The organism is Sphingomonas sp. UYP23 (assembly GCF_054059235.1).
The window spans coordinates 2,072,376-2,184,959 of record NZ_JBSSBX010000001.1; the positions used below are offsets into that span (position 1 = coordinate 2,072,376).

105 protein-coding genes, 1 tRNA gene and 2 pseudogenes (2 of these 108 running past the window's edge) are annotated in these 112,584 nt (G+C 67.6%); 52 read left to right on the forward strand and 56 right to left on the reverse strand.

The features are described from left to right. Positions 1–323: the final stretch of a GTP cyclohydrolase II gene (gene ribA, locus ACVWYO_RS10240; protein WP_457350484.1), read on the forward strand. 778 nt of this gene lie to the left of the window's left edge; 323 of the gene's 1,101 nt are visible here — the last part of the coding sequence; its start codon lies off the left edge, out of view; the stop codon is at positions 321–323. On the opposite strand, the gene ACVWYO_RS10245 is transcribed toward ribA, so the two are convergent. Beyond that, positions 320–982 (reverse strand): HAD family hydrolase, encoded by a 663-nt coding sequence (locus tag ACVWYO_RS10245; RefSeq protein ID WP_457350486.1) that lies wholly within the window; start codon positions 980–982, stop codon positions 320–322. The genes ribA and ACVWYO_RS10245 overlap by 4 nt on opposite strands. Next, positions 979–1,647: a YggS family pyridoxal phosphate-dependent enzyme gene (locus tag ACVWYO_RS10250; protein ID WP_457350488.1), complete on the reverse strand. Its 669-nt coding sequence runs from the start codon at positions 1,645–1,647 to the stop codon at positions 979–981. The genes ACVWYO_RS10245 and ACVWYO_RS10250 overlap by 4 nt, the downstream gene beginning before the upstream one ends. A gap of 76 nt (positions 1,648–1,723) precedes the next feature. Here ACVWYO_RS10250 and ACVWYO_RS10255 point away from each other — a divergent pair, with 76 nt between their 5' ends. Then, a complete protein-coding gene (locus ACVWYO_RS10255; protein ID WP_457350490.1) occupies positions 1,724–2,170 on the forward strand; it encodes a thiamine phosphate synthase in 447 nt (148 codons plus the stop codon). Positions 2,171–2,176: 6 nt separating this feature from the next. Here the strand turns inward: ACVWYO_RS10255 and ACVWYO_RS10260 are convergent, their stop codons facing one another. After that, positions 2,177–2,842, reverse strand: coding sequence for a hypothetical protein (locus tag ACVWYO_RS10260; protein ID WP_457350492.1), 666 nt, complete (start codon positions 2,840–2,842; stop codon positions 2,177–2,179). 315 nt (positions 2,843–3,157) lie between these two features. On the opposite strand from ACVWYO_RS10260, the gene ACVWYO_RS10265 reads away from it, so the two are divergent. Genes ACVWYO_RS10265 through ACVWYO_RS10280 form a run of 4 tightly spaced genes read left to right on the forward strand, consistent with a single transcriptional unit; the run spans position 3,158 to position 7,722 of the window. Then, positions 3,158–3,619: a DUF3576 domain-containing protein gene (locus ACVWYO_RS10265; protein WP_457350494.1), complete on the forward strand. Its 462-nt coding sequence runs from the start codon at positions 3,158–3,160 to the stop codon at positions 3,617–3,619. Between the two features lie 12 nt (positions 3,620–3,631). Continuing rightward, the gene (gene leuS / locus ACVWYO_RS10270; protein WP_457350496.1) at positions 3,632–6,184 is read left to right on the forward strand and encodes a leucine--tRNA ligase; all 2,553 of its coding nucleotides are present in this window, start codon (positions 3,632–3,634) and stop codon (positions 6,182–6,184) included. Next, the gene (gene lptE / locus ACVWYO_RS10275) at positions 6,181–6,684 is read left to right on the forward strand and encodes an LPS assembly lipoprotein LptE (protein WP_457350498.1); all 504 of its coding nucleotides are present in this window, start codon (positions 6,181–6,183) and stop codon (positions 6,682–6,684) included. Before leuS ends, lptE begins: the two co-directional genes overlap by 4 nt. A 21-nt stretch (positions 6,685–6,705) precedes the next feature. Then, positions 6,706–7,722 carry a DNA polymerase III subunit delta gene (locus tag ACVWYO_RS10280; protein ID WP_457350500.1) on the forward strand — a complete coding sequence of 339 codons (1,017 nt, stop codon included), beginning with the start codon at positions 6,706–6,708 and terminating at the stop codon, positions 7,720–7,722. On the opposite strand, the gene ung is transcribed toward ACVWYO_RS10280, so the two are convergent. The 6 genes and pseudogenes from ung to ACVWYO_RS10310 all read right to left on the reverse strand — a co-directional run bounded on the left by ung (position 7,719) and on the right by ACVWYO_RS10310 (position 13,103). Further along, entirely contained in the window at positions 7,719–8,411 is a 693-nt protein-coding gene (gene ung / locus ACVWYO_RS10285) for a uracil-DNA glycosylase (RefSeq protein WP_457350502.1), read from the reverse strand. The two genes, ACVWYO_RS10280 and ung, sit on opposite strands and share 4 nt — an antisense overlap. 10 nt (positions 8,412–8,421) lie before the next feature. Then, positions 8,422–8,629 (reverse strand): annotated as a pseudogene (locus ACVWYO_RS10290) (alkylphosphonate utilization protein). Positions 8,630–8,727: 98 nt separating this feature from the next. Next, complete coding sequence (locus ACVWYO_RS10295) at positions 8,728–8,856, reverse strand: hypothetical protein (RefSeq protein ID WP_268249508.1); 129 nt, start codon at positions 8,854–8,856, stop codon at positions 8,728–8,730. Between the two features lie 174 nt (positions 8,857–9,030). Next, positions 9,031–10,497 carry a S41 family peptidase gene (locus tag ACVWYO_RS10300; protein WP_457350504.1) on the reverse strand — a complete coding sequence of 489 codons (1,467 nt, stop codon included), beginning with the start codon at positions 10,495–10,497 and terminating at the stop codon, positions 9,031–9,033. A gap of 381 nt (positions 10,498–10,878) precedes the next feature. Further along, positions 10,879–11,883 carry a GGDEF domain-containing protein gene (locus ACVWYO_RS10305; RefSeq protein WP_457350506.1) on the reverse strand — a complete coding sequence of 335 codons (1,005 nt, stop codon included), beginning with the start codon at positions 11,881–11,883 and terminating at the stop codon, positions 10,879–10,881. 113 nt (positions 11,884–11,996) lie between these two features. Beyond that, positions 11,997–13,103: a phospholipase A gene (locus ACVWYO_RS10310; RefSeq protein ID WP_457350508.1), complete on the reverse strand. Its 1,107-nt coding sequence runs from the start codon at positions 13,101–13,103 to the stop codon at positions 11,997–11,999. Between the two features lie 96 nt (positions 13,104–13,199). Here ACVWYO_RS10310 and hisN point away from each other — a divergent pair, with 96 nt between their 5' ends. The 7 genes and pseudogenes from hisN to ACVWYO_RS10345 all read left to right on the forward strand — a co-directional run bounded on the left by hisN (position 13,200) and on the right by ACVWYO_RS10345 (position 20,837). Further along, on the forward strand, positions 13,200–13,982 hold the full coding sequence (gene hisN, locus ACVWYO_RS10315; protein WP_457350510.1) for a histidinol-phosphatase: 783 nt from the start codon (positions 13,200–13,202) through the stop codon (positions 13,980–13,982). Positions 13,983–14,096: 114 nt separating this feature from the next. Then, positions 14,097–14,300: a 50S ribosomal protein L35 gene (gene rpmI, locus ACVWYO_RS10320; RefSeq protein ID WP_010184218.1), complete on the forward strand. Its 204-nt coding sequence runs from the start codon at positions 14,097–14,099 to the stop codon at positions 14,298–14,300. A 17-nt stretch (positions 14,301–14,317) separates the two neighbouring features. After that, positions 14,318–14,683: a 50S ribosomal protein L20 gene (rplT, locus tag ACVWYO_RS10325; RefSeq protein WP_133191094.1), complete on the forward strand. Its 366-nt coding sequence runs from the start codon at positions 14,318–14,320 to the stop codon at positions 14,681–14,683. Positions 14,684–14,778: 95 nt separating this feature from the next. Then, positions 14,779–15,858 carry a phenylalanine--tRNA ligase subunit alpha gene (gene pheS / locus ACVWYO_RS10330; RefSeq protein ID WP_457350513.1) on the forward strand — a complete coding sequence of 360 codons (1,080 nt, stop codon included), beginning with the start codon at positions 14,779–14,781 and terminating at the stop codon, positions 15,856–15,858. Next, positions 15,855–18,219 (forward strand): annotated as a pseudogene (pheT, locus tag ACVWYO_RS10335) (phenylalanine--tRNA ligase subunit beta). Before pheS ends, pheT begins: the two are co-directional and overlap by 4 nt. A gap of 141 nt (positions 18,220–18,360) precedes the next feature. After that, positions 18,361–19,248 (forward strand): aldose 1-epimerase family protein, encoded by an 888-nt coding sequence (locus ACVWYO_RS10340; protein ID WP_457350515.1) that lies wholly within the window; start codon positions 18,361–18,363, stop codon positions 19,246–19,248. A gap of 17 nt (positions 19,249–19,265) precedes the next feature. Next, positions 19,266–20,837: a peptide chain release factor 3 gene (locus ACVWYO_RS10345; protein ID WP_457350517.1), complete on the forward strand. Its 1,572-nt coding sequence runs from the start codon at positions 19,266–19,268 to the stop codon at positions 20,835–20,837. Here ACVWYO_RS10345 and ACVWYO_RS10350 read toward each other — a convergent pair. Both ACVWYO_RS10350 and ACVWYO_RS10355 read right to left on the reverse strand, forming a co-directional pair. Further along, complete coding sequence (locus tag ACVWYO_RS10350; RefSeq protein ID WP_457354937.1) at positions 20,834–22,099, reverse strand: spinster family MFS transporter; 1,266 nt, start codon at positions 22,097–22,099, stop codon at positions 20,834–20,836. The two genes, ACVWYO_RS10345 and ACVWYO_RS10350, sit on opposite strands and share 4 nt — an antisense overlap. Before the next feature lie 70 nt (positions 22,100–22,169). Continuing rightward, positions 22,170–24,539 carry a TonB-dependent receptor gene (locus ACVWYO_RS10355; RefSeq protein WP_457350519.1) on the reverse strand — a complete coding sequence of 790 codons (2,370 nt, stop codon included), beginning with the start codon at positions 24,537–24,539 and terminating at the stop codon, positions 22,170–22,172. Between the two features lie 116 nt (positions 24,540–24,655). Between ACVWYO_RS10355 and ACVWYO_RS10360 the strand changes: the two genes are divergently transcribed. After that, a complete protein-coding gene (locus tag ACVWYO_RS10360) occupies positions 24,656–25,312 on the forward strand; it encodes a TetR/AcrR family transcriptional regulator (protein WP_457350521.1) in 657 nt (218 codons plus the stop codon). Here ACVWYO_RS10360 and ACVWYO_RS10365 read toward each other — a convergent pair. The 5 genes from ACVWYO_RS10365 to rpmF form a co-directional block, all read right to left on the reverse strand. Next, on the reverse strand, positions 25,309–25,725 hold the full coding sequence (locus ACVWYO_RS10365; RefSeq protein ID WP_457350523.1) for a MerR family transcriptional regulator: 417 nt from the start codon (positions 25,723–25,725) through the stop codon (positions 25,309–25,311). The genes ACVWYO_RS10360 and ACVWYO_RS10365 overlap by 4 nt on opposite strands. A gap of 8 nt (positions 25,726–25,733) precedes the next feature. Further along, entirely contained in the window at positions 25,734–26,033 is a 300-nt protein-coding gene (locus ACVWYO_RS10370; RefSeq protein ID WP_140851465.1) for an integration host factor subunit alpha, read from the reverse strand. A 91-nt stretch (positions 26,034–26,124) separates the two neighbouring features. Next, a complete protein-coding gene (locus ACVWYO_RS10375; protein ID WP_457350525.1) occupies positions 26,125–27,102 on the reverse strand; it encodes a beta-ketoacyl-ACP synthase III in 978 nt (325 codons plus the stop codon). An 8-nt stretch (positions 27,103–27,110) separates the two neighbouring features. Beyond that, complete coding sequence (plsX, locus tag ACVWYO_RS10380; protein ID WP_457350527.1) at positions 27,111–28,142, reverse strand: phosphate acyltransferase PlsX; 1,032 nt, start codon at positions 28,140–28,142, stop codon at positions 27,111–27,113. 41 nt (positions 28,143–28,183) lie between these two features. After that, a complete protein-coding gene (gene rpmF / locus ACVWYO_RS10385) occupies positions 28,184–28,363 on the reverse strand; it encodes a 50S ribosomal protein L32 (protein ID WP_010184208.1) in 180 nt (59 codons plus the stop codon). 201 nt (positions 28,364–28,564) lie between these two features. On the opposite strand from rpmF, the gene ACVWYO_RS10390 reads away from it, so the two are divergent. Further along, a complete protein-coding gene (locus ACVWYO_RS10390; protein WP_457350530.1) occupies positions 28,565–29,002 on the forward strand; it encodes an MAPEG family protein in 438 nt (145 codons plus the stop codon). Positions 29,003–29,005: 3 nt separating this feature from the next. On the opposite strand, the gene ACVWYO_RS10395 is transcribed toward ACVWYO_RS10390, so the two are convergent. Then, positions 29,006–29,857 carry a hypothetical protein gene (locus ACVWYO_RS10395; protein ID WP_457350532.1) on the reverse strand — a complete coding sequence of 284 codons (852 nt, stop codon included), beginning with the start codon at positions 29,855–29,857 and terminating at the stop codon, positions 29,006–29,008. A gap of 156 nt (positions 29,858–30,013) precedes the next feature. On the opposite strand from ACVWYO_RS10395, the gene ACVWYO_RS10400 reads away from it, so the two are divergent. Then, positions 30,014–31,675, forward strand: coding sequence for an ATP-binding protein (locus ACVWYO_RS10400; RefSeq protein ID WP_457350534.1), 1,662 nt, complete (start codon positions 30,014–30,016; stop codon positions 31,673–31,675). Positions 31,676–31,791: 116 nt separating this feature from the next. After that, positions 31,792–32,646: a metallophosphoesterase gene (locus ACVWYO_RS10405; RefSeq protein ID WP_457350536.1), complete on the forward strand. Its 855-nt coding sequence runs from the start codon at positions 31,792–31,794 to the stop codon at positions 32,644–32,646. Positions 32,647–32,649: 3 nt separating this feature from the next. Here ACVWYO_RS10405 and ACVWYO_RS10410 read toward each other — a convergent pair whose 3' ends face one another. Beyond that, positions 32,650–34,116: a peptidoglycan DD-metalloendopeptidase family protein gene (locus tag ACVWYO_RS10410; protein WP_457350537.1), complete on the reverse strand. Its 1,467-nt coding sequence runs from the start codon at positions 34,114–34,116 to the stop codon at positions 32,650–32,652. A 262-nt stretch (positions 34,117–34,378) separates the two neighbouring features. Between ACVWYO_RS10410 and ACVWYO_RS10415 the strand changes: the two genes are divergently transcribed. From ACVWYO_RS10415 to ACVWYO_RS10440, 6 genes are all read left to right on the forward strand, one after another. After that, positions 34,379–36,904 carry a helicase-related protein gene (locus ACVWYO_RS10415; RefSeq protein ID WP_457350539.1) on the forward strand — a complete coding sequence of 842 codons (2,526 nt, stop codon included), beginning with the start codon at positions 34,379–34,381 and terminating at the stop codon, positions 36,902–36,904. Positions 36,905–36,928: 24 nt separating this feature from the next. Continuing rightward, positions 36,929–37,231 carry a S4 domain-containing protein gene (locus tag ACVWYO_RS10420; protein ID WP_457354939.1) on the forward strand — a complete coding sequence of 101 codons (303 nt, stop codon included), beginning with the start codon at positions 36,929–36,931 and terminating at the stop codon, positions 37,229–37,231. A 33-nt stretch (positions 37,232–37,264) separates the two neighbouring features. Continuing rightward, positions 37,265–37,603, forward strand: a complete 339-nt coding sequence (gene fdxA, locus ACVWYO_RS10425; protein ID WP_140851457.1) for a ferredoxin FdxA — start codon at positions 37,265–37,267, stop codon at positions 37,601–37,603. A 252-nt stretch (positions 37,604–37,855) separates the two neighbouring features. Continuing rightward, complete coding sequence (locus ACVWYO_RS10430) at positions 37,856–38,389, forward strand: CarD family transcriptional regulator (RefSeq protein ID WP_457350542.1); 534 nt, start codon at positions 37,856–37,858, stop codon at positions 38,387–38,389. A 111-nt stretch (positions 38,390–38,500) separates the two neighbouring features. Continuing rightward, on the forward strand, positions 38,501–39,229 hold the full coding sequence (locus ACVWYO_RS10435; RefSeq protein WP_457350544.1) for a head GIN domain-containing protein: 729 nt from the start codon (positions 38,501–38,503) through the stop codon (positions 39,227–39,229). 42 nt (positions 39,230–39,271) lie between these two features. Beyond that, positions 39,272–39,976, forward strand: a complete 705-nt coding sequence (locus tag ACVWYO_RS10440) for a GIN domain-containing protein (protein WP_457354941.1) — start codon at positions 39,272–39,274, stop codon at positions 39,974–39,976. Positions 39,977–39,982: 6 nt separating this feature from the next. On the opposite strand, the gene ACVWYO_RS10445 is transcribed toward ACVWYO_RS10440, so the two are convergent. Genes ACVWYO_RS10445 through mgtE form a run of 3 tightly spaced genes read right to left on the reverse strand, consistent with a single transcriptional unit; the run spans position 39,983 to position 42,176 of the window. Then, positions 39,983–40,399, reverse strand: coding sequence for a DUF1489 family protein (locus ACVWYO_RS10445; RefSeq protein ID WP_457350546.1), 417 nt, complete (start codon positions 40,397–40,399; stop codon positions 39,983–39,985). Positions 40,400–40,445: 46 nt separating this feature from the next. Then, positions 40,446–40,751: a hypothetical protein gene (locus tag ACVWYO_RS10450; RefSeq protein ID WP_457350548.1), complete on the reverse strand. Its 306-nt coding sequence runs from the start codon at positions 40,749–40,751 to the stop codon at positions 40,446–40,448. Positions 40,752–40,772: 21 nt separating this feature from the next. Further along, positions 40,773–42,176 carry a magnesium transporter gene (mgtE, locus tag ACVWYO_RS10455; RefSeq protein ID WP_457350550.1) on the reverse strand — a complete coding sequence of 468 codons (1,404 nt, stop codon included), beginning with the start codon at positions 42,174–42,176 and terminating at the stop codon, positions 40,773–40,775. A gap of 147 nt (positions 42,177–42,323) precedes the next feature. Here mgtE and ACVWYO_RS10460 point away from each other — a divergent pair, with 147 nt between their 5' ends. Further along, positions 42,324–42,785, forward strand: coding sequence for a peptidylprolyl isomerase (locus tag ACVWYO_RS10460; RefSeq protein WP_457350552.1), 462 nt, complete (start codon positions 42,324–42,326; stop codon positions 42,783–42,785). A gap of 50 nt (positions 42,786–42,835) precedes the next feature. Here ACVWYO_RS10460 and ACVWYO_RS10465 read toward each other — a convergent pair whose 3' ends face one another. Next, complete coding sequence (locus tag ACVWYO_RS10465; protein ID WP_457350554.1) at positions 42,836–43,726, reverse strand: LysR substrate-binding domain-containing protein; 891 nt, start codon at positions 43,724–43,726, stop codon at positions 42,836–42,838. Between the two features lie 325 nt (positions 43,727–44,051). Between ACVWYO_RS10465 and ACVWYO_RS10470 the strand changes: the two genes are divergently transcribed. Then, positions 44,052–46,334 carry a CDC48 family AAA ATPase gene (locus ACVWYO_RS10470; RefSeq protein ID WP_457350556.1) on the forward strand — a complete coding sequence of 761 codons (2,283 nt, stop codon included), beginning with the start codon at positions 44,052–44,054 and terminating at the stop codon, positions 46,332–46,334. A gap of 37 nt (positions 46,335–46,371) precedes the next feature. Here ACVWYO_RS10470 and ACVWYO_RS10475 read toward each other — a convergent pair whose 3' ends face one another. Together ACVWYO_RS10475 and ACVWYO_RS10480 are read right to left on the reverse strand one after the other, a co-directional pair. Then, positions 46,372–47,619: an MFS transporter gene (locus ACVWYO_RS10475; RefSeq protein WP_457354943.1), complete on the reverse strand. Its 1,248-nt coding sequence runs from the start codon at positions 47,617–47,619 to the stop codon at positions 46,372–46,374. A 47-nt stretch (positions 47,620–47,666) separates the two neighbouring features. Further along, on the reverse strand, positions 47,667–48,839 hold the full coding sequence (locus tag ACVWYO_RS10480) for a phospholipase D-like domain-containing protein (RefSeq protein ID WP_457350558.1): 1,173 nt from the start codon (positions 48,837–48,839) through the stop codon (positions 47,667–47,669). A 94-nt stretch (positions 48,840–48,933) separates the two neighbouring features. Here ACVWYO_RS10480 and ACVWYO_RS10485 point away from each other — a divergent pair, with 94 nt between their 5' ends. Both ACVWYO_RS10485 and rpoZ read left to right on the forward strand, forming a co-directional pair. Further along, positions 48,934–49,470, forward strand: a complete 537-nt coding sequence (locus ACVWYO_RS10485; RefSeq protein WP_457350559.1) for a hypothetical protein — start codon at positions 48,934–48,936, stop codon at positions 49,468–49,470. Between the two features lie 59 nt (positions 49,471–49,529). Further along, on the forward strand, positions 49,530–49,874 hold the full coding sequence (rpoZ, locus tag ACVWYO_RS10490) for a DNA-directed RNA polymerase subunit omega (protein ID WP_010184184.1): 345 nt from the start codon (positions 49,530–49,532) through the stop codon (positions 49,872–49,874). A 181-nt stretch (positions 49,875–50,055) separates the two neighbouring features. Here the strand turns inward: rpoZ and ACVWYO_RS10495 are convergent, their stop codons facing one another. Together ACVWYO_RS10495 and ACVWYO_RS10500 are read right to left on the reverse strand one after the other, a co-directional pair. Beyond that, entirely contained in the window at positions 50,056–50,757 is a 702-nt protein-coding gene (locus ACVWYO_RS10495) for an RlmE family RNA methyltransferase (protein WP_457350561.1), read from the reverse strand. Next, the gene (locus tag ACVWYO_RS10500) at positions 50,754–51,854 is read right to left on the reverse strand and encodes a Ppx/GppA phosphatase family protein (RefSeq protein ID WP_457350563.1); all 1,101 of its coding nucleotides are present in this window, start codon (positions 51,852–51,854) and stop codon (positions 50,754–50,756) included. The genes ACVWYO_RS10495 and ACVWYO_RS10500 overlap by 4 nt, the downstream gene beginning before the upstream one ends. 184 nt (positions 51,855–52,038) lie before the next feature. Between ACVWYO_RS10500 and ACVWYO_RS10505 the strand changes: the two genes are divergently transcribed. The 4 genes from ACVWYO_RS10505 to ACVWYO_RS10520 all read left to right on the forward strand — a co-directional run bounded on the left by ACVWYO_RS10505 (position 52,039) and on the right by ACVWYO_RS10520 (position 55,961). Beyond that, positions 52,039–52,112: transfer RNA gene (locus tag ACVWYO_RS10505), tRNA-Gln, on the forward strand. Between the two features lie 80 nt (positions 52,113–52,192). Further along, positions 52,193–55,354: an intermembrane phospholipid transport protein YdbH family protein gene (locus ACVWYO_RS10510; RefSeq protein WP_457350565.1), complete on the forward strand. Its 3,162-nt coding sequence runs from the start codon at positions 52,193–52,195 to the stop codon at positions 55,352–55,354. Further along, the gene (locus tag ACVWYO_RS10515) at positions 55,351–55,584 is read left to right on the forward strand and encodes a YnbE family lipoprotein (protein WP_457350567.1); all 234 of its coding nucleotides are present in this window, start codon (positions 55,351–55,353) and stop codon (positions 55,582–55,584) included. The genes ACVWYO_RS10510 and ACVWYO_RS10515 overlap by 4 nt, the downstream gene beginning before the upstream one ends. After that, complete coding sequence (locus tag ACVWYO_RS10520; RefSeq protein WP_457350569.1) at positions 55,584–55,961, forward strand: YdbL family protein; 378 nt, start codon at positions 55,584–55,586, stop codon at positions 55,959–55,961. The genes ACVWYO_RS10515 and ACVWYO_RS10520 overlap by 1 nt, the downstream gene beginning before the upstream one ends. A 128-nt stretch (positions 55,962–56,089) precedes the next feature. Here ACVWYO_RS10520 and ACVWYO_RS10525 read toward each other — a convergent pair whose 3' ends face one another. From ACVWYO_RS10525 to ACVWYO_RS10535, 3 genes are read right to left on the reverse strand one after another with little or no spacing between them, the layout of a single operon-like run. Then, a complete protein-coding gene (locus tag ACVWYO_RS10525) occupies positions 56,090–57,109 on the reverse strand; it encodes an LLM class flavin-dependent oxidoreductase (RefSeq protein WP_457350571.1) in 1,020 nt (339 codons plus the stop codon). Beyond that, a complete protein-coding gene (locus ACVWYO_RS10530) occupies positions 57,109–58,011 on the reverse strand; it encodes an ATP-grasp domain-containing protein (protein WP_457350573.1) in 903 nt (300 codons plus the stop codon). The genes ACVWYO_RS10525 and ACVWYO_RS10530 overlap by 1 nt, the downstream gene beginning before the upstream one ends. A 1-nt stretch (position 58,012) precedes the next feature. Further along, entirely contained in the window at positions 58,013–58,564 is a 552-nt protein-coding gene (locus ACVWYO_RS10535) for a TlpA family protein disulfide reductase (protein ID WP_457350575.1), read from the reverse strand. 16 nt (positions 58,565–58,580) lie between these two features. Between ACVWYO_RS10535 and argH the strand changes: the two genes are divergently transcribed. From argH to ACVWYO_RS10560, 5 genes are read left to right on the forward strand one after another with little or no spacing between them, the layout of a single operon-like run. Next, positions 58,581–59,951, forward strand: a complete 1,371-nt coding sequence (gene argH / locus ACVWYO_RS10540) for an argininosuccinate lyase (RefSeq protein WP_457354945.1) — start codon at positions 58,581–58,583, stop codon at positions 59,949–59,951. After that, on the forward strand, positions 59,948–60,193 hold the full coding sequence (locus ACVWYO_RS10545) for a hypothetical protein (protein WP_457350577.1): 246 nt from the start codon (positions 59,948–59,950) through the stop codon (positions 60,191–60,193). The genes argH and ACVWYO_RS10545 overlap by 4 nt, the downstream gene beginning before the upstream one ends. Before the next feature lie 14 nt (positions 60,194–60,207). Then, positions 60,208–61,470 (forward strand): diaminopimelate decarboxylase, encoded by a 1,263-nt coding sequence (gene lysA, locus ACVWYO_RS10550; RefSeq protein WP_457350579.1) that lies wholly within the window; start codon positions 60,208–60,210, stop codon positions 61,468–61,470. Continuing rightward, positions 61,467–62,234: a precorrin-2 dehydrogenase/sirohydrochlorin ferrochelatase family protein gene (locus ACVWYO_RS10555; protein ID WP_457350581.1), complete on the forward strand. Its 768-nt coding sequence runs from the start codon at positions 61,467–61,469 to the stop codon at positions 62,232–62,234. Before lysA ends, ACVWYO_RS10555 begins: the two co-directional genes overlap by 4 nt. After that, positions 62,231–63,181, forward strand: coding sequence for a zinc transporter ZntB (locus ACVWYO_RS10560; protein WP_457350583.1), 951 nt, complete (start codon positions 62,231–62,233; stop codon positions 63,179–63,181). Before ACVWYO_RS10555 ends, ACVWYO_RS10560 begins: the two co-directional genes overlap by 4 nt. A gap of 30 nt (positions 63,182–63,211) precedes the next feature. Here ACVWYO_RS10560 and ACVWYO_RS10565 read toward each other — a convergent pair whose 3' ends face one another. The 18 genes from ACVWYO_RS10565 to ACVWYO_RS10650 are packed head-to-tail and all read right to left on the reverse strand — an operon-like array spanning position 63,212 to position 78,536. Then, positions 63,212–63,616 carry a flagellar export chaperone FliS gene (locus ACVWYO_RS10565; protein WP_457350585.1) on the reverse strand — a complete coding sequence of 135 codons (405 nt, stop codon included), beginning with the start codon at positions 63,614–63,616 and terminating at the stop codon, positions 63,212–63,214. Then, positions 63,613–65,097 carry a flagellar filament capping protein FliD gene (fliD, locus tag ACVWYO_RS10570; protein ID WP_457350587.1) on the reverse strand — a complete coding sequence of 495 codons (1,485 nt, stop codon included), beginning with the start codon at positions 65,095–65,097 and terminating at the stop codon, positions 63,613–63,615. Before fliD ends, ACVWYO_RS10565 begins: the two co-directional genes overlap by 4 nt. 52 nt (positions 65,098–65,149) lie before the next feature. Continuing rightward, positions 65,150–66,283, reverse strand: a complete 1,134-nt coding sequence (locus ACVWYO_RS10575; RefSeq protein WP_457350589.1) for an EscU/YscU/HrcU family type III secretion system export apparatus switch protein — start codon at positions 66,281–66,283, stop codon at positions 65,150–65,152. Continuing rightward, positions 66,283–67,062 carry a flagellar biosynthetic protein FliR gene (fliR, locus tag ACVWYO_RS10580; RefSeq protein WP_457350590.1) on the reverse strand — a complete coding sequence of 260 codons (780 nt, stop codon included), beginning with the start codon at positions 67,060–67,062 and terminating at the stop codon, positions 66,283–66,285. Before fliR ends, ACVWYO_RS10575 begins: the two co-directional genes overlap by 1 nt. 56 nt (positions 67,063–67,118) lie before the next feature. Continuing rightward, positions 67,119–67,388, reverse strand: coding sequence for a flagellar biosynthesis protein FliQ (fliQ, locus tag ACVWYO_RS10585; protein ID WP_140851424.1), 270 nt, complete (start codon positions 67,386–67,388; stop codon positions 67,119–67,121). 4 nt (positions 67,389–67,392) lie between these two features. Beyond that, positions 67,393–68,250 carry a flagellar type III secretion system pore protein FliP gene (gene fliP, locus ACVWYO_RS10590; RefSeq protein ID WP_457350592.1) on the reverse strand — a complete coding sequence of 286 codons (858 nt, stop codon included), beginning with the start codon at positions 68,248–68,250 and terminating at the stop codon, positions 67,393–67,395. After that, positions 68,247–68,504 carry a flagellar biosynthetic protein FliO gene (locus ACVWYO_RS10595; RefSeq protein WP_140851422.1) on the reverse strand — a complete coding sequence of 86 codons (258 nt, stop codon included), beginning with the start codon at positions 68,502–68,504 and terminating at the stop codon, positions 68,247–68,249. Before ACVWYO_RS10595 ends, fliP begins: the two co-directional genes overlap by 4 nt. Before the next feature lie 4 nt (positions 68,505–68,508). After that, positions 68,509–68,799, reverse strand: coding sequence for a flagellar motor switch protein FliN (fliN, locus tag ACVWYO_RS10600; RefSeq protein WP_133191004.1), 291 nt, complete (start codon positions 68,797–68,799; stop codon positions 68,509–68,511). Next, positions 68,796–69,764 carry a flagellar motor switch protein FliM gene (locus ACVWYO_RS10605; RefSeq protein ID WP_457350595.1) on the reverse strand — a complete coding sequence of 323 codons (969 nt, stop codon included), beginning with the start codon at positions 69,762–69,764 and terminating at the stop codon, positions 68,796–68,798. Before ACVWYO_RS10605 ends, fliN begins: the two co-directional genes overlap by 4 nt. A 3-nt stretch (positions 69,765–69,767) precedes the next feature. Next, a complete protein-coding gene (locus ACVWYO_RS10610; protein ID WP_457350597.1) occupies positions 69,768–70,361 on the reverse strand; it encodes a flagellar basal body-associated FliL family protein in 594 nt (197 codons plus the stop codon). A 19-nt stretch (positions 70,362–70,380) separates the two neighbouring features. After that, a complete protein-coding gene (locus tag ACVWYO_RS10615) occupies positions 70,381–71,559 on the reverse strand; it encodes a flagellar hook-length control protein FliK (RefSeq protein WP_457350599.1) in 1,179 nt (392 codons plus the stop codon). Positions 71,560–71,599: 40 nt separating this feature from the next. Then, positions 71,600–72,019 (reverse strand): hypothetical protein, encoded by a 420-nt coding sequence (locus ACVWYO_RS10620; protein ID WP_457350601.1) that lies wholly within the window; start codon positions 72,017–72,019, stop codon positions 71,600–71,602. 1 nt (position 72,020) lies between these two features. Continuing rightward, on the reverse strand, positions 72,021–73,349 hold the full coding sequence (locus ACVWYO_RS10625) for a FliI/YscN family ATPase (protein ID WP_457350603.1): 1,329 nt from the start codon (positions 73,347–73,349) through the stop codon (positions 72,021–72,023). 46 nt (positions 73,350–73,395) lie between these two features. Then, positions 73,396–74,133, reverse strand: coding sequence for a FliH/SctL family protein (locus ACVWYO_RS10630; protein WP_457350605.1), 738 nt, complete (start codon positions 74,131–74,133; stop codon positions 73,396–73,398). Then, positions 74,126–75,133, reverse strand: a complete 1,008-nt coding sequence (gene fliG / locus ACVWYO_RS10635; protein ID WP_457350607.1) for a flagellar motor switch protein FliG — start codon at positions 75,131–75,133, stop codon at positions 74,126–74,128. The genes ACVWYO_RS10630 and fliG overlap by 8 nt, the downstream gene beginning before the upstream one ends. Further along, positions 75,130–76,881 (reverse strand): flagellar basal-body MS-ring/collar protein FliF, encoded by a 1,752-nt coding sequence (gene fliF, locus ACVWYO_RS10640; RefSeq protein ID WP_457350609.1) that lies wholly within the window; start codon positions 76,879–76,881, stop codon positions 75,130–75,132. Before fliF ends, fliG begins: the two co-directional genes overlap by 4 nt. 3 nt (positions 76,882–76,884) lie before the next feature. Then, positions 76,885–77,247, reverse strand: coding sequence for a flagellar hook-basal body complex protein FliE (gene fliE, locus ACVWYO_RS10645; RefSeq protein ID WP_457350611.1), 363 nt, complete (start codon positions 77,245–77,247; stop codon positions 76,885–76,887). Beyond that, the gene (locus tag ACVWYO_RS10650) at positions 77,244–78,536 is read right to left on the reverse strand and encodes a sigma-54 interaction domain-containing protein (protein ID WP_457350613.1); all 1,293 of its coding nucleotides are present in this window, start codon (positions 78,534–78,536) and stop codon (positions 77,244–77,246) included. Before ACVWYO_RS10650 ends, fliE begins: the two co-directional genes overlap by 4 nt. Positions 78,537–78,785: 249 nt before the next feature. Here ACVWYO_RS10650 and ACVWYO_RS10655 point away from each other — a divergent pair, with 249 nt between their 5' ends. Together ACVWYO_RS10655 and ACVWYO_RS10660 are read left to right on the forward strand one after the other, a co-directional pair. Beyond that, entirely contained in the window at positions 78,786–79,664 is an 879-nt protein-coding gene (locus ACVWYO_RS10655) for a flagellin N-terminal helical domain-containing protein (RefSeq protein WP_457350615.1), read from the forward strand. A 161-nt stretch (positions 79,665–79,825) separates the two neighbouring features. Then, positions 79,826–80,701, forward strand: coding sequence for a D-alanyl-D-alanine carboxypeptidase family protein (locus tag ACVWYO_RS10660; protein ID WP_457350617.1), 876 nt, complete (start codon positions 79,826–79,828; stop codon positions 80,699–80,701). A gap of 15 nt (positions 80,702–80,716) precedes the next feature. On the opposite strand, the gene ACVWYO_RS10665 is transcribed toward ACVWYO_RS10660, so the two are convergent. Next, positions 80,717–81,364: a murein L,D-transpeptidase catalytic domain family protein gene (locus tag ACVWYO_RS10665; RefSeq protein ID WP_457350619.1), complete on the reverse strand. Its 648-nt coding sequence runs from the start codon at positions 81,362–81,364 to the stop codon at positions 80,717–80,719. A 257-nt stretch (positions 81,365–81,621) separates the two neighbouring features. On the opposite strand from ACVWYO_RS10665, the gene ACVWYO_RS10670 reads away from it, so the two are divergent. Continuing rightward, complete coding sequence (locus tag ACVWYO_RS10670) at positions 81,622–82,245, forward strand: L,D-transpeptidase family protein (RefSeq protein ID WP_457350621.1); 624 nt, start codon at positions 81,622–81,624, stop codon at positions 82,243–82,245. A gap of 78 nt (positions 82,246–82,323) precedes the next feature. Here ACVWYO_RS10670 and ACVWYO_RS10675 read toward each other — a convergent pair whose 3' ends face one another. Continuing rightward, on the reverse strand, positions 82,324–82,920 hold the full coding sequence (locus ACVWYO_RS10675) for a sterol desaturase family protein (RefSeq protein ID WP_457350623.1): 597 nt from the start codon (positions 82,918–82,920) through the stop codon (positions 82,324–82,326). Positions 82,921–83,259: 339 nt separating this feature from the next. Continuing rightward, positions 83,260–84,591, reverse strand: coding sequence for a sulfatase-like hydrolase/transferase (locus ACVWYO_RS10680; protein ID WP_457354947.1), 1,332 nt, complete (start codon positions 84,589–84,591; stop codon positions 83,260–83,262). Between the two features lie 345 nt (positions 84,592–84,936). Here ACVWYO_RS10680 and ACVWYO_RS10685 point away from each other — a divergent pair, with 345 nt between their 5' ends. Both ACVWYO_RS10685 and ACVWYO_RS10690 read left to right on the forward strand, forming a co-directional pair. Next, positions 84,937–86,274, forward strand: coding sequence for a capsule biosynthesis protein (locus tag ACVWYO_RS10685; RefSeq protein ID WP_457350625.1), 1,338 nt, complete (start codon positions 84,937–84,939; stop codon positions 86,272–86,274). Between the two features lie 172 nt (positions 86,275–86,446). Then, positions 86,447–87,193 carry an HAD-IIB family hydrolase gene (locus tag ACVWYO_RS10690; RefSeq protein ID WP_457350627.1) on the forward strand — a complete coding sequence of 249 codons (747 nt, stop codon included), beginning with the start codon at positions 86,447–86,449 and terminating at the stop codon, positions 87,191–87,193. 238 nt (positions 87,194–87,431) lie between these two features. Here ACVWYO_RS10690 and kdsA read toward each other — a convergent pair whose 3' ends face one another. After that, entirely contained in the window at positions 87,432–88,259 is an 828-nt protein-coding gene (gene kdsA / locus ACVWYO_RS10695) for a 3-deoxy-8-phosphooctulonate synthase (protein WP_457350629.1), read from the reverse strand. Between the two features lie 149 nt (positions 88,260–88,408). Here kdsA and ACVWYO_RS10700 point away from each other — a divergent pair, with 149 nt between their 5' ends. The 6 genes from ACVWYO_RS10700 to ACVWYO_RS10725 all read left to right on the forward strand — a co-directional run bounded on the left by ACVWYO_RS10700 (position 88,409) and on the right by ACVWYO_RS10725 (position 94,759). Next, a complete protein-coding gene (locus ACVWYO_RS10700) occupies positions 88,409–89,404 on the forward strand; it encodes a KpsF/GutQ family sugar-phosphate isomerase (protein ID WP_457350631.1) in 996 nt (331 codons plus the stop codon). Between the two features lie 7 nt (positions 89,405–89,411). Further along, entirely contained in the window at positions 89,412–90,221 is an 810-nt protein-coding gene (locus tag ACVWYO_RS10705; protein WP_457350633.1) for a 3-deoxy-manno-octulosonate cytidylyltransferase, read from the forward strand. Further along, positions 90,212–90,820: a histidine phosphatase family protein gene (locus ACVWYO_RS10710; protein ID WP_457350635.1), complete on the forward strand. Its 609-nt coding sequence runs from the start codon at positions 90,212–90,214 to the stop codon at positions 90,818–90,820. The genes ACVWYO_RS10705 and ACVWYO_RS10710 overlap by 10 nt, the downstream gene beginning before the upstream one ends. A 113-nt stretch (positions 90,821–90,933) precedes the next feature. After that, positions 90,934–92,538: a capsular polysaccharide export protein, LipB/KpsS family gene (locus tag ACVWYO_RS10715; RefSeq protein WP_457350637.1), complete on the forward strand. Its 1,605-nt coding sequence runs from the start codon at positions 90,934–90,936 to the stop codon at positions 92,536–92,538. Beyond that, positions 92,535–93,737, forward strand: coding sequence for a glycosyltransferase family 4 protein (locus tag ACVWYO_RS10720; RefSeq protein WP_457350639.1), 1,203 nt, complete (start codon positions 92,535–92,537; stop codon positions 93,735–93,737). Before ACVWYO_RS10715 ends, ACVWYO_RS10720 begins: the two co-directional genes overlap by 4 nt. A 53-nt stretch (positions 93,738–93,790) precedes the next feature. Then, on the forward strand, positions 93,791–94,759 hold the full coding sequence (locus ACVWYO_RS10725) for an NADP-dependent oxidoreductase (protein WP_457350641.1): 969 nt from the start codon (positions 93,791–93,793) through the stop codon (positions 94,757–94,759). 20 nt (positions 94,760–94,779) lie between these two features. Here ACVWYO_RS10725 and htpG read toward each other — a convergent pair whose 3' ends face one another. Then, complete coding sequence (htpG, locus tag ACVWYO_RS10730) at positions 94,780–96,654, reverse strand: molecular chaperone HtpG (protein WP_457350643.1); 1,875 nt, start codon at positions 96,652–96,654, stop codon at positions 94,780–94,782. Between the two features lie 223 nt (positions 96,655–96,877). Between htpG and ACVWYO_RS10735 the strand changes: the two genes are divergently transcribed. Further along, on the forward strand, positions 96,878–98,422 hold the full coding sequence (locus tag ACVWYO_RS10735) for a glycosyl hydrolase family 8 (protein ID WP_457350645.1): 1,545 nt from the start codon (positions 96,878–96,880) through the stop codon (positions 98,420–98,422). A 125-nt stretch (positions 98,423–98,547) separates the two neighbouring features. On the opposite strand, the gene ACVWYO_RS10740 is transcribed toward ACVWYO_RS10735, so the two are convergent. Continuing rightward, positions 98,548–100,500: a sialate O-acetylesterase gene (locus tag ACVWYO_RS10740; protein ID WP_457350647.1), complete on the reverse strand. Its 1,953-nt coding sequence runs from the start codon at positions 100,498–100,500 to the stop codon at positions 98,548–98,550. Between the two features lie 294 nt (positions 100,501–100,794). Between ACVWYO_RS10740 and ACVWYO_RS10745 the strand changes: the two genes are divergently transcribed. Then, on the forward strand, positions 100,795–102,363 hold the full coding sequence (locus ACVWYO_RS10745) for an alpha-N-arabinofuranosidase (protein ID WP_457350649.1): 1,569 nt from the start codon (positions 100,795–100,797) through the stop codon (positions 102,361–102,363). 60 nt (positions 102,364–102,423) lie between these two features. Continuing rightward, positions 102,424–104,082 carry a GH39 family glycosyl hydrolase gene (locus ACVWYO_RS10750; RefSeq protein ID WP_457350651.1) on the forward strand — a complete coding sequence of 553 codons (1,659 nt, stop codon included), beginning with the start codon at positions 102,424–102,426 and terminating at the stop codon, positions 104,080–104,082. 122 nt (positions 104,083–104,204) lie between these two features. On the opposite strand, the gene ACVWYO_RS10755 is transcribed toward ACVWYO_RS10750, so the two are convergent. The 3 genes from ACVWYO_RS10755 to ACVWYO_RS10765 are packed head-to-tail and all read right to left on the reverse strand — an operon-like array spanning position 104,205 to position 111,496. Next, positions 104,205–106,886 carry a glycoside hydrolase family 3 C-terminal domain-containing protein gene (locus ACVWYO_RS10755; RefSeq protein ID WP_457350653.1) on the reverse strand — a complete coding sequence of 894 codons (2,682 nt, stop codon included), beginning with the start codon at positions 106,884–106,886 and terminating at the stop codon, positions 104,205–104,207. 43 nt (positions 106,887–106,929) lie between these two features. Further along, positions 106,930–108,471, reverse strand: a complete 1,542-nt coding sequence (locus ACVWYO_RS10760; protein ID WP_457350654.1) for a tryptophan halogenase family protein — start codon at positions 108,469–108,471, stop codon at positions 106,930–106,932. A gap of 58 nt (positions 108,472–108,529) precedes the next feature. Continuing rightward, positions 108,530–111,496 (reverse strand): TonB-dependent receptor, encoded by a 2,967-nt coding sequence (locus ACVWYO_RS10765; protein WP_457350656.1) that lies wholly within the window; start codon positions 111,494–111,496, stop codon positions 108,530–108,532. Positions 111,497–111,724: 228 nt separating this feature from the next. On the opposite strand from ACVWYO_RS10765, the gene ACVWYO_RS10770 reads away from it, so the two are divergent. Both ACVWYO_RS10770 and ACVWYO_RS10775 read left to right on the forward strand, forming a co-directional pair. Beyond that, complete coding sequence (locus ACVWYO_RS10770; protein ID WP_457350658.1) at positions 111,725–112,435, forward strand: SapC family protein; 711 nt, start codon at positions 111,725–111,727, stop codon at positions 112,433–112,435. Next, positions 112,435–112,584, forward strand: partial view of a cupin-like domain-containing protein gene (locus ACVWYO_RS10775; protein ID WP_457354949.1) — the 5' end (the start) only. It continues 873 nt past the right edge of the window; the window shows 150 of its 1,023 coding nt (coding positions 1–150); the start codon lies at positions 112,435–112,437; its stop codon lies off the right edge, out of view. Before ACVWYO_RS10770 ends, ACVWYO_RS10775 begins: the two co-directional genes overlap by 1 nt.

The window sequence follows — 112,584 nt, forward strand, 5'->3', positions numbered from 1 at the left end:
ATCTGCGCCAGGAAGGCCGCGGGATCGGGCTGATCAACAAACTCCGCGCCTATGCGCTGCAGGATCAAGGGTTCGACACGGTAGACGCCAATACGCGGCTTGGTTTCGCGGTCGATTCGCGCAATTTCGCGGTGGCGGCGCGGATGCTCGAGCTGCTCGGGCAGGTTTCGGTGCGGCTGCTGACCAACAATCCGCAGAAGGTCGCGCAGCTCGAGGGTGCCGGGATCAATGTGGTCGAGCGCGTGCCGCATGTCCTGCCGGCCAACCCGCACAACGAACGCTACCTCGCAACCAAGCGCGATCGCACCGGGCACCAATTCTAGGCGATAAGGCGCCGTATCCTGGCGAAATCGGTCGCGACGTCGTGCACTCCGATCGCGCGGAGCTTGTCGGCATGGTCGGGCCCGCAATGCGTCCCCCCGACGAAGCCGATGACATGCGCGCCTGAGGCGACCGCGCCGGTCGCACCGACCGGCGAATCCTCGACGATCACGCAGCGCGCGATATCGACGCCGAGCGCGGCGGCGGCGTGGAGATAGATGTCGGGCGCGGGCTTGCCGTTGACGACATGCTCCTTGCCCGAGAACAGCCGGTCGCCGAACGCATCGCGCAGGCCGATATGCTCGAGATGCCGCGCGATCCAGGCGGTCGAACTCGACGAAGCGATCGCCTTGGGCAGGCCCGGCGGCAGGTCGAGAATGAACTCCACCGCCCCCTCGACCGCGTCGATCCCCTCGCGCATCACGCGATCGTCCTCGGCGCGGCGCGCGGTGTGGAAATCGTCGGGGAGCGTGCGCCCGATCCAGCGCTCGACCGCGCCGATGAACGATGCGCCCGAGAGCCCCATGAAATTGGCGAACGAATCCGCCGCCGTCGTCGGATGGCCGATGCTCGTCAGATAGGCGGCGATCTGGCGATTGCCGACGGCTTCGCTTTCGATCAGCACGCCGTCGAAATCGAAGATGATGGCGTCGAAGGTCATGCGCGGCTTCCAAACAGAGCGGTGCCGACGCGGACATGCGTCGCGCCGAGCATCACCGCGGTTTCGTAATCGCCCGACATGCCCATGCTGAGCGCGTCGAGGCCGTGGTCGCGCGCGATCTTGGCGAGCAGTGCGAAATAGGGCGCGGCCTCGGTCTCGAGCGGCGGGACGGCCATCAGCCCGATGACCGGCAGCGCTGCGGCGCGCGCTTCGGCGAGCAGTGCGGGAAGGTCCGCGATCGGGCAACCGCCCTTTTGCGGCTCGTCGCCGATATCGACCTGGAGGAAGCAGTCGGGCCGCCGGTCGCGCTTGTCCATCGCGCGGCCGAGCGCGGTGACGAGCGAGGGGCGGTCGACCGAATGGATCACGTCGAACAGCGCGACGGCATCCTCGGCCTTGTTCGATTGCAACTGCCCGACGAGGTGGAGCGCGACACCCGGATAGGCGTCGCGCAGCGCGGGCCATTTGGCGTGCGCTTCCTGGACGCGATTCTCGCCGAACGCGCGCTGGCCGGCGAGGAGCAGGGGCTCGATCGCGTCGGCGGGCTTGGTCTTCGAGACGGCGATCAGCGTGACCGAATCGGGCTTGCGATCGGCAAGCGCGGCGGCGTGGGCGATCTTGGCCTGGACGGCGGCGAGCGCGGCGGTGGGGTCGTCGGTGGGCATTGGCGGCGCTATAGGCGCGACTATGCCCTCGCGTCACCCCAATAGCCGCATAGCGCGTGCGCCTACGCTCTGGCTGATGACCGACGAACGGATGGGGGCGGCGTTGTGGCCAGCGCTCGCCGCGCTGCCGCGCGGGAGCGGCGTCGTGTTCCGCCATGTCGCCACCGGAGCCGCCGAGCGTGCGGCGCTGTTCGCGCGCGTTGCGCAGATCGCACGGCGGCGGCGGCTCGTGCTGGTCGAGGGGGGAAGTGCCGCGCAACGCCGGGTGCTGCATCCGGCGCATTCGGTTCGCGAAGCCATCGCCGCGCGGCGCGCCGGTGCGCGGCTGGTGCTGGTCTCGCCGGTCTATCCGACGCGGACGCATCCCGGCGCGGCCGCGCTGGGCCCGCTCCGCGCCGCGGCGATCGCGCGCGCGGCAGGGCTCCCCGCGATCGCGCTCGGGGGGATGACGCGCGCGCGGTTCAAACGGATGACGGCACTCGGCTTTGTCGGCTGGGCAGCGATTGACGGGCTGACGCCCTGAGTCGGATCAGAAGCGGAACGCCGTCCCGACATAGACGGCCTGGCTGTCGCGGCGCGTCGGATCGGCAGCAGGCTGCTCGATCAGGCGGTCACGCTCGGCCTTGTAGCGCACGCCGGCGGTGACATCGATCCGCCGCGTCAGCGCATAAGAGCCGCCGACGTCGATCGAATAGGCCGGGGCATCCTCGATCAGCTTGGGGGCGCCGGGGAGCGGACGATCGGTTGCGGCCTTCACGCGGCCGGTGAAGCGGTTGCCGGTATAGCTCACGCCGAGATCTGCCGCCTCGCGACCGCCGGGCAGCCCGGCGAGATCGACCTTCGACACATCGCCCGAAACCGCGAAGCGCTTCCAGCCGACTGCCACGCCGAGATTGTAGGCGATCGGCGTCAAACTGGTGGTCGAGGCCGGAACCGGCGCGGTGCGATCGACCACGGCGATGCCGCGCGCCGAGCGCGCGCGAATCGCGACGGTCACCGGATGTGCGCCATCACCGCGCGCGTCGGACGGGGTGAAGCGGAAACCGCTGGTATCGAAACCGCCCCGCGCGAAGATCGCAGCGAGCCGGGGATCGGCCGAAGCCGGCGTGAATGAACCGATGCCACGCACGAACACGGGGCGCTTCGCGGCAAAGCGTGCCGCCGGCGATTCGCTCGCGCCAAGTGCGGGAGCCACGGCACAGCCGAGGGCGACGAGCGACCCCACAGCAATCCCGGACAACCAACGAGCAGACAACACGTGCAACCCCTCTGTGCGTGCCTCGATCGGCATCGCTTATCTGACAACGCGCCTATCATGATTCAATTCCGTCGTGCCACTGTAATGGCGCAATTTCTTCAAAGAGTGTCACTAAGGACACACCTTGCGATAGGCCGCGCTTAACGGCGCAGCCTCGCAGAGGATCCGCGCCGGAGGTGTTGCTTGCGGCGAACGTGCAACATTCTATAGATACCGCCACTCCCAAGTCTCCGTTTTGCTCAGGAACCGCCGATGATCCGCCGCTCAGGCACCGCGCCCCGCACCCTTTTCGTGGTTTCATGCGCGCTTGCCGCAACGCTGTCGCTCGGCGCCTGCGGCCATAAGGGCGGGCGCCCGGTCAATGCCGATCTCGCCGCGTCGAAGGTCACCACGATCGGCGTCAACGCCTATCTGTGGCGCGCGAGCCTCGACACGCTGAGCTTCATGCCGCTGCTGCAGACCGATTCGAACGGCGGCGTGATCGTGACCGACTGGTACATCAATCCGGCCGCCCCTTCGGAGCGCGTCAAGGTGACGGTGACGATCCTCGACCAGGATCTGCGCGCCGATGGCCTTCGCGTCGCCGCGCTCCGCCAGATCAACCAGGGCGGCCAGTGGGTTGCGGCCCCGGTCCAGGCGGCAACGGTGCAGAAGCTCGAGGACATCATCCTGACCAAGGCGCGTGATCTGCGTCGCGCCGCCGTCGCGGGCTGAGGCAGCACTCTTATGGCGTCACGCTTCAATGCGCTGAAGGCGGACGCGGCTTGGCAGAAGGTGTGGGACGACCGCGCCACCTTCGCCGCGGACGATAGTTCGACCAAGCCGCGCTCCTATGTGCTCGAGATGTTCCCCTATCCATCGGGGAAGATCCACATGGGGCATGTCCGCAACTACACGATGGGCGACGTGCTCGCGCGCTATCGGCGGATGACGGGCATGGAAGTGCTCCACCCGATGGGGTGGGACGCGTTCGGCATGCCCGCCGAGAATGCCGCGATGGAAAAGGGCGTCCACCCCGGCGGCTGGACGCGCGACAATATCGCGACGATGAAGGCGCAGCTCAAGCGTCTCGGCTTTGCGCTCGACTGGAGCCGCGAGCTCGCGACGTGCGAGCCCGACTATTACGGGCACGAGCAGGCGCTGTTCCTCGACCTGTTCGCAGCTGGCCTCGTCTATCGCAAGGAAAGCTCGGTCAACTGGGATCCGGTCGACATGACCGTGCTCGCCAACGAGCAGGTCATCGATGGCCGCGGCTGGCGCTCGGGCGCGCTGGTCGAGCGGCGCAAGCTGTCGCAATGGTTTCTCAAGATCACCGACTTTGCCGACGAGCTGCTCGAGGGCCTCGATGGGCTCGAGCATTGGCCCGACAAGGTCAAGCTGATGCAGGAGAATTGGATCGGGCGCAGCCAGGGGCTGCAGTTCCGTTTCACGCTGTCCGACGGCGGCGCGGTGGAAGTGTTCACCACGCGCCCCGACACGATCTTCGGCTCGAGCTTCGTCGCGGTCGCCGCCGATCATCCGATCGCGCAGGCGCTCGCCGCCGAGAATCCCGCTGCGGCCGACTTCATCGCGCTGTGCAAGCGCGGCGGCACCACCGCAGCCGAGCTCGATACGCAGGAGAAGCTCGGCTTCGACACCGGCCTCACCGCGGCGCATCCGTTCGATCCCGCGTGGCAGCTGCCGGTCTACATCGCCAATTTCGTGCTGATGGAATACGGTACCGGTGCGGTGTTCGGCGTGCCCGCGCACGACCAGCGCGATCTCGATTTTGCGCGGAAATACGACCTGCCGGTGCGCCGCGTCGTCTCCGACGGTGACGTGACCGACGCGGTGTTCGAGGGCACCGAAGCCGCAACCGGGCCGGGCACGCTCGTCAACTCGCACTTCCTCGACGGCATGGACGTCGAGGATGCCAAGCGTGCGGTCATCACCCGCGCCGAAGGCGAAGGCTGGGGCACCGGATCGACCGTATTCCGCCTGCGCGACTGGGGCGTCAGCCGTCAGCGCTATTGGGGCACGCCGATCCCGATCATCCATTGCGACGCCTGCGGCGCGGTGGCGGTGCCCAAGGACCAGCTCCCCGTCGTGCTGCCCGAGGACGTGTCGTTCGATATCCCCGGCAATCCGCTCGACCGCCATCCGACCTGGAAGCATGTCGCGTGCCCGTCGTGCGGTGGTGAAGCGCGGCGCGAGACCGATACGCTCGACACTTTCGTCGATTCGTCGTGGTACTTCATCCGCTTCGCCAGCCAGCCCAAGGACAAGCCGTTCGACCGCGACGTCGCCGAAAAGTGGCTGCCCGTCGCGCAATATATCGGCGGGGTCGAGCATGCGATCCTGCATCTGCTCTACGCGCGTTTCTGGACGCGGGCGCTGAAGCATATCGGGTTGCTCGACGTCGCCGAGCCTTTTGCCGGGCTGTTCACGCAAGGCATGGTCACGCACGAGACCTATAGCCGCCAGATCACCGAACTCGGCAGCGACGGCGTCGACAGCATCACCAAGCCGCTATGGCTGTCGCTCGACGACATCGTGCGCAACGGCGACGGCTGGACCGAGAAAGCCACCGGCGAGGCGGTCACCGTCGGCCGTGTCGAGAAGATGTCGAAGTCGAAGAAGAACACCGTCGATCCGACCGGCATCGTCGATCAGTACGGCGCCGACGCGACGCGCTGGTTCATGCTGTCCGATTCGCCGCCCGAGCGCGATCTGCCGTGGAGCGAGAGCGGGATCGAAGGGTCGTGGCGCTTCATCCAGCGGCTGTGGCGGCTGTTCGACGGCGAGCGCGCCGGGGAGGGCGGCGCGAAGAACGCCGCGCTCGACCGCAAGCTGCACCAGAGCATCGCCGGCATCGCGCTCGATATCGAGGCGCTGAGCTTCAACAAGGCGGTCGCCAAACTGTACGAGCTGACCGCCGCGATCGAACGCGCCGAGCCCTCGGCGTCGCGCGATACGGCGATCGCGACGCTGATGCGGCTCGTCGCACCGATGGCGCCGCATCTCGCCGAAGAGGCATGGGTGGCTGCCGGCAATCAGGGCCTGATCGCCGACGCGCCCTGGCCCGCGGTCGATGCCGCGCTGCTGGTCGAGGACGAAGTCACCATCGCGGTGCAGGTCAACGGCAAGCTGCGCGACACGCTGACGCTCCCCAAGGGGCATCCGAGCGATGCGGTCGAGGCCGCCGCGCTCGCGTCGGACAAGATCGTCCGCATCCTCGAAGGCAAAGCGCCGCGGAAGGTCATCGTCGTGCCCGATCGTCTCGTGAACATCGTCGCATGATGCGCCGTCTTGCCCTCGTCGTGCCGTTCGCCGCGCTCGCGCTGGCGGGCTGCGGCCTGCATCCGCTCTATTCGGGCGGCGGTTCGGGTGCGGTCGCGGGCGGGCTGACGCAGATCGAGGTCGGTCCGATCGAGGGCAAGTCGGGCTGGCTGATGAGCAATGCGCTGCGCGACCGGCTCCACGCGCAGGCGAGCCCGCGCTACCGGCTCGAGATCAAGCTCGACGATCAGATCACCGGGCTTGGCGTCAATCGCGACAACTCGATCTCGCGCGAGCGCCGCACGCTGCGCGCGCGCTATCAGCTGGTCGACCTGTCGAACGGGTCGGTGCTGCTCGATGCGACCGCCGGCTCCGACGCCGGCATCGACGCGGTCAATTCGGAATATGCGACGATCGCTGCCGAGGACACAGCGCTCGAACGGCTGTCGCAGATCGTCGCCGATCAAATCGTCGCGCGCGTCGCCACCTATGTGCAGCGTACCGCGCCCGAGCCGCGCTGATATGCCCCGCGGGCGGGCGTCGTGAAAGCCAATCTCAACCAGCTGACGCGCGCGATCGAGAGCGGGAATCCCGACATCCGGCTCTACGTGCTGTACGGTCCCGATGAAGCCGGCGCGCGGGATATCGCAGGCCGGGTCGCGCGCGCGCTCGGGCCCGATGCCGAACGCGTCGATCTCGAGCCGGCGCTGCTCAAGGCTTCGCCGGGTCGGCTTGCCGACGAAGCCGCGTCGATGTCGCTGTTCGGCACCGCCCGCCACATCCGCGTCGCGGGTGCGGGCGAGGAAAGCGTCGCGGCGGCGACCTTGCTCCTGTCGGCCGAGCGCGCGGGCAATCCGGTTGTGCTCCTCGCCCCGAATGCCAAGGCAACCTCGGCGCTGGTCAAGCTCGCGACGAGCGATCCGCGCGCGATGTCGTGCGTGTTCTACGTTCCAGAGGGTGGCGAGGCCGACAAGATCGCGACCAGCATCGCGCGCGAGCAGGGGTTGCGCACGATGGGCGGCACCGCCGCGCGCATCGCGCTCGCCGCAGCGGGCGACCGCGCGGTGATGACGCGCGAACTCGAGAAGATCGCGCTCTATCTCGACGCCGCACCCGAGCGGCCGCGCGAGCTCGACGATGCCGCGCTCGATGCGATCGGCGCGGACCTTGGCGATTCGGAAATGTCGCGCGCGATCGATGCGGCGATCGGCGGCGGTCCGGTCGTGCTCGGCGACGAACTTGCGCGGCTCGCGGTCGCCGGCGTCTCGCCGATCCCGTTGCTGCGCCAGCTTGTCCGCCGCCTGATGAGTCTCGCCGAACTGCGCGCCGAAATCGATAATGGTGCGAACATCAACAGCGTGATCGAGCGCGTCTTCTTCCGCGAACGCGTGACGACCGCGGCCGCGCTGCGCATCTGGTCGGCACCCAAGATCAGCGATGCGATCGACCGCGTCCGCCGCGCCGAGCGTGCGACGATGGCGCCGTCGAATGCGGGAACGGTCCTGTCGGATGCTGCGATGCTCGGCGTTGCGCGGATGGCGGCGCGGCAGCGCGGCTAGGCGCGCGGCGGCAAGGCCCAGTCGATCGCGCCGCGACCATGCGCGATGAGAAACGCGTTGGCGGCGGAGAAGGGGCGACTGCCGAAGAAGCCGGCATAGGCCGACAAAGGCGAGGGATGCGCCGCTTTGAGTACAAGGTGGCGACCACCCACCGTCACGTCCTGAACGAACGCAGCCTTTTTCTGCGCGTGCGCCCCCCAGAGGATGAACACGGTCGGGTAGGGCGACGCCGCCACCACGCGGATCACCGCGTCGGTAAAGCGCTCCCAGCCGCGCTTCTGATGCGAGGCGGCGGCGCCCATCCGCACCGTCAGCACCGCATTGAGCAACAACACGCCCTGCGCCGCCCAGCCGTCGAGCAGGCCGTGGCGCGCCGGCGCGATGCCGAGATCGGCCTCGAGTTCCTTGTAGATGTTGCGCAGGCTCGGCGGGATCCGCACGTCGTCCCGCACCGAGAAGCTCAGCCCGTGCGCCTGCCCCGGCCCGTGATACGGATCCTGCCCGAGGATCACGACGCGAACCGCGTCGGGCGGGGTCAGCTCGAGCGCACGAAACCAGTCGACGGGATCCGGGAAGATTTCCGTCCCCGCGGCCTGCTCGGCGTCGAGGAACGCATCGAGCGCCTGCATGTACGGCTGCGCGACGTCATCCGCCAGCGCGTTGCGCCAGCGGGGGGGCAACGGCTGCATCGCCTGCTCGTCAGCGCTTGCGGACGAACTCGGCGCGCAGCACGAGGCCCTTGATGCCCTCATAGCGGCAATCGATTTTCCTGCGCGTCGCCGGTCAGCTGGATCGACTTGATCAGCGTGCCGCGCTTGAGCGTCTGCCCGGCGCCCTTGACGGTCAGGTCCTTGATCAGCGTGACCTGATCGCCATCGGCGAGCACGTTGCCGACCGAATCGCGCACGACGACAACATCGTCCGTCGTGGCGGCCGGGGCATCGCCGGCGGCGACCCATTCGCCGCTGGCTTCGTCATAGATATAGCTGTCGGCGTCGCTCATGTTCAGCTCTTGATCGTGACCATCGGGACCGGCTGGCCCTTGCTGGTCGGGTTCGAGGCGTTCGCCTTGGGCGCCTTTTCGGCCTTGGGCTTGCGCACTTCCTTGTTCGATTTCTTCTGGCTCTTGGCCATGACGGTTCCTGACCGGGGCGAAAGGCCCCGCCGCACCCTAGCGCCGAATCGCGCGGGTGGCCGCATCAATTCGACCGTGCGGCGATTCGCCGCAACCTTTGGGCAGGCGGCCCGTTATCGCTCGTGCCGGACGCGTCCCCCCCTTCGCGTCCGGCACCCCTACACTACGATCGCTCAGTACGATCCCGGGATCTGGCGTTGGCTTGGATCGGGGCGATCGGGCGTCATCAATTCGAGCCCGGCCGTATCGGCGCGCAGCGATCGTGCAGCGACGCTGCTCGTCGCGGCGGCGGTGATCGGGGTGCAGCTGCGTCCGGCGAGATAATCGAGCGCGGCGCGGGTCGAGCTTTCGAGCGGACTCCCGAGCTGATGGGTGACGTCGTCATTTGCCTGGCAGCTGGCCTCGACGATGCTCCGCAAGCCGTCATAATAGGCACCCTGGCGATTGGCGTTCTGCAGCGCGAAGGCGATGACGCGCAGTCGATCGTCGCATTGCGTGCGGTCGAGCGCGATCTGCCCGACGGGCTTGCCATAGGTGTTGGTGCCGATCAGCCCGACATTTGCATGGAGATACGGAATCTGCGCCGCGAGCACGAGCTCGCTCGCCGAAGCGGTGCCCGCCGTGCCGATGAACGCGATCTTGGTCGGCGCGATCGATTGCGGCTGCGGCGCGAAGAAGGCGGTGGTGTTGTTCGACGCCTTTTCCGGACGGAAGGTCATGTAGTCGATCACGTCCGACGTGGCGCGGTTCGCGCCGAGCAGATTGCTCATCAGTTCGGCGATCGAGACCAGCCCGCCGCCATTGTAGCGCAGATCGATAATCACATTGGTGATGCCGGCGGTGCGGAACGACGCGAAGGCGGCGCGCAAGGCGGGGTCGGCGGTCGAGATGAAGCTGCGCAGGTTGAGATAGCCGACCTGGCGCCCGCCATCGTTGATGATCTGCGCGCCGTAGCGGCTCGACACCGGGGTCAGCGCAAAATCGGTCTTGCTGATCGTCACCGTGCGGGTACCGCCAGCATCGTTGATCCGCAGCAGCCGTGTCGTCCCTACCGTATTGGGGCCGAGCGCGTCGCTCACCCCCGCGCTGCCTTGCGCGGCGATGATCGAATCGACCGTCCGCAGATCGGCGGTGGTCGTGCCGATCGCGAGGATCTCGGTGCCGCGGTCGATACCGGCGGCAAGCGCGGGTGTGCCTTCGAAGGTCTCGGCACTGAACGCGCGGCGCGAGGTCGAATCGATCCCCAGTCGGAAACCGAACCCGGCGCTCGCGCCGCTGTCATAATACGCGGTCTCGCTCGCGATCGAGGTGAGATAGGTGAAATAGCGGTCCTTGCGCTGCGCGCGGGCGGTCGCGGTGAGCGCGTCGATATAATCGCCGACGGTAGTGTAGGGCGTCGGATCGAGCGCTGCAGGCAGCGTCTCGGGGAAGAGATACCATTCGCGCAGCTGCGCCGCCGCCCAATCCTGGCGTTCCCGCAGCGAACAGCCCGCGACGGCGGAGGGCGTTGGGGTCGAGGTCGGCGTCGGTGTCGGTGTCGAAGCGGCCGGGGTGGAGCTCGCCCCGCCGCCGCCCCCGCTGCAGGCCGAGAGCATGGCGGCAAGCGCCAGAACATGCGTCACGATACGCGGTTTAGTCATGAAATCTCCCCCAAATAAGAGGAGCCTAAGGGCGAGTATCGCGCTTGTCAGTTCGAAAATTCTTGGGGTGAAAAGGCGGGCGGTGGCCCGCTCCCGATCAGGCGATCGGGGCGAGCGACACGGCAGTCGAGGCGAGCACGGCAGTGAGCATGAGTGCTGCAACGAGCGAGACGGCGACGCGCTGGAGCGATTCGAAACGGACGGTCATGATGAAGTTCCCTTTGCGATCTGGCGCTCCGGACCATCCGAAGCGTCGATGCCAAGAGCTTTGCACGGTGCGTGCCAAATCCGTAAAGCACTGTAATAACGGAACTATCCTGGAGTTGTGGCAGATTGTGGAAAGCGAACGTCGCATCCTGTGCCAAACACAAGCGGGATTTGCTAAGGTAGGCGCACCTGGTTTCGACCGCTGTCCTTCGCTGCATAGAGCAGCTTGTCGGCCCTGCCGAACACCGCGCCGAGCTGCTCGCCGGACTCCGCCGGGGTCAGCCCGGCCGAGAAGGTCACCGCACCAAGCGGCATGTCGGTCTCGCGCAGCCGGTAGCGCTTGGCGTCGACGGTCAGCCGCGCCGATTCGAGCGTCGTGTGCGCTTGCGCAAGATCGACGTTCGAAAACAGAATGACAAATTCCTCGCCGCCATAGCGCGCGACGAAATGGCCCTCGCAGGCGGCGCTCAACGCCTCGGCAATCGCCTTGAGCACGCGGTCGCCGACCGAATGGCCGAACTGATCGTTGACGCGCTTGAAGCGGTCGACGTCGCACACCGCGAGGCACAGCCGCGTTCCGCGGGCGCTCTGCTCGGCGAACGCCTCTTCGAACGCGCGCCGGTTGGGAAGCCCGGTCAGCGGGTCGCGCCGCGCGTCGCCGCGGGCTTCCTCGAGCTTGGCGCGCAACTGGTCGGCCTCGGAGGTCGCGGCCTGCAATCGCGCTTCGGCCGACTGGACGCGATCGAGCATCACCGCGGTCAGCCGGATCATGTCTTCGCTGCTTGCGCCGCCTTGCAGCGCGGTGGCGCTGGCGGCGAGATCGCGACCGAAATCGGCAGTTTCGGCGCGCATCGAGCGGACCATGTCGGTGAAACCCTCGACCTGCATCTGCGTCTGCGCGACCAGCCCGTCGGGGGAGGTGCCCGGCGCAGATGCAGCGACGGTGCCGCCGCCGAGCGATTCGATATCGCGCGCCGACAGGCGGATGCCGCCCTCGGTGATCGTCGCGACCGATTTGGCGATCACCCCGGCGGGGTTGCAGACAACGTCATAGGCAAAGGCGTAATGCGCCGGCTCGGCGCTGAGACCGTGCAGCGCCAGGAAAGCGCGGACGCAATCGAAGACCTGCGCGGCACGGTCCTCGGCGGCAACGAGCCGTGTGCTCCGCGCTAGACCCATCGCTGTCAAAGCCCCCCTAGCATCGTAAGCCACCCGCGGCGGCCAATCCTGCTCCCCGCTTTACGCGCGAACTGCTAACATTGGGTGACCGGCGGCGGACTGATGGCGACGCCTTACCGCGTCAGCGCGATCCCGAAGCGGGCATGGCTGACGTTGCGGTTGTACTCTACCAGTGTCTCGCCATAGCCGGTGAAGAGCTGGCTGAAGAGGTACAGATGCGGCAGCCGATCGTCGATCCGCACGAGCGGATAGGAGATGAAGCCCTCGGCGCTGCCCTTGCCGGTGCCGGGATTGCCACGACCGGTGACCGAAACCTTCAGTCCGTCGCGCTGGCCTATGGTGACCCCGAGCGCGGTATAGCCCCAATAGCGGTCGAGATCGGGCGCGAGTCCCTGATTGCCGAAATAGCCCCACGCCCAGTGTGCGAGCGAAAGCTTCCATGTGTTGCCGAGATCGAACGATTTGGTTGCGCGCAGGTAGAAGCGGTTCACGTCGATCGAATTGGTGACGCCGCCGCCGTTCGAATCGTGGCGATAGCCGCCGCCGACGAGCAGCGACGACGAGACGGGAACGTCGACGAACACTTCGGGGCTGTACCCCTGCGCGCGAATCGGTGCAGACGCCTTGTCGGTCGCCCAGAACATCGTGTGGGTATAGGCGATGTCGAGCCGTGGCCCATCGTCGCGGCCGAGCACGCGGAAATCGAGGCTGACCTGCAGTTTCGCGCCCGAATCGCCCGCGCCGAATACTCCGTAGATCGGCGCATAGGGGTGCAACCGGTCGAGAAATGCGCCCGATCCGCCGCGCGAGGTGGCGATGACGCTTTCGCCGGCGGTGGCGGGCGCGGCCGGACGTGGCGTGCTCAGCGGCGACGCCGTCGCGAGCGCGCCGGGCGCGGTGTCGGCGAGACGGTAGCGGACGCGCGCGAAGCCGCCCGCGGCGATGCTTGGTGCCGAGATGTGCATCGCCGCGTCGGGGAGAGATTGGGCGTCGGGTATGGCGACCAGGCGGAGCTTGCTGCCATCGCGGGCGATCGTCTCGATCTCGGCCGGGCCCTGCGCCGGCTGTGCGGCGGCGCTTTCGTTGAGCAGGAACACCTCGACGCCGGCACGCGCCGCGTCGGCCGAGGCGGGCGGGTCGAGCAGCGGGCGAAGCTGCCCCGCCGCGGGCCCCGCGCACACGAGCGCCACGCCCGCGACCAAGATCGAAAGACGAGACATCATAGTTCCTTTGGGATCACCCGCATGCTGACAGACCCGGCGCGATTCCCGCCGCTTGGGCTGGCGAAACCCTGCCAGCCGCTTTAGGCAAAGGCAATGCGCGTCACCGACACCGATCTCGCCCTTGCCGCCGCCCTTGCCGATGCGGCGGGCGCGGCGATCCGACCCTATTATCGTACCGAGTACGGGCTCGAGGCGAAGGACGATGCCTCGCCCGTGACGCTCGCCGATCGCGCCGCCGAGGCGGCGATGCGGAGCCTGATCGAGCGCGCCTTTCCCGCCGATGCGATCATCGGCGAGGAATATGGCACCAAGGACGGCACGAGCGGCCGCGCCTGGGTGCTCGATCCGATCGACGGGACGCGCGCGTTCATCTCCGGGCGGCCGATCTTCGGCACGCTGATCGCCTTGGTGATCGAGGGCTGGCCGATGATGGGGGTGATCGACCAGCCGATCCTGCGGGAGCGCTGGACCGGGGTGATGGGCAAACCAACGCTGTTCAACGGCAAGCCTGCCGCGACACGGCGCTGCGCCGATCTCGGCAAGGCGCTGCTCGCGACGACATCGCCCGCCTTGTTCGACGATTCGCAGCTCCATGCCTTCGAGCATCTCGACGGCGCGGTGATGAGCACCGTGCTCGGCGGCGATTGCTATAACTATGGCTGCGTCGCGAGCGGGTGGCTCGACGTGGTGGTCGAGGCGCAGCTGAAGCTGCACGATTTTGCCGCCTTGGTGCCGGTGGTCGAGGGCGCGGGCGGGCGGATGTGCGACTGGCAGGGCGACCCGCTCACCGCCGATTCGGTCGGCGAGGTCGTCGCGGCGGGGGATCCGGCGCGGATCGAGGAGATTCTCGAGGCGCTCGCCTGCCGCGGGCATTGATCTTTCGGCGACTCTCCATTATGCGCCGCCCCTCCTGCGAGTAAGAGGAACTGCCCGGCCGGTATGGGCTGCCGTGGCCGTTCATAGATCGTCGCATATTTGGAAAGGACGAAAATGCCCAAACTCAAGACGAAGAGCGGCGTCAAGAAGCGCTTCAAGCTCACCGCAACCGGCCTGCTGAAGCACGGCGTCGCCGGCAAGCGTCACCGACTGATGAGCCACAACAGCAAGTACATCCGTCAGAACCGCGGCACCAAGCTGCTGTCCAAGGCCGATACGGCAACCGTCAAGGCGTGGGCGCCTTACGGTCTCGGCTGAGCGGAAGGAATTAGAGAATGGCACGCGTAAAACGGGGTGTAACCACCCACGCAAAGCACAAGCGGATCCTCAATCTGGCGAAGGGCTATTATGGCCGTCGCAAGAACACGATCCGTATCGCCCGTCAGGCGGTCGAAAAGGCCGGCCAGTACGCCTATCGCGATCGCAAGGTTAAGAAGCGCAACTTCCGTGCGCTCTGGATCCAGCGCATCAACGCGGCTGTCCGTGTCGAGGGCCTCACCTACGGCGTGTTCATGCACGGCCTGAAGCTCGCCGGCGTCGAACTCGACCGCAAGGTCCTCGCCGATCTGGCGATGCACGAGGGTGCCGCGTTTAGCGTCATCATCGCGCAGGCAAAGGCGGCTCTGCCCCAGGCCGCCTAAGGCGACCTGTCGAGCAAACGCGATTTGGGGCGCGGGTGGTCTAGGCCACCCGCGCCCTTTTCGTTATCGGCCACGGTGAAACGGACGGGAAGACGATGACCACGGACCTTGACCACATGCGCGACACTGCGCTCGGCGCGATCATCGCGGCGGACACGCTCGATAGCCTGGAGACACAGCGAGTCGCTTTGCTCGGCAAACAGGGCAGCGTGACCGCGTTGCTCAAGACGCTCGGCGGCCTGTCGCCCGACGAGCGGCAGGTGCAGGGGCCGCGCATCCAGGGGCTGCGCGAGGCGGTCACCAGTGCGATCGCCGAGCGCAAGGCCGCGCTCGACCGCGCTGAATTGGACGCGCGGCTCGCCAGCGAAACGCTCGACATGACGCTCCCCGCCGACGCCGCGCCGCATGGTTCGGTCCATCCGGTCAGCCAGGTGATGGACGAGCTCGCCGAGATCTTCGCCGACCTCGGTTTCGCGGTCGCGACCGGTCCCGAGATCGAGGACCAGTGGCACAATTTCACCGCGCTCAACATGCCCGAGAGCCATCCCGCGCGCGCGATGCACGACACCTTCTATCTCAACGCCGCCGAGGGTGAAGAGGCGAAGGTCCTGCGCACCCACACCTCGCCGGTGCAGATCCGCACGATGATGAGCCAGGAGCCGCCGATCCGCATCATCGCGCCGGGCCGCGTCTATCGCTCGGACTGGGACGCGACGCACACGCCGATGTTCCACCAGATCGAGGGGCTGGTGATCGACAAGGGCATCACGCTCGGCCATCTCAAATGGACGCTCGAAACCTTCCTCAAGGCGTTCTTCGAGCGCGACGACATCGTGCTCCGCCTGCGGCCGAGCTATTTCCCCTTCACCGAACCGTCGGCCGAAGTCGATGTCGGCTACACCACGGTCAAGGGCCGCCGCACGCTCGGCGGGTCGGAAGGCTGGATGGAGCTGCTCGGCAGCGGGATGGTCCATCCCAAGGTGATCGAGGCGTGCGGGCTCGATCCCAAGGAGTGGCAGGGCTTCGCCTTCGGGGTCGGGGTCGATCGGCTCGCGATGCTCAAATACGGCATGGATGACCTGCGGCCGTTCTTCGAAGGCGATGCGCGCTGGTTGAAGCATTACGGTTTCTCGGCACTCGACGTGCCCACGCTGAGCCAGGGAGTCGGCGCATGAAGGTCACCCTCGACTGGCTCAAGCAGCATATCGATACCGACGCGTCGCTCGACACGATCGTCGAGACGCTGACGCGGATCGGCCTCGAGGTCGAAGGCGTCGAGAACCCGGGCGCGACGCTCGCGGCGTTCAAGGTGGCCAAGGTGCTCAGCGCCGCGCCGCATCCGCAGGCGGACAAGTTGCAGGTGCTTTCGGTCGACGCCGGGGACGGTCCGCTCCAGGTCGTCTGCGGTGCGCCCAATGCGCGCGCGGGGCTCGTCGGCGTGTTCGGCGCGCCCGGCGCGACGGTGCCGTCGAACGGCATGGTCCTGAAGGTCGCGGCGATCCGCGGGGTCGAATCGAACGGCATGATGTGCTCGACGCGCGAGCTCGAGCTGGGCGAGGACCATGACGGCATCATCGAGCTGCCCGCCGATGCGCCGATCGGGATGGCCTATCCCGATTATGCCGGGCTCAACGATCCGGTGATCGACATCAACGTGCTCCCCAACCGGCCCGATTGCATGAGCGTACGCGGGATCGCGCTCGACTTGGTCGTCGCCGGGCTCGGCACGGCCAAGCCGCTTGCCTATGCGCCGGTCGCGGGTGCGGGCGAAGGCCCCGACGTGCGCACCGACGATGCCGCGGGCTGCCCCGCCTTCTTCGCACAGAGTGTCAGCGGCCTGACCAATGGCGAGGCGCCCGAATGGATGCGCCGCCGCCTCACCGCGATCGGCCAGCGGCCGATCTCGACGCTGGTCGACATCACCAATTACGTGATGTTCGATCTCGGGCGGCCGTTGCACGTCTATGACCGTGCGAAGCTGACGGGCGGGCTCGTCGCGCGCAAGGCGGCGGCGGGCGAGCAGGTCGTCGCGCTCAACGGCAAGACCTACAGCCTCGCCGAGACGATGACGGTGATCGCCGACGCGGCGCACGTCCACGACATCGGCGGCATCATGGGCGGCGAGGATTCGGGCGTTTCGGCCGAGACCACCGACGTCATCATCGAATGCGCCTATTTCGACCCCGATCGCATCGCGCGCACCGGCCAGGCGCTGATGCTGACCTCGGACGCACGCTCGCGCTTCGAGCGTGGCGTCGATCCGGCATTCCTGGAGCAAGGCCTCGCGATCGCGACGCGGCTGGTGCTCGACCTATGCGGCGGCAGCGCCAGCGTGCCGACCTATTCGGGCACACCGCCGCTCGACCGCAAGCGGATCGCCTACGATCCGGCACTGGCGGAAACGCTCGGTGGCCTCGCCGTTGCCGAAGATCGCCAGCGCGCGATCCTGACCGCGCTCGGCTTCGCCGTCCAGGCGGACTGGACCGTGCTACCGCCGCCGGCACGCCGCGACGTCGATGGCCCCGCCGATCTGGTCGAGGAAATCATCCGCATCGAGGGCATCGATTCGGTCGCACCCGTGCCGCTCCCGCGCGCGGCCGGCGTCGCCAAGCCGACCGCCACGCCCGAGCAGCGCCTCGAAAGCCGCGCGCGCCGCGCTGCCGCCGCGCGTGGGCTCAACGAGACGCTGACGTGGAGCTTCCTGTCGGACGCGCAGGCGAGCGCGATCGGCGGGGCTGCATGGACGCTCGCCAATCCGATCAGCGATGAGCTGAAGGTCATGCGGCCGTCGCTGCTGCCGGGGCTGTTCTCGGCGGCCGAGCGCAACATGAAGCGCGGTACTGCAGGCGTGCGGCTGTTCGAGATCGGGCGGCGCTATTTGGCGGGGGGCGAGCACCCGACGCTCGGCGTCGTGCTCGCCGGCGAGAACCGCGCCCGCGGCTGGCAGGAGGGCAAGGCCAAGCCGTTCGATGCGTTCGACGCCAAGGCCGAGGCGCTCGCTTTGCTCGCCGCGATCGGCGCGCCGGTCGAGAATCTGCAGGTGATGGGGGATGCCGGCGAGGCGTGGCATCCGGGGCAGTCGGGCACGCTTCGGCTTGGGCCGAAGACCGTGCTCGCCGCATTCGGCATGGTCCACCCGCTGACGCTGCGCGCGTTCGATCTCGACGGCCCGGTGGCGGCGGTCGAGCTTTATCTCGACGCGCTTCCGGCGAAGCGCTCGACCGGCTTCGCGCGGGCGGCCTATGCGCCGCCGGCGTTGCAGGCGGTGCGGCGCGATTTCGCCTTCCTCGTGCCCGAGACGCTCGCCGCCGAAGCGCTGGTGCGCGCGGTCAAGGGGGCGGACAAGGCAAGCATCGTCGCGGCGCGGCTGTTCGACGTCTTCACCGGGACAGGTGTCGAGCCAGGGCATAAGAGCCTGGGTGTCGAAGTGACGTTGCAGCCGGGCGAGAAAGAGCTTTGCCGAAGCCGATCTCAAGGCGATCGCCGAAAAGGTGGTTGCTGCCGCGGCGAAGCTCGGGGCAAGCTTGCGGGGTTGACCCCGACCGTCACCCCGGCCTTGTGCCGGGGTCCACCGGCGTTCGCGCGTCTCGGCCGTTGCGTTCGCGGGGCGGTGGGCCCCGGGACAAGCCCGGGGTGACGTTTGAGAGCGTAACAACCGTTTGATCGAGGACCGACCGATGCCTGAAGCTGCCCTGATCGAAATCGGCACGGCCGACCTCTCTGCCGCGATCAACCCGTATGGCGCCGAACTCACGCATCTGCGCGACGCCGACGGCCGCGAACTGATGACCGACGCGAACCCTGCGTTCTGGACCGGCCACGCGCCGATCCTGTTTCCGATCGTCGGGGGGCTCAACGGCGACACGCTCCGCCTCGATGGCGAAAGCTACACGATGGGCAAGCACGGCTTCGCGCGGCGGAGCAGTTTTGCCGTCGTCGCGCATAGCGCGACCCGTGCGGTGTTCCTGCTCGAGGATAGCGCCGAGACGCTTGCCGTCTACCCGCGCCGTTTCGCCTTGCGGCTGACCTATGCGATCGAGGGGGCGACGCTCGCTATCACCGCCGAGATCGAGAATCGCGAACCCGAGCGCACGCTGCCAGCGAGCTTCGGGTTCCACCCGGCATTCGCCTGGCCGCTCCCCTACGGCGCGCCGCGTGCCGACCACCGCATCGTCTTTGCCGCCGACGAGCCCGAGGCGCTGCGAGCGCTGACACCCGGCGGGCTGATCGTCGCTCAGGCGCGACCGTCGCCGCTCGACGCCGACCGCACGCTGCATCTGCGCGACGCGCTCTTCACAGACGACGCGCTGATCTGGGACGCGGTCCGCGCGCAGAGCGTGCGCTACGGCGCGCCGACCGGCCCGCAACTCCGCGTCGATTTTCCCGATACGCCGATGCTCGGCATCTGGACCAAGCCCGGCGCGGCGTATGTCTGCATCGAGCCGTGGCATGGTATCGCCGACCCCGAGGGCTTCACCGGCGATTTCGCCACCAAGCCCGGCGTGTTCGCGCTCGCACCCGCGAAAACGAAGACCATCGCGATGCACGTGACGCTGGAGCCGTAAACCGCTATCGCGCGCAGATGAATCACACGTCCGACCGCCGCACCTTCGCGATCATCTCCCACCCCGACGCCGGCAAGACCACGCTGACCGAAAAGCTGCTGCTGTTCGGCGGCGCGATCCATCTCGCCGGCGAAGTGAAGGCGCGCGGGCAGAACCGCCGTGCGCGCTCTGACTGGATGAAGATCGAGCAGCAGCGCGGGATCTCGGTCACCTCGTCGGTGATGACCTTCGAGCGAAACGGCCTTACCTTCAACCTGCTCGACACGCCGGGCCACGAGGACTTTTCCGAGGATACCTATCGCACGCTGACCGCGGTCGATTCGGCGGTGATGGTGATCGACGCCGCGCGCGGCATCGAAGCGCAGACGCGCAAGCTGTTCGAGGTGTGCCGGCTGCGCTCGGTGCCGATCATCACCTTCGTCAACAAGGTCGATCGCGAGGGGCGCCCGCCATTCGACCTGCTCGACGAGATCGCCGAGATGCTCCAGCTCGACGTCACGCCGATGAGCTGGCCGGTCGGCATGGGCAGCGATTTCGAGGGGGTGTACGATCTCCACGCCAACAGCCTGAGCCAGCCCGAGGGGCCGAGCCGCGAGTTCATGGGCAAGGCCTTGAGCTTCACCGGGCTCGATGATCCCGCGCTCGCCAAGACGCTGAGCCCGGCGGGGCTGAAACTGCTCCAGGACGAATCCGAGCTGGCGCTCGGCGGCTATGGCGCGTTCGATGTCGAGGCGTATCGCGGCGGCGACCAGACGCCGGTCTATTTCGGATCGGCGCTCAAGGAATTCGGCGTTGCCGAGCTGATCGACGCGCTCGGCCGCCATGCGCCGGGGCCGCGCCCGCAGCCGGCCGAGCCTGCCGAAGTGCTGCCCGACCGCGCCGACGTCACCGGCTTCGTGTTCAAGGTCCAGGCCAATATGGATCCCAACCACCGCGATCGCATCGCGTTCATGCGGCTGTGCTCGGGCACCTTCAAGCGCGGGATGAAGCTGACGCCGACGGGCCACGGCAAGCCGATCGCGATCCACTCGCCGATCCTGTTCTTTGCGCGCGAACGCGAACTCGCCGACGAAGCGTTTCCGGGCGACATCATCGGCATTCCCAATCACGGCACGCTGCGCGTGGGGGACACGCTGTCCGAGCGCGCCGACGTGCGCTTCACCGGGCTGCCGAACTTCGCGCCCGAAATCCTGCGACGTGTCGCGCTCAAGGATCCGACCAAGACCAAGCAGCTGCGCAAGGCGCTCGACGATATGGCCGAGGAGGGGGTGACGCAGGTCTTCTATCCCGAGATCGGCTCGAACTGGATCATCGGCGTCGTCGGGCAGCTCCAGCTCGAAGTGCTGCTGAGCCGGCTCGAGGCGGAGTATAAGGTCGATGCCGGGCTCGAGATGGCTCCGTACGACACCGCGCGCTGGGTTTCGGCGGCGGATCCGGCCGACCTCAAGGCGTTCATGGACCTCAACCGCACGTCGATGGCGAAGGATCGCGACAACAATCCGGTGTATCTCGCGAAGACCGCGTGGGACGTCGGCTATGTCGCCGACCGCTACCCAAAGGTGAAGTTCGCGGCGACGCGCGAGCGCTAAGTGCGCTCGTCGACCCAATCGCGGCGTAGCGAGGGCACCGCGAAGAGGACGAGGATCGCGGCAAGGACGTAGAAGCCGAGACAGCCGACCGCGGCGTAGCGCAGCGATTCGACGCCGTTCGCGGCCTTGAGGTGATCCGACAGGCCGCCCATCAGGATCGGCCCGACGCCGAGCCCGATCAGATTGTTGATGAACAGGAAGCTGCCCGACGCCGTCGCGCGCATCCGCGAGGGCACGAGGTGCTGGACCGCCGTCGTGACCGGCCCGAGCCACAGGATGTTGAGCGCGTTGGGGATCAGCAGCAGCGGCCACGCCATCCACGGGCTCGGCGCGAGCAGACCGAGCGCATACATCGGCGCGGTGATCGCCCAGGCGATTGCGGGGAGCCGCGCATACCAGCCGCGATCGCTCCGCCCGAGCCGGTCGGCGAGCCAGCCGCCCGCGAACACGCCGGCCACGCCGCCGATCAGCAGCAGCGATCCCATGAACTGCCCGGTCTCGATTATGCTGAAGTGGAAGCTGCGGATCATCACCGACGGTGCCCACAGCGCGAGGCCATATCCGCACAGCGAGCTGAACGATGCCCCGAAGGCGAGCAGCCAGAAGGCAGGTTTGCGCGCAAGAATGGCAAACACCGCGCTCACCGGCACCGCATCCTGCGCGCTCACCACGGGCCGCGGCACGTCGCGCACCAGCCAGCGGAACAGCGGCGCGACCACGATCCCCGCCGCGCCGACCGCGATGAACGCGGTCTGCCAATTGACCAGCGCGGCGATATAGCCGCCGAGCAGCACGCCGCCCGCAAGCCCGATCGGAATGCCGAGCGAATAGACGGCGAGCGCACGCGCGCGGCGTTCGGGCGGGAAATAATCGGATATCAGCGCATAGGACGGCGCGACCCCGCCCGCCTCGCCGACCCCGACGCCGAGGCGGTAGAAGAACAACTGCCAATAGCCCGTCGCCGTCCCGCACAGAGCGGTGAAGCCGCTCCATACGATCAGCGACCACATCACCACGCCGCTGCGGCTGGTGCGGTCGGCGAGGAAGGCGAGCGGGACGCCGAGCACCGAATAGAGGATCGCGAAGGCGAGCCCGCCGACCGCGCCGAACTGCGCGTCGGTCAGATGCAGGTCGGCCTTGATCGGTGTCGCGAGGATGCTGAGGATCTGGCGGTCGAGGAAGTTGAACGTGTAGACCACGAGCAGCATCGCAAGGACGAGGCGCGCCCGGGGAGGCGAGGGGCGGGCGGGCGCGGCGGTCATGGTCATATCCCCGAATGATCGCACCGGCCGCCTGCGCGAGGCAAGCGGCCGGTGCGGGATAGTCTAGCGGTCAGAAGCGCGCAGTGATCGTGCCGAACACCTGGCGGGGATTGCCGTAGAAGGCGGTCGCGATGCCTTCCTTGCCGAGCGTCGGGACGTACGGCCCGTTGGGGACGGGGACGTTCGCCAGGCTGACCGGGTTTCCGGCAAGATCGGTGCGGATATATTGATAGCCCGACGTCTTGTAGTGCTTGTCGGTGATGTTCTTGGCGTGGACCCCAATCGAGTAGCGCCCCTTGCCGAAGGTGTAGGTCAGGTTCGCGTCCCACAGCGCGTAGCCCGGCTGGTCGAGGAACGGGCTGGCGGTCTCGAACTGGTGCGTCAGGCTGCGATACGACAGCGTGGTTGAGGCGTTGATGCGGCCGGGACCGGCGGGGATGTTGGTCGACAGCGTCCCCGACGCGGTCCAGTCGGGCGTGTTCTGGAAGACGCGGACATTGGCGACGTCGGTGCCGGTCGGCCCGATGAAGCGATCGTATTTGGCGTCGATATAGCCGAGCGTTCCGGCCAGCGAGACGTTCGAGCCGGCGCCGGCGAAATCACGTGCGAGCACCGCGTTCGATTCGAGTTCCACGCCCTTGATCGTCGCCTTGGCGGCGTTGGTGGTGATGCCGCAGAACGACTGCACCCCGCCGATGATGCAGCCGACCGAGCCGGGCACCTGGACGTTGCTATAGTTCGAATAGAAGCCGTCGAGCGCGAAGGTCAGGCGCTTGTCGAACACCGAGCCCTTCCAGCCGATTTCGTAGCTCTTCACGACTTCGGGCTTGAACAGCAGGTAGTTGTAGATTTCCTGATAGCTGCGCACGCCGTCCTGGTTGACGTCGGGCGCCGAGGTGCCCGAGCCGCGCGGATCGAACCCGCCGCCCTTGAAGCCTTCCGAATAGGAGGCGTAGAGCAGGTGATCGGCGCTCGGCTTGAAGCTGAGCGAGGCGCGCGGGGTGAAGCGCTTGAACTTGGCGGTGCCGTTGAAATTGGTCGAGGGTGCGCCGACGATCGTCGGGTTTCCGCCGAATTCCGAGGTCACGCCGAAATAGCTCGCCTTGAAGATGAACGACCGGCGCTCGTCCCAGGTATAGCGCCCGCCGAGCGACAGGCTGAGCTGCGGCGTGAAATCATAGGTGAAGTCGCCGAACACCGAGTGCGTCTCGGTCCGCACGTCGCCCGCGGTATAGGCGTTGAAATTGGCGAGCGTGGTCGAGAGCAGCACGTCGAAGCCGGTCGAGGCCTTGGCGCCGAGATAGTAATAGCCGATCAGCCCGTTGAGCTTGTCGCTCTTGTAGGCGAGCTGGAATTCCTGGCTGGTCTGCTCGTTGCGATAGACAGCGGGCACGTCGACATCGACCGCGGGGAGCGCGTCGAAATCGATCGGGGTGAACGAGCGGTCCTTGCGGAACGCGCTGATGCTCTTGATCGTGAGATGATCGCTCAGCTCGCCGGTCGCGACCATCGACAGGCCGCCGGCCTGGATGTTCTGCTTGGGGGTGTTGAGCCCGGCGCGGGTGTCGAACGGGTTGGACTGGACGGGCGTGTTGGTCAGCAGGCTGGTGATGAGGCGCGAGCCGTTGCGCGCATTCGATTTGTCCTCGGTATAGTCGCCGGTGAGGCGCAGGCTCATCCGGCTGTCGGGCGATTCGAATTCGATCGTGCCGCGACCCGCCCAGATGTTCTTGTTGTAATTGTCGATGCCGAGGTTGGTGTTGCGCCCGAACCCGTCGCGCGTCAGCCGTGCGCCCGCCACGCCGACCTTGAACAGCGCACCGATCGGGGTCGACAGGCTGACGATGCCGTCGGCCTGGTTGTACGAGCCATAGCTTGCCTTGAGCGTCGCCTCGGGGCTGTCGGGCAAGCGCTTGGTGACGTATTTCACCGCGCCGCCGATCGTGTTGCGGCCGTAGAGCGTGCCCTGCGGGCCGCGCAGCACCTCGATCCGCTCGACGTCATAGATGTCGAGCACCGCCGCCTGCGGGCGGTTGAGATAGACGTCGTCGAGATAGATGCCGATGCCGGCCTCGAACCCCGGCACCGGATCCTGTTGGCCGACGCCGCGGATGAAGGCGGCGAGCGTCGAGTTGGTGCCGCGCGCGTTCTTGAGCGTGGTGTTGGGGGTGACGTTCTGGATGTCGGTCAGATCGACCGCGCCGGTCTTTTCGAGCCGATCGGCCGAGAAGGCGGTGACCGCGATCGGCACGTTGAGCAGCGTCTCCTCGCGGCGGCGCGCGGTGACGACGATCTCGCCCGAGGCGGTCTCGTCGGCCTGTGGTTCGGCCGGCGCAGGCGCAGGCGCAAGGGCATTTTGGGCGGTCGCGGGAAGCGCGGTCAATCCCGCGAGGGCGGCCCCGGCAAAGAGCAAGGCGCGCACGGAATTCAGGCGTGTCATCGGTTATCCCCTCCTGCGGCGCATCCAGATGGCCCGATATCGTCCGGGTTGTGCGCTCGATACGATCGTTATACTGAAACCTGAACCGGGTTTCAACTTGAGAAATGACAGGCACCATGGCGGACCCACCCGTCGCTCCGGCGACAAGCCCACCCGTCGCTCCAGCGACAAGCCCTTCGGCAGCGAGCGCGGGAAAGGCGCCGCGCACCGAACGCGGCCGCAAGACGCTGCGCGGCATCCTCGATGCGGCGGCGATCGAATTCGGCGAGCGCGGCTTTCACGACGCTTCGGTCAGCGGCATCACGCGCCGCGCGGGCGTCGCCTCGGGCAGTTTCTACACCTATTTCGATTCGAAAGACGCCGTGTTCCGCGCGCTGGTGCGCGACATGTCGGATCAGGTGCGCGACCGGGTCGCCCCCGCGATTCGCGCCGCGCCGGATCAGATTGCCGCCGAGCGCGCGGGGCTCCGCGAATTCGTCGCCTTCGTGCGCGGGCATAAGGAGATCTATCGGATCATCGACGAAGCCGAGTTCGTCGATCCCGCCTCGTTCAAGCTGCACTATGCGACGACTGCGGAGCGGATTGCGGCACGACTCAAGGCGGGTGCGGAGCGCGGCGAGATTCGCAGCGACGTGTCCGAAGTGCATGCCTGGGCAATCATGGGGATGAACGTGTTTCTGGGCCTGCGCTACGGCGTCTGGGAAGAGGATCTCACGCTCGACACGATTGCCGACACCGTTGCCGACATGCTCGCGCGGGGGCTCGCGCCCTAGCCGGCGGTGTCGGCATCAAGCGCATCCGCCAGCGCGTCGCGGACCGCCCGCACCGCACCGCTGCCCGCGCCGTGCGCGGTTTCGGAGGCGGTTTCGGTGGCGGGGCGACCGGCGGCGAGCGCCTGTTGCACGCCGCGAATCGTGTAGCCGTCCTGGTTCAGCATCGTCGCGATGCGCTTGACCAACGCGACATCCTCGGGCCGGTAATAGCGGCGGTTGCCAGCGCGCTGCAGCGGGCGCAGCTGCGGAAAGCGCGTTTCCCAATAGCGCAGGATATGCTGCGGCAGCCCCGTGTCGCGGGCGAGCTCGCCGATCGTGCGATACGCCCCGACCGCCTTGTCGCCGGGTGCGGTCTCGCCGGACGCCGTGTCCTTGGTCGCCTTATCTCCGGCCCGCGCGGGCGGCACCGTCATGCGATAGATCAGTCGGCTTCGACGATGCGGTCGCGCATCATCTGGCTGGCGCGGAACGTCAGCACGCGGCGCGGCGCGATCGGCACCTCGATGCCGGTCTTGGGATTGCGGCCGATGCGTTCGCCCTTGTCGCGAAGCACGAAGGTGCCGAAGCCGGAAATCTTGACGTTGTCACCCTTGGCGAGCGCGCTGCACATGTGGTGCAGGATCTGCTCGACCATTTTCGAGGAATCGGTACGCGACAGGCCGACATTATGATGGAGTGCTTCGGCCAGATCGGCGCGCGTCAACGTTCCCGCAGCTTCCATCGATACGTCCCCCGCTAAACTTCTACGAACCCTTACGCTATCATAACAAAGCGAATGGGAAAAGGTGTTGGCTCCCGATATTTAACAATCGTTAGAACCGGATGACGGCAGCGCCCCAGGTAAATCCGCCGCCCATCGCCTCGAGCACGATCAAATCGCCCCGCGTGATTCGTCCGTCCTTGACTGCGGTATCGAGCGCAAGCGGGACCGACGCTGCCGAAGTATTGGCATGCTGGTCGACGGTAACGATAACACGTTCGGGGGGGAGGTGGAGCTTGCGCGCGGTCGCGTCGAGAATCCGCGCATTGGCCTGGTGCGGCACAACCCAATCGACATCGGCGGCGGTCAACCCGGCGCGGTCGAGCGTTTCGGTCATCACCGCGGCGAGATTGACGACGGCGTGGCGGAATACCTCGCGGCCCTTCATGCGGACCTTGCCGACGGTCCCCGTGGTCGAGGGGCCGCCATCGACATAGAGCATTTCGTTATGACGGCCGTCGGCGTGGAGCCGCATCGCGAGGATGCCGCGCCCTTCATTGCCGGTGTCGTGCGTGTCCTGCGCCTCGAGCACGACCGCACCCGCGCCATCGCCGAACAGCACGCAGGTCGTGCGGTCTTCCCAGTCGAGGATTCGGCTGAACGTCTCTGCACCGATCACCAGCGCACGCTTGGCAGCGCCGCTGCGCAACATGCTGTCGGCGACCTGCAGCGCATAGAGGAAGCCCGAGCACACCGCTGCGACATCGAACGCGACGCAATCGTCGATGCCGAGCATCGCCTGCACCTTCGTCGCGCTCGACGGGAAAGTCTGGTCGGGGGTGGCCGTCGCGAGCACGATCAGATCGATCTCGTGCGCCGAAATGCCCGCAGAACCGAGTGCCGCACGGCACGCATCGGCGGCGAGCGTCGCGGTGGTCTCGTCGGGGCTGGCGATGTGGCGGAAGCGGATGCCGGTGCGCTCGACGATCCATTCGTCCGACGTGTCGACGGTCTCGGCGAGTTCGGCATTGGAGACGCGGCGTGCGGGCAGCGCCGATCCGGTGCCGATGATAACGCTACGGACTGACATAGGGGGCATTACGCTGCCTTTTTCTCGAAATCGCCCAGATCCTCGGCAATCCGCCGTGTGAGATCGTCGCGCACCATCTTCGCGGCGGCCGCGATCGCGGTGCACACGCCGATCTCGTTGGCGCCGCCATGGCTTTTGACCACCAACCCGTTGAGCCCGAGAAACACGGCACCATTATGGTTGTTCGGGTCGAGATGATGGCGCAGCAATTCGGTCGCGGGGCGGGAGATGAGGAAGCCGATCTTCGAGCGCGTCGAGGAGCGGAAGGCGCGCTTGAGCAGATCGGCGACGAAGCGCGCGGTCCCCTCGGCGGTCTTCAGCGCGATGTTGCCCGAGAAACCGTCGCACACAATCACGTCGACATCGCCGCGCGACAATTTGTCGCCTTCGATAAAACCGGTGAAGTCGAGCGGGAGGTGCGTTGCGGCGCGCAAGGCGGTCGCTGCGTCGCGAATCGTCTCGGTGCCCTTCTGATCCTCGCTGCCGATGTTGAGCAACGCGACGCGTGGGCGTGCCAGTTCGAGCGTGGTGCGAGCGTACGCAGCACCCATCACCGCGAACTGGATGAGATTGCGCGAATCGCACTCGGTATTGGCGCCGAGATCGAGCACGACGGTGTCGGTGGCGCCGAGCGAGGGCATCAGTCCGGCAAGCGCAGGCCGATCGATCCCGGGGATCATCCGGAGCGACAGCTTCGACATCGCCATCAGCGCGCCGGTGTTGCCGCTCGACACGCACGCGGCGGCACGGCCCTGCTTGACCATGTCGATGGCGATTCCCATCGACGTGGACTTGGCACGGCGCAGCGCCTGGCTCGGCTTCTCGCTCGAGCCGATCACGTCTGGCGCATGGACGATCTCGGACTGCGCGCTGAGGTTGGGGTGATCCTTCAACCCAGCCGCGATCGCGGCCTCATCCCCAACGAGGATGAAGCGCATGTCCTCGAACCGGCGGCGCGCACGCGCAACGCCGGCGAGCATCACCGCCAGGCCTTCATCGCCGCCCATCGCATCGATCGCGATCCGGGAGCTGTTCGTCACGCTGGTCGCTCCCTGTTTAACTGGCCGGGCGATGCGTCGAATCAGCCTTCGACCGAAAGGATCTCGCGGCCGTTATAGTGACCGCACGACGGGCACAGATTGTGCGGACGCTTCAGTTCGCCGCAGTTCGGGCATTCCTGGAACGACGCGACCGTCAGCGAATCGTGGCTGCGACGCATGCCGCGCTTGGACGGCGTGGTTTTTCTTTTGGGGACGGCCATTTTGGCGAAACCTTATTCGTGTCTGACAGATGCGATACGCCCGGTCGTGGCTCCTACGCAACCAACGCCTGACGTTGGCCGCGCAAGCGGCACCGATGCCAGACAAATCGCGAAGATGGCGGCCTATAGCGATTCTCCACGACGTTGCAAGCTTGTGCATGGGGTGCCAGGGTCGCCGCACGGACATTTTGGGGATTGTCGATGGGATATATCATGCTGCCGATCGCGCTCGTGACGGCGGGCGCCGCGGCGATCGTGAACCTGTGGCTGGCGATGCGCACCGGGGCGATTCGCCACCAGACCAAGATCAGCGTCGGCGATGGCGGGAACGAACTGCTCATCCGCCGGATGCGCGCGCATGCCAATTTCATCGAATCGGCCCCCTTCATCGTGATCCTGATCGCGTTGATCGAATTCACCACCGGCACGAGCCTGTGGCTGTGGGCGGCGAGCGCGCTGTTCCTGGTGGCGCGCGTGGTGCATCCGCTCGGGATGGACGGAATGCGGCTTGGGCGCGAGGCGGGGACGCTGGTGACCTTCGCGTTGCTGCTCGGTTTGGGCGGCTATGCCGTGACACTGCCGTTCCTGGCGCCGGCGGGGCACCGCGTGCCGGCCGTCAGCGCAGCGCCGGCTGGGTAAGTCTCAGCGCATCGTCGTCAGGCCCGGATACCAGGCGCGCCATCGCTCGGCGAGCGCGGCACCCTCGATCCGCTTGAAGTCGAGCCGATAATATTGGAGCGCGGCGCTCCCCTTATTGTCGAGCGCCAGCATCGCGCCGGCGTCGAGCGTCATGCAGCGCGGCATCGGCAGTCCGGTCGGCGCTAGCGAGCGGCCGGCAGCGGGGCCGGCCGCGCCATCGAGCGCGTCGAACGCGCGTTGTGTGTCGACGGCGAGGATCGCGGGATAGCGCGTGGCGGTGGGACGGCTCGATTCGCCGGGGGCAATACGAACGTCGACCAGGCGGACAACGGCATCTTCGTAGAGCCGCGTTTCGCCCGATCGCGTGGCGCCGGGGGTTGCGGCATCGTCGAAATGGCGGAACTCGATTCGGTAGAAATGCTGTGGCACGGTTCCGCGATTGACCGGACGATGCGGCGCCTGCGGATCGGCCGCGGTGCATTCGAGTTCTGGCGTGCCCTTGGGCGGCGGCGCACTGTGCCAATGCTCGCCGTTCCGCCCGCCGGTGGGTTCGAGATACTGGTCGCCCGGCCCGCCGCCGCCGAGATGCGTCGTCCCCGACGAACGCGCGAAGATCGACGGATAGGGATGGCCGTGGAGCTGCATCGCGAAACCGGGTGGGTTGGCGACCTCCATCAGCAGGATGTGATCGTCGCCGTAGCGGATGCGGTGGACCGCAGGTGCTGCGATCTCTGCATCGTAGCGCGGCGCGAAATCATAGCCCCAGGCATTGGGCGCGACTCGCTCCTGCGCGATCGCGGCGGTCGCCGCAACGATCCCGATGGCGGCCAGGCCGAGTGTGCGGTGATGCTGCATCCGATCCCCCGATCGCGGTGATCCTCTACCCGAAACCGCCTGCCGGCAAGCCGCAACGCGCTGTCGCGGCGCGGCGTGTGCCGCGCGATCCTCACCGGATGTTTACCGATTTTCCTGCATGGCGGTGGCCTTAGCCCCGGGGGGACACGACACATCATGACCGAGATGCCGAGCGCACACAGTTTCGCGCCCAACGTCCAACTGACACGCGCGCCGGATCGGGGGACGGCGTGCATCGGCATGGTGTTCGAGATTGCCGGCTCGAGCAGCCTGGTGATGCTCGATCCGCTCGCACTCGACGCGACGATGCAGGACCCGGATCCGGTCATCGCCACCGCGGGGTCGGTCGGCAGCCAGATCAAGATGCGCGTCGGGGGCACTTGGCTGATCGCCAATATCCGCTCGCTCAAACTGATCGACGGGCATGACGACCGGATTGCCGCGACGGTCGATTTCCTCGGCGAGGGCGACGAGGAGAAGCTGACCGGCAAGCTCTACAAGTTCCGCCGTGGCGTGACGCGCTATCCGACCCCAGGCTGCGCGGTGTTCCCGGTGTCGACCAGCGACCTCAAGCAGATCTACGCCGCCGACGACCGCGCGCATATCGAGATCGGGACGGTCTATCCGACCAAGGACATCCGTGCCGCGCTCTATGTCGATGCGATGCTCGGCAAGCATTTCGCGCTGCTCGGCAGCACCGGCACGGGCAAATCGACCAGCGCCGCGCTGATCCTTCACCGCATCTGCGAGCTCAGCCCGCAGGGGCATATCGTGATGGTCGATCCGCACGGCGAATACGCCGCTGCGTTCAAGGGCAATGGCGCGATCTACGACGTGTCGAACCTGCAGATGCCGTATTGGCTGATGAACTTCGAGGAACATTGCGAGGTGTTCGTCACGAGCTCGGGGTCGGAAAAGCAGATCGACGCCGACATCCTCGCCAAATGCCTGCTCATGGCGCGCGCCAAGGGGCGGCTGGGGCAGGAGATCAGCAAGCTGACGGTCGATGCGCCAGTGCCGTATCTGCTCAGCGACCTGACCAATCTGATCGGCCTCGAAATGGGCAAGATGGACCGCGCGGGCGATACCGCGCCGTATCTGCGGCTCCGCACCAAGATCGACGAGATCAAGGCCGATCCACGGTATGGCTTCATGTTTTCCGGCATGCTCGTCGCAGATACGATGGCGGGCTTTATCGAGCGAATCTTCCGTCTGCCCGGCGACGGCAAGCCGATCTCGATCATCGACGTGTCGGGCGTGCCCTCCGAGATCACGTCGGTCGTGGTGGCGGTGCTCAGCCGGATGGTGTTCGATTTCGCGATCTGGTCGCGCGGCGAGCCGCAGCGGCCGATCCTGCTCGTCTGCGAGGAAGCGCATCGCTACATCCCTGCGGGCGACGGCAATGGGTCGAGCGTCGGGCGGATCCTGTCGCGAATCGCCAAGGAGGGGCGCAAATACGGCGTGTCGCTCGGGCTGATCACGCAGCGACCGTCGGATCTCGCCGAGGGCGTGCTCTCGCAATGCGGCACGATCATCGCGATGCGGCTCAACAACGATCGCGACCAGGCGTTCGTCCGCGCGGCGATGCCCGAGGGTGCGCGCGGATTCCTCGATTCGATCCCCGCGCTACGCAATCGCGAATGCATCATCTGCGGCGAGGGCGTCGCGATCCCGATCCGTGTCTCGTTCGATTCGCTCGCCGACGACAAGCGGCCGGCGTCGGACGATCCGCTCTTCTCGCAATTGTGGCGGCAGACCGGCGGCGAAGGCGACATCATCGCGCGCACGCTGAAGCGGTGGCGCGCGCAGGGGCGGTAGCGACGGACCTGGCCGTCCGCGTGCTGAGGGCGCGGTGCTCCGCCGGACGGAGGTCTGGTTCCAGAGATCGCGTCGGCGTGGCACAAGCAGTCACGTGATCAACACAGGAGACCGTGGTGCCGCTGCGACCGAGCAAGCTCCTGATGATGGCGCTCATCCCCGCCGTGGCCTTGCTATCGGTGGGGTGGGTCGGTTTCTCGAATGCGACGGCAATCCCGATCGAGCGGACCACGACCGTCGCGCTCGACGGGCTGCCCGATGGCACGCCGCCGATCCGCGTCGCGCTCCTGTCCGATATCCATGTCGGAAATGTCGGCATGCGCCCGGCGCGATTGGCGCAGATCGTACGCGCGGTGAACGCCGCGCGGCCCGATCTCGTCGTGCTCGCAGGCGACTTCGTGATCGGCGAGCAGAAAGCGGGTGCCGCGACGCGCGCGTTGGAGCTGGCGCCGCTTGCTGGGCTGCGCGCCACCGGCGGCGTGTATGCCGTGCTCGGCAATCACGACCATTGGACCGATCCTGAAGCGATCCGGCAAAATCTCGCGCGCGCGGGCGTTCGCGTGCTCGAAAACGCGACGATCCGGAGCGGGCCGCTGGCGCTGGTGGGAATCGGGGATCGCTTCTCAAGCCATGACGACATCGCGCGGTCGGTGGCGCGCGCCGATGCCGTGGGCGGGGTTCCGCTGGCGTTCACGCACTCGCCTGATATCGCGCCGGACCTGCCGAAACGCTTTCAGGTGCTGCTGGCGGGGCATACGCATTGCGGGCAGGTGGTGCTCCCATGGATCGGCCCGCTCGTCCGCACGTCGCATGGGCATCGCCTGTACGATCCGAGATACCGCTGCGGGCGGATCGATTCGGCGGGGCGTTCGGTCTTGGTCACGGCAGGCGTCGGGTCTGGCACCTTGCCGCTGCGGATCGGTGCGATGCCCGACTGGTGGCTGATCGTGCTGAAGCCGCGGAACGCCTGAGGCTTACGCCCCCGGCTTGACCGCGAGCAGGCTCGCCACCTTCGCCTTGAACGCGCGCAATTGCTCGCCCGATAGCGTCGCGACGCTCGAGAAGGAGAAGCCGCGCGGATTGACCGCGACGCCGCCGCGCAGCACTTCCCAGTGCAGATGCGGGCCGGTCGACATGCCGCTATTGCCCGAATAGCCGATCACCTCGCCGCGCGACACGTGCTGGCCCGAGCGGGTCGCGAAGCGGCTGAGATGGCCGTAGCAGGTGACGATATTGCCGCCATGCGCCATCTTGATGAGATTGCCATAGCCACCGGCGCGCCCGGCATAGACGATCGTGCCGTCGGCGGGAGCGTGGACCGGCGTGCCCCAGGGCGTGCCGATGTCGATCCCCTTGTGCATCCGCGTGAAGCCGAGGAGCGGGTGGAAGCGCATTCCGAACGACGAGGTCACGCGCGCCATCGAGACCGGCATCGTGAACATGCCCTGCCGCTCGGCCTGGCCGCTCGCCTCGTACCAGGTGCCGTCGGTCCATTGCACGAGCTGGGTCTTGGCGGCGCCGTGGTCGAGCCCGGCGAAGAGCAGGTTGCCGAGCTGCGTCTCGCCCGTCGCGGCGCGTTTGCGCTCGATCACCAGGTCGTACGAATCGTCGCGTCCGACGCGGCCGATCGCGAACTTGCTCGCGATCGCCTTGATGTACGTTTCGACCAGCTTGACCGGAACGCCCGCGGCACGCGCCGAGCGGTACAGGCTGCTGCCGACCGGGCCCTGGATGCGCAATGGGGTATTGTCGATCGCGATCGCCTGCCTGGTCAGCACGAGCTGGTCGCCGATGCGCTTGAGTGTCAGTTCCTGGTCGAAGCGTGCGCGCAACGCGAGCGCCTCGAGCGGGCGCGCGACGCTGCGATTGGGGCGCCGGCCGAGCGTCATCGGGACTTGCGTGCCGGGTTTCAGATCGCCGAGCGGGACCGCGCCCGCAATCAGCGCGACGGCGTTTTGCGAATCGCGCTCGGAAACGCCCGCGCGCTCGAGCATGTCGCCGAAACTGTCGCCCTGGCCGACGGTCGCGGTGCGGTCCTCGACGGGGCGTTCGGGGGCTTCGGCGAGCGGGACGACGAGATCGTTCGATGCCATGTGGCGCCCGCTGTTCGCGCCGAGCGCGAGCGGCAGGATCGCCTGCGCGCGGACTTCGTCGCGGTCGGCGCCGCTGAGCGGGGTCGGGACCACGCCGAGGATCGGGCGCGTGATCGGCGGGGCGATCGCGAGCGCGGTGGCGCACAACGCGGCGCAGGTCGCGGTACCCCGCCACCAGTCGAGCGTGCCGATCCGCGATCCGAGATCGGGAACCCAATCGACCTTGAGCGCGGCGGCGCGGAGTTTTTCGAGACGTGTCAGCTCGGGATTGGGGACGATCGCGCGGCCGAATGCGATGGCGGCGGTGCCTCCCGCCTGATCGAGCCCATGGTCGTTACGCAAGAACAAGGATTAGCGCCCCCGAAAAATCGACACACGCTGCTCGTTCCGCCCCGCAGCATGGAGCAGCCTGACTGTGGGGCCAAAACCCTAAAGTCAAATTAACCCCGCGCTTTGAACGGCTTCGGTACGCCAAGGCGTGGCAGTCTTGCGACGGGATGGTGGAACGCTTTTTTCCTGCGTGTTTTTGCATGTTTAACGTGCGCACAGGAGATCGTATTTCTCCCTAGTGGTTGCACTTGGGTGCACGGCACGCAATGTTGCGTCCGTCATGCAGCGTACCGCAGAACATGCCGTCACGGCTGTGTTGGGACCGACCAATACCGGCAAGACCCATCTCGCGGTCGAGCGGATGTGCGGGCATTCGAGCGGCATGATCGGCTTTCCGCTGCGCCTGCTCGCGCGCGAGGTCTATGACCGCGTCGTCAAGCTCAAGGGCGAGAGCCGCGTCGCGCTGATCACCGGCGAAGAGAAGATCGTCCCTAAGGACGCGCGCTGGTTCCTGTGTACCGCCGAATCGATGCCGCTCGACAAGGATCTGGCGTTCGTCGCGCTCGACGAGGCGCAACTGGGGGCCGATCCCGAGCGCGGCCACGTCTTCACCGACCGCATTCTGCGCGCACGGGGTCGCGAGGAGACAATGCTGCTCGGATCGGAATCGCTCCGGCCGATGCTGAAGGCGCTGGTGCCGGGAATCGAGATCATCAACCGGCCGCGCTTCTCGACGCTGAGCTATGCCGGCGCGAAGAAGATCAGCCGCCTGCCGAAGCGCTCGGCGATCGTCGCGTTCAGCGCCGAGGAAGTCTATGCCGTCGCCGAGATGCTGCGGCGCTTGCGCGGTGGCGCGGCGGTGGTGATGGGCGCGCTGTCGCCGCGCACGCGCAACGCGCAGGTCGCGATGTTCCAGGCGGGCGAGGTCGATTATCTCGTCGCAACCGATGCGATCGGCATGGGGCTCAACATGGACGTGGCGCATGTCGCCTTTGCCAGCCTCAACAAGTTCGACGGCCATCGCCAGCGCCGCCTGCGCGTTGCCGAAATGGCGCAGATCGCCGGGCGCGCCGGGCGGCACCAGCGCGACGGGACGTTTGGTGCGCTCGTCGAGGAAGGGCCGGGGGCGTTCACGCCCGAGGAAGTGTTCGCGATCGAGGAACATCGCTTCCCGCCGCTCGAGCAGCTCTATTGGCGGCAGGGCGAGCCCGATTATTCCAGCATCGACGCGCTGATCGAAAGCCTCGAGCAGCGGCCCGAACACCGCGTTTTGTGGGCGGCGCCGCAATCGACCGATCTCGCGGTGTTGAAGCGGATGGCCGAGGAGCCCGGCGTGCGCGGACGCTGCCGCTCGCCGGCGATGGTCGCGCGGTTGTGGGCGGCGTGCGGGGTGCCCGATTTCCGCAAGCTCGGGGTCGATCCGCACACGCGCTTCGTTGCGCGGCTGTTCGGGTATCTGAGCGAGGGGCTGGGTTACATCCCGCACGACTGGTTCGCTGCCGAGATCGCGCGGCTCGACAATGTCGCGGGCGATGTCGAGATGCTCGCGGGCCGGATCGCGGCGGCGCGGAGCTGGTCGTACATCGCCAATCGGGCCGACTGGCTCGCCGATCCGGCGCATTGGTCGGCGCGCGCGGGGGCGGTCGAGGAACGGCTGTCCGATGCGCTCCATGTGAGTCTTACGCAGCGCTTCGTCGACAAGCGCACGACGCTGCTGATGCGGCAGATCGGCGCCGATCCGCGTGCGCTGCCCGTCACGATCGGCGCGCAGGGCGAGGTGATGGTCGAGGATCATGCGATCGGCCGGCTCGACGGCTTCCGCTTCGTCGTCGCGCCCGATGCGCGCGCGACCGACAAGCGCTTGCTGCTGGCCGCCGCCGAACGCCGCCTCGGCGACGAACGGGCGCGGCGCGGAGTGGCGCTGGCCGAAGCAGAGGATAGCGATCTGGGTCTGTCTGCAGAGGTCGGCGCGGTGCCGACCGTGCTGTGGGGCGAGCTCGCGGTGGCTACGCTCGCGCCCGGGCCGACGCTGCTGCGGCCGCGCGTGCTGCTCGACCGCGCGCTCGATTGCCTGAGCGTCGAGGCGCGGGGCAAGATCGAGGCGCGGCTGCGGCTGTGGCTCGCCGGGCAGTTGAAGCGCAGCGTGCCGGGGCTGGTGGTGCTCGACGGCGTCCAGCGCGATCCGGCTGCGAGTCCGGCCTCGCGCGCCGTTGCGGCGGCGCTGGTCGCGCATGGCGGGATCGTCGCGCGGGCGGACATCGCGGTGGCGGTCGACGGGCTCGATCCGGTTGCGCGGAAAGCGTTTCGCGGGGCGGGGTTCACGGTCGGCGCGCTCGACCTGTTCGACCCAAGGCTGCTCAAGCCCGGCGCGGCGCGCTGGCGGCGCGTGCTGCTCGCCGCGCGCAGCCCATGCCCGGTCGGGGCGGGGCCGCGCGAAGGGGCTACGGTTCTCGATCGCGCCGCCCCCGGCGCGACGTTCGCGCATGGTTATCGTCCGGTCGGCGCGCAGGCGGTGCGGATCGACCTGATCGAACGGATCGCACGTGCGGCGCATGACGCGCGCGGCAGCCAGGGGCGCAAACCCTTCGTGCTCGATCCCGCGCTTGCGCTGTCGATGGGGCTGACGCGGGCGACGCTCGAGCAATTGATGGGCGGTTTCGGCTTCCGCCCCGCGCCGAGCGATGACGACACACCCCGCTGGACGTGGCGCGGCCGACCGCCGGTGCGCAGCGCGCCGCCGCCGCGCGATACCGCGATGGCCGGGGCAATGGCAGGCGCCTTCGCCGCGCTTGGATCGGCGGGGTAGCGCTTGGGCGGTGCCGAGCAGACGATGCGGCTCGACCGCTTCTTGTGGTTCGCGCGGATCGTCAAGACGCGCGCGATCGCGCAGGGGATGGCGGCAAGCGGGCATCTCCGCATCGACGGTCGCGCGGTCGACAAGCCTGCCGCGCTGGTGCGGGTCGGCAGCGTCGTCGCCTTCGCGACGCCCGCGGGCCGGGTGCGCGCCCTGCGCGTCGCGGCCTTGCCGCAGCGGCGCGGCCCGCCCGAAGCGGGGCGCGCCTGCTATGACGACCTGCTCGAAAATAACAGATCGGAGCGCGCAAGCGTTGACGCCGCTGACGCTCGGGCATAGCAGCACAAGCGTTCGTACTCCGGGAGTGTTTTAATGACCTACGTCGTCACCGATGCCTGCATCAAGTGCAAGTACATGGACTGCGTCGAGGTGTGCCCGGTCGATTGCTTCTACGAAGGCGAGAACATGCTGGTGATCAATCCCAGCGAGTGCATCGATTGCGGCGTGTGCGAGCCCGAATGCCCCGCCGAAGCGATCCTGCCCGATACCGAATCGGGTCTCGAGCAGTGGCTCGAACTCAACACGACCTTCTCTGGGCAATGGCCCAACGTCACGCGCAACGCGCAACAGACGCCGGCCGACGCCGACGCGTGGAAGGGCAAGCCGGGCAAGATGGAGTTCTTCTCGCCCGAGCCCGGCGCCGGCGACTGACGTTACGCGACTCGGTGCAAATCGTGCCGGGATTCGCGATCGAACCGGAATGCAATCCGCAAAGACGGCGCGACTGCGACGTTTAGCTGGTAATTTTATTACGACTCTGTTAAAAGGACAGGGACGGAAGCGCCATTGCGCGCGCTTTCGGCACGGAGACGTACAACAACACCCACATCCGCACGTGCTCCGCAGCTTTTCTGCCGCGGATGCGTTGCACCGGATACCCGGTCCACAGAAAGGTCTTACGGAATGGCTGCCAAGGCGCTGTCCTTCGACGTCGGCGATTATGTCGTTTATCCCAAGCACGGTGTCGGCCGTGTGATCGAGCTTCAACGGCAGGAAATCGCCGGGATGCAGCTTGAACTCTATGTGCTGCGGTTCGAAAAAGAGCGCATGACGCTGCGCGTGCCAACCAACAAGGCGGAAAGCGTCGGGATGCGCAAGCTCTCGAGCGACAAGACGCTGCGCGAGGCGCTCGATACGCTGACCGGCAAGCCGCGCGTCAAGCGCACCATGTGGTCGCGTCGCGCGCAGGAATATGAAGCGAAGATCAATTCGGGCGATCTCGTGTCGATCGCCGAAGTGGTGCGCGATCTGTTCCGGGCCGACGACCAGCCCGAGCAGAGCTATTCCGAGCGCCAGATCTTCGAAGGCGCGACCAGCCGCCTCGCGCGCGAGCTCGCCGCGATGGAGCAGGTTGACGAGCCGACCGCTCAGGAAAAGATCCTCGACATCCTGCGCAAGGCTGCCGCGATCCATAACAAGGACAAGGCTCCGGCCTGATCCTTCGCGCAGTACGCGTGCAATCAGGGGGCGGCCGGCAACGGTCGCCCCTTTTTTGTTGCGCGAGCGATTCCGTGGCGTATTAATGTTGCAATACACAGGAGCTTTGTCATGCGCATCCTTCCCCTGCTGATCGCTGTCCCGCTCGCCGCCTGTTCGTTCAGCAGCGACGCATCGCCACCGAGCGGTACGCAATCGGGGCCGAGCGGCACGCGCAGCTTCGCGATCGCCGATTTCACCGGCGTCGCGCTGCGCGGCTCGGACGATATTGACGTGCGCGTCGGTACGGGCTTTTCGGTCCGCGCCGAGGGGCCGCGCGCCGAGCTCGACAAGCTCGAGATCGTCCGCGTCGGCACTACGCTGCGGGTCGGTCGCAAGAAGACTCTCGGTGGCTTCAGCTGGGGTACGCAGGACAGCGTCAAGGTGTTCGTGACGATGCCGCGGATCGTCGCCGCGCAGATCGCGGGCTCGGGCAATATGGCAATCGACCGGATCGAGGGCGCGCGCTTCGATGGCGATGCGGCGGGTTCGGGCGATCTGTCGATCGGCACGCTGGCCGTCTCACACGCCAAGCTCGGGGTCGCCGGGTCGGGCAATATCGCCGCCAAGGGTTCGGTCGATCGCGTCGAGATCGACGTCGCCGGATCGGGCAATGTCGAGGGGCGCGGGCTCAAGGCGCGCGGCGCGACGATTTCGCTGGCCGGGTCGGGCGACATCACCGCCGATGTGAGCGGCGCGGCAAGCGTGTCGGTGGTTGGTTCGGGCAATGTCGATCTCGGGCAGGCGGCGCATTGCACGACCAACAAGGTCGGCTCTGGCGAGGTGCGCTGCGGGGGCTGATCGTGCTTGCGCAGGGCAGCGGTTGCGCGGATGGTCGCGGTGATGCTGCGTATCCTGACCTTCGCCCTGCTCGTGCCGCTCGTCTCGCTCGCCCCTGCGCAGGCGGCCGAGCGCAGCTATTTCATCGGTGATTTCGACCGAATCCGTATCGAGGGGCCGTTTGACGTTCGCCTGGCGACGCGCGGCACCCCGGCGGCGCGCGTGACCGGCGCGACCGATGGGCTCGATCTGCACGTCGATGCGCGGGTGCTGACCGTCCGGGCTGCCGCGCGCGAAGCGGACGGGGGGCGCGGTGCGCGCGCGACCGAGCCGGCGACGATTTTCGTGCGCACGACCGACCTGCACGGCGTCGCGGTGATCGGCGGTGGGAAGCTGGTGATTGCCGGGCCGCTGCGCGGGACCCGCGTCGATCTGCAGATTACGGGCAGCGGATCGATCAGCGCGCCCGAACTCGCCGCCGACCAGGTCGCGGTGACGCTTGTCGGCACGGGCGCGATGTCGCTTGGCGGTCGAACGCCGCGGCTGCGCGTGCTCAGCAGCGGCGCAGGATCGATCGATGCGAGCGCGCTGCTAGCGGACGAAGCGATTCTCCGGCTCGACGGATCGGGCGGGACCCAGGCCAATGCGCGCTACGTCGCCGATATCGTGGCGACCGGGCTCGGCGCGGTGACGGTCTCGGGCACGCCCAAATGCAAGGTCAAGGCGCCCGCCGGCGCGCCGGTGCGGTGCGGCGGCACCGCGCCGTAGCGCGCGTTAGATCAGGCCCAGCGCCGACAGCTTCGCAAGCAGCGCGGTCGGCATGGTGTCGCCCGCCACCATTCCTGCGCCTAGATCGGCGGGCGCATCGCCCGCCTCGAGATAGCGCCAGCCCTGGTGTGCACGCTTCGGGCGGCCTTCGGTCAGCACCAGCGCGGGGTCGATATGGATCGCGACGCGGCCGCCTTCGGCCTCGCCGAAGCAGAGGATCGGCGAACGCGCGACCAGCGTGTGCTTGATGATCCAGTAGAGCGAGCCACGGTTGTCCGGATCGCCGACGATCTCCTCATGCCGTTTGGGCAGGTAGCGCGTCGTCAGGAAGACCGGGCCGTCGGCGGCGCGGTCGCGCAGGCGTTCGGCGAGATGATCGAGGCTGGTCGCGCCGAACGCGACCTTGGTGAGATGAAGCGGCACAGGGCGCAAATGGGGCAGCGCGCGCTATCCGCCAACCCCGAACCGCTCAATTGTCGCGATCGGCGACGTAATGGGTCACGACGAGCGCGACGAGCACCGACCCGGCGATCGCGACCGCGGTCTCGCTGAGCGAATGCGCGTTCCAGTTCCACACCTCGAGCCCGGCATAGCCGGGCATGTTCGCGCGCCGCCCTGCGCCGAACTGCTCGATCCACTGATATTCGCGCTGCGTGATCTCGCGCATGACGCACACCGCCGACCCTGCGAAGCAGCCGATCCAGATCGCGCCACGCGTCGGCACCGCGAGCCAGCGTCCCAAGGCCCAGCAGACGAGCTGAACGCCGATCGACACCGGCAGATGGTTCCACACGGCCTAGCTGCCGAGCCCGAACAGCGTCGCCAGGCCGAGGAAGGAGAAAAAACCCATCACATCGGTCATCATCGTCACGAACACTGCCGACGACACCGCCGGATCGATATCGAGCCGGTCGAGTGTCACCGGGATCAGCACGCCCGACAGCCCGGCGATGAGGTTGTTGATCACCATCGCCATCGCGATGACGATCGCGAGGTGGGCGTTTCCGAAGACCAGAAACGTGCCGAGCCCGATGATCGTCCCGAGCATCACGCCATTGGCGGCAGCGATGCGGAACTCGCGGTAGATCATCCGGCCGGTGTTCGAACTGGTCAGCTGGTTGGTCGCAAGCGCGCGCACCATCACCGCGAGCGTCTGCGTGCCGGCATTGCCACCCATTCCCGAGACGATCGGCATCAGCACCGCGAGCAGGGCGAAGCGCCCGATCTCCCCCTGGAACAGCCCGACGACCGAGGCGGCGAGCATCGCGGTGCCGAGATTGACCACCAGCCAGGTGATCCGCGTCCGCACCGTCAGATGAATCGGCTCGTTGATGTCGCCATCGCCGGCGCCCGACAGGCGGAGGATATCCTCGCCGGCTTCCTCGGAAATGATGTGGACGATGTCGTCGACGGTGATCATCCCGACCAGCCGCCCGACCGGATCCACCACGGCGGCCGAGATCAGCGCGTATTTCTGGAAGCGCAAAGCGACCTCTTCCTGGTCCATGTCGACCGGGATCAGCGTCTGCTCGCGCTGCATCACGTCGCTGATCGCGATGCCGCGCGGCGTGCGCAGGATCCACGACAGCGCGACCGTGCCGACCGGCTTGTGCGCGGGATCGACGACGAAGATTTCCCAGAAGTCGGTGGTCAGCTCGTCATGCTGGCGCAGATAGTCGAGAACGTCGCCGACCGACCAATGCTCGGGCACCGCGATCAGCTCGCGCTGCATCAGGCGGCCGGCGGTCTCCTCGTCATAGCTCAGCGCTTCCTCGATCGCGGCGCGATCGTCGGGGTCGAGCGCGCGGAGCACCTCGCGCTGGTCGGCGGGCTCCATGTCCTCGATGATCGCGACGGCGTCGTCGGTATCGAGCTCGGAGGCGATGTTGGCCACCTGCGTCGCCGACAGCGCGTCGATCAGGTCCTCGCGGACATAATCGTTCATCTCGGCGAACACGTCGCCGTCGAGCAGGTCGGTGATCGCGGTCGCGAGCGCCGCACGATCCTCGTGCGGCGTCAGTTCGAACAGATCGGCGATGTCGGCGGGGTGGAGCGGCTCGACCAGCGCGCGCGCCGCCGCAGCGTCGCCCGCCTCGACCGCGTCGAGCACCGCGCTGACGAAAGCGGGTTTCAGTCGGTCGTCTTCATCGAGCTGCGTGGTATCGAGCTCGGGCTCGGTCAGGTCGGTCTCGCTCACCATGGACCTCCTTGGCCTGTAATCTTGGCGGTCTAGCGGCGTGTGGCAACAAAGCCAACGCCGCTTCGTTGGGCTGTGCGGCGGCGGGCGATTTGCCAGCCGTGCGCAGCCTCGCTAGGGCGGCGCATCCCCCATTCCAGGAGTTCCCCGATGGCCGATCTTCCCGAAACCCTCACGCTGACGCTCGACAGCGGTGGCGATGTCGTCATCAAGCTGCGCGGCGATCTCGCGCCGCAGCACGTCGCGCGGATTGCCGAGCTCGCCAATGCCGGCTTCTACGACGGCGTGGTTTTCCACCGCGTAATCCCCGGCTTCATGGCGCAGGGCGGCGATCCCACGGGCACCGGCATGCACGGCTCGAAGAACCACCCGAACCTGCCCGCCGAATTCTCGAAGGAGCCACATGTGCGCGGCACCGCGTCGATGGCGCGGGCGCAGGATCCGAACTCGGCGAACAGCCAGTTCTTCATCTGCTTCGACGATGCGCGCTTCCTCGACAACCAGTACACCGTCTGGGGTCAGGTCACGTCGGGCATGGAGCATGTCGACGCGCTGCCGAAGGGCGAGCCGCCGCGTACCCCGGGCAAGATCCTCAAGGCGCACGCAGCGTAACGAGCGCGTTCGAAAAGCCCCTTCCCTTGAGGGGAGGGGCTAATCTCCCCTCACACTTCCGGATCGGCGATCGTCGCGATCAGCCAATCGTGGAACAGCCGTACCGGCTTTTGCGTCAGCGCGCGCGGGCGGCAGGCAAACCAATAGCTGTACGGGCTCTCGACCGGGATATCGAACAACCGCACGATCCGATCGTCGCGCGCCTCTTCGAAATGGCTCTCGTGCATGAAGGCGATACCGAGCCCCTGCGCGGCCGCCTCGAGCATCAGCGCGCCCGAATCGAAATGATCGACCGCCAGCGGCTCGAGATCGGTAAGTCCCGCCGCCGCACGCCACGCGCTGAACGTATCGGGCATGTCGCGGTGGACGAGCGCGGTCAGCCCGGCGAGCTGGTCCGGGCTGGTAATCGGGTCTGGCCCCTCGATCAGCGCGCGCGCGCCGATCACATAGACCTGATTGCGATCGAGCCGCTTGGCATAAAGCGACGGGTCGATGTCGCGCGCGAGCGCGATCACCGCGTCGAGCCCTTCGCCCAATCGTGACAGCAGATGCGCCGCGGTGTCGATGTCGAGATGCAGCTCGGGATGTTGCGTGCGCAATTCGCCGAGTCGCGGGAACAGCTTTTGCGACGCCCAGAGCGGCAGCAGCCCGAGTCGCAGCCGCAGCACGTCGGTATTGCTCGTCATCACCTCGACCGCGTCGGACAATTGGTCGAGCGCGGGCGCGATCTGTTGCAGCAACCGGTCGCCATCGGCGTTGAGCACCACCGCCTGGTGACGGCGTTCGAACAGCGGCCGCCCGATAAAGCGTTCCAGCGCCTGGATTCGGCGACTGAGCGCGGGGGGCGACAAAGCGAGCTCTTGCGATGCCGCCTTGATCGAGCCGGTGCGGGCGACCTGCACGAACGCTTCGATTGCGGTGAGGGGCGGCAGTTTGCGCATGGTCGGCCTTTCTCCTTCTGGCATCGATATCTTGTGCGGTGCACCAAGATACCATTCGCTCTAATCCCTCCATCCTCGGTGGAGGCCGACAATGCAACGATTGCAGAAACGACAATCGCACCTCGGTTCTTTCGCACTTGCAACATAATCCGCGGTGCGTCACATAGGGGGTGCCTTTCAGGCATCCTCTCCTAAAACTTTCAAGGCCGATCCCTTCGGGGGTCGGTCTTTTTTTGTCTGTTCGCGGCCCGCGGGTCGCCCTCGTATTCGCGGAACCGCATGCCTATCTCGCGCACTTAACGGGTTTACGCGAGGAACAGATAGCATGGCGGACGTCGAGACGCCGATTCGGAAATTGCAGGTGGCCAACGCACGGCCAGAGGATAGCGGGCGCGGCCTTGCGCATGTGCCGCGCGCGATGCTGGCCGCGCTTGGGCTGGGCGAAGGCGATGTCATCGAGATCGTCGGCAAATCCTCGACACCGGCGCGCGCGGTTGCGCCTTACGCCGAGGACGAAGGCCTCGACATCATCCGCATCGACGGCCTGCAGCGCGCCAATGCCGGCGTCGGCTCGGGCGATTTCGTCGAGATCCGTGCGGTCGAATCGAAGGCAGCGACGCGGGTGATTTTCGCGCCGGCACAACAGAATTTGCGGCTGCAGGGCTCGTCCAACGCGCTGAAGCGCACCTTCTTCGGCCGTCCGCTGACGCAGGGCGACGTCGTCGCGACGGCAGGCCAGCAGCGCGTCGACAACATGCCGCCGGGCGTCCAGAACATGCTGCGCGCGCCGGCCTATGCGTTGCAGGAAATCCGCCTGGCGGTGATCGCGACCGTGCCCAAGGGCGTGGTGCATGTCGACGAGACTACCGAGATCGAACTGCGCCCCGAATATGAGGAGCCCAAGGAAGCGCGCCGCGCCGACGTCACCTACGATGACATCGGCGGCATGGGGCCGACGATCGACCAGCTGCGCGAGATGGTCGAGCTGCCATTGCGCTATCCCGAGCTGTTCCAGCGGCTTGGCGTCGATCCGCCCAAGGGCGTGTTGCTGCATGGGCCGCCCGGAACCGGCAAGACGCGCCTCGCGCGCGCCGTCGCCAACGAATCGGCCGCCGAATTCTTCCTGATCAATGGGCCCGAGATCATGGGCTCGGCGTACGGCGAATCGGAGAGCAAGCTGCGCCAGGTGTTCGAGGAAGCGGCGAAGGCGGCGCCCTCGATCGTCTTCATCGACGAGATCGATTCGATCGCCCCCAAGCGCGGGCAGGTGTCGGGCGAGGCCGAGAAGCGGCTCGTCGCGCAATTGCTGACGCTGATGGACGGGCTCGAGGCACGCGCCAATGTCGTGGTGATCGCCGCGACCAATCGCCCCGAGGCGATCGACGAGGCGCTGCGCCGACCGGGCCGGTTCGACCGCGAGATCGTCGTTGGCGTGCCAGACGAGCGCGGGCGGCGTGAGATTCTCGGCATCCACACGCGCGGCATGCCACTCGGCGACAAGGTCGATTTGGATGAGCTGTCGCGCACGACCTACGGGTTCGTCGGCGCCGATCTCGCCGCCCTCGCGCGCGAGGCGGCGATCGAGGCGGTGCGCAAGCTGATGCCGCGGTTGAACTTGGCCGAGGGGACCATCCCGCCCGAGATCCTCGACACCCTCGCGGTAACGCGCGAGGATTTCGTCGATGCGCTCAAGCGCGTCCAGCCGAGCGCGATGCGCGAGGTGATGGTCGAGGCACCGCGCGTCCGCTGGGACGATGTCGGCGGGCTCGACGATGCGCAGATGCGGTTGAAGGAGGGCGTCGAGCTCCCCTTGAAGGATCCCGATGCGTTCCGTCGCCTCGGCATCCGTCCGGCCAAGGGCTTCCTGCTCTATGGCCCGCCCGGCACCGGCAAGACCTTGCTGGCGAAGGCGGTCGCGCGCGAGGCGCAGGCGAACTTCATCGCGACCAAGTCGAGCGACCTGCTCAGCAAATGGTATGGCGAGAGCGAGCAGCAGATCGCCAAGCTGTTCGCCCGCGCCCGCCAGGTCGCGCCGTGCGTGATCTTCATCGACGAGCTCGATTCGCTCGTTCCCACGCGCGGGAGTGGAATGGGGGAGCCGCAGGTCACCGAGCGGGTGGTCAACACGATCCTCGCCGAGATGGACGGGCTCGAGGAGTTGCAGTCGGTGGTGGTGATCGGGGCGACGAATCGGCCGAACCTGATCGATCCGGCGCTGCTGCGTCCGGGGCGGTTCGACGAGCTGATCTATGTCGGCGTGCCAAGCCGCGACGGGCGGGCGCGGATTCTGGCGATCCAGACCGCCAAGATGCCGATCGCCGAGGATGTCGATCTCGATGTGCTGGCGGGCCGGACCGATCGGTTCACCGGGGCGGATCTCGAGGATCTGGTCCGGCGCGCCGGCCTCACGGCTTTGCGCGAATCGCTCGAGGTGCGCCAAGTGACGATGGCGCATTTCGAAACCGCTCTCACCGATTCGCGCGCTTCGGTCACGCCCGAACTCGAGCGGGAGTATGAGACGATGAAGGCGCGGCTGAAGCAGGACGCGACGTCGCTGCAGCCGATCGGCTTCGCGTTTCCGCCGCGCGCGAAGGTGGAGACGGACTAACCTTCTTCCTCCCCTCCCTGAAAGGGAGGGGAGGAAACTACCGTTCGCGCAGCCACACCCAGGCATAGCCGAACAACGCCAGCATCGCCGCGCCCGCGACCAGATACGGCAGCGAATGCTGGAGCTCGTACAGCCCGACCCCGATCGACGGGCCAAGCACGAATGCCGCGCCATTGACCGAAGTGACCTTGCCCGCGACCGCCCCCTGCGCGGCATGGCCGACCGCGAGCGACGCGCCCGCGGTAAACGCCGGGCGGGTGAAGCCGAACCCGACGCTTGCCAGCGCATAGGCGCAGGCAATCGTATAAAGCGACGTCGCGAGTCCCGTCAGCGCGCACCCCGCCGCGGCGATCACCAGCCCCGCGAGCATCATCCGCCGCGGGCGCAGGTTGAGGTTGGGGATGATCCCCCATTGCACGAGCAAGGCCGCGCCCGCGCCGATCATCAGCACGATCCCGGTCGGCTGCAGCGCCTGCGCCGGCGCGAGCTGCAGGCGGTCGATGATGAGAAAGCCGATCGCCTGCCCGGTCATCGCCTGGCCGTGCCCCGACACGAGCCCGGCGATCATCCAGCCGCGGATGCGCGGATCGGCATAGCCGACCGGTTCGCTGTGCGGCTCGGTCGCGGCGGTGATGCTGGCGCCCGAACTCTGCCCGCCGATCGAGGGATAGGCGTTGGCGGCGCCGTGGAAAGCGCCCGGGTCGTCGCTGTGCGCCGGGCGATCGTCGGCGAGCATGCGGTGCACCGCGATCGACACGCCGACTCCGAACAGCGCGAACAGGAAGGCGGGGCCGGCAAGCCCGATCTCGACCCCGCCGAGCGATCCGAGCACCAGGAACGGCGCGAGCGTCGGCCCGAGGATCGTCCCAAGTCCAAACGCCGAACCGAGCAGCGTCAGCGCCTTGGTGCGTTCCGCGCGCGTCGTGTTGCCCGCGACGAGCGCCTGCACCGCAGGTGGCGCCGCCGATCCGAACGTGCCGTAGATCAGGCGTCCGGCAATGAAGCACAGGAACGCCGCGGTGCCGCCGATCCAGCCGTTGATTCCGGCGGCGAGGAACACACCGCACGTCACCAGCGAGACCGAGAAACCGCCCATGCCGAGCAGGATCATGGCGCGGCGGCCGTGAAGGTCGGAGCGCTTCGCCCAGAACGGCGCGGCGATCACCCACAGCAGCGCCGAAACCGAGAACGCCGCGGCGACCGCGCTGTCGGGCACCTTGAGCGATCGCCCGAGCGCCGGGAGCACGGACTGCATCGCGGTATTGCCCGCCGCGATCGTCAGCATCACCGTGAACAGCAGCGCGAAGTCGCGATCGATGCGGGCGGCGGACTTCACCGCTCGGGCCCGAAATTGAGGCGCTTGGTGATGTTGTAGTCGAGCACCGTCATCACGAAAAAGGCCGCGAACTGGCGCGTCCGGGTCCACCATCCGGTCTTCGCGCGATACGCCTGCGCGGTGATCCGCTCCGAATCGGCGACCTCGCCATCGACATAGGATCGGACATGCGCGGCAAAGGCGGGGTCCTCGATCCGCAGCATCATCTCGAGGTTGAGGAACAGGCTGCGAATGTCGTAATTGGCCGAGCCGAGATAGACGACATCGTCGATCAGGAAGAGCTTGGTGTGGAGCTTGGTCGGCTGATATTCGTAGATCTGCACGCGTTTTCGCAAGAGGCCCGCATAGGTGAAGCGCGATGCCCAGATCGCGGCGTTGTGATCGTTCTTCGAGGCGAGCACGATCCGCACGTGGCCCCGCATGCCAGCGCGGTCGAGCCGCCGCAACATCCCCGGATTGGGCGCGAAATAGGCCGAGATCAGATCGACCTTCGCCGCGCGTTCGAGGTCGCGTTTCACCGCGCGCGCCCAGGGCGAGAGCTTGCGCGTCGGGCCGCCGAACAGCCAGCGCACCGGCCCCTCGGGCTCGCTCCACGCCGACAGTGCGCGGCGCAAGCCGCGCAGCGGTGGCTTGGGCTGGCCCGACCAGGCCGCCAGTGCGTCGTAATAGCCGGTGATGCGCTGCGCCGCCGTGCCTTCGACCAGCAGCCCGAGATCGCGCCACGCCTGTTCGGCGGGGGTGCCGAAATAGCTGTCCTGCACGTTGAACCCGCCGATGATCGCACGCGCCTCCGTGCTTTCGCCGTCGGCGAGCGCGAGTTTCTGATGGTTGCGCAGCAGATAGCGCCGCCCCCAGCGCGGCACGAAACGACACATCTGGACGCCGGCGTCGCGCAGCGGGTCGAAGAAATGGTGGCTCTCGGCGACTTCGCTGCCGAGCCCGTCGACCACCAGCGACACGCGCACCCCGCGTTCGGCCGCGCGGATCATCGCGTCGCGCACCTTCGCGCCGGCGGCGTCGTCGACATAGATGTAATAGATGATCCGCAGCGTGGCGCGCGCGCCGTCGATCAGCGCGATCAGCATCTCGAGCCGGCGCGGGCCGGTGTCGAGCATGGTCAGACGGTTGCCGGCGACGGTGAAGCTGGGTTGCGGAGCGGGGGCGGACATGGGGGCCTTGGTGATGGCAATGCCGGGTTTGTGCAAGCCGTTGACCCCGCCTCAGGGCACGGCTTAGGCTGACTGCCAAACTTAAAGGTGGCCGATGCTGCTCGTTTTCGCTCTCCAGGCCGCCGTCGCCGTGACCCCGCCGGGGCCGCCCCCCTCGGCCGACCCGTTCGGTGAGCGCGCCTTCGCGCATTTCTCGCGCGAACCTCTGCTTTCGCACGTAAGCGAGAGCGTAGATGCTGCGGTCACCGTCAATGCGCGATCGGACGCTCCGATCGCGTATACGCTGCGGCTTACGCGACGTCAGCCGTCGCATCCCGCGACGATCGTCTGGGCAGACAGCCGCACCTGCCCGGCGGTCCGTTCGGCGCTGATGGCGATGCGAGCCGTCACGGCGCCGCATCCCTCCGTGCCGGGGATCGATGCTCCGGGCGCGATGGTGATCGACGGGACCGGGTATCGTCTTCGTGCGCAAGCGGGATACGCGCACGGTCGCCCTGCCTGGATCGATCTTGGTTCCAATCGCGGCACGCCGCTCGCCGCGTGGGTCGAGCGCAGCCGCGGCGCGCTCGCACGCTGCTGGTCGGCGCAGCCGCCGCCAGGCCCCGGGAACCGCGTTTTCTTGACTCCGTAGGGGACTGCGCCTAGAGAACCGCCTTTCCGACTATCGTCGTACAAGCAAGGAAGCCGTTCATGGCGCGCGTCACTGTCGAAGATTGCGTCGACAAGATTCCCAACCGCTTCGATCTCGTCCTGTTCGCCGCTCAGCGCGCGCGGCAGATTTCGGGCGGTGCCGAGATCACGATCGATCGCGATCGCGACAAGAACCCGGTCGTCGCGCTGCGCGAGATCGCCGAGGAAATGGTGCACCCGCCGACTCTGAAGGAATCGGTGATCCAGAGCCTGCAGCGCGTCCAGGTCGACGAAGACGATGTCGCCGATGCGGTCGGTTCGCTGTCGGCCTCGGCCGAGGCGCTCCGCCTTACCGCTGCGGCACCGCCGCGGAACCAGAATCTGGGTGCTGATTACGAAGGTTGAGGCCCAAGGCTAACGGCAAAGCCGTTAGCCGAGGATCAGCCGAAACCCGGACGGCGACCGCGCGGGCTTGTCCCCACGCGTGTCGGCCGACAACGTGGCTTTGCCACGGCGTGACCCCCTTCGTAGCTCATCGCCATTCCCGCCCTCCGGCCTTTGCGCGGGGAGCGGTTACGAGACGCCGTTACGCGTCTTCGTCGTCGGTGCTGATCGGTCCGGTCTTCGCCCGACCCTTGAATCCCTGTGCCACCACATACCACTCGCTCGACGCTTTGCGCGAGGCCGGAGGCTTGGCGTGCTTCACGGTCGTAAAGTTGCGCTTCATCTCGGCGACGAGCGCCGTATCCGCGCCGCCCGCGAACACCTTGCCGACGAACGCACCGCCCGGCTCGAGCACGTCGATCGCGAACGCCAGCGCCGCCTCGACCAGCCCCATCGTGCGCAACGCATCGGTCTGCGGGTGACCGACGGTGTTCGCCGCCATGTCCGACAGCACCAGATCGGGCGTCCCGCCCAGACCTGCCATCAGCCGCTCAGGCGCGACATCGTCCATGAAATCGAGCTGGAGGATCGTCACCCCCTCGATCGGATCGACCGGCAGCAGATCGATCCCGACGATCGCCGCCTTGGGCACCTGGCGCCGCACGACCTGCGCCCAGCCACCCGGCGCGAGCCCGAGATCGACGACGCGGCGCTTGCCCTTTAGGAAGCCGAAGCGCTCGTCGAGCTCGCTCAGCTTGTACGCCGCGCGGCTGCGGAAGCCGTCGGCCTTGGCGCGCTTGACGTAGGGATCGTTGAGCTGGCGCTCGAGCCAGCGCGTCGATTGCGCGGTGCGCTTGCGCGCGGTCTTGACGCGGACGCGCAGTCCGCCGCCGTCGTTGCTCATGCCGTACTTCCCATCAATCGCCGGAGAATGCCTTCGCGGATTCCGCGATCGGCAATGCCGAGCCGTTCGGCCGGCCATAAATCCATAATCGTCTCGAGGATCGCGCAGCCGGCGACGACAAGATCGGCGCGCTCGGTGCCGATGCACGGCAATTGCGCGCGCTCGCGCAGATCCATGCCGGCAAGGTCGCTGCTGATCCGGCGCATCGCGGCGGCGGGGACGATCAGCCCGTCGACCTGAGCGCGGTCGTAGTGCGTGAGCCCGAGATGGACACTGGCGAGGGTCGTCACCGTCCCCGACGTCCCGAGCAGGCGCGGCACCGGGATCCCGCGCGGCAGACGCGCGGCGAACGGCGCCATGCTCGCGGTAACGAGGCTGCGCATCGCGGCATAGGACGCGGCACGCCCTTCGGCGCCGCCGTCCTGCCCGGGCGGCCCGTGGCCGGCGCTTTCGGTCAGCGAGACCACACCCCACGGCGCGCTGTGCCAGTCGAGCACGCGCGGCGTCTCGGCGCGCGTGTCGACGAGCACCAATTCGGTCGATCCGCCGCCGATATCGAAGACCAGGGCCGGGTCTTCGCCCGGCTCGATCAGCGAGTGGCACCCCAGGACAGCAAGCCGCGCCTCTTCCTCGGCGGTGATGATGTCGAGCAGAATCCCCGTTTCGGCATAAGCGCGTGCGATGAAATCGGCGCCGTTGCTCGCGCGGCGGCACGCCTCGGTCGCGACCGCGCGCGACAGTGTGACGTTGCGGCGGCGCAGCTTGTCGGCACAGATCTTGAGCGCGGCGATCGTGCGGTCGATCGCGGCATCGCTCAGCCGCCCCGATCCGGCGAGCCCTTCGCCGAGCCGAACGATTCGCGAAAAGGCATCGATCACTGCGAAGCCGTCGCCCTGCGGTCGCGCGATCAGCAGACGACAATTGTTGGTGCCGAGATCGAGCGCGGCAAAATGCCGCGGTTCGCGACCACGCGCTGCGCCGCCGCGCGCCGCCTGGGGCTTGGCGGCCGGCGGCCGGCCGGGGGGCTTGCCGTTGGACGGCGCCGAACGGGCAGGTTTTCCCTGCCGGTACGGCACATCCGGCGATCGATCCGCCATGCCGTGATACTCGCTTATTCTGTTCTGCCGTCGCGGCTCGCCGGATGGCGCGCCGTTCGGTGCTTGGCGGCAATCCTAGCTCAAGCCCTGACGAGCGGCAAGCGATCCGGCACGCGATGTCACGCGGTCAGTTGACAGCCACCGCGCACCCCCGTAGATCGCGGCCCGGCCCACGCCCTGCTGATGCCCCGTCGTCTAATGGTAAGACTGCGGTTTCTGATACCGCCTATTGAGGTTCGAATCCTCACGGGGCATCCAGCCACTTCCAAACCTTTCCGCTTCTGCGTCGGCCGCCACCACGGCTTGCGGCCGATCGCCCCGCGCAATAGGGGTGGGGCGTGACTGACGGTGTCCCCAGCGCAGCGGCGGTTGCAGAGGCAGCGCCGCCGCACCGCCGCCGACGCTACTGGCGGCTGGCGGCCGCGGTGGTCGTGCTGCTCGCGGCGATCCTTGCGACCTTGTGGCTGGCCCGCAAACCCGTTGCCGAACATTTCATCGACGATGCGCTCGCCGCCCGCGGAATCCCTGCGCGCTACGAGATCGAACGAATCGGGTTGCGCACGCAGCGGCTGACCGACCTTCGCATCGGCGACCCGCGCCGCCCTGATCTGCGCGCGGATTGGGTCGAGGTCGATACCAGCCTCGGGTTCACCGGCGCGCGTGTCACGGCGATACGCGTGGGTGTTGTCGCGCTGCGCGCGACGCTTGCGGGCGGGAAGGTCTCGTTCGGGGTGATCGATCGGCTGTTGCCGGCGCCGTCGGGCAAGCCGTTCGCGCTTCCCGCGATCGACCTGGGCGTCGCGGATGGTCGGATCGACCTGGCGACGCCGCATGGTCCGGTCGTCTTGCATCTGACCGGGGCGGGGCGGCTCGATGACGGCTTTGCAGGGACGCTCGGCGCCGCGGCGCCGCGGCTCGATCTCGGCGATTGCCACCTCGATGCGATCGATGCGGTGTTGCAGGTGCAGATTCGCGATGCGCGGCCGAGCTTGGCTGGGCCCGTCACGCTTGCGCGTGGCGACTGCGGTGGGGCGCGGGTCCGTTCGGCGCGGGCGGATTTGTCGGCCACGCTCGCGGCGCGGCTCGATAGCGGTCAGGGATCGGCCCGGTTGGCGATCGCGGCGCTCGAGGGCGGCGGGGCGACGCTGCGGGCGGTGGCTGGGACGGTCGATTTTGCCGGGTCTGGCAATGATCTTGGGGGACGCGTCGATCTGCACGCTGGCGACGGTGCGGCCGCCGGGATTACCGCGTCGCGGACCGCGCTCGCCGGGCGCTATCGCTATGCGGCCGGCGGTTTTGCGTTCGATGGGCGCGCCCAAGCCGGTGGTGCGCGACTGCCGCCAGCGTGGCGTGCGCGGCTCAATCCATGGCGTGATGCGGGGGCGGGGACACCCGCCGGGCCGATCGTCGCACGAGCGGTCGATGCGCTGCGCGCGGCGGCGGTGTCGGGCGACCTCGACGCGCGCTTTTCGACGATCGTCAATGCGGGGCGCGGGCAAGTTATCCTGTCACGCCTCGCCTTTGCGGCGGCGTCGGGGGCGCGCGCGACGCTCGCGGGTGGGGACGGTGTTTTGTATCGCTGGCCGGGCGGCGTGCGCGTCGACAGCAGCGGGACGTTGAGCGGTGGCGGCTTGCCGAGCGCTCGGTTCCGCCTGCGGCAGGCCGGGTTCGGCGCGCCGCTGACTGGACGCGTGATCGTCGCGCCGTATGGCGCGGACCGCGCACGATTGGCACTGTCGCCGATCGATTTTACCGCGACCGGCACCGGTGCGACCCACATCACGACGCGGGTCGCGCTCAGCGGGCCGATCGGCACCGGCAAGGTGACCGCGCTCAGCCTGCCGCTCGATGCGCGCTGGGACGGCGGTGCGCGGATGACGCTCAACCCCGCCTGCGCGCCGCTGGCATTCGAGCGGCTGCAGACGGGCGGGCTCGATCTGCCGCGGTCGAGCGTCACGCTGTGCCCGCGCGACGGGGCGCTGTTCCGGCTCGAGCGGGGCGCGATGCGCGGGGGTGGGACGATCGGACCGGTCCGGCTCGCCGGTCGGCTCGGTGCGGCGCCGGTCGGCATTACGCTCGAGCATGGCGAATGGCTGCTGGGTGCGCGGCGCTTCACCGCCGCGGGGCTGGGCGTTCGCATCGGGACGCCCGAGCGGGAGACGCGACTCGACGTTGCGACGCTTGGCGGCAGCCTGACGGCTGCGGGGTTGGCGGGCAGCTTCGACGGCGCGGGTGGCCAGATCGGTGCCGTGCCGCTCCTGCTGTCATCGGCCGCCGGAAACTGGCGATTCGTGGCGAATCGGCTGGCGCTCGATGGCGGCCTGATGGTCGCCGACAGCGCGGCCGACCCGCGCTTCAAGCCGCTCGCGGCGCGCAGCGTCGCGCTGACGCTCGTGGGGAACGCGATCACCGCGACCGGCACGCTGTTCGAACCGACCAAGGCCATCAGGATCGCCGACGTCGCGATCGCGCACGATCTTGGGGCCGGCGCAGGCCATGCCGATCTCACCGTTCCCGAATTTACCTTCGGGCCGCAATTCCAGCCCGACCAGCTGACGCGGCTGACCTTTGGCGTGATCGCCAATGTCGTCGGCACGGTGTCGGGCGCAGGCCATATCCGCTGGACGCCGCAAGGCGTGACAAGCGACGGCGTGTTCCGCACCCCCGGCACCGATCTCGCTGCCGCGTTCGGCCCGGCGACGGGGATTGCGGGCGAGATCCGCTTCACCGACCTGCTCGCGCTCGAAAGCGCGCCGGGGCAGGTCGCGACGATCAAGACGCTCAACCCGGGGATCGCGGTCAATGACGGCGTGGTGCGCTATCAATTGCTGCGCGGCACGCGGATCGCGGTCGAGCAGGGACGCTGGCCGTTCGCACAAGGCACGTTGACGCTCGAGCCGACGGTGCTCGATTTCGGCACCGCGCAGGAACGGCGCCTGACCTTCAGGGTCGACGGGATGCAGGCCGACCAGTTCCTCCAGCAATTCGACTTCAAGAACCTGAACGCGACCGGCGTGTTCGATGGGGCGCTGCCGATGGTGTTCGATGCGACGGGCGGGCGGATCGAGCGGGGGACGCTCACCGTCCGGCCGGGCGGCGGCACGGTCGCCTATGTCGGCGAGGTGACGCAGAAGGATGTCGGCTTCTGGGGCAATTTTGCGTTCCAGGCGCTCAAATCGCTGCGCTATCGCAGTCTGGAGATCGTGATGAACGGTCCGCTCGCGGGTGAGATGATCACCGAGGTGCGCTTTGCCGGGATCGGGCAGGGCGCGGGTGCCAAGCGCAACTTCCTGTTCGACCGGCTGCAGAAGCTGCCGCTGGTGTTCAACGTCAAGATCACCGCGCCGTTCCGCCAGCTGATCGATTCGGCGCAGAGTTTCTATGATCCGCGGCGCCTTATTCAGCGCAACCTGCCCGCCTTGCTCGAGGAGCAGAGCAAGCGCGCCGCGCCGCCCGCTCCATCCCCCATTCAGCCTTCCGACAGCAGGATCGTGCCATGACCGAAACAGCATTGACGAAGACCGCAGATCGACCGACCACGGCCGCGATGAGCAGGATGATGAAGCTGACCGCGCTGGCGGTGTGTTGGGTGCCGGGCGGCTGCGTCACGGTGAGCGCGCCCGACAAGCCGATCGTCATCAACCTGAACATCAGCGTGACGCAGGAAGTGGTCTATCGTCTCGATGGTCAGGCGAAGAGTTTGATCCAGTCCAACCCGGGGATTTTCTGATGGCACGCATGGTCTTGAAGATGGTCGCGGCGATCGCGTTGCTCGGCAGTTCGGCAGCGGCGCTGGCGCAGCGCAACCCGGCCTATCAGGCGGCGCGCTCGGCGGGCGAGGTCGGCGAGCAGCCCGATGGCTATCTCGGCGTGGTCGGCAGCGCGAGCTCCGAGGTGCGCGCGCTGGTCAACAACATCAATATCCAGCGCAAGGCCGCTTATACCCAGCAGAGCGCGAGCTCGGGCGCCACGGTCGAGCAATTCGCCTTTACCAGCGGCTGCAATCTGATCGGCCAGACCGCGCCGGGCGAGAAGTACAAGGGGCCCGATGGCCAGTGGAAGACGCGTGGCGCCGGGGCTCCGGAGCGCGACTCGCGCTGTATCTGAGGGCTAGCGACACTCAGCCGTCACCCCGGGCTTGTCCCGGGGTCCACCGGGCCGCGCGCACTGCGGCCGGTGCGTGTGCGGCACGGTGGACCCCGGGACGAGCCCGGGGTGACGTGGGAGGGCGGGCGCTAGTCCGCGACCGTCCCCATCACCTGCGCGGCGAAGCGCTCCATCTCTTCTTCCTGCGGGCTCATCTGGAGCAAGAGCAGGTCGAGCCCCGCCGCCTCATATTCGGCGATCCGCTCCTTCAGCTGCTCGGGCGTGCCGACCAGATTGGGCCGCAACCCGCGGTTCGACACCGCATATTCCTGCAGCTTCATCTCGCGCTCCAGCTGCGTGCCCGACAGCCATTGGTCGAAATTGGCATAGCCCGCGGGCAGATCGGTGACGGTTGTGATCCGCGCGAGTTCGCGCCGCGCTTCGGCCTCGCTGTCGCGGACGATCGCGTAGGCGGCCATGCCGTACTGCATCGGCGCGCCGCCGACCGCCGCGCGCCGTGCCGCCATGTCGGCGATCTTGGGCGCGATCGCCTCGACGGGGTCGCCGTGCATGACATAGGCGTCGCAGCGGGCGGCGATCATCGCCTTGGCCTTCTCGCTCTCGCCGCCGGCATAGACGACGGGCTTGTGCGCCGGCTTGGGCGCGCAGATCGCCTGTTCGGTCTGGTAGAACTGGCCGGTGAAGTCGAAACGCTGCTCGTTCCACAGCCCGTCGACGACCTGCAGCCATTCGTCGGTGCGCGCGTAGCGATCGTCATGCTGGTCGAACTGCAGGCCGTATTGCTTGGCTTCGTCGGCCCACCACGAGGAGACGACGTTGAGCGCGAGCCGCCCGCCCGAGATCTGGTCGATATTCGCCGCCGCCTTGGCGAACAAAGCCGGGTGATGGAAGTTCGGGCGCACCGCGACCATCAGCTCGATCGTCTCGGTCACCGCGGCGAGCGCGGCGGCGGTCGACCAGGCGTCGAGCGCGGGCTGCTCGATGCCCTTGATGTCGTTGAGGTTGAGCTCGGCGATCAGCGTGAGATCGTAGCCGATCTTTTCGGCGCGCTGCGTGAGGCGCTTGGCATAGGCCCAGCTCGCGTCGGGCTCGTCGGCCACGTTGCGCAGCCAGCCACCGAACACCGGCATCCAGAAACCGTAGCGCATCACAGGGCCTCGAGTCGGGCTAGGAGATAGTCGACGAGCTGGTCGTGCGGATCATAGCCCAGCACATCGTGCGGCTTGGCGACGAAGTTCGACAGCGCGTTGATGTCGTAGAAGCGCGGTGTCCCGTCGCGATCGTCGATCATCACCTCGATCCCGCCGACGTCGAGATCGACCGCCTGCGCGATCCGCTCGGCGGCGTCACGCAGGGCGGGGCCGGGGTCGGTCGCGACCATCGCGATCGGCGCGGCGTCATCGACGCAGGCGTCCGCCGGGCACAGATCGAACGCGCCGCCGCCGGCGATATCGAGCGCGTAGAGGAATGTGCGGTCGAGCGTCTCGATCCGCGTGACACGCCCGTCGCGCGCGGGAACGTAATCCTGCACCAGCAGCACGCCGTCGACGCTGCTCGGCAATTCGCTCGCCTCGACCGCGTAGCGCAGCTCGGCGAGATTATCGAAGCGCGTGATCCCCGCACCCGATCCGCCGATATTGGCCTTCACCACGAGCGGAAAGCCGATCGCCTGTGCCGCCGCGACGACGTCGGCCGCGCGGTGGACGACGCGCGTCGCCGGAATCGCGAGGCCGAGCCCCGCGATCAGCGACAATTGCCGCGCCTTCGACGAATCGATCGCGAGCACTTCGGGCCCGTTGACGATCGTAGCGCCGCCGCGCCGCCAATGGTCGAGCAGCGCGGTCGCATAGAAAATCGGATGTTCGCTCGCGCGCAGGAAGCTCGACATCGCGATGCGGTTGAACACCAGCCGCGCCGGCGGGGTCGTATCTGCGGGGTCGAACGCGCCGTCGGGCGTGACCGCGACATAATCGACGCCGCGCCGGTCGAGCGCGGCGAACAGCGGGGTGAACCAGGCGGGATGCTCGTAGAGGATCGCGAGATCGGCCATGTTACTTCGCCTCGGCGAGCGCGGCCTTGGCGGCGGCGCTCGTCCAGTCCATCCCGCCCGTGCTGCGCCATACTTCCTTGCCGGTCGAATCGAACAGGATGCTCATCGGCAGGCTGGCGTTGTACGCCAGGCTGAAGCCGAGCTCCTTGTCGAGATACGGCTGGAGCCGCGTGAACTTCTCCTTGGCGAAGAAGGCGGCGACGGTCGGGCGGTCCTTGTCCTGGCTGATCGGCACGACGGCGATCGTCGCGGCGGCCTTATCGAGCGTCGGCATCTCCTTGACGCACGGACCGCACCACGTCGCCCACAGATTGACGAGCAGCGGCTTGCCCTTGAACGCCGCGAGGCTGGTCTTCTTGCCCGCCGGATCCTCGAAGCTGATGGTCGGCGCGCCCTCGCCCGTGTGGCTGCGATCGATCTTGCTGGTCTCGGCCGGGGCGGCGGGCGTGGACGTATTGGCGGCGACCTCCGCTTGCCCGTTGGACGAGACTTGCTTATCGCACCCGGCAAGCACGAGCAGCAGGACCGAAGCGATCACCGAGCGAAACAACATGGGCACGTCCAATGCGATGTGGGGTGGGCGCTTCGCCGAGGGTCCGGCCGCGGTCATGCGGTCGATAAATGCCTCGATCCCGTTCGACAAGCGGCTCTGGCGGCAGGACATCGCCGGGTCGAAGGCGCATGTCGCGATGCTCGGCGCGACCGGAATCGTTGCGCCCGCCGATGCATCGGCGATTTCCGCGGGTCTCGACGTGGTCGCGGCGCATTACGAGGCGCACGGCGTTGCCGAGGACATGGCGCTCGAAGATATTCACATGCAGAGCGAGTCGCGGCTCGCCGCGGCGATCGGCCCGGTCGCCGGGCGGCTTCACACCGCGCGCTCGCGCAACGATCAGGTCGCAACCGATTTCAAGCTGTGGGTGCGCGATGCGATCGACGAGGTCGAGACCGCGCTCGCCGCCTTCCAGGACGCGCTGTTGACGCGCGCCGAGGAGCATGCCGACAGCGTGATGCCCGGCTTCACGCATCTGCAGAGCGCGCAGCCGGTCACGCTCGGCCATCATCTGATGGCGTATCACGAGATGATCGCGCGCGACCGCAGCCGCTTTGCCGACGCGCGCAAGCGGATGAACCTGTCGCCGCTCGGCTCGGCGGCGCTCGCGGGCACCGGCTTTCCGATCGACCGCGAGATGACCGCGGCGGCGCTCGGTTTCGACGGCCCGACGCGCAACTCGCTCGACGGCGTGTCCGACCGCGACTTCGCGATCGAATATCTGACCTGCGCGACGCAATGTTCGCTGCATCTGTCGCGGCTCGCCGAGGAGTTCGTGCTGTGGGCGTCGCAGCCGTTCGGCTTCGTCGCGCTGTCGGATCAATGGTCGACCGGCAGCTCGATCATGCCGCAGAAGCGCAATCCTGATGCGGCAGAGCTGGTGCGCGGCCATTCGGGGCGTATCCTCGGCTGCATGACCGCTCTGATGGTGACGATGAAGGGCCTGCCGCTCGCCTATTCGAAGGACATGCAGGACGACAAGCCGCCGGTGTTCGAGGCGCACGATCTGCTCGGCCTGTCGATCGCCGCGATGACCGGGATGGTCGAAAGCGCGACGTTCCGCACGCCGCGGATGCGCGAAGTGGCCGAAGCGGGCTTCGCCACCGCGACCGATCTCGCCGACTGGCTGGTGCGCGAAGCGGGCGTGCCGTTCCGCGAGGCGCATCACATCACCGGCCAGGCGGTGGCGCGCGCCGAGGCGCTCGGGCTCAAGCTCGATGCGCTGCCGCTCACCGCGCTGCAGGCGATCGACAGCCGAATCGACGAGCGCGTCTACGACGTGCTGTCGGTCGATGCGTCGGTCGCCAGCCGCGTCAGTTTCGGCGGCACCGCGCCGGTCCGCGTCCGCGCCGCGATCGCCGCGGCACGTTCGGGAGAGACGGCATGAAACACGGTCTGGCTCTGGGGTTTTGCGCGGCCCTGCTGCTCGCCGGATGCGGTGCCGCGTCGAGCTTGAAACCGGCCGAGGGGAAATCGCTCCCCGTCGCGCCGTACGGCGCCAAAGAGACGCCGACCGCCGCCCAGCTGCTCAAACCGACCAACCAGGAACGGCCGCTGCGCAGCGACGAGGTGCTCACCAATTCCGCGGAACGCCGGAGCGACGAGTTCAGCCTTCCGCCTCCCAACTGACAGGCTTTCATTCGATGGATCATTTCTCGCTCGTCGACGGCGCGCTGCACTGCGAGGACGTGCCGCTCGCGGCGATCGCCGAGGCGGTCGGCACGCCCGTCTATGTCTATTCGACCGCGACCTTCGAACGCCATGCGCGCGTCTTCCGCGAGGGCCTTGCGGGGGCAGGGGACGTGCATCTCGCTTATGCGATCAAGGCCAACCCCAATCTTGCGGTGCTGCGCGTGCTCGCGCGGATGGGCTATGGCGCCGACGTCGTGTCGGGCGGCGAGCTGGCGCGGGCGCTCGCGGCGGGGATCCCGGCGAAGGACGTGGTGTTCTCCGGCGTCGGCAAGACGGTCGCCGAACTGTCGACGGCGCTCGATGTCGGGCTCGGCCAGTTCAACCTCGAGCTCGAGGAGGAGGGCGTCGTCCTAGCCGGGCTCGCCGCGGCGCGCGGGATGCGCGCTGATGCCACTTTGCGCGTGAATCCCGATGTCGACGCCGGGACGCATGCGAAGATCTCGACCGGCAAGCGCGAGAACAAGTTCGGCGTGCCGATCGATCAGGCGCCCGCTATCTTCGCGCGGCTCGCCGGTTTGCCGGGGCTCGCGCTGCGTGGCGTGGCGATCCATATCGGCAGCCAGCTGAGCGAGCTTGCGCCGCTCGAGGCGGCCTATGCGCGGATCGGCGCGCTCGTCGCCGAGCTGCGCGCCGCTGGCCACCCGATCGAGCGCGTCGATCTCGGCGGCGGGCTCGGCGTACCGTACCGCGCGGGCGAGGTCTTCCCCACCCCCGCTGAATATGGCGCGATGGTCGCGCGTGTCACCAAGGGGTGGGACGTGCGGCTGATGTTCGAGCCCGGCCGGGTGATCGCGGGCAATGCCGGCGTGCTGCTGACCAAGGTGATCTGGGTCAAGCCCGGTGCCATCAACCCCTATGTCATCGTCGATGCCGCGATGAACGATCTCGCGCGCCCGGCAATGTACGACGCGTGGCACGATTTCGTTGCGGTCGAGCCGACGGGCGCGCGCATGACCGCCAACATCGCCGGCCCGGTATGCGAAAGCGGCGACACCTTCGCGATGGCGCGCGACATCGATGCGGTGGAGAGCGGCGACCTCGCCATCTTCCGCACCGCGGGCGCGTATGGCGCAACGATGGCCTCGACCTATAACAGCCGCGCTTTGGTGCCCGAAGTGCTCGTCGATGGCGATCGCTTCGCGGTCGTCGCCGACCGGATCCTGCCCGAGACGATCCTCGCGGCCGAGCGCATTCCGGACTGGTTGAAGCCGTGAGCCTGCACAGCCTTCCGCTGTTCGTGCGGATGGCGGGGCGGCCGGTGATGCTGCTCGGCGCGGGCGAGCCGGCCGATGCGAAGCGACGGCTGCTCGAACGCGCGGGTGCGGTGATCGTCGGCGAGGAGGCGAGCGCCGCGCTCGCGGTGGTCGCGATCGAGGACGAGGCCGAGGCACAGGCGGCGATCGCCCGGCTCAAGGCGCGCGGCGTTCTGATCAATGCGGTCGACCGGCCCGATCACTGCGATTTCACGCTGCCCGCGATCATCGACCGCAGCCCGGTGCTGATCGCGATCGGCACCGGCGGCGCCTCGGCTGGCCTGGCGGCGGCGCTGCGGCAGCGGCTCGAGGCATTGCTGCCGGCGACGCTCGGCCCGCTGGCAGACCGGCTCTACGCGTTGCGCGCCGCGATCCGGCTGGCGTTCCCGGCGCTCGATACGCGCCGCCGCGCGCTGGGCGCCGCTTTTGCGCAAGGAGGCGCGCTCGATCCGCTCGCGGCACCGCCCGAGGCGGTCGAGGCGTGGCTGGTGACGCCCGCGGCACCGATCGACCGGCTCGTCACGCTGCGACTGCGCTCGGCCGATCCCGACGATCTGACGCTCGGCGAGGCCCGCGCGCTCGCGCTTGCCGATCGGATCTATGCCCCTGCGCACGCGCCCGCCGCGATCCTCGACCGCGCGCGCGCCGATGCGGTGCGGATCCTCTGCGATACGCCGCCCGTTACGCGCGAAGCGGGGCTGACGATTTGGGTGGAATGGGCATGAGCGGATTTGCGTACCGGGTCGCCGACGGCAAGGCCGAACGCGTCGATATCGCCAAGGCGCTCGAGACGCCGGGCGATCTCATCTGGGTGCATCTCACCAGCAATAACGAGCAGGCGCAGGCGTGGCTGAGCGATGTCGCCAAGGTCCCGGGCTATGTCGTCGATGCGCTGACCACGAGCGAGTCGCGACCGCGCTGCGAGGCGCTCGGCGACGGCGCGTTCCTCAATCTGCGCGGTCGATCGAACGAGGCGATGACGACCTCTGACCCGCTCGCGTCGCTGCGCATCTGGGCGATGGCGGGGCGGGTGATTTCGGTGACGCGGCGCTCGGTCACCGCGGTCGACGACGTCATCACGCAGATCGAAGGCGGCACGATCCGCGATCCCGGTGATTTGATCGCCGAGTTCGCGGTCGCGATCACCGAGGAGCTCGACCCCGAGGTCGCCGATCTCGGCGACAGCCTCGACGATTGCGAAGCCGATCTCGACGGCGACAAGGTGTTCGAGCTGCGCCGTGGCGTGACCAAGGTGCGCGTCGCCGCGATCGGCTATCGGCGCTTCCTGACACCACAGCGCGCTGCGCTCGAAAAGCTCGCGTCGCTGCCATGCGACTGGCTGCAGGACGACGACCGGTTGCATCTCGCCTCCGCCGCCGATCGCGCCGCGCGCATGGCGGAGGAGTTGGAGGCGATCCGCGAACGCTCGGCGTTGATGCATGAGGCGTTGACCGACCTGCGCGCCGAACAGATCGATTCGCGCTCGCTGCTGATCTCGATCGTCGCGTTGATCTTCCTGCCGTTGACCTTCCTGACCGGGCTCTACGGAATGAATGTCGAAGGGCTGCCGTTCGCCAAGGAACCCTGGGCGTTCGACGTGATCGGCGGGATCTGCATCACGATCACGCTCGGCATCATCGGCTATTTCTCGGCGAAGCGCTGGTTCGGCTGAAACCGGCGATCGGTCCGCTCGGCTCGCGCCTCAGGCCGCGCGAACCGAGCGCCACGCCTGGCCGATCTCCTCGAGCGTATCGGCCACTTCGCGGAACGGCTGCGGGTCATGGCCGATCGCGGCGTTGACGACGGTATGGCGCGTGCCGGCATAGAGTTTGGCGAGCGCCGGGGCGACCGTCCCCCCTGCGGTGAAATCGAGCCCCGCCTCGAGCGCGAACAGGATCGCGGTGGCGCGCGTCACCTTGTCGCTCTTCATCGCATATTTGCCGTTCTCGGCCGCCCAGGCCGCGCCGCGGAGTGCCCGGATCGCTTCGTCATACAGCAGTTGCACCAGCGCCGGGCCATCGGCCTGGGCGGTCTGCCCGGCAAGCTCGATCTGGCGGTAGGTCGCTTCGGGATTGCGGCCGAGTGCCGTCGCGTAGGCGAGGCTCATCCGCTCGTCTTGTTCCACTGGTCGATCTGACTCTGCAACGAGCTCGCGCTCGCTTTATAGGCCGCGACGATCGCGTCGGACGCGGCATATTGCTTGGTCAGGCGCTCCTGATACGCGGCGGTGTCGGTCGTCACCTTGGCTTCGGTATCGGTCACCTTGGCGAGCTTGGCGGTGTAGAGGGCGGTGCTGCCGACCAATCCCGTGCTTTCGGTCTGGCCGTTGATGACGACCTTGTTGTTGGTCGCAGCAGTGGTGATTGCGCTCAGCGCCGCGGCGAGGCCGCCTCCGCTCGCACCGGTGCCGTTGGCGAACAGCGCCTCGACCGCGGCAGGGGTCTGGAGCAGGGCCGTGTTGAGCTTGGCCGAATCGACGCTGAGCGTGCCATCCTTGTTGGTGCTGACCCCGATCGAGGCGAGATTGACGGGGTCGCCGGGAGCGCCGTCGCTCGACAGCGTGGTCAGCGTCAGGCCGCGCAGCGAGCGCAACAGGTTGGTCGCGTTATAATCGTTGCGCAGCGGTCCGTTCGTGGCATCGGTCTCGGTCTTGAGCTCGGCCAGCACCTCATTGTAGGTCGTGACGAAATTGCTCACCGCCTGGCCGATAGCATCGGTCGGCGTCGTGCTGCCGAGCGTGACCGGCTTGACGGCGCTGCCGCTGCCCGCCCCGGGAGAGACGCCAGTAAGCGTCAGCTTCACGCCAGGGACCAGGTCGCTGATCGTGTTGCTCGCGCGGTCGACCGTCACCCCGTCGACGGTCAGGTTGGCATTGCCGGCGGTGGTGTTGATCTTGGCCGCATTGCTCGCGCCGCCGACGTTCAATTGCGCCAGATTGCCCGAGCCGCTGAGCGTGAAGGCTTCGGCCTTTCCGGTCGGCCCTTTCAACGACAGATAGGTCGCGCCGTCGACGTCGCTCACCACGGTCGCGGTCAGGCCCTTGCCGCTCGCGTTGATCGATTTGGCGACATCGGCGAGCGATGCGCCTTGCGCGACCGAAATCGAGATCGGGTCGGTGGGATTGGTCAGCGATGCGACCGTGTCGTCGGACGCCGTGCCGAAGGTCAGCGTCAACGTGCCCGCGTCGAAGGTCGGCGCGCCGCTTGGAAAGCTCGCCGTCGCGGTCTGCGCCGTGGCGAGCTTGTTGACGGTAACCTGGGTCGACAGGCCGGACAGCTTCGCGCCGGGCAGCGCGGCGGCGGTCAGCACGCTCGAATCCGAGCTGGTTGGCTGCGTCGCCAGCGACCCGCCGGTGACGAGCGAGCTCAGCGCCGAGGAGAAGCTGGTGATCGCGCTCTGGACCTTGGCGACCGAAGAGATCTGCGCGTTGAGCGCGGTGTCCTGCGCGCTGAGCGAAGCGTTCTTGGCGGAGAATTGCGCCTCGACCAGCTGCTTGACCAGGGCGGCGGTATCGACCCCCGAGCCGGCGCCGAGCGAGGTGAGGATCGACGAGCCCGATACCGAAGTCGTCGTAGAGGTCGTCGTCATCGTAATACCCCAGAAGTGCGCATCTCAAGGAACGGCGAAACCGCCGGGAAATTTAGCTTTCTTTCACGCCATTCTCGTCGAAGCGCGCACTTGGCGGGACCTGCACCGACGGTGGCAGCGCGGCGGCGCCCGCCTGGCTGTTGAGCCCGAAGACGAAGGCGAGGATGGTGGCGAGCGCGACGTAGAGATCGTCGCGAACTTCCTGCCCCTCGCGGCTGGTGTAATAGACCGCGCGCGCCAAAGACGGATATTCGAGCACCGGCACGCGCGCCTCGGCGCCGAGCTCGCGGATCGCCAGCGCGATCACGCCGCGCCCCTTGGCAACGACGACGGGGACCTGGTCGTTCGCGCGATCGTAGCGCAGCGCGACAGCAAAATGCGTCGGGTTGGTGAGGATGACATGCGCTTCGCTCACCGCGCCGCGCATCGAGCGTTTCGACATCTCGCGCTGGCGCTGGCGCATCGCACCCTTCGCCTCGGGCGAGCCTTCGCTCTCCTTATGCTCGTCGCGCAGATCCTGCTTCGACATGCGCAATTTGCGGAGCAGCTGGATGATCTGCAGCGGCACGTCGATCCCGGCGATGACGACGAGCCCGCCCGCCATCGCGAACAGCACGCCGGTGAAGGTGCTGCCGAGCACGCCGACCGCGGTGCCGATATTGGTCGAAGCGAGCCCGATCGTCGCATGCGCGACCTGGTCGAGCATGTGCCAGCCGATCGCGCCGAGCAGGACGACCTTGAGCAGCGATTTGCCGAGTTCGATCCAGCCCTGCGGCCCGACGATCCGTTTCAATCCCGAGGCGGGGTTGATCCGCGCCGCCTTGGGCGCGAGCAGCGAGCCGTTGAAGCTGAGATGGCCGAGCCCCGCCTGGCTGACGATCGCGGCGACGATCGTCAGCGCGAGCAGCGAGATCACCGACGGCGCGAGCTTCCAGCCGCTCTGGATGAGCGGGCGGAACGGCGCGAAATCCTCGATGTCGCGATGGTCGAACGCGAAGCTCGACATCATCACCTCCTTGCACGCGCCGACCAGCGACGGGCCCATAAAGGCGAGCCAGCCGCAGCCGGCGAGCATCATCAGCGCGGTGGCGAGTTCGCGGGATTTGAGGACGTCGCCCTTTTCGGCCGCGTCGCGTTTGCGCTTGGCGGTTGGGGCTTCTGTCTTTTCGCCATATTCGTCTGCCATCAGCCGAGCACCAGCGATTGCGTCGCCGCCAGGCCTTCATCGACGATGACGAGCAGATAGTCGCCCATCGCCGGGAAGCCGAGCGCGAGCGCGACGACGCCGACCGCGAGGCTGGCGGGCAGGCCGACCGCGAACAGGTTGAGCGACGGCGCCGAGCGCGAGATCATGCCGACGATGAGGTTGAGGCAGAGCAGCAGGAAGCCGACCGGCAGCGCGAGCAGGAGGCCGGCGAGGAAGGTGTAGCCGCCGAAAAAGGCGATGTTCTCGAGCTGTTGCGGTTTCAGCCAGGCGGCGCCCGGCGGGAGCGCGACGTAGCTCTTCACGATCATCTCGACCAGGATCAGGTGGCCGTTGACGCTGAGGAACAGCAGCGTGAGCATCATCGAGAAAAACTGGCCGAGCGCGGGGGTCGACTTGCCGTTCTGCGGGTCGATGGCGGACGCAAAGCCGATCCCCATCGAGGTGCCGATCAGTTCGCTCGCGATCATCGGCGCGGCAAAGGCGATCTGCAGCACGAAGCCGAGCGCGAGTCCGACCAGCGCCTCGGCGGCGACCGAGAGGATCGTGGCGAGCGCGAAGACGTGTTCGGGCGGGGTGATGGGGTGGACGGTCAGCACCAGCACGCCGATCGCCCCCGACAGCGTGACGCGCACGACGAGCGGGATTCCGACGGCGCTGAACACGGGGGCGGCGACGAACGCGGCACCGACGCGGACCATCACGAAGATCAGCGCCCAGAGCTGCGGTTCGATCGACAGGCCGAAGCCTAGCGGACCCATCTATCTCCCCTCCCGCAAGCGGGAGGGGAGCAGAAGAGCGCCCCCCCCCACGGCCGTCATCGCACCAGATCCGGGATCCGCTCGAAGATGCCGAGCGTGAAATCGCACAGCAGTCCAAGGATCAAGCTGCCAAACACCGCCAGCGATACCGCAACGACGATCAGCTTGGGCACGAACGACAAGGTCTGCTCGTTGATCGACGTCGCCGCCTGGATCATGCCGGTGATGAGCCCTGCGAGCAGCGCGGGAATGAGGATCGGCGCCGAGGCGAGCGCGAGCACCCACATCGTCTGGTTGGCGATCGTCAGGAAATAGTCAGCGTCCATCGGATCAGTTCACAAAACTGTTGGCGAGCGAGCCCATCGTCAGCGCCCAGCCATCGACCAGCACGAACAGGAGCAGCTTGAACGGCATCGAGATGATCGTTGGTGAGAGCATCATCATGCCGAGCGACATCAGCACGGTCGCGACCACAAGGTCGATCACGATGAACGGCAGAAAGACAAGAAACCCGATCTGGAACGCGGTCTTGAGCTCGCTCGTCACGAATGCGGGGAGCAGCACCGAGAACGGGATCTGTTCGGCATTCTGGTACGGCCCGCTCTTGGCGATGCCGGCGAACATCGTGATATCCTTCTTGCGCGTCTGCTTGGTCATGAAGGCGTGGAGCGGCACGCCTGCCGCCTTGATCATGTCGGTCGCGCCGATCTTGTTCGCGGCGTAAGGCTGGATCGCGCTCGCGTTGATCTGGTTGATCGTCGGCGCCATCACGAAGAACGACAGGAACAGCGCGAGCCCGATCAGCACCTGGTTGGGCGGGGTTTGCTGGAGCCCCATCGCCTGGCGGACGATCGACAGCACGATGATGATCCGCGTGAAGCTCGTCATCATGAGGAGGATGCCGGGCAGGATCGTCAGCAGCCCCATGACGATGAGCAGCTGGAGCGACAGCGCCAGCGGCGCATTGCCGCCGCCGAGATCCTTCAGCGCACGGTCGGCGGCATCGCCCGCGCCCGGCGCCGGCGGCGTGGCAAGCGGAGCGGCCTGCGCGAAGGCGGGATGCGCGACGATCAGCGCGAAGAGGATGCCAAGCACGACGAGCGCAATCTTGCCCCACGGCGCGACGCGCGGTGCTGGCGCCTTGATCAGCGTGGGCCCCGAACCCTTGCGGACGACCTTGACGCTCATTTCCCGTCGCCGCGATCGAGCAGGGAAACGCCGGTGCGGCTGACCGAGACGAGCAGCTTGCGACCCTCGAAATCGAGCACCGCGACGCGCACGCTCGGCGAAATCATCATCGTCTCGACCACCTTGAGCATGCGGTTGGAAGGCTGGCCCGGCATGCGCGATTCAAGTTTGCGCCACGCATAGAGGCAGCCGATCATCAGGCCGCAGACGAGCGGCAGCAGCACGACGAGCTTGAGGATGTACGACCACATCATGGCGTCAGCCCCGCTTTTCTGGGCTGACCAGCTCGGTCATGCGCACCCCGAAATGGTCGCCGACCATCACCACCTCGCCACGCCCGATCAGCGTGCCGTTGACGAGCACGTCGAGCAGTTCGTTGGCCTGGCGGTCGAGCTCGATCACGCTGGTTTCGCCCAAAGCGAGCAGTTCGCGCAGCGTCAGCGAGGTCGAGCCGATCTCGACGGTCAATTTGACGTCGACATCCTGCAGCAGCCGAAAATTGGCCGCCAGGCTGGTATCGACGGGGAAACCGCCGCTCATCTCGCTCATTGCAGTCCACCCCTGAGATCACGTTCTAAATCGTTCGAAATTGTCGTCAGCCTGATCGCGGCCTTGCCGTTCGACGTGCCGACCGTCCCCGCCCCGAGCCGGTCGCCGCCGACCATCACCGGCACGTCCTGGCCGACGGTAATCGGGATCACGTCGCCCGCCTTGAGATCCATCAGCAGCTGGAGCGAGACCATCGGCTCGGCGAGCACCGAGCGGACCTCGAAGCGCACGTCCATCACCGCGCGGGTGAGACTGTTGCGCCATGCGGGATCGGGCTCGGCGGTCTTGTGGACCTTGCCGGTGAGCGACGGGCCGTGCGGCTTCAACGCCGCGACGGGATAGAGCAGGTCGAGGAACACCGGCTTGGCCGTTCCGACCGCGATGCCGAAGCGCGTGATCACCACGGCGTCGTCGACATCGAGCTCGGGGATCAGCGACGGGTTCGCCTCGACATGGCCGGGGGTGAACTCGATCCGCGCGAGCGGCTCCCACGCCGCCTGCATCGGCAGCGCGAGCATCGCGCCGAGCCGCGTCATCATCGCCTCGGCGGCGGGCGTGAACTCGCTGCCGATGTCGCTCGACACCGCGCCGGTGCCGCCGAAGAACAGATCGAGCAGTTCGAGCACGAAGCGCCCGTCGAGTACCGCGAGCGCCTGTCCCGAGGGCAGGGCGCCCGCCGACGCCATTGTCAACGGCAGCCATGCGGTCAGCCCGTCGGGGCGTTCCGCGCGGTAGTCGGCGAGCCGCTGGACGACGAGCGGCTCGGCCCAGGTGCGGCATTCGCGGCGCAACAGCGGCTCGAACACGGCACGCACGCCGCGCGCGAGCCGCGCCGAGAGATGCTGCACCGTATGCAGATCGCCGAACGGGTTGAGATTGGCGACCCCGAGCGTCGCATGCGCGGCCTCGCGGCGCGGACGTTCGCGCCGGTCGCTTGCTGCGTGCTGAAGGTCTTCGTTAACCATGCCTCACTGAACAACAAAATTGGTAAAGTAAACGTTACCAACGCCTCCGAAACCTTCCTTCTCCTTGAGCGTGTCGTTGATCGCCTTGGCCAGGCGACGCTGGAGCATCTGCTTGCCATTGCTCGAGAAAACCTGTTCCTCGGTGGTGTCGCCGAGCGCCATCAGGATCGATGAGCGGACTGCGATTTCGTTGGTCTTGATGTTCTCGACCACCGTATCGTCGTAAGGAGTCGACACCGCGATGCCGACCTGGACGAAGTGGACGCTGTCCTGCAGGTTCGAGGTGAACTCCTTGTCCATCGCATAATAATTGGAGGCATATTTGTCGCCGCCGGCGCCCGTCGGGGGCTTGTGGCCGCCTTCCTTGGCTTCGCCGCCTTCGCCCGAGCCGGCCCGCTTCTGCTCGGCCTTGGGGACGAGCCGCGGACCGGTCGGTTCGGCCGCACCCTTGCCGCCGCCGATCAGTCCGGCGTTCATCGCATAGAGCGCGCCGCCGACGCCGCCACCGACGAGCACCAGCGCGCCGACGACGAGCAGCACGATCTTCATCATTCCACCCTTCTTCTTTTTGGGCTTTTCTTCGACGGTTTCACTCATGGTCTGGGTCCTTCAAAGGTTACGCGACGCGGGCGTCACTTGGGGTTTCGGTGTCTGCGGCCATCGCGTGCGGTGCTGGGACGAGGAGGGGCGCGGGGCGGGGCTGGGGCGCCGCGCCGTTGCCGCTACCCGAATCGGCCGAGACGCTGGTGTCGCCGATCCGCATGCCGCGCGCCGCGGCAAGCTCGGTCAGCCGCGGCTGTGCCTCGGTCAGCAACGCGCGGGTCGCTTCCTGCTCGGCGGTGAAGTGGACATGGACGCGGTCGCCGACCTGGCGCACCGCGACATCGACCCCGCCGAGCGAATCGGGGATCAGCCGGATGCGCGTGTCGCGCGAATCGGCGTCGTCGCGCAGCGTCTCGATATGCTCGATCATCCGCTGCAGCCCGGTGTCGCGTGTCAGATCGAGCGCGGCTTGGTTCGCATCGCCCGATGCCGCCACGATCGCATGGCTGCTCGCCTGGCTCGGTGCAGCAGCGCCGAGCGCGGCCGCGCCGGCAAGCGCGTCCGAATCGCCGGTGCGCTGCGTCCGGTCGCGCCACGCGGTGGCGAGCGCTGCCGCGAACACCTGGCCCGCCGGCTGTGGCGCGGCGTTCGCGACGATCGCGGTGGCGGTTGGATCGGCCGCGACGAGCGCTGGCGTCTGGGTGTCGTCGTGCACTGGCGGCGTGGTGGGCTGCGCGTCCTGTCGCGCGGTGGTGGCGCGGGTCAGCACCGCGTCGAGCGCCGTGGTGATTGCCGGATCGAGCGGCGGCTGCGTCGCAGTCGACGCGTCGGTGGGTGCGGGTTTGGGTGCGCCGCCGGCGGGGTCGGTCAGTCCGACGGCGGGCGGGGTCGCGGGGAGCGACGGCTGTGCCCCCGTCGTGACGGCGGTTATGGCGGTGGGCACCGGGGTCGGCGCCGCGATCGGCACGGCCGGATCGGGCACGGGAAGCAGCGCCGCGGTCCAGACCGGCGGTGTTCCGCCGGGTGCATCGGCGTCGGAATCGGTCGGCAAGCTCTTGCCGTCGTCGGCAGGGTCGTGCCGGGCGCCGTCGGCCGCCGTCGCAGCGGTGGGCGGGTCACTCGCGGTATCGCGCGAATCGAGGAACGCCTTCAGCGTTTGCCCGAAGCTCGCTGGACGCGCGCTGGCTGGTGTCTTTGCCGCGGATGGGGCGGTGGCAACGGGGGAGGTCGAGAGGGACGGAAGGTCGATCATTGGGGCTCCGGCGCGGCCGCAAACGGCCTTTGTACCGTGATCAGCAAGGATCGTGCCGAACCTTGCGGCCGGCCGGCGCGGCCTCGAGCGCGCGGATTTCCTTGATCACCGCTTGCGCATCGGCACGCGCGATCAGCTTCTCGACCGCGCTCTGGTCGCGGCGTGCCTCGCGCGTTGCTTCGACCGCGCGCTCGGCGGTCGCTTGTGCCGCGCGCAGCCGGCCCTCGGCAGCGTGCGCCGATTGCTGCAGGCGCTCGCGAAAATGCGCTGCGGCGACGAGCGAGAAACCGGCTACCGGTTCAGGCGCGGGTGCGACGCCGGCGGCAAGCTGCGCGATGCGGCCTTTCAGCGCCGCCTCGCTCGCGGTGCGATCATGCGCGCGCGCTTCCTCGGCCTGCACGAGCCCGAGCTGGAGCGTACGGACACGCAGGATGCGTTCGAGCTTGGTCGGCTTGGCCATCTCAGTCGGTGCCGAACACGCCGATCAGCTCGATCGCCGCATCGGGCAGCGAGACCTGCTCGTCGGGGTCCTGCTTGATATATTCCATCACCGCCGGGTGGCACGCGATCGCGGTGTCGATCGCCGGGTCGGCGCCGGCGCGATACGCACCCATCAGCACGAGGTCGCGATTCTCCTCATAGGTGGCGAGGTGACGCCGGAGCGTGCGCGCGGCCTTGAGGTGCGGCTTGTCGACAATGTCGGTCATCACGCGGCTGACCGAGGGGCCGATGTCGATCGCGGGATAGACGCCCCGCTCGGCAAGCTGGCGCGACAGCACGATATGCCCGTCGAGGATCGAGCGCGCCGAATCGACGACGGGGTCGTTGCCGTCGTCGCCATCGGCAAGCACGGTGTAGATCGCGGTGATCGACCCGCCCGAATGGACGTCGGTCCCGGCGCGCTCGATCAGATTGGGGAGCATCGCGATGGCGGAGGGCGGATAGCCGCGCGCACTGGCAGGCTCGCCCAGCGCCAGGCCGATCTCGCGGCCGGCGTGCGCGACGCGGGTGAGCGAATCCATGATGAGCAGGACCTTCTTGCCCTCGGCACGGAACGCCTCGGCGATCGCATGGACGCGCAGGGCGCCGCGAATGCGCAGCACAGGGGAATGATTAGCGGGCACCGCGACGACGACAGCGCGCTTGCGTGCCTCGCCTGCGACCTTGGTTTCTAGGAAATCGGCCACTTCGCGCGACCGTTCGCCGATCAGGCCGATGACGATGACGTCGGCCTCGGCCGCGCGCACGATCATCCCGAGCAGCACCGACTTGCCGACGCCCGAGCCCGCCATGATGCCGATCCGCTGGCCCTGGCCGACGGTGAGCAGGCCGTTGATCGCGCGGACGCCGACATCGAGCGTGTGGAGCACGCGGCCACGATCGAGCGGCGACTGCAATTTGCCCGCGAGCGGCCAGCGCGCCGCGCCACGGATCGGGCCGAGCCCGTCGATCGGCTTGCCAGCGCCATCGACCACGCGGCCGAGCAGCGCCGCGCCGACTTCGGCTTCGCCCGGCGCACCGGTCGGGCGGACCGGGGCTTGTGGCAGCAATGCGGCCGGGCCGCCAAGGTTCATGAGGAGCGTGCGGCCGTTGCGGAAACCGATCACCTCGGCCTCGACCCCCGATTGGCGATCGCCCACCTGGCAGACCGTGCCGACCGGGACGGTGAGACCGACCGCCTCCATCAGCAGCCCGTCGAACGAGGCGAGCCGGCCTGCGACCTTGGGCGCGGGCGCGAAATCGGGGACGCCGAGCGACTCGAGGTATGAGTCGGTGAAGCGGTTCAGCATTTTCCGCCCCTCCCTTCCAGGGAGGGGAGCGCTGTAGTGAAATTCATCATGCCCCCGGCACCGCGACGCGATCGATCGCGTGCGCCAATTGTTCGAGCCACAGCTCGGGCCCGTCCTCGACGATCGTCGCGGCGCTTTCGAGCTGGAATGACCCGCGTGTGAGGCTCGCATCGCCTACCGCAAAGATCTGGCGTGGCAATTTGCCCTCGAGCAACGCGACATCGTCGGGATGGACATGCAGGATCGCCGATTCGGCGGCGTCGCTGAGCAGATCGACCGCGGTCTCGATCCGGCGTGCCAGCAGGTCGGGCGCGATGCCGACCTCGCCGACGAGCCGCGTGACGAGGAACAAGACCGTCTGCCGCAGCCGCCGCGCCACCGCGTCGCGGTCGATGCGGTCATCGGACTGCAGTGCCTGCGCAAGCGAGGCGAGCAACGTGCGGTCGCGCTCGCCCGTCACCGCCATTTCGGCCTGCGCCGCCGCGACGCCTTCGGCATAGCCCGCGGAATGTGCCGCCTCGATCGGGTCGACGAACGGCGTCGCCGCGGCGACGGCGTCGAACGGGTCCCAGCCTTCGGTTGGGTTGGTGTCGGGGTCGGCGGGGGTGAAATGACGCGGGCCGCTCTCGCCCGCCGCTTGCGGCGCGAACGAGACGGGGCCGCGCGCGACCCGGTCGCGCAGATCGGCGGGCGCGAAGCCGCCGACGCGCGGCGCGAACGCCGCCTTGAGCGCTTCGGCCACCCCCTGGCCACGCGAGGAGAATCCGGCGGTGAACTCAGACATAATCGTCTTCGCCTGCACCCATTTGGATCGTGCCGTCCTTGGCGAGGTTGCGCGCGATCTGGATGATCACCTTTTGCGCCTCGAGCACTTCGGAGAGCTTCATCGGACCGCGCGCTTCCATCTCGTCGCGGATACCATCGGCGGCGCGGCTCGACATGCAGCCGAGGAAGCGGGCGCGGATGCTCTCGTCGACGCCCTTCAACGCGCGTGTGAGAATGTCGCTGTCGACGTTGCGGATCAGCGTGCCGAGGTTCTTGTCGTCGAGTTCGAGGAGGTTGTCGAACACGAACATCGCTTCCTCGATCGCCTTCGCCACATCGCGGTCGATCTTGAAAAGCTTGGGCATGACGCGCAGCTCGGTCGCCTTGCGGCCGCTCGACAGGATCTTGGCGGCGTCCTTGGTGCCGCCGAGCGTGACGCCCGCGGGGGCCTGGGACGAACCGGTGCGGTTCGCGAGCATCGTCTTGAGCGTCTCGACCGCCTCGGGGGTGATCGGCCCCAATCGTGCGAGCCGGTGGAGGATGTCGGGCTGGACCGCATCGGGCATCAGCTCGAGCACCTGCGCGCCGACCGCAGGGTCGAGATTGGCGATCAGCACCGCGGCGATCTGCGGATGCTCCTTTTCGATCATAGCGGCGATCTCGCCCGCGTCGAGCCAGTCGAGCAGGTCGAGCTGGCACGATTCCTGAGCGGGCACGATCCGCGCGAGCACGCTGTCGGCTTTCTCCTGGCCGAGCGCGCGCGTCATCACCGCCTCGATCCGCGGGCGCGGGTCGAAGCCGATCGCAGTCCGCTCGCGTGCCTTGCCGACGAAATCGTCGAGCACGCCCTCGACCTCGATCTCGCTGACATCTGCGACGGCGAACATCGCCTTGCCAAGCTGGCGAACTTCCTCGGGATCGAGCTTCTGCAGGATCGCGGCGGCTTCCTCCTCGCCGACGAGCATCATCAGGACCGCGGCGCGTTCGACGCCGGTATAGACGCGGGTGGGGGCGTTCATGACTTGATCATGTCCCGTACGGCGAGCGCAGCGCGCGCCGGATTGTCGCGGGTGAAGCCGCGCACCATGCCGATCCGATCGTCATAGTTGCGCGCATTTTCGAGCGCGTCGATGCTGACCGGCTGGTCGCTGCGTGGCGGCGGGATCTGGCCGCCCTCATAGCCGTCGGGCGGGCCGATCTCGCGGCCGAGCGCGGCGCGCGGCTGGGCCGCAGTGTCGTCGCGCTTCTTGAGCAACGCGGTGGCGAGCGGGCGGACGCCGAGGAACAGCACGAGCAGCGCGATGACCAGCGCCGTCACGTTGCGCGCCACCACCGGCAGCCAGCCGGCCTCGTACCACGGCTGCTTGTCGTCGAGCGCGGTCGCGCCGGCGAACTTGCGGCTGATCACCGTGACCTGGTCGCCGCGCGGCTGACTATAGCCGACCGCGGTCTGGACGAGCTGGGTGATCTGCTGGATCTCGAGCTGGCTGCGCGGCTTGCCCGTTTCCGGGTCACGCAGCAGCACCGCAACCGAGAGCCGCGTGATCGTGCCGGGTGCGGTGCGGCTGACCGAGACTTCCTTGCCGAGATCGTACGCTCGCGAATATTGGTCGCTCGCCTTGAGCGCATCGCTGACCGCGCCGGCGGCTGCCGCGACGACCGGGCCGGTGGCACCGGGCGTCGATGCGACCGGTGTGGCACCCGGGGCAGGGGTCGGCGTCGGGGTCGGCTGCGGCGCGCTCAGCGTCGAGGCGGGCGGCGGCGTGTTCGACAGCGCGCCGGGGATCCCGCCGGGCGCTTGCCCGTCCTTGCCGTTGCCGGTCCACTGACCCTGCTCGACGCGCAGCACGCCCTGCTTGTCATAACTCTCCTTGGTCGCCTGCGTCTCGTTGAGGTCGACATCGGCCTGGACTTCGGTGGTGAAATTGCCCGCACCGATCAGCGGCGTGAGCATCTGCACGACCTGCGCGCGATACTTTTCCTCGATGCGGCGCTGGAAGGCGACGCGTTCGTCGCTCGCCGCACCAAGGGCGCTCTGGTTGGCGCCCTTGGTCAGCAGGCCGCCCATCTGGTCGACGATCGTCACGCCTTCGGGCTTCATGCCCGGCACCGACGAGGCGACGAGGTTGATGATCGACGACACCTGCGCGTCGCCGAGCGAACGGCCGGGCTGCAATTTGACGATGACCGAGGCCGAAGGGGCTGCGGAATCGCGCACGAACACCGATTGTTCGGGCGTGGCGAGATGGACGCGCGCTTCGGCGACGGCGTCGATCTCCTGGATCGACCGCGCGAGTTCGGTCTCGCGCGCCTGGCGCAGGCGTTCGCCTTCGACCGCGCGCGAGACGCCCATCGGGAGATTGTCGAGGATCGCGTAACCACCCGGCGCGGCCTTGGGCAGGCCCTGCCCGGCGAGCAGGATGCGCGCGCGCGAATAATCGTCCTCATTGACGGTCAGCGCGCCGGTGCCCGCGTCGATCTTGGACGTGATGTTGGCGGCCTGCAGCGCGGCGGTGACCGAGGCCTTGTCGGCATCGGCAAGGCCGGCGAACAGCACCTTCTGATTGGGGCTGGCGAGCATCATCCAGGCGAGTGCTGCGGCGCCGATCAGGCCGATCAGCAGCGCCATCGGCAGGCTGCGGCGCACCGCGGGCTGCGCGAGCAGGCCCTGGAGCTGGTTGAGCGGGTTGGCGAAGCGTTCGGGCACCATTGCGGCGAGCCCGGAGCCAGATGACCCTTGCGGAGCGGGGGTGAGAGCGTTGCTCATCGATTATACCGGCATGCTCATGATGTCCTTGTAGGCGGACAGGAGTTTGTTGCGGACTTGCAGCGTCGCCTCGAAGCCGACCGACGCCTGCTGGCGCGCCAGCATCACCTTGGCGATGTCGATCGTCTCGCCGCGCTCATAGCTTTCGGACAGCTTGCTCGCCTCGACCTGACCCTGGTTCACGCTTTTCAGGGCGTCCTCCATCGTCGAGGCGAAGCTGGTCGGCTTGGCTTCGGCTGCCGGCGCAGCGGGGCCCGAGGTTCCCGCGCGGGCGAGCGCCTGGTTGCGTTCGAGGATCTGCGCGCGCAGCGCCATCACGCGGTCGACGCCCATCGCGCCGCCACCACCGATTGCATCAATGCTCATGCCGCACCCACGGCGTATTGGGCCACGCGGCTGGCGGCGGAGACGATGTCGTCACCCTGTTCGCGTGCCTTGGCGAGGCGGTAGCGCAAGGTGCGCTCCGAAATGCCGAGCCGCCGCGCGGTCTCGATCCGGCTGCCGTTGCATGCCGCGAGTGTTTCGCGGATCGCCTGGAATTCGTGCATCTGGACGATGTTGCCGAGCGTCGCGGGTTGGGCTGGCTCGTCGTTCGCGGCGCTTGCGGCGCGCGCGCTCGGGCGGTCGAACACGATGTGTTCGGCCGAGATCGTGTCGCCGCCGGCGAACAGCAGGGCGCGCTGGACGACGTTTTCGAGCTCGCGGACATTGCCCGGCCAGTCGTGGCGCAGCAGCAGGTCGATCGCCGATGCGTCGGGCCAGGGGATCGTGGCGCGTGCGCCCGCGTGGCGCAGGATCAGCGTCGCGGCGAGCGCGGGGATGTCCTGTGGTCGCTCGGCGAGCAGCTTGGTCGTCAGCGGGAAGACCGACAGACGGTAGTAAAGATCGGCGCGGAAGCGACCGGCGGCGACTTCGTCCTGCAGGTCGCGATTGGCGCAGGCGATGACGCGCACGTCGATCGGCTGCGGCGTGGTCGCGCCGATCGGGACGATCTCGCGCTCCTGCAATGCGCGGAGCAGCTTCGCTTGAAGCTGGAGCGGCAGTTCGGCGACTTCGTCGAGCAGCAGCGTGCCACCGTGTGCCGCGCGGAAGAAGCCTTCGCCGCCGGCCGATGCGCCGGTGAACGCGCCCTTCTGGTGGCCGAACAGCAGCGCTTCGAGCATCGTCTCGGGCAGCGCCGCGCAATTGATCGCGATGAACGGGCCGGCGGCGCGGTTGGACTTGAGATGGATCGACCGCGCGAGGACTTCCTTGCCGGTGCCGGTCGGGCCGTTGATCAGCACGGTGATGTCGGCCGCGGCGACGCGATCGGCGAGCGCGTGGAGCGCGAGGCTCTCGGGGTCGGCGGCGGTCGGCATTTCGGGTTCGGCCAGCAGCGCGCGGACGAAGCCCGCGCCGACGGCTGCGTCGGCGCTCCCGAACGCGACCCGTGCCGGGCCGCCGTCACGCGACGGGATGATGGTGCGGCCCTCGCTGCCGAGCACGACGGTGCGCGCGGCGGCGGGCGGGGTCTCGCCCTCGGCGACCAGGAACAGCGCGTCACGCGGTGCCTTGCCGTCTTCGAACGCGCCGATCGCAAAGCCTTGCGCGCGCAGCGCGGACACCAGCGGATAGTGTTGGCGAAGGATCGCGGCTGATGGAACGATGGATCGCATGAAGGGCCCCCTTGAACGAGCCTTGCAATGCCGCAGTTTTGGTAAACGAGTGGTTAAGGACGTTGCCGGTGCGGCAAAGTCTGACCGCTTGGTGTCGCATTGCCGGTAAACACGCGCAAAATCGGCAAAAATGCATCTGGTTTGCAAAAGTGCTTAATCGCCGGCGGGCCCGGTCGTTAGCACCTTTGGCGGCTCGGCTCTCCGATGGGGGGGCGGCGGGATTGCCGGACCACGATGGAGATTCTCACCATGACCGTTATCGGAACCAACGTCGCCGCACTCAAGGCGACCAACGCATCGAACTCGGCGAGCTCGGCGCTCTCGACCAGCATCGAGCGCCTGTCGACCGGCAAGCGCATCAACTCGGCCAAGGACGATGCCGCCGGTCTCGCGATCGCCTCGTCGCTGACCTCGCAGATCAAGGGCCAGAACCAGGCGATCCGCAACGCCAATGACGGCATCGCGCTCGCCCAGACCGCAGACGGCGCGCTCGGTGAAGCGACCAACATCCTGCAGCGTCTGCGCGAACTCGCCGTCCAGTCGGCATCGGGCACCTACAAGGACGCCGATCGCGGTAACCTGCAGACCGAAGCGACGCAGCTCCAGTCGCAGCTCCAGGATATCGTCGGCAAGTCGACCTTCAACGGCGTCAAGCTGTTCGGCAGCACCGATACGACGATCGGCATCCAGACCGGTTCGAGCGGCACCGACAAGGTCGACCTCAAGATCTCGGCGCTCGACCTGACCGCGGTCGCCGGCACCGCCGCTGTCGCGGCCGATGCCACCGCCAACCCACCGGTCACTGCCGCGGCCGCAGTTGCAGCAACGCTCTCGATCTCGACGGCAGCTGGCGCGACGACCGCACTGACCACGCTCGACACGGCGCTCACCGCGGTCAACTCGACCCGCGCTTCGATCGGTGCTGGCGAAAGCCGTCTGAGCTCGGTCGTCAACACGCTGACCTCGAACGTCGCCAATCTGACCGACGCGAAGAGCCGGATCGAAGACGTCGATTTCTCGACCGAAACGACCAACCTCGCCAAGGCGCAGATCCTCAGCCAGGCTTCGACCGCGCTGCTCGCGCAGGCGAACCAGTCGCAACAGGGCGTGCTCAAGCTGCTCGGCTAAACGGCTCGGCTCCGGCGCCCGACCCCCGATATCGGGTGTCGGGGCTGCGCGACCCCGGTCCCCGTCATGGGGGCCGGGGTTTTTCGCGGGCGTGCCCCGCCACCCAAAAAAATGCGGGTGCGCAATCTCATGTTAAGCGAGCGGTGGTCAAAGACCGGACGATGGCTTTTGTAGATGTAAGCGTAAGCGTACCCCCCGCGCGATCGATGCGGATCGTGATCGGCATTGTGGCGCTCGCCTGCGGGCTCGCGGCGCAGCCGTCGAGCGCGCGCGTCGCGCCGCGCGCACCCGTCTCCGAGTTGCTGATCAACGCATCGACCGGGCGCGTGATCTTCGCCAATTTGCCCGACTCGCCGCATCGTCCGGCGTCGCTGACCAAGATGATGACGCTCTATCTGCTGTTCGATGCGCTCGAATCGGGCAGGGTGCGGGTCACCGAGTCGATCCCCGTCTCGCGCAACGCCGCACGCCAGCCGGCATCGCGGCTGGGTCTGACGGCGGGCACCTCGCTGCCGCTACGGACCGCGGTGCAGGCGATGGCGGTGCATTCGGCGAATGACGTGACCGTCGCGATCGCCGAACGGCTCGGCGGCAGCGAGGCGGATTTCGCCGTGCTGATGAACGCCAAGGCGCGCCAGCTTGGCATGACGCGGACGCGCTTTGCCAATGCATCGGGGCTGACCAATGCCGGCAACCAGACCACCGCGCGCGACATGGCGACGCTGGCGCGCGCGTTGCTGCGCGATCATCCGCGCGAATATCCCGTTTTCGCGACGCGCGCGATCACCTGGCGGTCGCGGCGCTACGTCAATCACGACCATCTGCTCGGCAAGGTTGGCGGGGTCGATGGGATCAAGACCGGCTACACGGCAGACGCTGGCTACAATATCGCGACATCGGCCAAGCGCGGCGGGGTGCGCGTCATCGCGGTGGTGCTCGGCGAGAAGTCGGTTCAGGCGCGCGACGTGCGGGTCGCCAATCTGGTCGAACTCGGCTTCACGCCGCCGCCCGCGCGCCATCGCCGCGGCGCTTTCTAGCGTCGCGGCGGTCGCTTACACCTTGGCAGAATAGATCATCCGGCCTTCGCCGAGCCGCGCAAAGACCTGCTGGAGATCGCCCTCGCTGACCGCGAAACAGCCCTGGCTGCGGCCGAGCTGGCCGTGTGTGCGCAGCATGTCGGGATTGGCGTACCAGGCGGCATGGACGACGAGCGCGCGCGCCAGCGCATTGTTGTTGGTCGGATCGAGCCCGATCAGGCGCTGCGACCTGCCATGCTTGCCGACATAGTAATCCGAGGCGAGGAAGGCGCCTTCGCTCGATGCGTTCGAGCCCTCGGTGTTCGAAAAGCGCTGGAGGAAGCCGCTATGCGTCGGGTCGCTGCCGCTGCCATGCGCGACGAGCAAGGTCGTCGTCATGCCGTTCGCCATGTCGATCAGATAGAAGCGTGGCTGCGCCGAAGGCTGCGCGAAATCGGCGATCGCGATCCGGTCGCGGTGCGCGATCCGCGATCCGTGGCGCTGCAGCGCGGCCATTGCGCGACGGAGCAGTTCGGGGCGCACGACGCGGCTCGAAGCGAGCGGCTGGACGGTAGCGGGCACTTGCGCTGCGGAGGCGGCGCGCGGGAGCGCGGCGGCGCCAAGCAGAGCGAGCCCGGCTTTGCCGAGGTTGCGCCGCGAAAGGGTGAATGCTGGATCTTGCACGATGGGTAACAGGTCCTTCGGAAACGACGCCCACGGCATAGCACGGAATCGATCGACGCGTTGCGCGACGGGCCGATATGTTCCGGATTTTAGGGCATTTCGTCGCGGGGCTTGACCCGCTCACCGCAATCCTTTCGAGCGCGGCGGCCCTTCGGAGGTTTTCGGATCAAAATCCTCTGCTTGGCGTTCTGCTCCTGATCCTGGCCTGCGGCCGCGACTCGCGCGACGACGGACGGAACAAACAATCGAGGTGCGCTATGGCTTCACGGCTTTCGCGCCGCGGCGTGTGTGCCGCGGCGGTCGGTTTTGTATTGGCATCGATGCCGCTTGCCGCGCAGGCGCGCAGCGCTGGTTTGACCAGCGAGTCGGTCGCGACGATGGGTGCGGGCAGCTACCTGTGGGATGACGCGTCCGGCGCGGTGTCGTCGCCGAGTGGCGTCCGGTTGCTCGTCAGCATCCCGGATCAGAAATTGTACGTGTACCGCGGCTCGACGTTGCTGGCTGTGTCGGCGGTTTCAACGGGCAAGCCGGGGCATGATACGCCGACTGGCGATTTCAAGATCCTGCAAAAGGCGGTCAAGCACAGTTCGAACCTCTATAACGCCGCGGCGATGCCCTATATGCAGCGCATCACCTGGGACGGCGTGGCGATCCATGCCGGGCGCGATCCGGGTTACGCCGCCTCGCATGGCTGCGTCCGGGTTCCGATCGCCTTTGCCAAGCGGCTCTATGCGATCACCCAGCTTGGTGCGCGGGTAACGATCACCGACGAATCGCTGACGGATCAGGTAGTCGCTGCGCCCGTGACGAAACCGGCCCCGGTGGAAACGCCGGTACAAGAAACAGAAGTCGTCGCCGCTCCGGTCGAGACGAGCTCATAAGCCCTGCTCGGCCGCGCGAGCGAATTGCTAGCGCGAAGCGCGCGAGTCTGTCGCTAGCGTCGCGCGCCGACAGCCGGATCAGCAGCGCTTCGTCGGCACTTCGGTTCCGAAGACGCGATCCCAGAAGATCGCGGTGATCGAGAAATTGCCTTCCTCGTGCGCATAATGGTGCCGGATATGGTGCCGCTTCAGGCGCCCGAGCACACCGTGCCGCAACGGGAATTGGTGAACCGCGTAATGGACGGTGTCATACACGACATAGCCGATCCCGAAGCCGATGAAGACCACCGAACCGATCGGCCCTGCGACGAGATACAGCACAAGCCATACCGTCCCGCAGATCGCCACGCTGACGAACGGCGGCATGATGTTGCGCAGCGCGTCGTTGGGCTGGGTATGGTGGTTGCCGTGCGACAGGAAGAGGAAGGCGCGGCCGAGGTTCGAGGTGAGCGGCATATGGAAGATGAAGCGATGCATCGCATATTCGAACAGCGACCAGAGGAACAGGCCGAGCAGGACCAGGCCGACCGATTCGGCGAAACCCGCCACACCCCAGCTCGCATAGACCGCAAGTGCGAGCATGGCTGCCCAGGTCAGTACGAACGCAGCCGGCGAAACCACCGTGGTCCGTTCGAGAAAGTCGTTGCGAAACAGCCTGATCCGCGGCTCCTTCACGCTCTCTCGCCTTTGTCGCGTCTCGGTGGTCGGCATGGTGATCCTAGAACGGGCTACGCAATTTTAGCTGCGGTGCAGCGAAGCTGGTACACCGGGCGAAAGCCGGGATCAATTCGTAATAGCGGATTGAAGGTGGAGATGTGATTAAGCTAAAAGGCTTTTGGGAGCGAGTAGCGGCTGTTCCAGGGGAAGTCAGCCTGAGGTATCCGGCAGGGTTACGCTCTTCGTTACTGTTTTAGCACAGGATAGCCGGGTGGGCGCTGCTCCCATGCGTGTCGGATGTCCCACGCCGGTGATCGGACCCGCCATGGCAGGAACATGCGCGCCGCTCGGTCCAGGTCATGCGGGCGTCAGGGAACCTAGGACCGCCTGGTGCAGTTGGGCGGGCGTAAGGTCTACACGCCCCCGGCCGGGGATCGTATGGCCTGCGCCATCGAAGCGCAGCATCACATAGGGTGTATGGCGTGCGCCGCCCGGCTCGAGAATGCCGGGGATGCTTGGCCGATGATCGCCGAAGAACACCAGCAACGCCGGCCGCTGGTCCGCCGCCAGCCGATCGCACAGCGCGTGCAGCATTGCGTCGCTGCTGCGCAGATGGCGGAGATAGGCTTCGAGGCCGACCGCGGCGCCGGGTTCGCGATCCTTGTCCCACGGTCCATGGTTTTCCATCGTTACCGTGTAGAAGAGCGATGGCCCGGTGGTATCGTCGATCAACGCCGACAGAGCGGTGCCGAGCGCGCGGTCGTCGACATAGCGTCCGCCACCTGCCGGCACCGGCGCGAAGTCGTCGGCGCCGATCAGCTGGTCGAACCCGATGGCCGGCATCAAACGGTTGCGGCCATAGAAACGCAGGTCGTGCGGATGCGCGAAGCAGCAGTGATAGCCGGCGCCCTTGAGGCGGGCGGACAAGGCGTGGCTTTTCTCACCGTGCGCCGTGAGAAACGGATCGAAGCGCCGAAAGCCGAGCGCAGCCTCGCTGCGGCCGAACAGGACGCCATATTCGGTCCGCATAGTATAGGCGCCGAAGCCGCTCACTTCGAGCTCGCCATATTGCCACGCTGCGGCTCGGGCGCGGTCGAGCGCCGGGAGGGCGCGCGCCGGATCGCCGGTCAACGCGACCGGGTCGGCGAAGGACTCGCACTGGACGATGACGATCAATTGCGGGGCCAGATCGGATGCGCTCAGCGCAGCGATCGGTGTCGCGGGCGCCGGATCCGATGTCGCGCGCCAGCGATGCCAGTAGAGCAGGAGCGTCGCCACCAGGCCGTATCGGCGCAGGTCGGTGTCGAGCGCCGGCTCAAGCGCCGTCGTCGCGAGCCAGCGCCCGCGCACCAGCGCAAACACGCCGCCACCCGCGGCCAGCGCCACTGCCACGCCCCAAAGGTGTGGCCCCAATGCAGGCGTGAACAGCGCGATGAGGACAGCCACCGCCAGCGCCATGGCGATCATGCCGAGCCATCGCTGTCGCACCGAGATCGCGGTAAAATAAAAGCGCGGATGGCGCACGACGGCTACGATCAGCGCGAGATCGGAAAAAACAAGCGGTTCCCCAAGCATCGCGAATTTGGCGTTGGACGCAACGGCGAGCAGCGCCAACAGCGCGATCGCCAGCAACGCCGCGACCGGCGCGTTACCCGATACGGCCAAACCCAGACCGAACAGGCCTGTCATCGTCAAGAAAAGCAGTAGCAGCCCTCGCGCGTCTCGGAAGCGGGCGGGGCGTGGTCTTACCTTTGCGTCAACCAAGACCGACGCAACTAGCATTCCGATAAGAAAGATCACATCATCCGCCACAAATTCGCGCGCGCGATCCGGCCCGCCGCCTGCCTCGATCGAACCTTGCCTGCCGAGCTGCTGGAAGGAGAAGCACCCGCCGTATAGCGTTGAGATGACAGGCTGTCACGACCGGCGCGCGGGCGCCTGGGTTGGAATAGCCCGGACTGCGTTCTATGAGCGCGGTAATGTGACAGTTGCCCGTTGCCATTGCCAGGGCCGGGCAACAGTAAGGAATAGTGAATGTCCGATCGTCTTTCCGGCGCGCCGGTCCTGACGCCGCAGGTCGCGGCGCCGGGGATCCCGCGGCCGCTCGAGCGCCGTAATATCTTGCTCTTGCAGGGTCTCATGGGGCCGCTCTTCCGCAAGGTCGGGCAGGCGCTGCGGCGCGATGGGTATGGCGTCTACAAGGTCAATTTCAACGGGGGCGATCGGCTGTTCTGGCGTCTGCCGAACGGCATCGACTATCGCGGCACGCCCGAGGATTGGCCGCGGGCGCTTCAAGCCATCCTTTCCGATCGCGCCATCACCGATGTCGTCCTGTTCGGCGATTGCCGCCCGATGCACATCGCCGCGATCGCGGTATGCCGCGACCTGCACATCCCGGTCCATGTCTTCGAGGAAGGCTATATCCGGCCCGACTGGGTGACGCTCGAATTGGGCGGGGTAAACGGCCATTCGGCGCTGCCGCGCGACCCGGCGTGGTATAAGGCCGAGGCAGCCACGCTGCCGCCCGCGCCCGAGCATAATCCGGTGCCCTCGTCCTTCCGCCGCCGCGCGGCCGAGGGGGTGTTGTATAATCTCGCCGACGTGCTGACCCGCTGGCACTATCCGTTCTGGCAGAATCATCGACCGTTTCACCCGGTGCTCGAGGGGATGGGCTGGGTGCGCCGTTTGATGCGCCGCAAGGAAGCGAGCGAACGCGCAGGCAAGCTTCTCACTTTGCTCGCAGAGGGAGACGAGCCGTACATGGTGTTTCCGCTCCAACTCGATTCGGATGCCCAGATCCGGTTTCACTCCTCGTTTGCGGGGGTCGCAGATGCGTTGCTGATGGTGATCTCTTCCTTCGCGCAGCATGCGCCGAAGGACATGCGGCTCGTCGTCAAAGAGCATCCGCTCGACAACGGCGTGCGCGATTGGCGCGACGAAACCGCGATGCTGGCGGCGCTGCACGGCGTCGCGCACCGCGTCTATTATCTCGAAACGGGCGATATCGTGCCCGTTGCGCAGCGCTCCAAAGGGATGGTGACGATCAACAGTACCAGCGGAACGCTGGCGATCGCGCTCGACGTGCCGGTGATCGCGCTGGGCCAGGCGGTGTACGATATCGAGGGAATCACCTTCCAGGGGCGGCTCGAGGATTTCTGGCGCGCGCCGGGCAAGCCGGATGCGGAGACGTTCGCCGCGTTCCGGCGCGTGTTGATCGATCGGTGTCTCGTCGCGGGCGGCTTCTTTTCGGACGAGGCGCTCGACAAGGTGACCGAGGGGGTGGTGGCTCGCCTGCATGCGGCGAGCCCGTTAAAGGCTCCGGCTCGCGCCACTTTGGGTGAAGCCGACAAAGCCAGCGGCGTTCTGGCCTAGCGAGGGGAATGGGGCCGTCGAACGACGTCGCGAGGGTCGTATCCCGCTAAGTCTCCCATGCGTGGCGGCGTCGGGTCGCGATAGTGGACTTGCCAAGGTGGAAGTGGGTGCCCAGATGCGAAAGGCGCGGCAGTCTAGCCGCTTCCTCCGATCTGCTTTCAGGGATCTGTACATGAAGAAATTGGTTGCCTTCGACCTCGATGGAACGCTGGCCGAGAGCAAGCAGCCGCTTCAGGAACCGATGCAGCAGGCGCTGACCGATCTGCTCGGCGTTTCGCACGTCGCGGTGATTTCGGGGGGCGACTGGCCGCAGTTCGAAAAGCAGGTCGCCTCGCGCCTGCCCGACGCCGCCGATCGCAGCAAATTGTGGCTGATGCCGACCACCGGCACCAAGCTCTACACCTTCAAGGACGGCGCCTGGTCGCCCGTCTATGCCGAGCTGTTCGACGACGCGACCAAGGCCAAGATCCTGACCGAGTTCGATGCGGCGCTGGTCGCGACGGGCTTCGTTCCCGAGCAGACCTGGGGCGAGCGGATCGAGGATCGCGGCAGCCAGATCACCTTCTCCGCGCTCGGCCAGCAGGCGCCGCTCGATGCCAAGGAGCATTGGGACCCCGATTTCGCGAAGCGCAAGATCATCCAGGCCGATCTGCGCAAACGCTTGCCGGGGCTGTCGATCAACATGGGCGGCGCGACCTCGATCGACATCACGCGCGAAGGCGTCGACAAGGCGTACGGCCTCAAGAAGCTGCGCGACGCGAGCGGCATCGCGCTCGACGAGATGATGTTCATCGGCGACGCGATCTTCCCGGGCGGCAACGATTATCCGGCGAAGGAGCTCGGGCTCGACACCGTCCGCGTGCGCGATCCGAAGGAGACCGTCGCGGTGATCGAGGGGATCGTCGCCTGCCTGAAGTGAAGGTGCGGCCGGGTTCGCGGTCGGCGTCCACGTTGGTGACGATCTTGCCAGGACTTAACCGGTCCAGCAGCTAGCAGGCGGATCTGCTCGAAAGAGAGTGCCGGCGGGGCCAAGCAGGAATGGCCGGTCCTTTCCCTGCTCGGCCCGCTTCGGGCGGCGACACTGTCGGGTGTCGGTGCATGGGGTGGCACCCGCGCGCCGGTTGGTTCGTCCTGTCAGGGCAAGAACCGGGCGTCGCTTACCCCTTCACCACTTCATCAATCGCCACCAGGCGCGCCAGCAACGGCTCGAGCTGGTCGAGCGGCCAGCTATTGGGTCCGTCGGACAGCGCCTTGTCCGGATCGGGATGCGTCTCGAGAAACAGCCCCGCGACGCCCGCCGCGACCGCCGCGCGGGCGAGGACCGGCACGAACTCGCGCTGGCCGCCCGAACGATCGCCCTGGCCGCCCGGCAATTGCACCGAATGCGTCGCGTCGAACACGACCGGGCAGCCGGTCTGCTGGAGGATCGGCAGACTGCGCATGTCCGAGACGAGGTTGTTGTAGCCAAAGCTCACCCCGCGCTCGCACACCATGATGGTGCCGTCGGATACGCCCGCCCGCGCCGCGGCGGCACGCGCCTTGGCAACGACGTGCGTCATGTCGCCGGGCGCCATGAACTGCGCCTTCTTGATATTGACCGGCTTGCCGCACGCCGCCACCGCCGCGATGAAATCGGTCTGCCGCGCGAGGAAGGCCGGCGTCTGGAGCACGTCGACGACGTCGGCCACCATCTTGACCTGGTCCTCGGTATGCACGTCGGTCAGTACCGGGAGGCCGGTTTCGGCACGCACTTTTTCGAGGATGCGCAGGCCTTCCTCGATCCCGGGCCCGCGGAACGAGGTGCCCGAGCTGCGGTTGGCCTTGTCGAACGAGCTCTTGTAGATCAGCAGCACGCCGAGCCGATCGGCGACGGCGCGCAGCTGGGTCGCGACCGCCAGTGCATGCGTCTCGCTCTCGATCACGCAGGGGCCCGCGATGAAGAATATCCGCTCGTTCGGGCCGACTTTTTGACCGCACAACTGCATGCTTACGTTCTCTCTGGTAGTTTTGCCCCTATGGCCTTTTGCGTAAGGGGGTGCCTATAAGCGACCTGCGCTGGACCAGCGACCGAAGTCAATTGGATACCGATCATGGTCTCCATGCCGGCCGTAAAGGCCCGGCCGAAGGGGTTTTTATGAAGGCGATCGCAGCCACCAGCTCACAACATCCTGGTTTGCTCTCGGCCCTACGGACCACCAGAATCCAGATGGTGGCGCTCCAGGCGCTCTCGCAAGCGCTCAACGAACCGCCTCTACGGGACAGTTTTCTCCAGGCCGTCGATACGATCGCCGCAAATACGGGGCGGCTCGTCGTGACGGGCATGGGCAAGAGCGGGATCGTCGCGCGCAAGATCGCGGCGACGATGCGATCGACGGGGACTCCGTCGCTCTTCCTGCATCCAAGCGAAGCAAGTCATGGCGATCTTGGCATGATCAGCCGCGAGGATATCGTCTTCGCGATCAGCTGGTCGGGCGAGACCACCGAGCTTGGCGACATCATTGCCTATTGCCGCCGATTCGGCGTCCGCCTGATCGTCGCGACCGCCCATCCCGACAGCACGGCCGCGCGCGCAGCCGATATCTGTCTCTCCTTGCCGCATGTGCGCGAGGCCTGCCCCAACGAGCTCGCCCCGACATCGTCGACCACCGTGCAGGTCGTGCTCGGCGACGCGCTGGCGGTCGCGCTGATCGAGCGGCGTGGCTTCACGAGTTCGGACTTCCTCGCGTTCCATCCCGGCGGTCGGCTCGGCGCGCGGCTCGCGACGACCGCGCAGTTGATGGCGAAGGGCGAGGACATACCCGTCGTCAAGGTCGGGGCGAGCTTGATCGAGGCGACGATCGAAATGAGCCGCAAGCGCTGCGGCTGCACCGCGGTGGTCGACGAAGACGGGCGATTGCTCGGCGTGTTCACCGACGGCGATTTGCGGCGCGCGGTCAGTGGTGACCATATGAAGGCCGACATTCGCGACCATATGACGCTCAAGCCGATTACGGTCGGGCCCGAGCTGCTCGCATCGGACGCGCTGCGCCTCCTCAACGAAAAGGCGGTGTCGGTGCTGTTCGTCGTCAGCGGCGAGAAGCTCGTCGGGCTGCTCCACCTGCACGAGATTTTGCGCGCGGGCGTTGCCTGACGCGGCGATGCCCGATCTCATCGTGATCCCTGCGCGGTATGGCTCGCAACGCCTGCCGGGCAAGCCGCTGATCCCGATCGCGGGTCAGACGCTGTTGTCGCGTGTCGTAACCGTGGCGCGAGAGGGCGCGCGGCGGGCGGGGAATGCCGCGGTGGTCGTCGCGACCGACGATTCGCGCATCCTCGATCATGCGCGGTCGCTCGGCTGCGATGCGGTGCTGACCGACAGCGCAATCAGCTCGGGCTCGGGCCGCGCCTGGGCCGCGGCGCGCGACCGCGAACCCGAGATCGTCGTCAATCTGCAAGGGGATGCGCCGTTCGTCGACCCCGCGATGATCGCCGCGCTGATCGCCGTGTTGCGCGGCTCGACCGGCGGGGTCGCGACGCCGGTGGTGCAGCTCGACTGGGCCGCGCTCGATGCGATGCGCGTGCACAAGCAGACCTCCCCGTTCAGCGGAACGACCTGCGTGCGAGACGGCGCGGGGCGGGCGCTGTGGTTTTCCAAGACCGTCCTTCCGGCGATGCGCAACGAGGCGCTGCTCCGCGAGACGGCGGCCCTGTCGCCGGTGTTCCGCCATATCGGGCTGTATGCCTATCGCTTCGACGCGTTGCGCGACTTCGAGGCGACGCCGCCGACGTCGTACGAGCAGCTTGAGGGGCTCGAGCAGTTGCGCTTTCTCGAATCGGGTGTCGAGATCCGCACCGTCGCGGTCGCGCCGCCGCGCCATGCCATGTCAGGGATCGATACGCCGGCCGACGTGGCGATGGCCGAGCGGTTGATCGCGCAATTCGGCGAGCCCGAACTCGCATGGCGCTGAGCGTCACGATCGTCCGCCACGGCGACACGTTCGATGTCGGCGTCGCGCCGCGGCGGATCGGCGCGCGGACCGATCTACCGCTCGTCGCGAGTGGGCGCGCACAGGCGCAGGCGCTGGGTGCGGCCTATGCTGCGGCGGGGCAGACCTTCGACCGCGCGCTGACCGCCCCGCTGGCCCGCAGCCGTGAGACGCTCGCGCTGATCCTCGCCGCGCAACCCGCCCCGCCGCCGGTCGAGACGGCTTACTGGTTGAACGAGATCGACCATGGCCCCGACGAGGATAGGCCCGAAGACGCGGTCGTCGCGCGGATCGGCGCGGCGGCGATCGCGGCGTGGGATCAGGATGCGCAAGCGCCCGATGGCTGGAGCGTCGATGCCGCGCAGCGGATCGCTGGATGGAATGCGCTCTGGGCGTCGGGCTCGGGAAATGTTCTGCTCGTCACGAGCAACGGCGCGGCGCGTTTTGCGCTGCTGTCGGATCCGGCGCTGCGCGCACAGGCCGCCGCGCTGCCGACGTTGAAGCTGCGGACCGGCGCCTTCGGGACGATCGTCCGCGAACCGGGCGGACTGCGATTGCGCGACTGGAACCGTCGCTCGTGAGCTTTCGCCCGGCCGCACGGGCACTTGCATCGCGCAAGGGATTGCTGGACAGCGGCGCGATGCGCCTTCCCCTGCTTCGTTTTCCGGCATTTCCGGGCGCTGCTCCTCCCGTCATGGATCCGACGGGCGCTGCGCGCGCACCCGCGATCGCGCCGGAAACCACCGCAGCGCTGTTCGCCGCGATCCGCGCTGCGCGTGTCGGCGGGACTTTCTGGGCGCCGCCGAGCACGATCCGCGACGCCCGGACGATCGTCCGGATTGCGACGAGCGCGGATATCGATAGCGTGCCGGCGACGCTCGCGCAGGACGCCCTGTGGCCGATGTCGGCGCCCTTGGCCCGCAGCGCCGATGTGCGGTCGCGGATCGATGCGGCGCGGATCGTCGAGGGTGAGATCGATCCGTGGTCGGTGCTCGATGGCAGCGCGCTGCTGGTCGCGCATGGCGATGACGAATGGGTCGCGCTGGCGGCGATTGCGGGCAACCCGGTCGAGCTGGTCTCGGCGGGGCGCTTCGGGGCCCCCGGCGACGATGCCGCGACGCTCGAAGCGCGCGCGGCAGAGGATCTTGCGCGCACCGCCTATCTCGACCCGTTCACCGGCCAGACCGCCGACAACGGCGCGATGATCGCATGGCTCGGCGATCTGCGGGCGAGCTTCGCGGCGAACCGCGGGCTCGTCGCGGCATGCGGCTTCAGCTGGTGGAAGCGCCATGAGATCGCGCGCTTCCTCTGGACTCCAGCGCATCCGTTGCGCTTCTTCTGGTCCGAACGGCGCGCGATCGCCTATGCCGCGCGGCAAAGCGGCGCGATCGCGGTCTGGCCGTCGCGCGTGTCGGCGGGGTTGGCGGCGGCCGCTGCCGCGCGCGGGGTCGCGCTCGTCCGGGTCGAGGACGGGTTCGTGCGCTCGGTCGGGCTGGGGAGCAATCTCGTCCCGCCCTCGTCGATCGCGGTCGACCGGCTCGGCATCCATTATGATCCGACGCGGGCGAGCGATCTCGAACTGCTGCTCGCCGAGGGCACGTTCCCGCCCGCCTTGCTCGAGCGCGCCGAACGGCTGCGGACGACGATCCTCGCCGCCCGAATCAGCAAATATGGTGGCGACGCGGCGCACGCCTTTCCCGAACGCGCCGCGGGCAAGCGGCTGGTGCTGGTCGCGGGGCAGGTCGAGGACGACCAGTCGGTGCTGCTCGGCGGGGCGGGGCTGACGAGCAACCTCGAAGTGCTGCGCCGCGCGCGCGCGCTCGAGCCCGATGCCGAGATCTGGTTCCGCCCGCATCCCGATGTCGATGCCGGGCACCGCAAGGGCACCGTCCGCGATGACGACGCGCTGCACCATGCTGACCGGATCGTCCGCGGCGGGACGATGGCGCGTTTGCTCGACCTGGTCGATGCGGTCCATATCCTGACCTCGCTCACCGGGTTCGAGGCGGTGCTGCGCGGGCGGACGGTGACGTGTCACGGCGTGCCGTTCTACGCCGGCTGGGGCCTGACGCGCGATCTCGCGCCGATCCCTGATCGGCGGCAGCGGCGGCTAACGCTGGCGGAACTGGTGGCCGCGGTATTGATTGTCTATCCGCGCTATCTCGATCCGGTAACCGGATTGCCCTGCCCGCCCGAGGTGCTGATCGCGCGCATGGCGAGCGGCGATGCGACGAACCGATTGGCCTGGGTGACGAAGTTGAAGCAAGTGCAGGGACGGTTGACGATGGGGTGGTCATGACGACGGGCGAGGTCATTCTCGACGTCTCGCGGCTGCTGTCGCGCGCGCGGCATCAGACCCCATCGGGCGTCGATCGCGTCGAGATGGCGTATGCGCGCGGCTTGCAGGCGCGGCTGGGCGATCGGCTCGGCTTTGCCGCAGTGCATCCGTTCGGCAATTACGGGCGGCTGTCGCGGTCGCGAACGCTCGCCTTCCTCGATGTGACCGAGGCGCGCTGGGCGAGCGCGCATGGCAAGGGCGGGCCGCGGCCGATCTCCGAAGTGATGCCGACGCTGCTCAACCTGCTGCCGACCCGGCCGCGGCCCGGCCCCAACAGCGTCTATGTCCAATCGTCGCCGCATCATTTGACCAAGCCGGAGCTGGTGAAGCGGATCCTCGCGCACGAACAGGCGCGCTTCCTGTGTTTCGTGCATGATCTCATTCCAATCGAATATCCCGAATATGCCCGGCCCGACGGTGCGCGGCTCCACCAGAAGCGGGTCGAGACGATCACGCGCTTCGCCGACGGGGTGATCGTCAATTCGGTGTCGACCGCCAAGTCGCTCAAACCCTGGCTGGTCGCGGCCGGCCGGTCGGTCGATGTCCGCGTCGCGCTGCTCGGCACCGAGGACATCGCGCGCGTGGCGCCGTCCCCGCCGCCATCGACTGCGGAACGGCCCTATTTCCTCTGTCTCGGCACGATCGAGCCGCGCAAGAACCACCTCCTGCTGCTCAATCTGTGGCGCGCGATGGCGCACCAGATGGACCCGGCGGCGATCCCGCGGCTGGTGATCGTCGGGCGCCGCGGGTGGGAGAATGAGCAGGTCGTCGACATGCTCGAGCGCTGCCCGGGGCTCGAGGGCCATGTCGAGGAGCTCAACGGCTGTTCGGACGAGCGGATGCACGCCTTGCTGCGCGGCGCGCGCGCGCTGGTGCTGCCCTCCTTCGCCGAAGGCTATGGCATGCCGGTCGCGGAAGCGCTGTCGGTCGGCACGCCGGTGATCTGCAGCGATCTGCCCGCGCTGCACGAGGCCGGTGGCGCCGCGCCCGATTTCCTCGATCCGCTCGACGGGCTTGGCTGGGAGGCGGCTATCCTCGACCATGCGCGTGCCGGGCCGATGCATCACGCGCAACTCGAGCGGATGCGTGGCTGGCATCCGCCGACCTGGCACGATCACATCTCGATCCTGTGCGACGCGATCGAGGCGCTGCAAAGCTAGCGAGCGGATCGCACTTGGCGACAGAGCGTTGGTCGGCGCGAAGGAGTCCGCGCATGCCCGACCTCGATAGCCCGCACGACAGCAATACGCCCGCCACCGCCAACCGTGCGGTGCAGATCACGCGCTTCGGTGGCCCCGAGGTGATCGCGGTCGCCGAGATCGACACGCCGTACCCTGCGCCCGACGAAGTGCTCGTCCGCGTCCATGCCGCGAGCGTCAATCCGGTCGACTGGAAGACCGCCGAGGGCAAATATCCACCGGTCGGCGAAGACAAGCTGCCGATCGTGCTCGGGCGCGATCTGGCGGGTACGATCGCGCAGGCCGAGGGCGCGGACTGGAGCGTCGGCGACCGCGTCTTTGCGTTCATCGGGCAGGATCGCGGCGCGCAGAGCGACGTCGTGTGCGTCAAGACGAGCGAGCTCGTCGCGATGCCCGACGCGATCGACTTCGACGCCGCCGCCGGATCGGCGCTCGCGGTGATGACCGCGTGGCAGGGCCTGTTCGATCACGGCGGGCTCGAGGCGGGGCAGCGCGTGCTGATCCATGGCGGTGCGGGCGGGGTCGGCCATATGGCGGTGCAGCTCGCGCGCTGGAAGGGCGCGACGGTGTTCGCGACCGCGTCCGAGCATGACCTCGAGTTCGTCCGCGGCCTCGGCGCCGATACGGTGATCGATTACAAGAACCAGCGGTTCGAGGAGATCGCGACCGATCTCGACATGGTGTTCGATACGCAAGGCGGCGAGACGCAGGCGCGCTCGTTCGGCGTCATCCGCGAGGGCGGCATCCTCGTCTCGACGCTCGAGCCCGACGAAGCCAAGGCGGCGGAACACACGGTGCGCACCGTGCCGCGCTGGCATGCCGAGCCGGATGCCGCCACGCTTGACCACGTCGCCGATTTGCTCGCGTCGGGCGCGCTCAAGGTGACGGTCGCGAAGACCTTCCCGCTCGAGGACGTCCGCGCAGCGCACGCCTTTGCCCAAGACGAGCATCCGCGCGGCAAGGTCGTGCTGCGTCTGGTCTGACGCAGCACGACGGCGCTGGCTCAGCCGAGCCCGCGCCCGAGTACGCGCGTCAGCCGCGCCGAGAACGCCCGCGGATCGACCGGCAGTTCGCCATCGGCGATCCGCGCTTCGTCGAACAGCAGATGGGCGGCGTCCTCGCGCAGCGCCGCGTCGGCCCCCTCTGCGCCGAGCTTCTCGATCAGCGGGTGGCGCGGATTGATCTCGAGCACCGGCTTGGCAGCGGTCTCGAGCCGGCCCGCGCCGGCCAGCAGCTTCTCGAGCTGGCGGTCCATCCCGTTTTCGGGGGCGACCAAGCAGACCGCGCTTTCGGTCAGGCGCTCGGATACACGCACGTCGGACACCGCATCGCCGAGCGTCGTCTTCACGAAGGCGATGAAGTCGTTGACGGTCTCCGATGCGGCCGGTGTCGGCTCGGTGCCTTCGGGCAACGCGATCAGGCTGAGATCGGCCAACCCTTGCGTCACCGACTTGAACGGCTTGCCGTCGAAATCCATGCCAGCGGCGGCCCAGAAGCTGTCGACATGATCGGTGAGCAGCAGCACCTCGATCCCGCGCGCGCGGAACCCCTCGAGCTGCGGCGACGAGGCGAGCCGGTCGAGATCGGGGCCGAGCGCATAATAGACCGCGGTCTGGTTGTCCTTGAGGTCGGCGGCATAGTCCTTGAGCGAGCGCCATTCGCCGTTCGAGGTCGTCGTCTTGAATCGCGCGAGGCCGAGCAGCGTGTCGCGCCGCGCATAATTCTCGTACAGGCCCTCCTTGAGCACCGCGCCGAACGTATCCCACAGCGTGAGATAGCGCTCGGTGTCGTTCGCCGCGAGCTTGTCGAGCTCGCTCAGCACGCGGTTCGACACGCCCTTCTGGATCGCGGCGAGCACCGGGCTGTCCTGGATCATCTCGCGCGAGACGTTGAGCGGCAGATCGCTCGAATCGACGAGGCCGCGCACGAAGCGCAGATAGCGCGGCAGGATCTCTGCCTCGTCGGTGATGAAAACGCGGCGGACATAGAGTTTCATCCGCCCGGCGCGATCGGGATCGAACAGGTCGAACGGCTTGGTCTCCGGGATGAAGGCGAGCACGGTGTATTCGTGCACGCCTTCGGCGCGGTAGTGCAGCGTCAGTGCGGGCGCATCGAACTGGCTCGCCACGCTGCGATAGAAATCGGTATAGTCTTCGGGGCTGATCTCGGCCTTGGGCTTGGTCCAGAGCGCGGCGCCGTCGGCGATCGGCTTGGGCTCGGCATCGGGCGTGTCCTTGAGGAAAATCGGCACCGGGACATGGCCCGACTGCGCCTTGATCGTCCGCTCGATCGTGAAGGCGCCGGTATAGCCGGTCGCGTCTTCCTTGAGCTGGAGCAGCACGCGCGTGCCGCGCGCAGGCGCTTCGGCGATGTCGACGGGTTCGATCGTATAGGTGCCCTGGCCGTCGGACGACCACAGCGCCGCGGTATCGGCGCCGGCGCGGCGCGAGGTCACCTCGACCTGATCGGCGACCATGAAGGCCGAATAGAAACCGACGCCGAACTGGCCGATCAACTGGCTGCCCTCGGCATCCTTCGCGCCCGCAATGCGATCCATGAACGCCTTGGTGCCCGAGCGCGCGATCGTGCCGAGCGCTTCGCCGAGCTCGTCCTCGCTCATGCCGATGCCGTTGTCCTCGATCGTCAGGCGACGCGCTTGTGCGTCGAGCGTGACGGTGATGCGCGGCTGGCCGTCGTCGCCGAGTAGGCTTGCATTGCTGAGCCCTTCGTAGCGCAGTTTCTCGCACGCGTCGGCGGCGTTCGAGATCAATTCGCGCAGGAAGACGTCTTTGTCCGAATAGACCGAGTGCACCATCATATGCAGCAGCTTGGCGACATCGGCTTCGAAGGAACGCGGGGTGGTGGTGGTGGTCGTCATGGGTCCACGGTCTCTCGGGTTGATGATGCGCCGGACATGGACGCAGCGCCGAGGGGTTTCAAGATCGCGCACCCGGAGCGTTGTGCGGCCTGGTGCGCCACGGCGCCCTTAATCCCCGCCGGTGAATGTACCGAGCGCGCGCTGGATTTCCCGATAGCGCTACCATAGGGTGTGCGAGCATCGTCTTCGCCGACGTCAGATCGGCCTGTGCAGGAGAGACCCCATGTTCGCACGCCTGGAATTGTTCGCCCGTCCTATCGGACGGAGCAGCCTCGCTTCAGCGGCTGCGCTGCTCGCCATCGCGCCGGTCGCGGCTGCGGCGCAATCCGTCCCGCCGGCGCCGGCCGCCTCGACGCCACCACCCGGCGTGATCGAGGCCGGCCACCACGACGCCCCGCTCGGCCCGATCACGCGCTTCCCCGGCGACGGCAACGGTGCGGTCAAGACCGGGCGCTATCGCAACCTGTTCGCCGAGCAGCTCGGCGTCTCCGAAGCGCAGACCAAGGCGAAGATCGACGCGGTGTTCCACCAGCTCTTCTACGGCGACGGGCAGGAGCAGCGGATCTATTTCGAGAGCGGGGCGAACGGCAACGGCCCGCTCGCATACATTACCGACTGGGCAAACAACGACGCGCGCACCGAGGGGATGAGCTACGGCATGATGATCGCCGTCCAGCTCGGCCACAAGCGCGAGTTCGACGCGCTGTGGAACTGGTCGAAGACGCACATGCTGATCACCGATCCGAAGAACCCCTCGGTCGGCTATTTCGCCTGGTCGATGGGCACCGACGGATCGCCGCGCTCGGTCGGCGCCGCGCCCGATGGCGAGGAATTCTACGCGATGGCGCTGTATTTCGCCGCGCGGCGCTGGGGCAACGGGCAGGGGATCTACAACTATCAGGCCGAGGGCGACACGATCCTGCGCGGGATGCGGCATCATCCGGTGCTGACCGGCACCTCGCCGTTCCGCATCCATCCCGAGGATCCGCCCTTCATGATGCCCGAGGCGCCGTGGCCGAGCATCAACAACCGCGCGATGGCGGCGCAGGCGGCGAAGGATGGAACGCCGTGGCCGCCCTATCGCCCCAACAACCGGCCGCGCGTCGCGAGCGTCGGCCCGATGGTCGACGAGGCGCATGCGATGGTGCGCTTCGTCGCCGAAACCAGTGTCGACGGCACCGACGCCTCCTATCATCTCCCCGCCTTCTACGAATTGTGGGCGCGCTGGGGGCCGGTCGAGGATCGCGCCTTCTGGGCGAAGGCCGCCGATGTCAGCCGCGACCTGTTCGTGCGCGTCACCAACTCGCGGACCGGTCTCGCGCCCGATCGCAGCCATTTCGATGGCGCGACTATGCTGACGCGCGAGGGGACGCCCGATCCGTTCGGTTACGATAGCTGGCGCACCGCGAGCAACTGGTCGGTCGATTACAGCTGGTGGGGCAAGGATAAGCGTCAGCGCGGGCTGAGCGACCGGATCCAGGGATTTCTGGCGGGAGAGGGGATCGATCGCTTCGCCGATCGCTACACGCTCGACGGCAAGGCGCTGTCGACGCGGCACTCGCCGGGGATGGTCGCGGCGACTGCGGTCGCCGGTTTCGCCGCGACGCCGGGGCCGAACTCGAAGGCTTTTCTGCGCGCGCTGTGGGACATGCCGGTGCCGACGGGCGAACAGCGCTATTTCGACGGGATGCTCCAGCTGTTCAGCCTGCTGCATTGCAGCGGCAATTTCCGCGTGATCGACCGGCCGGACGCAGCGGTTCGAGGGTAGGGCGGCGTTCAGCCGCCACCCCGGGCTTGTCCCGGGGTCCACCGGGCTGACCATACTGCCTGCGAAGATCGTGCGGCACGGTGGCCCCCGGCACAGGGCCGGGGTGACGCGGGGGGAGTGAACGCCTACCGGACCGCCAGCTCGAACGGTCCGGCCGGGAGCTTGGCGTCGTCGACCAGATTGACCACCGGGAAATCGGCCCAGGCATAGCGCACGCGCGTGACCGGGCGTCCATCCCCCGCAAGCGTCACGCGGTCACCCGCCACGCTCGCCGCGGCATAGCGGCACGAGCCCGCATCCGCCCCGCACAGCTCGAAGCCGATCGCCTGGCTGGCACTGCGTGTGTGGAGCGCGCCGGTAACGCCAACGAATGTCACCGTGACGCCACCGCCGGAATCGCGGACGGCGCCGGTCGCGCTTGGTCCCGAGGCGGATTCGCTCGCGCCATAGGCGAGCGCGCCCATCGCGCGCGCAAGCCGCCGCCCGACCTCGTGCTTCTCGCCGGGATGGATGTCGAGCGGGTCGCCGAGGTCGATCGCGAGCGCGACTGCGGTGTGGCCGTCGCCCTGCGCGACGCGGCGCTGGTCGTCGCGCACACGCGCCCAGCCGCTTTCGCTCGGGGCGGTCGCGGGCGTGCCGAAGCCGGCGAGCGAGACGAGCGCGAAGGGCAGGTTCGGGACGCCGAATTGCCCGCGCCATTCGGCCATCATCGCCTTCATGCGATCGGCATAGCCGGGAATGTCGGTATCCGATTCACCCTGATACCAGGCCACGCCCGCCAGCTTGGTCTGGCCGAGCGGAGCGATCATCGCATTGTAGATCGTGCCCGCGCCGGTGATCTCGTCCCACGGCACACGCGGCGAGGTGCCCTTGACGGGCTTGGCGAGCGCATACCGCCAGCCTTCGGCAATCGGCACGACGCTGCCGTCGGCGAAGGTCAGTTTCATCGCCTCGGTTGGGCCGGGCATCCCGCCGGTCGAATAGGCATTCTCGACATTGACGGTGATGACGTTGCGCCCGGCAACAAAGGTCCCGGTCGGCACGGTATAAAGCCGCGCGTCCCAGCCGCCGCGCCCACCGACGGGCTTGCCGTTGATCCAGGTCTGGTCGGCATCGTCGATCGCGCCGATCGCGATTGTCGCCATCTGCCGCGCCTGTTCGGGCGTCAGCGTGACGCTCGTCTGATACCACAGCATCCCGAGATAGGATTGCAGCGCGGGGACGCCCCAATTCTCGTAGAAATCGATCTTCGGCACGGGCTTCCAGTCGAGCGCGGCGCCCGACTGCCAGGGCTCGCGCCCCGCCGTGTCGCCGGTCTTGTCGCGCCACCAGCGCTCCCAGGTCGCGCTTGCCGCGCGCGAAGCCGCGGCAGGATCGCGGGCGTACAGCTTGAGCAAATCGGCCTGCGCCCCGCGCCCGGCGGCACGTTGTGCATCCTCGCCCATCCACGCGGCGATCTGTGAGCCGCCCCAGCTCGAATGGATCGCGCCGATCGGCACCTTCGCGGTCTTGCGCAGCTCCTGCACCATGTAGAAGCACGCCGCCGAGAAGCCGCCGACGGTCCTGGGGCCGGCCGCCGTCCAGGCCGGCATCTGTGCGAACCCGTCGCGCGGGGTCAGCGCGGTCACCTTCGGGATCGTCACCAGCCGCAGCTGGTCGTCGGCGGGCGCCATGATCGCGCCGCCGGCATCCTGCGCGCGCTCGACCGCAAGCTCCATATTGCTCTGGCCCGAGCAGAGGAACACGTCGCCGACCAGCACATCGTGGAGCGGGGTGGTGCCGCTCGGCGCCATTACCAGCATGTCATAGGGGCCGCCGGCAGTGAGCGGCGGCAGCGTGACACGGAAGCGCCCGTCGCGCTCGGCGCGCGTTTGCGCCGATGCGCCCGCAAGGACGACGGTCACCGCTTCGCCCGGCACGGCCTCGCCCGTCACCACGATCGGCTGGCCGCGTTGCACGACGGCATGGTCGCCGAGCAACCCCCCGACCTTGGGCGCCGACAGCGCCGCACTCGCGGTCGCGGCGAGCAGCACAGCGGTCGTGCCGCGCAGTACCATGCGGCGACCCGGCCCCCGCATGGCGCGTCCAGCCGTAATCCTCGTCCGTCGCATCGCGATCCCCTCCAGAGCCGATCGCATTTAGGCGTCCGACGTCCGTTGACGCCGCGGCTTCGCGATTATAGTCAGACAATAGAATCAAAAACGCAAGGCCCCGTGAGGGCCGTGCCGAGAGCATGGGGGAATGCAAATCATGGCGACAACCACCCAAGCCGATCGGCCGATGCGCCCGCCTTTCGATGCCGTCGCGCGTCTCGATCGCGCATCCGGCATCGTGCCGACAGCCGCCTCCGCCTCGTTCCAAAGGAAAACCCGATGCCCCGCCGCGCCGGATTTGCGATCACTCTTGCCACGCTGCTGCTCGCCTCGACCGCGGCCGTCGCCCAGGATGCCGCCAGCGACGCGACCGCGTCCGCCACGATCCATGCCGACCGCCCCGGCCCGGTGATGGCGCGGCAAGTGTTCGGCCAGTTCGCCGAGCATCTCGGCCACGGCATCTATGGCGGCATCTGGGTCGGCGAGGGATCGAAGATCCCCAACGACCACGGCTATCGCCGCGACGTGATCGCGGCGCTGCGCGCGATCAAGGTGCCGACGGTGCGCTGGCCCGGCGGCTGCTTCGCCGACGAATACCACTGGCGCGACGGCGTCGGCCCGCGCGGCAAGCGCCCGGTCAAGATCAACACCAACTGGGGCGGGGTTAACGAGGACAACGCCTTCGGCACGACCGAATTCATGGGTTTCGTCGAGCGGCTCGGCGCCGAGGCCTATGTCTCGGCCAATGTCGGGAGCGCGCCGCCAAGCGAGACCGCGCAGTGGGTCGAATACATGACCTCGCCCAACGGATCGACGCTTGCCAAGGAACGTGCGGCGGACGGGCATCCCGCGCCGTTCAAGGTGCCCTATCTCGGTATCGGCAATGAATTGTGGGGCTGTGGCGGCAACATGCGCGCCGAATATGCCGCCGATCTGACCAACCGCTATGCGACCTTCGCCAAATCGGGCTCGGGCAAGATGCTCAAGATCGCCAGCGGCCCGAGCGATTCGAACTATGAATGGACCGAGACGCTGATGCGGCTGTCGGGCAAGAATATCGACGGCCTGTCGCTGCATTACTATACGCGCCCGCGCGACGTGCATTGGAACGACAAGGGTGCAGCGCTCGGCTTCCCCGAGAGCGAATGGGCGAGCACCATGGCGCACACGCTCCAGATGGAGGAGTTCGTCACCAAGCATTCGGCGATCATGGACAAATACGATCCCGCCAAGAAGGTGTGGCTGGTCGTCGACGAATGGGGCACGTGGTACGATCCGGCGCCGGGCAGCAACCCCGGCTTCCTCGTCCAGCAGAACAGCGTGCGCGATGCGGTGGTCGCCGGGCTCAATCTCAACATCTTCGCGCACCATGCCGACCGCGTGAAGATGGCGGCGATCGCGCAGATGGTGAACGTGCTGCAGGCGATGCTGCTCACCGACGGCGCCAGGATGGTCAAGACGCCGACCTATTGGGTGTTCGACCTCTATCTGCCGTGGATGGACGCGACGACCTTGCCGATCGAGGTCACGTCGCCCTGGTATCACAAGGATGCGGTGGCGGTGCCCGCGATCAGCGCCTCGGCGGTGCGCGACACCGCGGGCCAGGTGCATGTCGCCTTGGTCAATCTCGATCCCAACCGGTCGATCCCGCTGTCGGTGGCGCTCGCGGGGGTCACGGCGACCAGCGTTACGGGCCGGGTCGTCACCGGCGCGACGATGGACGCGCATAACAGCTTCGAGCAGCCCGATGTGGTCAAGCCCGAAGCCTTCACCGCGGCACAGATTGCCGGCGGCACGCTGACCGCCACGATCCCGGCCAAGTCGGTCGTCGTGCTCGACCTGCGCTGAGCGAAATACGGGCGTCACCGGCGCTCGGCCGCCGGTGACGCGGGTCCTTAGGAGACGGGTATGCGCGCGAAGGTCCATGCCCTGCTGGCGAGTGCGGCGTTGCTGGTCTCCGCCGCGCCCGCCCCGGATGCGCTCGCGCCGGTGTCGGTTGCGGTGCAGGTCGATGCCGACCGCGTAGTCGCGCCGCTACCGCCGATCTGGCGCTTCTTCGGCGCCGACGAGCCCAATTACGCGACCCAGCCCGATGGCGCCAAACTACTGCTCGAACTCGGGCAGTTGCGCCCCGACGCGGTGTATTTCCGCGCGCACAATTTGCTGACGAGCGGTGACGGCACGTCCGATTTCAAATGGGGCAGCACCAACGTCTACACCGAACGCAACGGCAAGCCGGTCTATGACTGGCATATCGTCGACGGCATCCTCGACGCCTATCGCTCGCGCGGGCTGCACCCCTATCTCGAGATCGGCTTCATGCCGCAGGCTTTGTCGTCCGCGCCCGCGGACGTGCCGTATCGCCGGCCGTGGAGCGCGAACGGCCCCAAGGGCAACGGCACCGGCGGCTGGAACTATCCGCCGCGCGATTACGCGAAGTGGGCCGAACTGGTCTATCAATGGACCCGCCACAATGTCGAACGCTACGGCCGCGCCGAGGTCGAGCGCTGGTATTTCGAGGTGTGGAACGAGCCCAATCTCGATTTCTATTGGGCGGGCGATCCGCAAGAATTCTACCGGATGCACGACCTGGCGATCGATGCGGTGCGCCGCGCGCTGCCGAGCGCGCGCGTCGGCGGGCCCGACGTCGCGGGATCGGGTGACGCCTTCATGGACGGGTTCCTCACGCATGTGACGAGCGGCACCAATTACGCGACGGGCAAGACCGGCACGCCGACCGACTTCGTCTCGTTCCACGCCAAGGGCCAGCCGAGCGTCGTCGACGGGCATGTCCGCATGGGGATCGCCAACCAGTTGCAGACCGCCGACGCGGGCTTCGCCAAGATCGCCGCGGTGCCTGCGTTGGCGCACACGCCGATCGTGATCGGCGAGAACGATCCCGAAGGCTGTGCGGCGTGCCCCGGTCCGGCCAATGCCTATCGCAACGGGACATTGTACGCGAGCTACACCGCGGCGAGCTATGCGCGGCTCTGGGCTCTCGCGCGGCGGCGCGACGTGCGGCTCGACGGCGCGCTGTCGTGGTCGTTCACCTTTGTCGGGCAGCCGTGGTTCGCGGGCTATCGCCAGCTGGCGAGCAACGGCGTCGACCTCGCGGTGCTCAACGTGCTGCGGCTGTTCGCCAAGCTCGGCGAGACGCAGGTCGCCGCGAGCAGCGACGGCGAGATCGCGCTCGACCGGATCGTGCGCGACGGTGTGCGCGGGGTGCCCGATGTCGGCGTGCTCGCGACGCGCACGGCGGGCGGCAAGCTCGCGATGCTGCTGTGGAACTATCATGACGACGATGTGGCGGGGCCGGCCGCCGCGGTGCATGTTTCGCTCGCGGGCAAGCATGGTGCCGTTGCGCGGCTGTGGCGCGTCGATGCCAGCCACGGCAACGCCTTCGGCGCCTGGCAGGCGATGGGCAGCCCGGTGCGGCCGAGCGCGGATCAGGTCGCGCGGTTGCAGGCGGCGTCGCGACTGGTGGCCGAGCCGCTGGCGCTGAGCGCGGGCGGGATCGACGTCACGATCCCACGCCAGGGTGTCGCGCTGATCGAACTGGAGCGCTAACCCGGCAATGCCGAAAGCGCCGTCACCCCGGATCCGATCCGGGGCCATGCGAGACGCCCGCTATACGCAAGCGCCTCGCATGGAGGCCGGATCGAGTGCGGCATGACTCAGGTGGTCGCCCGTTACAGCGGCACCGACGCGCCACGCGCCGTAGTGAACTGCGCCGATTGTACCGGCACGCCGCTGTCGGGCTGGCCCGATCCGACGCTCACGCGATACTTCCCCGCCATCACCTGGCGCGTCCCATCGATCGCCACCGCGCTGAGATCGCGCGGCGACAGGTCGAAGGTCACGGCGCGATGCTCGCCCGGCTTGAGCGTCACGCGCTGATAGCCGCGCAGCGCAACGCGCGGCACCCCGGGCTGGTCAGGGAAGTTGAGATAGAGCTGCACCACTTCGTCGCCCGAACGCTTGCCGGTATTGCTGACCTCGGTCGTCACGCGCAGCCCGGTTTCGGCGCCACCGGCGGCGGGCATGACGGTCAGCGGGGCATAGGCAAAGCTGGTGAAGCTCAGCCCATAGCCGAACGGATAGACCGGCTTGCCGGTGAAGTAGCGATAGGTCCGCCCGGTCATCGCATAATCGTCGAACGGCGGCAGGTCGGCGACGCTGCGATAGAAGGTCAACGGCAGGCGGCCGCCCGGATCGGCCTTGCCGGTCAGCACGTTCGCCACCGCTTGCCCACCCGACTGGCCGGGATACCAGGCCTCGACGATCGCCGCGGCATTGTCCTTCGCCCAGGCCAGATTGATCGGGCTGCCGTTCATCGCGATCACGATCAGCGGCTTGCCCGTCGCCTTGGCGCGCTCGAGCATCGCCTGCTGTTCGGCGGGCAGGTCGAGCGAGGTCTTGTCGCCGCCCTTGAAGCCGGGGATGTCGGTGCCGGTCTCCTCGGCCTCCATGTCCGAGGTCAGGCCGACCACCGCGACGAGCACGTCGGCCTTGGCCGCCGCCGCCGCGAGATCGGCGTCGGGTTGCGCCAAGATCAGCTTCCACACCAGATCGGTATTGCCGAAGCCGCGCGCGGTCGACACCAGCCGCAGGCGATAGCGATGGCCCTGCTCGAGCGTTACCGTCTTGAGCGACGGCAACGGCCCGCGATGGTCGCCGCCGACATCGAGGAAGGTCTTCCCGTCGATCTCGAGCAGACCGCTGCCCCCGAGGCCGAGCCGGTAGCTGCCGGTGACCGGCGGCACGATAAAGCCGGTCCATTCGGTGCGGTGATAGTCGTTGACGCTCGGCAGATCGAAGGCGCGCGACGCGACGTCGGCCTCGGTCCGCGTCACGACGGGCCGCGCCTGATAGGTCAAAGCGGCCTGGATCGCGCGGTCGGTGCCGGGCGCGAAGGGGAGCTTTGGCGGCGTAACCGGGTTGAAATAGCGCGTCAGCAGCCCCGGCTTGCCGTCAGGCGTGAGCAAGGCGCTGCCCGGCACGCGGTCGCCATCGGTGATCGACTCCCCGAACGGCACGAGCGTCACGGCACCCGCGCCCGCCGCACGGCGCAGCCCTTCGACCACCGAGACCGGCGGCGCGGACTGGGTCGAGGAATAATTGCCGCGCAGCACGCGCGTCGCATCGCCGAGCGGGCCGATCACCGCAATCCGCGCGCCGGCGCGCAGCGGCAGCACGCCGTCATTCTTGAGCAGCACCAGGCTCTTCTCGGCCGCCTGCAGCGCGAGCGCCATATGGTCGGGCGTCAGGATCGCACGCGCCGGCACGACTGCGGGGGCGCCCGCCACGCCGGGCAGATCGCCGTTGCGGATCCGCGCCGAGAACAGCCGGACCAACGTGCGGTCGATATCACCTACGGAAATCAGATTGCGCTTGAGTGCCTCGCGGAAGCGATCGGGCAGGCCGCCGATATCGCCGATCGTCTGTGTATGGCATTCATTGTCGACCCCTGCCTTCATCGCCGCGGCGACCGCGGTCGCCTGGTCGGGGGCGTATTTGTGGTTGTCGGCAATGTCCTTCACCGCATCGCAATCCGACACGACATAGCCGGTGAAGCCCCACGCGCCGCGGAGGTGATCCTTGAGCAGCAGGTCGTTGGCGCAGGCGGGTTGGCCGCCGATCCGGTTGTAGGCGCACATGATCGAGCCTGCGCGGCCCTCGACAATCGCGGCGCGGAACGCGGGGAGATAGGTGTCCTCGAGATCGTGCGGTGAGACATAGACGTTGGCGGCGTGGCGCGTCGATTCGGGGCCGCTGTGAACCGCGAAATGCTTCGGCGTGGAGATCACCTCGGGCAGATCGGGGTTCGGCCCCTGCATGCCCGTCACGAACGCGACGCCGGTGCGCGCGCTGAGATAGGGATCCTCGCCATAGGTCTCCTGACCGCGCCCCCAGCGCGGATCACGGAAGATGTTGATGTTGGGCGACCAGGTATCGAGCCCGGTGCCGATCCGGCCGAGCTTGCCGGTCTGCCGCCCGATCGTGTGGAGTGCGCGCACCTCGCTGCTGATCGCGCCGGCGACCTGATGCACCAGCGGCGCGTCGAAGCTTGCGGCAAGCCCGATCGGCTCGGGGAAATTGGTCGTCGGCACCGCGCCGATCGCGCCGTGGAGCGACTCGGTCCACCAATTATAGGCCGGGATGTCGAGCCGCGGAATCGCCGGCGCGACGTTGAGCAACTGCGGCAGCTTCTCCGCGGTGGTCATCCGCGCGACGATCGCGCTCGCCAGACGATCGGCCTCCGCGCGCACCGCGCTCGGCGGGGCCGGCGCGACCTGCGCCTGGGCCGCCACCGCGGCGAGGCTCACGCCGACGAGCAAGGTCCGTGCGGCAAAGGAGAAGAGCGATGTCATGACATACCTCGGGTCGAAGGAAAGGAGAGCGCTCGGGAATGGATCAGATGGCCGGCAGGCCGCGCTCGACGATCTTGCGGATGAGGTCGCGGTTGCGCGGCAGGCCAGCGCGCAGCCGCTCGGTCTGGCTCGCCGCCTCGCGGCGCGCCTGTTCGGCAAGCCGGGTGTCGCCGGCGATCGCGTCGCGTGCGACCTCGGTCTGGAAGCCCATGCCGTAGAGCACGTATTGATAGCTCGCCGCGGGGAAGACCTCCTCGACGCGGTCGAACTCGTCGTGGAACCAGGGCGGCTGATATTTCCACAACGTCAGCAGATCGCGCAGCCGGTCGGGGATGCTTTCCGCGCGGACATTGTCGCGCCAGAAGTCGCTGTCGGTGCGCTTGGTCAGCACGTAATGCAGCTTGAGGAAATCGATGATCCGCCCCCAGCGATAGTGCGTCGTCGCGTTGAAGCGCGCGGCGAGGATGTCCATCACTTCGCGGCATACCGGCATCTGCTCGGCGATCAGCTTGGCCGAGAGTTCGATCAGCACGATCGCCGACGCCTCGAGCGGTTCGAGGAAGCCCGCGGCGAGTCCGACCGCGACGCAATTGTTCTTCCAGAAGGTCTCGCGGTGCCCGGCGCGGATCGCCAGCTTGCGCACCGGCAGGTCGCGGCCCGCGGGGCCGAGATAGGCGCGCAATTCCTGCTCGGCCTTGTCGTCCGAAATGTGGCTGCTCGAAAAGACGTGGCCCACGCCGCGCCGTGTCGGCAAACCGATGTCCCAGATCCAGCCCGACGATTGCGCGGTCGAGATGGTGTGCGACGCGATCGGGTCTTCGGGGTCGGCATAGGGGATCTGCACCGCCAGCGCGGTGTCGCAGAACAGCGTGTCGCTGCAGCTCTTGAACGGCACGCCGAGCGTCTTGCCGATCAGCAGCGCGGCAAAGCCGGTGCAATCGACGAACAGGTGGCCGGGGATTTCGCCCGCCTGTTCGGTGACGACGCTGAGGATATCGCCATTCTCGGCCTGGGTCGCATGCTGGACGTCGGCCAGCACGTGCCGGACGCCGAGCTTCTCGCAGCAATGCCGCTGGAGGAAGCCGGCGAATTTGCCCGCGTCGAGGTGATAGGCGTAATTGGCGACGGCCTCGAACTCGGGGGTCGCGATCGTCTTGGGCGCCAGCCCGTCGTCGCACAGCCGCCCTTGCGGGGACACGGTATCGCAAAAGCTCTGGGCGGCGTCGCCGGCGAGCCAATGCTCGGCAAGGTTCACGCGGGCAAAGCCCTGCGGCAGCATCAGCGGGTGGTAATAGCCCTCATCGGGCTCGCCCGTCGTCCAGCGTGCGAAGCGCGCGCCCTGCTTGAACGAGGCGTTGCATTCGCGGAAGAAATCGCTCTCCGACACGCCGATCTTGGACAGCGTTGCGCGGAGCGTGGGCCAAGTGCCCTCGCCGACGCCGATGATCGGCGTGTTGGGGGATTCGACCAGGGTTACGGTAAAGCCGGCCGGCATCCGGCCCTGATGGCGCGCGGCAATGATCCCGGCGGTCAGCCAGCCGGCGGTGCCGCCACCGACGATCACGATATTCTTGATGCTCTGCATCGCGCCCGATTACCAAAAAAACGGGGGCGCCGATATGGCGCCCCCGAGGGGGAGGGGGTCAGAAGCGGTAGCGTGCGCCAGCGAGATAGCGCCGGCCATAGTCGAACACGTCGAGCAGCTGATTGTCGAAGCGCCCATGCGTGCTTTGCTGGTTGTTGTTGACGTTCTGGACTTCGCCAAACACGCTGAAATGCTTGTTGATGTCATAGCTCGACGACAGATCGAGCTGCAGGCTGGAATTGACGAAGGTCGGCTCGGCCCCGAACTGGCCGGTATTCTGGTTCTGCCCGAACTGGAGCAGGTACGTGTCGCGCCAGTTGAGCGCGGCGCGGAACTGGAAGCCGTGCTTGTCGTAGAAGCCAACGAAGTTCGCCGAATTCGCCAGACCCGTCACGGCAAAGCCGGTCTGCGAGATGTTGGTCGGATCGTACGGCTTGTTGGTATCGACGAAGGTGGCGTTGGCGGTGAAGCCGAAGCCGCTGTCGCCGAACACCTGCTGCCACGCCACTTCGACGCCGCGCACCGTCGCATCGGGTCCGTTGACCTGTTGCGTCACCGCGAAGCTGGCGAGCTGCCCGGTGGTCGGATCGACCACGCCGTTGATCGCCTGGCGGGTGACCCCGCCGACGATGAAGTTGCTGACGTTCTTCACGAAGAAGTCGACCGACAGATACGAGTTGCGCTTGTAATACCATTCGGCTGCGATGTCGAAATTGTCCGACAGATACGGCTTGAGGTTGGGGTTGCCGCCGCTCGCCGTCAGCGCGTTGACGCGCTGGCCGCTGCCGACGTTGAGCACCGGCGAGAGCAGGTTCAGCGCCGGACGCGTCAGCGTGCGCGACGCATCGAAGCGCAGCTGCAGCCGGTCGGTGACTTCAAGCCGCGCGTCGAGCGTCGGGAGCAGGTAGGAATAGTTGCTCTTGCTCGTCACCGCCTGGACCGGGGTGTAGCTCGACACCGTCAGCAGCGTCGGATCGGCGCTGCTCGTGCTCAGTACCAGCGGCTGACGCCCCTGGCCGACCGAAGTCAGATGCGTGTTCTCGTTGCGCACGCCCGCGTTGAAGTGGAACGGCATGCTGCCGATATCGGCGGTGAAGTTGACGCTCATGTAGAGCGACCAGGTCTTTTCGCGAACGTCCTGGATGCTGCCGGGGTCGACCTGCTCGTCGAAGGTGCCGGTGAAGCCGGTCACGCCCGAATAGTTATAGCCCGGGATGTTCTTGGTCTGCGGATTGCCGAGGCTGGTCAGATAGTTCTGATACGCGATCGGGCTGAACATGACGAGCGACGGCGGCAACGATCCCTTGAATCCGGGGATGAAGTTGTTAGTCGAGATCGAACCCTGATACAGGCTGGCCGGCAGCGGCGCGATGCCGCCACCCTGCGCCGAGGGGGTGCCGTAGCCGGCATAGGCCTGCCAGTAATTGTTGGTGAAGGTGCTCTGGTTGTTCAGCTGGAAGCGGTCTTCGATATATTGGCCGCCGGCCTTGATCGTCAGATTGTCCTGATGCCAGGTCGCGCCGAAGCGCGCCTGCTTGAGCGTATCGGTGTTGCGCTGGGTCTGGTTGACCGTGACGTGCGAGCCGATCAGCGCCGGGTTGGCGAAGTCCGCAGCGCTGCCATTGGGCCCGTACGCGATCAGCGAAGGGAACGCATTCTTGCTATCGCCGACGATCTGCAGCCCGGTGGTCGTGCCAAGCGCGCCGCCATAGCCGATATCTCCATTCTGGCTGCCGATATTGCCGTCGGGGTTGCGCCAGCTCTGTGCGTAGTTGAGATCGCCCTCGAGCGTCAGATGCTCGTTTGCATCCCATTTGACGTTGCCGCCGATCGCGTTGGTCTGCAGCACTTCGGTGTTGATGGCCGAGGTGAAATCGGTCGGCGAGCCGGTCTGGGTGAAGTTGGTGGCCTGGCCGTTCTTGTCGAGCTCGACATTGCGCAGCGCGCCCTGGTTGAACCACACGCCGAAGCCGTAAATGTCGGTAACGACCTTCTGCCGCGAGAAATTGTCGTCGATCGTGACCATTACGTCGTCGGACGGATGCCATTGCAGCGCGATGCGCCCGTCATAGCGCTCGTCCTTGGTACGGTCCTGCTCGTAGACATATTGCTGCGGGAACCAGCCGACGACGGTCTGGCGCTGCGATGCCGGCGCACCCGCGGTCGAGGTCGGCGCGCAGGTGGCGGCAGTGCTGCCCTTGAGCTGGCACGGCGCGTAATAGCCGCCCGACCAGCCGTTGACGCCGACGCGGTTGGTGTCGGTGTCGCGGCGCGTGTAGATGAAGTCGGCGAGTACGCCGAGCGTGCCGTTGGCGAAGGTGTCGCTGAGCAGCACGCCGCCGGTCGGGACGATCTTGCCCGAGCGATCCTGGATCGAGCCAGCGATGCTCGTCGCCAGACGGAAGCCGGGGTGATCGAACGGCTTGGGAAATTCGACATTGACCGTCGCACCGATCGAGCTCGCGGTGAGCGCGACGTCGGGGGTCTTAAGCACGCTCAGCCGGCCGATGAAATCCGAGCCGACGGTCGAGAAGTCGATCTGGCGTCCGCCGGTCGCGGTCGAGATGCGGCGGCCGTCATACAGCGTCGTGTTGAAATCGCCGCCGAAGCCGCGAACGGTGATGCCGGTTGCTTCGCCGCGTGCGCCCGAGCGCTGGATCGACACGCCGGGGAGGCGCTGGAGCGATGCCGCCACGTTCGAATCGGGGAATTTGCCGATATCTTCCGACGAAATCGCGTCGACTACACCGGTTGCGGTACGCTTGATGTCGAGGTTGCGCTGGAGCGAGCCGCGCAGGCCGGTGACGATAATGTCCTGCGACGTGTCGTCGGTCGGATTGGCGGTGGCGGGGACGGCGGGCTCGACCGGGCCGGGTTGGGCGGTCTGGGTGCCCTGCGCGTCGGTGGACTGCGCTGCGGCCGGATCGGCGAGTGCAAGGGCGAACAGGCTGGAAGCGCCAACGAGGAGCAGCTTGCGCTGCCGGGCGGCTGCGGTTCGACGATCGGCGTATTCTGATCGGTGCATCATAATCCCCTCCTGAATTGTTTTCTGGTCTTCTACCCTCCGCATCGTTGGCGCAGGGCTCGGTGTTCCTCGGTCGAACGACTCTCGTCGGGTGCACCGTGGATAAGCGCTTTGGTATCGCTACCAGATGCACAGCGCAAGTCGATTTGTCGGTGTAAACAAAAAATCGTATCGCGCCCTTGGCCGGAGCCGGTGCGACCGCCTATGCCGGGCGCAAAGCCATGACACATGGCGGATCGATTTCGGGAGATGGCGGCGGTGGCGAAGCTGGAAATACTCAATCTGCACGACCATGCCGCGGTCCACGTCGCGCCGCCGGTCGCCGGTCAGCGCCACTTCGTGCCGCTCGTCACGAGCGAGTTCGAAGCCGCGGCTGCGCGCTTCCCAATCCTGTTTTCCAAGAATGCCGAGACCGGCGATTTCTATGCCGGCGCGATGCTTGGGTTCAAGCCGGGCGAGAATGTCGTCCAGGGCACCCCGGATGCCGGGACCGCCGACCGGCTGTGCGAATTCGTCCGCGAGGGCTTTTTCGTGACCGACGATGCGATCGTGCTAGACCGGGAGCACGCCCGCTTCGCAACCGCCGCGGCGCCGCCGCTTTTCGAGGACGGGGAACCCGCTGCAGCGTTGAAGCGAATCCAGCGCGCGCTGGCGCAACTCCATGCCGGCGTGCCGCGGACGGCGGCGTTCCTCGAACGCATGCTCGCGTTGAAGCTGGTCGAGCCGATCGACCTGTCGTTCAGCTTCGACGATGGCGAACGCCTCGTGCTCGAAGGGCTCTACACGATCAGCCGCGACGCGCTCGCCGACCTCGACGATGCCGCGGTGCTCGCGCTGTTCCGCGCTGGCGATCTCGCGCTCGCGCACGCCGTGATCGGATCCTTGCAGCACGTTGCGCGGCTCGCGCATCTGCGCAACGATCAACTCGCCGCCGGGTGATGCCGCACGCGGCCTCGTCGCTGCGGACGCTCGATGGTGCGACGCTCGGTCGCGAGCGCTTCGTCGCCGAGGTCGCGCGCGCATGCGAACCGGTCGTGCTGCGCGGGCTCTGCCGCGATTGGCCCGTGGTCGCGGCGCAGGCCGAGTCG

Coding starts and splice junctions, on each gene's coding strand:
- fliP (WP_457350592.1), bottom strand. CDS start 68,250: ATGAGCGTCAAGGTCGTCCGCAAGGGTTCGGGGCCCACGCTGATCAAG.
- fliR (WP_457350590.1), bottom strand. CDS start 67,062: ATGGGTCCGCTAGGCTTCGGCCTGTCGATCGAACCGCAGCTCTGGGCG.
- ACVWYO_RS10715 (WP_457350637.1), top strand. CDS start 90,934: ATGGATCCGACGGGCGCTGCGCGCGCACCCGCGATCGCGCCGGAAACC.
- kdsA (WP_457350629.1), bottom strand. CDS start 88,259: ATGCAGTTGTGCGGTCAAAAAGTCGGCCCGAACGAGCGGATATTCTTC.
- ACVWYO_RS10545 (WP_457350577.1), top strand. CDS start 59,948: ATGAAACACGGTCTGGCTCTGGGGTTTTGCGCGGCCCTGCTGCTCGCC.
- fliF (WP_457350609.1), bottom strand. CDS start 76,881: ATGAGCAACGCTCTCACCCCCGCTCCGCAAGGGTCATCTGGCTCCGGG.
- ACVWYO_RS10560 (WP_457350583.1), top strand. CDS start 62,231: ATGAGCGGATTTGCGTACCGGGTCGCCGACGGCAAGGCCGAACGCGTC.
- fliD (WP_457350587.1), bottom strand. CDS start 65,097: ATGACGACGACCTCTACGACGACTTCGGTATCGGGCTCGTCGATCCTC.
- ACVWYO_RS10740 (WP_457350647.1), bottom strand. CDS start 100,500: ATGCGGGGGCCGGGTCGCCGCATGGTACTGCGCGGCACGACCGCTGTG.
- fdxA (WP_140851457.1), top strand. CDS start 37,265: ATGACCTACGTCGTCACCGATGCCTGCATCAAGTGCAAGTACATGGAC.
- ACVWYO_RS10605 (WP_457350595.1), bottom strand. CDS start 69,764: ATGGTTAACGAAGACCTTCAGCACGCAGCAAGCGACCGGCGCGAACGT.
- ACVWYO_RS10720 (WP_457350639.1), top strand. CDS start 92,535: ATGACGACGGGCGAGGTCATTCTCGACGTCTCGCGGCTGCTGTCGCGC.
- ACVWYO_RS10710 (WP_457350635.1), top strand. CDS start 90,212: ATGGCGCTGAGCGTCACGATCGTCCGCCACGGCGACACGTTCGATGTC.
- ACVWYO_RS10745 (WP_457350649.1), top strand. CDS start 100,795: ATGCCCCGCCGCGCCGGATTTGCGATCACTCTTGCCACGCTGCTGCTC.
- ACVWYO_RS10430 (WP_457350542.1), top strand. CDS start 37,856: ATGGCTGCCAAGGCGCTGTCCTTCGACGTCGGCGATTATGTCGTTTAT.
- ACVWYO_RS10480 (WP_457350558.1), bottom strand. CDS start 48,839: ATGTCCGCCCCCGCTCCGCAACCCAGCTTCACCGTCGCCGGCAACCGT.
- ACVWYO_RS10365 (WP_457350523.1), bottom strand. CDS start 25,725: ATGACGGTGCCGCCCGCGCGGGCCGGAGATAAGGCGACCAAGGACACG.
- ACVWYO_RS10650 (WP_457350613.1), bottom strand. CDS start 78,536: ATGCGATCCATCGTTCCATCAGCCGCGATCCTTCGCCAACACTATCCG.
- ung (WP_457350502.1), bottom strand. CDS start 8,411: ATGCAGCCGTTGCCCCCCCGCTGGCGCAACGCGCTGGCGGATGACGTC.
- ACVWYO_RS10765 (WP_457350656.1), bottom strand. CDS start 111,496: ATGCACCGATCAGAATACGCCGATCGTCGAACCGCAGCCGCCCGGCAG.
- ACVWYO_RS10535 (WP_457350575.1), bottom strand. CDS start 58,564: ATGTTGTTTCGCTCGGTGATCGCTTCGGTCCTGCTGCTCGTGCTTGCC.
- ACVWYO_RS10685 (WP_457350625.1), top strand. CDS start 84,937: ATGTCCGATCGTCTTTCCGGCGCGCCGGTCCTGACGCCGCAGGTCGCG.
- ACVWYO_RS10760 (WP_457350654.1), bottom strand. CDS start 108,471: ATGCAGAGCATCAAGAATATCGTGATCGTCGGTGGCGGCACCGCCGGC.
- argH (WP_457354945.1), top strand. CDS start 58,581: ATGTGGGGTGGGCGCTTCGCCGAGGGTCCGGCCGCGGTCATGCGGTCG.
- ACVWYO_RS10660 (WP_457350617.1), top strand. CDS start 79,826: ATGGCTTTTGTAGATGTAAGCGTAAGCGTACCCCCCGCGCGATCGATG.
- ACVWYO_RS10340 (WP_457350515.1), top strand. CDS start 18,361: ATGCCTGAAGCTGCCCTGATCGAAATCGGCACGGCCGACCTCTCTGCC.
- ACVWYO_RS10345 (WP_457350517.1), top strand. CDS start 19,266: ATGAATCACACGTCCGACCGCCGCACCTTCGCGATCATCTCCCACCCC.
- ACVWYO_RS10415 (WP_457350539.1), top strand. CDS start 34,379: ATGCAGCGTACCGCAGAACATGCCGTCACGGCTGTGTTGGGACCGACC.
- rpoZ (WP_010184184.1), top strand. CDS start 49,530: ATGGCGCGCGTCACTGTCGAAGATTGCGTCGACAAGATTCCCAACCGC.
- leuS (WP_457350496.1), top strand. CDS start 3,632: ATGGCGTCACGCTTCAATGCGCTGAAGGCGGACGCGGCTTGGCAGAAG.
- ACVWYO_RS10530 (WP_457350573.1), bottom strand. CDS start 58,011: ATGGCCGATCTCGCGATCCTCTACGAGCATCCCGCCTGGTTCACCCCG.
- ACVWYO_RS10700 (WP_457350631.1), top strand. CDS start 88,409: ATGAAGGCGATCGCAGCCACCAGCTCACAACATCCTGGTTTGCTCTCG.
- ACVWYO_RS10375 (WP_457350525.1), bottom strand. CDS start 27,102: ATGTCAGTCCGTAGCGTTATCATCGGCACCGGATCGGCGCTGCCCGCA.
- lysA (WP_457350579.1), top strand. CDS start 60,208: ATGGATCATTTCTCGCTCGTCGACGGCGCGCTGCACTGCGAGGACGTG.
- ACVWYO_RS10520 (WP_457350569.1), top strand. CDS start 55,584: ATGGCACGCATGGTCTTGAAGATGGTCGCGGCGATCGCGTTGCTCGGC.
- ACVWYO_RS10295 (WP_268249508.1), bottom strand. CDS start 8,856: ATGGCCAAGAGCCAGAAGAAATCGAACAAGGAAGTGCGCAAGCCCAAG.
- ACVWYO_RS10575 (WP_457350589.1), bottom strand. CDS start 66,283: ATGGCAGACGAATATGGCGAAAAGACAGAAGCCCCAACCGCCAAGCGC.
- ACVWYO_RS10245 (WP_457350486.1), bottom strand. CDS start 982: ATGACCTTCGACGCCATCATCTTCGATTTCGACGGCGTGCTGATCGAA.
- fliE (WP_457350611.1), bottom strand. CDS start 77,247: ATGAGCATTGATGCAATCGGTGGTGGCGGCGCGATGGGCGTCGACCGC.
- ACVWYO_RS10615 (WP_457350599.1), bottom strand. CDS start 71,559: ATGATCGACCTTCCGTCCCTCTCGACCTCCCCCGTTGCCACCGCCCCA.
- ACVWYO_RS10300 (WP_457350504.1), bottom strand. CDS start 10,497: ATGACTAAACCGCGTATCGTGACGCATGTTCTGGCGCTTGCCGCCATG.
- ACVWYO_RS10250 (WP_457350488.1), bottom strand. CDS start 1,647: ATGCCCACCGACGACCCCACCGCCGCGCTCGCCGCCGTCCAGGCCAAG.
- hisN (WP_457350510.1), top strand. CDS start 13,200: ATGCGCGTCACCGACACCGATCTCGCCCTTGCCGCCGCCCTTGCCGAT.
- mgtE (WP_457350550.1), bottom strand. CDS start 42,176: ATGGTGAGCGAGACCGACCTGACCGAGCCCGAGCTCGATACCACGCAG.
- ACVWYO_RS10395 (WP_457350532.1), bottom strand. CDS start 29,857: ATGCAGCATCACCGCACACTCGGCCTGGCCGCCATCGGGATCGTTGCG.
- ACVWYO_RS10625 (WP_457350603.1), bottom strand. CDS start 73,349: ATGCTGAACCGCTTCACCGACTCATACCTCGAGTCGCTCGGCGTCCCC.
- fliN (WP_133191004.1), bottom strand. CDS start 68,799: ATGAGCGAGATGAGCGGCGGTTTCCCCGTCGATACCAGCCTGGCGGCC.
- ACVWYO_RS10735 (WP_457350645.1), top strand. CDS start 96,878: ATGTTCGCACGCCTGGAATTGTTCGCCCGTCCTATCGGACGGAGCAGC.
- ACVWYO_RS10465 (WP_457350554.1), bottom strand. CDS start 43,726: ATGCGCAAACTGCCGCCCCTCACCGCAATCGAAGCGTTCGTGCAGGTC.
- ACVWYO_RS10705 (WP_457350633.1), top strand. CDS start 89,412: ATGCCCGATCTCATCGTGATCCCTGCGCGGTATGGCTCGCAACGCCTG.
- ACVWYO_RS10255 (WP_457350490.1), top strand. CDS start 1,724: ATGACCGACGAACGGATGGGGGCGGCGTTGTGGCCAGCGCTCGCCGCG.
- ACVWYO_RS10355 (WP_457350519.1), bottom strand. CDS start 24,539: ATGACACGCCTGAATTCCGTGCGCGCCTTGCTCTTTGCCGGGGCCGCC.
- ACVWYO_RS10565 (WP_457350585.1), bottom strand. CDS start 63,616: ATGAGCCTCGCCTACGCGACGGCACTCGGCCGCAATCCCGAAGCGACC.
- ACVWYO_RS10305 (WP_457350506.1), bottom strand. CDS start 11,883: ATGGGTCTAGCGCGGAGCACACGGCTCGTTGCCGCCGAGGACCGTGCC.
- ACVWYO_RS10610 (WP_457350597.1), bottom strand. CDS start 70,361: ATGAGTGAAACCGTCGAAGAAAAGCCCAAAAAGAAGAAGGGTGGAATG.
- fliQ (WP_140851424.1), bottom strand. CDS start 67,388: ATGGACGCTGACTATTTCCTGACGATCGCCAACCAGACGATGTGGGTG.
- ACVWYO_RS10755 (WP_457350653.1), bottom strand. CDS start 106,886: ATGACATCGCTCTTCTCCTTTGCCGCACGGACCTTGCTCGTCGGCGTG.
- ACVWYO_RS10595 (WP_140851422.1), bottom strand. CDS start 68,504: ATGATGTGGTCGTACATCCTCAAGCTCGTCGTGCTGCTGCCGCTCGTC.
- ACVWYO_RS10630 (WP_457350605.1), bottom strand. CDS start 74,133: ATGTCTGAGTTCACCGCCGGATTCTCCTCGCGTGGCCAGGGGGTGGCC.
- ACVWYO_RS10440 (WP_457354941.1), top strand. CDS start 39,272: ATGCTGCGTATCCTGACCTTCGCCCTGCTCGTGCCGCTCGTCTCGCTC.
- ACVWYO_RS10350 (WP_457354937.1), bottom strand. CDS start 22,099: ATGACCGCCGCGCCCGCCCGCCCCTCGCCTCCCCGGGCGCGCCTCGTC.
- ACVWYO_RS10690 (WP_457350627.1), top strand. CDS start 86,447: ATGAAGAAATTGGTTGCCTTCGACCTCGATGGAACGCTGGCCGAGAGC.
- ACVWYO_RS10670 (WP_457350621.1), top strand. CDS start 81,622: ATGGCTTCACGGCTTTCGCGCCGCGGCGTGTGTGCCGCGGCGGTCGGT.
- ACVWYO_RS10515 (WP_457350567.1), top strand. CDS start 55,351: ATGACCGAAACAGCATTGACGAAGACCGCAGATCGACCGACCACGGCC.
- ACVWYO_RS10725 (WP_457350641.1), top strand. CDS start 93,791: ATGCCCGACCTCGATAGCCCGCACGACAGCAATACGCCCGCCACCGCC.
- ACVWYO_RS10310 (WP_457350508.1), bottom strand. CDS start 13,103: ATGTCTCGTCTTTCGATCTTGGTCGCGGGCGTGGCGCTCGTGTGCGCG.
- ACVWYO_RS10485 (WP_457350559.1), top strand. CDS start 48,934: ATGCTGCTCGTTTTCGCTCTCCAGGCCGCCGTCGCCGTGACCCCGCCG.
- ACVWYO_RS10495 (WP_457350561.1), bottom strand. CDS start 50,757: ATGAGCAACGACGGCGGCGGACTGCGCGTCCGCGTCAAGACCGCGCGC.
- ACVWYO_RS10265 (WP_457350494.1), top strand. CDS start 3,158: ATGATCCGCCGCTCAGGCACCGCGCCCCGCACCCTTTTCGTGGTTTCA.
- ACVWYO_RS10390 (WP_457350530.1), top strand. CDS start 28,565: ATGGGATATATCATGCTGCCGATCGCGCTCGTGACGGCGGGCGCCGCG.
- rpmI (WP_010184218.1), top strand. CDS start 14,097: ATGCCCAAACTCAAGACGAAGAGCGGCGTCAAGAAGCGCTTCAAGCTC.
- ACVWYO_RS10420 (WP_457354939.1), top strand. CDS start 36,929: ATGCGGCTCGACCGCTTCTTGTGGTTCGCGCGGATCGTCAAGACGCGC.
- ACVWYO_RS10655 (WP_457350615.1), top strand. CDS start 78,786: ATGACCGTTATCGGAACCAACGTCGCCGCACTCAAGGCGACCAACGCA.
- ACVWYO_RS10500 (WP_457350563.1), bottom strand. CDS start 51,854: ATGGCGGATCGATCGCCGGATGTGCCGTACCGGCAGGGAAAACCTGCC.
- pheS (WP_457350513.1), top strand. CDS start 14,779: ATGACCACGGACCTTGACCACATGCGCGACACTGCGCTCGGCGCGATC.
- htpG (WP_457350643.1), bottom strand. CDS start 96,654: ATGACGACCACCACCACCACCCCGCGTTCCTTCGAAGCCGATGTCGCC.
- ACVWYO_RS10400 (WP_457350534.1), top strand. CDS start 30,014: ATGACCGAGATGCCGAGCGCACACAGTTTCGCGCCCAACGTCCAACTG.
- ACVWYO_RS10370 (WP_140851465.1), bottom strand. CDS start 26,033: ATGGAAGCTGCGGGAACGTTGACGCGCGCCGATCTGGCCGAAGCACTC.
- ACVWYO_RS10620 (WP_457350601.1), bottom strand. CDS start 72,019: ATGGCCAAGCCGACCAAGCTCGAACGCATCCTGCGTGTCCGTACGCTC.
- ACVWYO_RS10475 (WP_457354943.1), bottom strand. CDS start 47,619: ATGCTGACGATCGCGGCGGGCAATACCGCGATGCAGTCCGTGCTCCCG.
- ACVWYO_RS10470 (WP_457350556.1), top strand. CDS start 44,052: ATGGCGGACGTCGAGACGCCGATTCGGAAATTGCAGGTGGCCAACGCA.
- ACVWYO_RS10680 (WP_457354947.1), bottom strand. CDS start 84,591: ATGACAGGCCTGTTCGGTCTGGGTTTGGCCGTATCGGGTAACGCGCCG.
- ACVWYO_RS10360 (WP_457350521.1), top strand. CDS start 24,656: ATGGCGGACCCACCCGTCGCTCCGGCGACAAGCCCACCCGTCGCTCCA.
- ACVWYO_RS10460 (WP_457350552.1), top strand. CDS start 42,324: ATGGCCGATCTTCCCGAAACCCTCACGCTGACGCTCGACAGCGGTGGC.
- fliG (WP_457350607.1), bottom strand. CDS start 75,133: ATGAACGCCCCCACCCGCGTCTATACCGGCGTCGAACGCGCCGCGGTC.
- rpmF (WP_010184208.1), bottom strand. CDS start 28,363: ATGGCCGTCCCCAAAAGAAAAACCACGCCGTCCAAGCGCGGCATGCGT.
- ACVWYO_RS10770 (WP_457350658.1), top strand. CDS start 111,725: ATGGCGGATCGATTTCGGGAGATGGCGGCGGTGGCGAAGCTGGAAATA.
- ACVWYO_RS10750 (WP_457350651.1), top strand. CDS start 102,424: ATGCGCGCGAAGGTCCATGCCCTGCTGGCGAGTGCGGCGTTGCTGGTC.
- ACVWYO_RS10525 (WP_457350571.1), bottom strand. CDS start 57,109: ATGCGCTACGGTTTCTGGATGCCGGTGTTCGGTGGCTGGCTGCGCAAC.
- lptE (WP_457350498.1), top strand. CDS start 6,181: ATGATGCGCCGTCTTGCCCTCGTCGTGCCGTTCGCCGCGCTCGCGCTG.
- ACVWYO_RS10435 (WP_457350544.1), top strand. CDS start 38,501: ATGCGCATCCTTCCCCTGCTGATCGCTGTCCCGCTCGCCGCCTGTTCG.
- rplT (WP_133191094.1), top strand. CDS start 14,318: ATGGCACGCGTAAAACGGGGTGTAACCACCCACGCAAAGCACAAGCGG.